This is a genomic window from Murimonas intestini, assembly GCF_024622195.1.
In the GTDB taxonomy this organism is placed as follows: Bacteria; Bacillota; Clostridia; order Lachnospirales; family Lachnospiraceae; genus Murimonas; species Murimonas intestini.
In genome coordinates this window covers 288,358-403,700 of the sequence record NZ_JANKBI010000001.1, presented here as the reverse complement: position 1 = coordinate 403,700, position 115,343 = coordinate 288,358, and the positions used below count along the sequence as shown (strand labels likewise).

The window sequence follows — 115,343 nt, the reverse complement described above, 5'->3', positions numbered from 1 at the left end:
GGTGTGCTGATCTACAATGGGATCAGCATGATGAAGACAGAGTATCTGCTGATAGGAGGAGTATCGGTGGCAGTCCTGACCATCGTATGCAACCTGCTGCTGGGCAGCGCTCAGAAGAAGGTACTCAGATACAGGGCATAAAAACAGTAACGTGAAAACACGCTGGAAAGGAATTAATAATGAAAAGACGAATGAGACAGATAATATGTCTGACAGCAGCAGCGGCTATATTAGGCGCAGGTGCTGCCGGCTGCCAGAAGAGCGGCGGTGATAAAATCGTGGTGGGCTCCAAGGGATTTACGGAAAACCTGATCTTAAGCGAGCTCTATGCTCTGGCGCTGGAAGATGCAGGATTTGCAGTAGACAGAAAATTTGAGATATCCAATGCTGTGATCCATACATCTATAGTAAACGGGGAAATAGACGTATATCCGGAATATACGGGAACAGCCCTCTTGACCATTCTGGGGGAAGAACTGATAACAGACCCTCAGAAGGTCTATGATGAGGTAAAGGACAAATATAAAGAGCAGTATAAGCTGGATGTGCTGGACTTGTGTGAGGCAAATGACGGAAACGGGCTGGTGATCCGGACGGAGGCTGCTGATAAATATGGTATCAGGACCATATCAGATCTGCAGGAAAAGGCGGCAGACATCCGCTTTGGAAGCACATCCGACTTTATGGAGAGGGAAGACGGCCTGCCTGCCCTTGAGGAAGTATACGGAAAATTTGATTTTAAGTCTGAGAATGCTTTTGACAATGCGCTGAAGTATGAGATCATGTCCAGTGATGAAGTTGACTGTGTGCCGGCTTACACCACAGACGCACAGCTGTCTCAGGATGAATTCACACTGCTTGAGGATGACAGGCAGGTCTGGCCTCCGTATAATGTCATTCCTGTTATGCGTGAGGAGACGGCCAGTAAGTATCCGGAGGCGGCTGCAGCCATCAATAAGATCAGCGGGAGCCTGGATACACAGACTATGTCAAAGCTGAATGCAGAGGTGGATCTGGATAAGAAAGAATACGATGAGGTTGCAAAAGAATTTTATGACTCCCTATGAAAAAATAATTGAATGTTTTTGTGTGCCCCGGGAGGGCAGAGATATTCTGGATGTGATGCTGACAAAAAAGGAGCAGGAGATGCTCTGCTGCTGGCCGGAGACAGAAGAACTGACGGCAGATGAACTCGCCCGCCTGCTGTGCGGCGGGGGCGTGGCCGCAGATGAAGGCGGTGCCCTTCATTTTATTGAAGAAGCTTTCAAAAGAGGTGTGCTCAATAAGTCTGACGGCGGATACTGCAGGGGATCTTTTTACGGGAGGCTTGATATTTTTGCCACGGATGAAGCGGCTGAATACAGGAAGCTGTCCCGGGAAAAGAGAGATGAGCTGGATAGCTGGTATTTTGCAGCTTATTTAAACGGGCTGAAGAGCAGCCGGGAGGAGAGACCGACAGCCGATGAGGTCCTTCCTCTGGAGGATACGCTGGAATTTATAGAAAATAAAGAAGAACAGCCCTATCTGGCGCTGTGTGACTGCAGGATGTTAAAGGGCGCCTGCGGTAAGCCGGTCTCCACCTGCATCACTTACAGAACAGCTCCCAACTCTTTTGTAAAAAGAGGCCTTGCAAAAAAGATCACAAAGCAGGAAGCTAAGCAGGTGGTGATAGATGCTGATAAAGCGGGGCTGATGCATACGGTCAATCCCGGAGGCGTCTGCAGCTGCTGCACTGACTGCTGTTATCTTTTCAGGGCTGCAAGTGCTCTGGAAAGCCAGGGGACGTGGCCGAGGGTCCATTACAGGGCTGTGCTTGATGAAGACAGATGCATTGGCTGCAGGTCCTGTCTGCGCCGCTGCCATTTTCATGTATTTGAATTAAAAAAGGATCAGACTAAGGACAGCGGCAAAAGACAGAATGTGCGCATGGCGAATGCAGATTTGTGCGCAGGCTGCGGCCTGTGTGTGACAGGCTGCCCCGCGGGCGCTTTGAAACTAGAAAAGATACAGGAGAAATAACAGATGAGTACAGCTGTAGAATTCATACATGTCAGCAAACGTTTTGAGGATGCTGCCAGCGATGCTGTGGAGGATGTGAGTTTCAGCATAGAGGAGGGTGAGCTTGTCACGATCCTGGGGACTTCAGGATGCGGCAAGACAACTCTGCTGAGAATGGTAAACAGTCTGATCCGCCCAAGCGCGGGCAGTATAAAAGTATTTGATAAAGATATAAGCAGTACATACCCGGTAGAACTGAGGAGGCAGATCGGCTATGTCATACAGCAGATCGGGCTGTTTCCGCATATGACAGTCAGGCATAATATTGCCACTGTCCCCAAAATTCTGGGATGGAGCAAAGATAAGATTGATGCCAGGGTGGATGAACTGCTGGAAATGGTAAACTTAGCCCCAGATGAATTCAGGGACAGATATCCGTCCCAGCTTTCAGGGGGACAGCAGCAGAGGATCGGCCTTGCCAGGGCTCTGGCGGCTGATCCCAAGCTGATGCTGCTGGATGAGCCTTTCGGGGCGATCGATGCCATTAACAGGACAGTGCTTCAGGATGAGCTTATAAATATACATCAGAAAAGCAGGAAAACATTTCTTTTTGTGACACATGATATTCTGGAAGCGCTCAAGCTGGGGACGAGGGTCATGGTCATGGACAAGGGCAGTATCAGGCAGTTTGATACGCCCAGTGAGATTTTAAAGAATCCGGCGGATGATTACGTGAAGCAGCTCATGGATTCTTTCAGGCAGGGATTTGCATTTGCGCTGGAAAGAGGAATGGGTCCGGGAGAACAGAGATGATAGAATATTTCATAAAATACCATGCAAAGCTGACAAAGGCACTTCTGGAACATATCCAGATCGTTGGCCTGACCCTGGTTATCTCTATTGTGATAGCGATGGCTGTCACGCTGGTGATAAAGGATTCTAAAAGGATCTCAAAGGCAGTGCTGCAGGTGTGCAATGTTATTTACTCCATACCAAGCCTTGCGCTTTTTGCAATACTTATACCTCTGTCAGGGCTTGGAGCAAAGACAGCTGTGATAGTGCTGGTGGTTTATAACCAGTATATCCTTGTCAGAGGTTTTACAGAAGGGCTGTCAATGGTGGACAGGGCAGTACTGGAGGCGGCAGCGGGCATGGGAATGAGCCGCTGGCAGATATTTGCCAGAGTACAGTTCCCTCTGGCGCTGGATTCCATGGTGGCCTCCATACAGATCGCGATCATTTCTACGATAGGGATTGCCACTATAGGGGCTACGATCGGGGCCGGCGGCCTGGGGTCTATCCTTTTTGACGGAATGAGGACACAGAATACTGTAAAGATACTTTGGGGGACAGTGCTGTCCGTCTTACTTGTGCTGGTAGCCAACGCCATACTCAATTATGCAGTGAAGAAAATTAATGAAAGGCTTCATGGAGGGAAGAAGCGTCCGTGAAAAATGCAGGAAAGGGATTCCAGGAAGTATGTATCAAGATGAGATCGAAGAGATACTGGCAGGCTTTCCGGTCTGCCAGTATGGATTTTTAGACCCTGAAGAAATTCTTTTTTCAGACAGGGTACGTTATATATGCCGGAGCCAGTGCGGGCGCTATGGAAAGTCATGGTCCTGCCCGCCAGCTGTCGGGGAGGTTGACGAGTGTAGGAAGAGATGCCTTGCATATGATAAGGTGCTTATTTTTACTACACTTGCCGAGGTGAGTGACAGTGCAATGCTGGAGGAGACACTCCTTACAAGAAAGGGACATGAGGAAGTGATGAGAGGGGTGCTCTGTGAGATGGAAGGCGCAGGTGCCCGGTGTCTGGCATTATCTTCAGAATCCTGCAGTATATGTGAAGCGTGTACATATCCCGGCGGACCGTGCAGGCATCCTGACAGAATGCTCCCATGTATTGAAAGCTACGGAATACTTGTGACAGAATCCGCTGAAAAGTGCGGGATAGATTTTTTTTATGATAGTCAGACGGTGACATGGTTCGGAATGATATTTTATGTGTAGGAGTATGGCCGCGGACGGCAGGATGGGTATAGAAATGGAAACGTCCTCATATATTGTGTAATAAAAGGCAATGATAGTATATGAGTTCGAAAAAAAAATCCATATATCAAAAACTTTCTGCGGCGTCCCAGCTGCCGAGGGATCTTAGTGACGGGGCCGTCCTGGTATCTGTCACAGGGCAGGAAGAAGTGTATGTAGAGAATTATAAGGGAATCATAGAATATACCAGCACCCGTTTGTGTCTGCAGACAAAACACTGTAAATTGGAAATCCAGGGGGAATGTCTGTGCATTACGTACTATACTGGAGATGAAATGAAGATTACGGGGCGTATCGAACAGATTAACTATTTATAAGCGGAGGGCTCTGTTTGGTAAAGCAAATTTTGCAGTATGGGAAGGGGCATGTGCGCATACGTGTTGAAGGGGGCTCCTATGAACGTTTCTTAAACCTCTGCGCCAACCACAATATTTACCTGTGGGATCTGATTCCTTCAGGAGATGCCTATGAAATGAACCTGTCGATAAAGGAATTCAGAGAGCTTAAGCCGCTTGCCCATAAGAGCAGGGTCAGGGTGCGTGTGGTGGAAAGATATGGACTTCCTTTTTTTCTGCATAGATACCGCAACAGAAAGCTTTTTTTTGCCGGGATAATGGCAGCCCTTGGAATCATCCTGTTCTTGTCCTGCTTCATCTGGGATATCCACGTGGAAGGGAATCTCCACGAGACGACAGAGGTCATCCTGGAGTATCTCCAGACAGAAGAGATAGGACATGGCACCTGGAAATCCGGAATTGACTGCAAGGCTCTGGCATCCAGCCTGAGAAAGCAGTTTGACGATTTTATATGGGTATCTGTCAAAATCGACGGAACAAGGCTTCTGATCAATGTGCAGGAAAATACAGACCTTGCCCTGGAGGAAGACAGAGTATATGAGGACAGCGACCTCATTTCAAATGTTGACGGGACTATAGTCAAGATGGTGACCAGGTCAGGCGCTCCTGTGGCGGCGGCAGGAGATGAGATAAAAAAAGGTGATATGCTTGTGAGAGGGCGGCTGGAGATTTTAGACGATGGCGGAGAGGTGAGCGCCTACAGGTACTGTGCCGCAGATGCCGACATTTACGTAAAGACAGTGTACCACTATAAAAGTGAGTTCCCGCTGGCGTACAAGGATAAGGTATATACAGGAAGCCAGCAGAATGGATATTTCTTTACTGCATTTGGAAAAAGGTTTACTTTCGCACTGGGTACAGGGGCATATGAACTCAGAGATACAGTGACCAGGGAACATCAGGCACAGCTCTGGGAAAATTTTTTTCTTCCTGTTTCGTGGGGGAAAATCGAGGTGAAAGAGTACGAAAACCAGCAGAAAACCTACACAAATGAGGAGGCAGCGAAAAGGGCTGAGGATGAGCTTTCTTACTTTTTGAAAAAAATTCAGGAAAAAGGGGTTCAAATATTTGAAAATAATGTTAAAATAGAAACGAGCGCTAAGACCTGCAAGGCAGAGGGGGACATTTATCTGATTGAAAAAGCAGGAAAAAGAGTGGCAGCTGAACGGGCGGATGCGCCGCAGGAGAAAGGAACTGACGAAGAATGAGCATCGTGGAGACAATCACAGCTGTTCCGGCGGAACATGAAAAAAATGTGTTCGGGCAGTTTGACGAGCATATCAAGAAGATAGAAAAGACTTTTAATGTAACTGTCATATCCAGAGACGGGGCGTTAAAGATCCTGGGGAATGAGACAGCAGCGGCAAAAGCAAAGAGTGTTTTTAACCAGCTCACAGAGCTTTCCAAAAGGGGCAATATTATTACACAGCAGAATGTAGACTATGCTATTTCTCTCTCCTTCGATGAAAAAGAGGAGAGCCTTATAGAGATTGACAAGGATTGTATATGCCATACGATTAACGGGAAACCGATCAAGCCCAAGACGCTGGGGCAGAAGCAGTATGTGGATGCCATCAGGGAAAAGATGATCGTATTCGGGATCGGTCCGGCGGGAACAGGAAAGACATATCTGGCTATGGCCATGGGGATACAGGCATTTAAGAATGATGAGGTGAGCCGGATCATCCTGACCAGGCCAGCAATAGAGGCAGGGGAAAAACTGGGATTTCTGCCAGGGGATCTGCAGAGCAAGGTAGATCCGTACCTCCGGCCTCTTTATGACGCCCTTTATCAGATCATGGGGCCTGAGAATTACCTGAAGAATATGGAAAAGGGACTTATCGAGGTGGCGCCCCTTGCATATATGAGGGGAAGGACACTGGACAATGCCTTTATCATCCTGGATGAGGCACAGAATACTACCCCGGCCCAGATGAAGATGTTCTTAACAAGGATCGGATTTGGCTCCAAGGTGATCGTCACAGGCGACCTGACCCAGAAGGATCTGCCCTCAGATGTCCAGTCAGGACTGGATGTGGCAGTAAAAGTCCTTGGGAAGGTTGAAGAGGTGGGATTCTGCAATCTCACAAGTAAAGACGTAGTGCGCCATCCGCTTGTCCAGAAGATCGTCAAAGCATATGAGGAATTTGAGAAAAAGGCTGCAGCCAGGGACAAGACGTCCAGACAGGACAGGGGCCGCAGGGATATAAATGCCAGAAGACGCGGGGGAGGACATTAATGACATTAGAATACTCAGATGAACTTGGAATGGAGCTTCCCTTCGACGGGGAGGAGCTGGCCCGGACAGTGGCGGAAAAGGCACTGGATTATGAAGAGTGCCCGTATGAGACAGAGATCAGCCTGACTCTTGTTTCCGAGGAGGAAATACAAAAAATAAATAAAGAATTCAGGGATATAGACAGGCCTACTGATGTCCTGTCCTTCCCTATGCTTGAGTTTGAAGACCCGGGATATTTCAGAGAGCCGGAGGATATAGAGGATGACTGTTTTAATCCGGAGACTGGGGAACTGATGCTTGGGGATATCGTGATATCTACCAGGCGTGTCTATGAACAGGCCAAGAGCTATGGACATAGTGAATTGCGCGAGTTTGCTTTTCTGGTCGCCCACAGCATGCTCCATCTTATGGGATATGACCATATGACGCCCGAAGAGGCGGAAGTGATGGAGAGGAAGCAGCGGGAGATACTGGAGCAGCTTGAAATAAACAGATGAAAAGAGGAATGGACATGAAGAAATTGAAGGTTTTGCTGCTGTTAGCAGCTTCAGCTTCTGTACTCGCCCTGGCAGGATGCCAGAAAGAGGCTGATACGCCCACAGAGGCGAAGGTTAGTGAAGCGCCGGCAGGCACAGAGGGTGCCGCGCAGGTTAGCACAGGCGAGGTCATCAAGGGAACAGCCGTGACCCAGGAAAACGCAGAACAGCCTCAGACAGATCCGGAAGGAATGACACGCAGCTATCTGACAGGAAAGCTGGTCAGCAGCGAGATTGGTTCCAAGCGTCCCGTTGCCATCATGCTCAACAATATAATCGATGCGTGCCCCCAGGCTGGAATCTCCCAGGCAGATGTGGTCTATGAAGCTCCTGTAGAGGGGGGTATTACAAGGCTTATGGGAATCTTTGAAGATTACTCCAATCTGGACAAGATAGGCTCAGTCAGAAGCTGCCGTAATTATTATGTGAAATATGCGGAAGAATTTGATGCTATCTACGTACATTACGGACAGGCTGCATATGCGGTAGACCTGTTGAATTCAGATGAGATCGACAACATAAGCGGACTGGAGTATCAGGAGGCCATGGGCAAGATCGACGGATATGCAGGAGAAGATATCTTCTACCGCACAGATGACCGCCCTTCACCGCACAACTGCTATACCAGCGCGGAAGGGCTCAAGACAGCCATCGAGCGGAAAGAATATGATACTGATTATGCAGAGGATTATAAAGGCCACTATAAATTCGCACAGGACGGACAGCGTTCTGACCTGGGCATTTACGGCGCAGAGAGCGCGGTAAAGATCATTCCGGGCTACGGCGTAAATGAGCCGTGGTTTGAGTACAACAGCGGCGACCAGAAATATTATCGCTTCCAGTATGATGACAAACAGATCGACCAGAATACGGATGAACAGCTTTCCTACGATAATGTCATTGTCCAGTTTTCACCATGGGAGAAATATGATGACAACGGATACATTAATATTGACACTTTCTCAGGCGGCACAGGATATTTCTTCACAGGCGGCAAGGTTGTACCTGTGACCTGGATCAAGGATGAGGGTACAGCAGGTGCTGTCCGTTATTACCTGCCTTCAGGCGACGAAATCGTATTAAACCAGGGCAAGACCTGGGTATGTATCGTGCTGGATACAGATAAGGACAGCTTTGTATACGAATAAAAAATAGTAATGATACATGTAACTGTTCAGCAGGTACTGAACAGTTATAAAGGATGAATGAGGTATAGCGTGGGAAAAACAAAGAAAAGCAAATCCAATTATTTAGTGCAGGGGACGATCCTGGTGATCGCCTCCTTCTTGGCCAGATTTATTGGGCTGGTCTACAGGATTCCCCTGACCAATATACTGGGTGATGAAGGAAATGCATATTACTCTACAGCGAATGAGATATACTCTATTCTGCTTATGATATCTTCCTTCAGCCTTCCGCTGGCAGTGTCAAAGCTGGTATCGGAACGGCTCCATATGGGACAGGTGAAGAATGCACATAAGGTCTTCAGGTGCTCTATTAAGTTTGCGTGTCTGGCAGGAGGGATCATTTCCGTCCTGACCTTTGCATGTGCAGGCCTGATCACCAAGTACCTGATGAGCTATGAGCTTGCGGTCTATGCACTGCGTGTGCTCTCACCGGCTATCTTTATATTCGCCATCGCTGGTGCCTTCAGGGGATATTTTCAGGGCCATGAGACCATGGTCCCTACAGCCACATCCCAGGTGATAGAGCAGATAGTGAATGCAGTAATCACTGTCATCGGCGCCGGGATAATGATGAATTACGGTATCCAGCTGGGAAAAGAACAGTCGAATTCTTCACTGGGGCCTGCTTTTGGCGCAGCAGGAGGCACCTTCGGTACTGTGGTCAGCGTGACGGTAGCGCTTGTTTTTCTGGTGTTTATTTATATTTCATACCGCAGGAACCTTGTGCGTTTATCACGCAGGGACACTACAAAACGTCTGGAATCAGATAAGGCCATCTATCGCGCGCTCCTGCTGACTATTATTCCGGTAGTACTCAGCACGGTTGTCTATAATATCGGATCTGTCCTGGATCAGGGAGTATTTAATAAAGTCCTGGCAGGGCAGGGATATACAGCTAAACAGTACGGTACGATCTGGGGAATCTACAGCGGAAAATTCAGGGTACTGATGAATGTACCGCTTGCGATCGCCTCCTGTCTGGGGCCTTCAGTAGTGCCGAGCCTGTCTGCTGATATGATGGACAGGAACTTTAAGGGGGCAGGAGAAAAGGTCCGGAATTCTATCAGGTATACTATGGTGATCACGATTCCGTGTGCCGTGGGCATGGCTGCGCTTGCTTCGCCCATCATGCAGCTGCTTTTCGGAGATGACAGGGCGCTTACAGCCGGGATTCTGCAGTCAGGGGCACTTATGATCGTGCTCTTTGCCCTCTCTACCCTGACAACAAGTATTCTGCAGGGAATAGGGGAAATGCAGACCCCGCTTGTCAATTCAGGTATAGCGCTGGGACTCCATCTTGTAGTTCTGTATGTTCTTTTAAAGGTATTTGTACTTAATATATATTCTGTTGTGTATGCAAATATTATTTTTGCACTGATAATCTGTCTTTTGAACGCGGCGGCGATCAGGAAGCATCTAAGATACAGGCAGGAGATCAAGCGGACATTTATAGTGCCGCTCATCTGTTCAGGTATCATGGGGCTGGTGGCATGGGGTGTATATTCTCTGTTCCATCTCTTTGCAGGAAATGCCATACCGACATTTCTGGGGATCCTGGCAGGAGTGGTTGTTTACGGCGTGCTGCTTGTCAAGCTGCGCGGTGTCACTGAGAAAGAACTGCTTCGTATGCCTAAGGGTCAGCTGATGGTTGATCTGCTCAGAAGATGCAGGGTTTTGTAGAATGATGGAAAAGAAACCGATAAAGAGAGCGGCTGTGCTCCATGATATGTGCAGTGTGGGCAGGGCCGCCATGACAAATATCCTCCCTGTCCTCTCAGTGATGGGCGTGGAGGCATGTCCCGTACCAACTATGCTGCTTTCTACCCACACAGGAGGATATGGCCGTCCGGTCATGTGCCCTGTGCCTGAGTTTCCAAGGGAGTGTGCATCACACCTGAAAAGCCAGGGCATCAAATTTGATGCCCTGTTTGTGGGATATATGGGAAATGCGCAGGTGACTGACAGTGTTTTAGGCTTCATGAGCACTTACAGTGATGCCAAGGTGATCTTTGATCCTATCATGGCTGACAATGGCCGGTATTACCAGAACTTTGGCGAGAGCTATAAAAGGCAGCTGCAGAAGCTCCTGAAATACAGTGATATCATAACTCCTAATTTCACGGAGAGCTGTTTCCTGGCAGACGAGCCATATACGGACAGGTGCGGACAAAGTGAACTCCTTTCTGTCTGCAGGCGGCTTGAGGAGCTGGGCAGCAGGCGTATTGTCATAACAAGTGTCCCGCTGGAGGGCTGCAGCCTGGGTATAGCAGTTTATGAGGAGGGTGAGCTTGAGATATTTCCCAAAGAGCCGGCCGGCAGATTTTATCACGGCACTGGTGACCTTTTTGCAGCTGTACTGCTTGGAAGGATACTCCAGGGCAGGGCTCTTGTCCCGGCGGCGCTATCCGCCCATGAGTTTGTGAGTCTGTGCATCAGGAAAAGTGACGAATACGATTATGATATCAGAGAAGGCATCCTTCTGGAGCCCTGTCTTAAGTATCTGATGCAGGAAATATTGTAAAGAATGAGAATTAACAGCTGGAATAAATAGCCGGATGTTTGCCGATACTACTTTAAAAGGAGTGACTGCCATGAAATATAAAGTAGGTATCGGCATTTTTGCTGCCATAATGATGGTCTGCCTTTGCTATATGGGAAGCTATCAGTACTTTTATGGAAAAAAAGAGGAGTCCGGCCGGCAGATGAGCGGTGAGCTGCAGGCAGAACCTGCAAATGCCGGACAGGGGAGCCGCATTGGGGAACAGGTAAATAAGGGGAATGGGTATCCATTTTACGTGAAGCTGGAGAACGGGCTTGTTGCCATATACGAAGAAGATAAAAAGACAGTTTTTGAATATACGGATATCCCTCTGCATCATCTGAATGAACAGCTTGAGCGGGAGCTGGAAAACGGGAAATACATCTATGGTGTACGGGCGCTTTACGATTTTCTGGAAAATTACGCGGATGAAGAAAAAAATCATTGAAGCCGGTTGCAAAAGTCGGGGAAAATGTGTAAGATAGAAAAAGAAATTCCGTGTGATCCGCGTAATATGAGGAGGAAGAAAAAAGTGGACTTAAGAGAAAGACTGAAGGATAAAAAAAGGATTGTCATAAAGGTTGGTTCATCTTCTCTGACACATGAAGAGACAGGGGCTATTAATCTCACAAAGCTGGAGATACTTGTCAGAGAGATATCTGATCTGAAAAATACAGGCAAGGACGTGATTCTGGTATCGTCCGGAGCTATTGCGGTGGGAAGGCAGGCAGCAGGCCTTTCAAAAAAGCCGGATCAGATAGCCGAGAAACAGGCCTGCGCTGCGATCGGCCAGGCAAAGCTCATGATGCTGTATCAGAAGCTTTTTTCTGAATACGGACAGGTGGGCGCACAGATACTGATGACAAAGAAAACTATGCTGGATAATCTAAGCCGTGTCAATGCACTTAATACATTCCAGGCACTGATGGCTCTGGGGGCTGTTCCTATTGTAAATGAAAATGACACGATTTCCACCTTTGAGATGCGGTTTGGCGACAATGATACACTTTCTGCCATTGTTGCAGCTCTTGTGGATGCGGATCTGCTGATCCTCCTCTCAGACATAGACGGCCTTTTTACAGATGATCCGAACAAAAATCCTGACGCAGGGTTTATCAGTGTGGTGGACCATGTGGATGACCAGCTGATGGAGATGGGAAAAGGGAGCACGGGAAGCAGTGTCGGCACAGGCGGAATGGCGACGAAGCTGGCGGCAGCCAAGATTGCCACGTCAGCCGGAGCAGACATGATAATAGCCAACGGCTCTGATTTCCACATCATACATAAGCTTGTGCAGGGCAGGGACTTTGGAACGATCTTTGCCGCCCAGCCGGATGAAGATTTCTATCTGATCGATTATCTGGAAAAACTGACAGACTGACAAAAACCAAAAAGGAGAAATATTATGGACGAACTGCAGATACAGAGAATTAATGAGCTGGCCCGGAAATCAAAAGCGGAAGGGCTGACAACAGCCGAGAAGGAAGAACAGGCGTCTCTGCGCAGAGAATATATTGAGGCTATCCGTATGAACCTGCGTGGACAGCTGAATAACATAGATGTAAAGGAAGAGGACGGCTCTATCACAAATCTGGGTGAGAAATATGGAAATAAAGGCAACTAAGAAGGAAATAAGGAATCTTATATTTGAAAAGAGAAAAGAATGCAGCCAGGAAGAGATAGAAGAAAAGAGTTTGGAAATCGCCAGGAAGATATCTGAACTTCCTGAATTCAGAGAGGCCGACTGTATCTACGCATATATGGACTGCAAAGGAGAGGCCTCCACGAAGGAAATATTAAAGAGAGCGTGGGAGCTGGGAAAACGGACTGCAGTCCCAAAGGTAACAGGTGAGGATCTTATTTTTTATTATATTGAATCCTTTGATGATACGAAGCCAGGCTATTTTCAGGTACCGGAGCCGGTGACAGGGAAAGAGGCCTGGGAGGAAGATGCCTTTCTGATCGTTCCGGGGGTGGCTTTTGATGCCATGTGCCGACGGTGCGGCTATGGAAAGGGATTTTATGACAGATATCTGAGTTTACATACTGGCCATAAGACAGCGGCTGTTGCTCTTGATTTTCAGATAGTGGAGGAAGTTCCGGCAGATCCTCACGATATATGCCCGCAGATGGTTGTGACACCCAGTCATATTTATCTAATGCCGGAACGTTCTTGAAAATTTCGGCACGAAATTAGGGAGGAAACATGTATGAAGACAATTTATGAAATTGGCGCTAAAGCAAAAGAGGTGGAACCGGTTCTCAGAACTTTGGAGACAGTTCCTAAAAATGAAGCCCTCCTGTCCGTGGCAGCCGCTCTTACAGAGCACAGCAGGGAGATCCTGGAAGCCAACAGCCTTGATATTGAGGCGGCCAGGGCAAATAATATGAATCAGGGCCTTGTAGACAGGCTGATGCTGGATCATGGCAGAATAGAGTCTATGGCTGAAGGTCTCATACAGCTGGCCGGACTTGACGACCCTGTAGGGGAAGTCCTTTCTATGAAAAAAAGACCAAACGGCCTTATGATCGGACAGAAGAGAGTCCCCCTGGGGGTGGTTGGAATTATCTACGAGTCACGCCCAAATGTGACAGCCGATGCCTTCGGGCTTTGCTTCAAGGCCGGTAATGCTGTGATCTTAAAGGGCGGCAGTGATGCAATAAACTCTAACAGGGCGATAGTGGCGGTTATCCGGAAGGCCCTGGAAGAAAAAGGAATACCGGGAGAGGCAATACAGCTGATCGAGTCTGCTGACAGAGCAGTTACTTCTGCATTTATGAAGATGAATGAGTATGTAGATGTGCTGATACCAAGGGGAGGGGCCGGCCTGATCAGTGCAGTTGTGAACAACAGCACTATCCCTGTGATTGAGACAGGAACAGGGAACTGCCATATTTATGTGGATGAAGGAGCAGACCTTAAGATGGCGGAGGATATCATATTCAATGCCAAGACCCAGAGGATAGGGGTCTGCAATGCATGCGAATCTCTTGTGGTGCACAGCAGTGTCATAGATGAGCTCATGCCAGTCCTGAAAAAGCGGCTTGATGAGAAACAGGTTGAATTAAGAGGTGACAGCCGTGCCTGCCGGGCGGCAGAGGGGATCCATGAGGCGCAGGAGGAGGACTGGGGGAAAGAATACCTGGATTACATACTTTCTGTCAGAACTGTGGATTCTCTGGATGAGGCGATCGCACATATCAACCGCTATAATACAGGCCACTCAGAGGCGATCATCACAAATAATTATGAACATTCCCAGAGATTTTTAAATGAGATAGATGCAGCAGCAGTGTATGTCAATGCATCTACAAGATTTACAGATGGTTTTGAATTCGGCTTCGGCGCTGAGATAGGCATCAGCACACAGAAGCTTCATGCAAGGGGGCCCATGGGCCTGCAGGCGTTAACCACCACTAAATATATTATTTACGGAAATGGCCAGATCAGAAAATAAGCGTTATTGTTCGCGGGACAGTGAATAGTAACAAATAAGCTGTCAGCCGGACTGACGCCCCAGGGCGCTCTCCGGCTGATTTTATCTTGTTTCATAGGAAATGGAAGCATCTTTTAAAATACGGAGGATCAATATGGAGATAAGAAAGACGAAAACAAGTGAGACAGATACTTTGATGGAATTATACAGACAGGCAAGAAAATTTATGGCAGAGCATGGAAACCCCAACCAGTGGGGAGATTCCTATCCCGGGCGGAGTCTTATTGAACAGGATATTCTGGATGGATGCAGCTATGTGTGCACCAAGGATGGCAGGATCGCCGCCACCTTTTTCTTTAGGACTGGGGAGGATAAGACTTACAGGGAGATCTATGAGGGGGTATGGCTGAATGACAGGCCATACGGCGTTGTGCACAGGATCACATCAGACGGGACAGTCAGAGGAGCGGCATCCTTCTGCCTGAATTGGGCTTTTTCACAGTGCGGCAATCTGAAGATCGATACTCATGAGGATAATATAGTAATGCAGAATATGCTGCAGAAAAATGGTTTCCAGCGCTGCGGGATCATTTATATTGAAGACGGCAGCAGGAGGATCGCATACCAGAAAGTATAACACATTTTCAGGCCTCCTGATGCATATATTAGTAAGTAAAAGGAGGCCATAATATGATTGATTTGTCTAAAAAGTATACGTATGATGAACTAAAGAATGCGGCCATGGTCCTGGTGGGGCAGTATCCTGATCTGCTCCATCTGCATATTCTGGGGATGAGCCATGACGGCAGGGATATATTCGGCCTGAGGCTGGGCAGCGCCGGAAAGTGCCTGATCTGTACGGCAGGCATCCACGGAAGGGAGAGCACGAACCCGGTGCTGCTCTTAAAGATGGCTGAGGATTACGCCAGGAGCGCTGCCAAGGGACAGGCATTATTTGATCAGTACAGTATCTATTTCCTGCCGGTAATGAATCCTGATGGCTATGAAATAGCCAGGGCAGGATTTTATACCATAAGGAATCCTATTCTCCGCCATACTCTGCTTATGAAGGATATGCCATGGGAAATGTGGAAATACAATGCGCGGGCAGTGGATGTCAACAGAAATTTCCCGTGCGCGTCTTTTATGCCTGTCAAAGGCATGTATGTCCCGGCAAGTGAGAACGAGACAAAAATACTGATATCTTTATTTAAGAAAGAGGCTGATTCCGTAGGGTATCTGGATTTCCATTCCAGGGGGCGGATCATATATTATTACAGGAGTGCAATGCCTGTGTCATATAATGAAAAGGGAAAGCAGATGGCGGAAAAGCTTAAGTCCCTGGCCAGCTACGACCTGGGAGGCCGGCAGGACGAGATGGAGACAAAAAGCGACGGAGGAAATTCTGTCCAGTATTATTCAGAAAAGTGCGGTAAGCTGGCTATCACCATAGAGACTGTGGATGACGATGCGTCCTTTCCTCTGGATATCAGGTACCAGCAGGAGGTTTACCGTGAGATATCAGAGATACCATCAGGTTTTTTGCGGGAATATGATTGCAATTTTTTCGGGCATTCGTTATAATAATTAGTCAGGGTAAAAACAAAGCATTCGGATAAGGAGCATTGTATGAACACAAAAGTATTGGAAGAAGAATTAAACAAGGTTGATATTTGCGGGGAGGCTCCTGAGGCGGAGCCTTACAGGCAGTATTACTATATAAAGAAATGTAGGGAAATAATAGAGGAGAAGAGCCGCAAGCTGGGAAGGCCTCTGACAGCGTCTACAGTTACGTTCGGTTGTCAGATGAACGCCAGGGACAGTGAGAAGCTCGCAGGCATCCTGGAGCAGATCGGGTATGTGATGACTGAGGACGAGCATGCAGATTTTGTCATCTATAACACATGTACTGTAAGAGAAAACGCGAATCAGAGGGTTTACGGGCGTCTTGGGGCCCTTGGAAGCATCAAGAAGAAGAATCCCCATATGCTGATTGCCCTGTGCGGCTGCATGATGCAGGAGCCTGAGGTGGTAGAAAAATTAAAAAAAAGCTACCGGTTTGTGGACCTGATCTTTGGTACCCACAATATATACAAATTTGCAGAGCTGGTGGCGGCCCGTCTTGAATCTGACAGGATGGTCATCGATATCTGGAAGGATACTGATAAAATCGTGGAGGATCTGCCGGCTGACAGGAAATATCCGTTTAAGTCAGGGGTGAACATCATGTTCGGCTGCAATAATTTCTGCAGCTACTGTATAGTGCCGTATGTGCGGGGACGTGAGAGAAGCAGGAATCCAAAGGACATTATCCGGGAGATAGAACAGCTGGTGGAGGATGGCGTGGTGGAAGTCATGCTGCTGGGCCAGAATGTGAATTCATATGGCAAAAACCTGGACGAGCCTGTTACATTTGCACAGCTCCTCAGAGAAATAGAAAAAATAGAAGGCCTGGAAAGGATCAGGTTCATGACATCCCATCCAAAGGATCTGTCTGACGAGCTGATAGAAGTCATGAGAGATTCTTCCAAGGTCTGCAGGCATATGCATCTGCCCCTTCAGTCAGGCAGCAGCAGGGTCCTGAAGGTGATGAACAGAAAATATACAAAAGAAGACTATCTCAGCCTTGTTGAGCGTATGAGGACGGCTATTCCTGATATCTCCCTCACAACTGACATTATTGTGGGATTCCCGGGGGAGACAGAGGAAGATTTCCAGGAGACCCTGGATGTGGTGAGAAAGGTACGTTATGACAGCGCCTTTACCTTTATCTATTCTAAGAGGACAGGAACGCCGGCTGCAGCAATGGACGCCCAGGTACCTGAGAGTGTTGTAAAGGACAGGTTTGACAGGCTGCTGGCAGAGGTGCAGGAGATATCGAAAGAGATGTCATCAAGACTGACTGGGCAGACACTGCCCGTGCTTGTGGAAGAGAAAAATGACCATGATCCTCATCTTATGACAGGAAGGCTGAGCAATAACCTGCTTGTACATTTCCCGGGAGATGAGAGTCTTATTGGAAAGATCATGGACGTGCATCTGAAAGAGTGCAGAGGATTTTATTATATGGGCGAGGCAGCCCCCAAGAGAGGACGGTAATTGTGGCAGAATTAACACCAATGATGCAGAAGTACGTGGAGACTAAGCAGGAATACAAAGACTGTATCCTGTTCTACAGGCTGGGAGATTTCTATGAGATGTTTTTCGAGGATGCCCTGACTGCTTCTAAAGAACTGGAGATAACCCTGACAGGCAAGGACTGCGGCCTTGAGGAGAGGGCGCCCATGTGCGGAATCCCTTACCACGCGGTGGATACATATCTGAACAGGCTGGTGAGCAAGGGATATAAGGTTGCCATCTGTGAGCAGGTGGAGGACCCTAAAATGGCCAAGGGCCTTGTAAAAAGAGAAGTGGTCCGCATTGTGACTCCCGGAACGAATCTGAACACCCAGGCCCTGGACGCCACAAAGAACAATTATCTCATGTGTGTGGTGTGCGTGGAAAACCAGTACGGCCTTTCTATCGCTGATATCACCACAGGAGATTTTTTCGTGACAGAGGTGGATACGGACAGAAAACTGATGGATGAGATAACGAAGTTTTCTCCCAGTGAGATCATCTGCAATGATTCTTTCTATGTGAGCAGCATTGATATAGAGGACTTAAAGAACAGGCTGGGCATCGCTGTATACTCTCTGGAAGCATGGTATTTTGATGATGACCTGTGCAAAAGGGCTTTAAAAGACCATTTTGAAGTAAAGAGCCTGGAGGGGCTGGGGATTTCCGATTATAACTGCGGCGTCATCGCTTCAGGTGCCATGCTGCAGTATCTGACGGAGACCCAGAAGACCTCCCTTGCAAATCTGACTCATCTGACCCCCTATGCGACAGGCAGATATATGATCATAGACAGCTCTACAAGAAGGAATCTGGAGCTTTGCGAGACTCTGAGAGAAAAGCAGAAGAGGGGATCACTTCTCTGGGTGCTGGACAAGACGAAGACAGCCATGGGCGCCAGGATGCTCAGAAGCTTCATAGAGCAGCCCCTGATCGACAGGCAGGAAATAGAGCGCAGGCTGCAGGCTGTGGAGGAACTGACAGAGAATGCCATTGCCAGAGAAGAGATAAGAGAGTACCTGAATCCCGTATACGACCTGGAACGCCTTATCAGCAAGATCAGCTACCAGTCGGCCAGTCCGAGAGATCTGATCTCCTTTAAGAATTCGCTGGCCATGATCCCTCCCGTGAAATATATTATGAAGGGCTTTGAAGCGCCCCTGCTGAAAGAGATAGAGGCAGATATTGATGAACTGGCTGATATCTGCTCACTGATCGGAAACTCCATCGTAGATGAGCCTCCGCTGACGATCAAAGAGGGGGGCATCATCAGGGAAGGATACAATGAAGAAATAGACAAGCTGAGAAACGCCAAGACGGAAGGGAAGAACTGGCTGGCGCAGCTGGAGGCTGAAGAGCGGGAGAAGACGGGCATCAAGAGCATGAAGGTGAAATTCAATAAGGTGTTCGGATATTATCTGGAGGTCACAAATTCCTTTAAGGATAAGGTACCTGATTATTATACAAGGAAGCAGACGCTCACAAACGCGGAGCGGTATATCACCCCCAAGCTCAAGGAGCTGGAGGACATGATACTTGGGGCCGAGGACAAGCTTTTTGCCCTGGAATATGATATGTTTGCCCAGGTCCGTGACACTATCGCAAAAGAAGTGCTGCGGATACAGACCACTGCCAAAGCGCTGGCAGGGATCGACGTATTTGCGTCCATGGCGCTGGTGGCTGAGCGGAACCACTATGTGCGTCCCTCCATCAATGAAAAGGGCCTGATCGATATCAAAAACGGGCGTCATCCTGTTGTTGAAAAGATGATCTCAAACGACATGTTCATTGCCAATGACACCTTCCTGGATAATGGGAAGAACAGGATTTCTATCATTACCGGACCAAATATGGCCGGAAAATCTACATATATGCGCCAGACAGCGCTGATTGTGCTGATGGCGCAGATTGGATGCTTTGTACCGGCTTCCGGGGCCAGAATCGGGATCGTGGACAGGATATTTACCAGGGTAGGGGCATCAGATGATCTGGCAAGCGGCCAGAGTACCTTTATGGTAGAGATGACAGAGGTTGCGAATATACTGAGAAATGCCACGGCAAACAGCCTTCTTGTGCTGGACGAGATCGGAAGGGGTACAAGCACCTTTGACGGATTGTCCATTGCGTGGGCTGTAGTGGAGCATATCAGCAATCCAAAGCTGCTGGGGGCCAAGACATTATTTGCCACCCACTATCATGAGCTGACAGAGCTGGAGGGCAAGCTGGACAATGTAAATAATTACTGTATTGCGGTAAAAGAAAAGGGGGACGATATTGTCTTCCTGCGCAAGATTGTAAAAGGCGGGGCAGATAAGAGCTACGGCATCCAGGTGGCAAAGCTTGCAGGTGTTCCGGATTCTGTTATTACAAGGGCCAAGGAACTGGTGGAAGAGCTGAGTGACGCTGATATCACTATAAAGGCCAGGGAAGTGGAAGCTGCCGGATCAGGCAGCAGAAAGGCAAGGCCAAAGAAATATGACCAGCTGGACCTGGAACAGATAACATTGTCTGCAACAGTGAACGAGACAGATATCATCCAGGAGATCAAGGAGATAGATATCGGGACAATGACGCCGGTGGATGCACTGAACACCCTGTACCGGCTGCAGAATAAACTTAAGAATCGGTGGTGACATATTTGAACAATATCGCAGTTCTGGACAAGAGCACTGTAGACAAGATAGCGGCGGGCGAGGTGATAGAACGCCCGGCTTCCGTTGTGAAGGAGCTTGTGGAAAATGCAATTGATGCCGGCGCCAACGCAGTTACTGTGGAGATCAAAGAGGGCGGCATATCTTTTATAAGGATAACAGACAACGGGGAGGGAATCCCGGCTGATCAGGTTCCGCTTGCTTTTCTGCGCCATGCGACGAGCAAGATAAAAAAGGTGGAAGATCTCCTGAGCGTGGCTTCACTGGGCTTTCGGGGTGAGGCTCTTTCCAGCATTGCGGCTGTCTGCCAGGTGGAACTGATCACAAAGACAGCAGGAAGCATCACCGGGTGCCGTTATATCATAGAGGGCGGCCAGGAGAAGAGCCAGGAAGAGATCGGTGCACCGGAGGGGACTACCTTCCTTGTGAGAAATCTTTTCTTTAATACGCCGGCCAGAAAGAAATTCCTGAAATCCCCCATGACTGAAGCGGGCTATATCAGCGATATCATGGAGAGGATGGCGCTTTCTCATCCGGAGGTCTCCTTTAAATTCATTAATAATAATCAGACGAGGCTGCATACCTCGGGGAACACGAACCTGAAGGATATCATCTATGGGATATACGGCAGGGATATAGCAGGCAATCTGATCGAGATCAAAGATTTTGGCTCCGGCGGGCCTGTGGAACTGAAGGGTTTCATCGGAAAGCCGGTTATTTCCAGAGGAAACCGCAATTATGAAAATTATTTTATCAATGGCAGGTACATAAAGAGCAAGATCATTTCAAAAGCCATTGAAGATGCATATAAAACATTTATGATGCAGCATAAGTATCCGTTCACGGCTCTTCATTTTACAATAGACGGGAGCTATCTGGATGTAAATGTACACCCGACTAAGATGGAATTAAGATTTGCCAACAATGAGGAGATGTACAGATTTGTCTATGAGGCTGTGAAGGCGGGGCTGACACACCGGGAACTGATACCCCAGGTAACTGTGGGAAAGGAAGAAGCGGTTAAAAAGCCGGAACCTCCTGTGAAAGAGCAGATACCGGAACCCTTTGAAAAAAACAGGCTGCAGATGATAAGGGAGCAGAGCGGATATGGCTCATATGGGGTGCAGTCCCGCCATATGGCAGATCCGCCGCGTGGAAAGGCTCCCGCATATCAGAGGGATCAGGGATGCGGCAGGGGACCATCAGCAGATAAAGCCACTGCCAGCCGGAAGGAGTTGGACGGCCGGAATGCACCCAGTCATGATGCAGGCAGCCAGGATATGGCCAGCCGGAATGCGGACGATCTGTATACGGCCAGTCAGGATACATCCAGCCGAAATGCGGGCAGTCTGGAAACCGTCAGCCGGAATGCGGCCAGTCAGTATACCGCCAGCCAGAATGCGGGCGGTCAGGAAACCATCAGCCGGAATGCATTAAGTCAGGATATACCCAGCCAAAATGCGGCCGGCCAGGATACCGCCAGCCCCAATGCTGCAGCCGGGCTGCCGGAGGCAGCAGCTCCTCTCCTGGAACAGGAGGCATTGCCAAAACAGATGGAGCTCTTTGAGGATAAGCTGCTGGATGCAGAGAATGTAAAGCGCCATAAGATTATCGGGCAGATATTTGACACATATTGGCTTGTGGAATTTGACGACAAGCTGTTCATTATTGACCAGCATGCGGCCCATGAGAAGGTACTCTATGAGAGGACCATGAAAAGCCTGAAAAATAAGGAGTTTACCTCCCAGCAGATATCTCCGCCGGTGATCCTCACCCTGAGTATGCAGGAAGAGGAGCTGCTTTTAAAATACATGGAGAATTTTACCCAGATCGGGTATGAGATCGAACCGTTTGGCGGTAATGAGTATTCTATACGCGCTGTGCCCGGCAACATGTTCGGTGTGGCACAGCAGGATCTGTTCATAGAAATGCTTGACGGCCTTTCATCCCAGACAGGGCGGGCGGATGCGGAAATCATCAATGAAAAGATCGCATCCATGTCATGCAAGGCTGCTGTCAAGGGGAACCACAAGATGTCTTTTATTGAGGTGGAGGCGCTTATCGATGAGCTGCTGAAGCTGGATAATCCCTATAACTGTCCCCATGGCAGGCCAACGATCATTTCCATGACAAAATATGAGATGGAAAAGAAATTTAAACGGATTGTATAAGGTGGATATGAATGAAAAAACCTTTAATAATATTGACGGGCCCTACAGCGGTGGGGAAGACCAGCCTGTCTGTCAGGCTTGCGAAAATGGCAGGCGGTGAAATCATATCAGCTGATTCCATGCAGGTCTATAAGGGTATGGATATAGGCTCAGCCAAGATAATGCCGGAGGAGATGCAGGGAGTCCGCCATTATCTCATTGATGAGCTGTCCCCGAAGGAAGAATTTAATGTAGTGAAGTTTCAGGAATATGCAAAGAAGTATATAGAAGAAATATATGCCAGGGGCAGGGTTCCCATCCTCACGGGAGGGACAGGCTTTTATATCCAGTCTGTCCTGTACGATATAGATTTTACTGAGACAGAAGAAAACCGGGAATACAGGGAATACTTAGAAGGGCTGGCAAAAGAAAAGGGCCCTCTGTTCCTGCACGGGGAACTTCAGAAGGTGGATCCCCTGGCGGCTGAACAGATCCATGCGAATAATGTAAAGAGGGTAATAAGGGCGCTGGAGTACTTCAGGGAAACTGGAGAACCTATATCAAAGCACAATGAAGAGGAGAGAAAAAAAGAATCCCCATATAACTTTGCTTATTTTGTTCTTAATGACAGACGGGACGTCCTCTATGACAGGATCAATAAAAGAATCGACATGATGCTTGAGGCCGGTCTGATTGAAGAAGTGAAGCGCCTGAAGGGAGAAGGCTGTACCCGGAACATGGTGTCCATGCAGGGGCTGGGGTATAAGGAAATACTTGATTACCTGGATGGTAGGTGCACGCTGGAGGAGGCTGTATATATCCTGAAAAGAGATACAAGGCATTTTGCAAAGCGGCAGCTGACCTGGTTTAAGCGGGAAAGGGATGTGATCTGGGTCAATAAAGATGAGTTTTCTTACAGCGAGGAAAAAATCCTTGCACATATGGATGAGATCCTGATCCAAAAAGGAATTTTGAATGAACGGAGAGCAGAAGATGACAGAGTATGATAATAAGTTAAATGATCAGATAGATAAAATGTACGGGGCCATGGGGATCAGTAAGGAAGCAGTTTCTTTCGGCCGCAGGATAGAGGGCAGATTAAAAGAACGCTTTGAAAAAATTGACCTGATGGCACAGTACAACCAGCTGAAGGTCCTTGACGCAATGCAGAAAAACAGGGTGTGCGCTGAATGCTTCAACGGTACCAGCGGATATGGCTATAATGACCTGGGCAGGGACACTCTGGAGGCAGTTTATGCGTCTGTATTCCATACGGAGGACGCCCTGGTGCGCCCACAGATCACGTGCGGGACACATGCGCTCTCACTGGCGCTCTCATCTAATCTCAGGCCGGGTGACGGACTTTTGTCTATATCGGGCAAGCCCTATGACACGCTGGAGGAGGTCATAGGCATCAGGCCTTCAAAAGGATCTCTGGCAGAATATGGCGTGTCCTATTCCCAGGTTGATTTAAAAGCTGACGGCAGCTTTGATTTCGAGGGCATCAGAAAAGCCATAAAAGCTGATACAAAGCTTGTGGCCATCCAGCGCTCGAAGGGGTACCAGACAAGGCCGACGCTGTCTGTGCAGCAGATAGGGGAGGCTATTGAATTTGTCAAGAGTATAGATCCCAGCATTATCTGTATGGTGGATAACTGTTATGGAGAGTTTGTAGAAGAGATGGAACCTTCTGATGTGGGTGCAGATATGACTGTAGGATCTCTGATCAAGAATCCGGGAGGTGGTCTGGCTCCTATCGGAGGTTATATTGCAGGGACTAAGGAATGTGTGGAGAATGCGGCATACCGCCTGACATCACCGGGGCTTGGAAAAGAGGTGGGGGCTTCACTTGGGGTAATGCAGTCATTTTATCAGGGGCTGTTCCTGGCGCCCACAGTGACAGCAGGTGCTCTTAAAGGAGCTGTGTTTGCAGCAAACATCTATGAGGAGCTGGGATATTATGTAGTGCCGGGAGGTTCGGAGGAGCGCCATGATATTATACAGGCTGTTGAATTTGGCTGTCCGGAAGGTGTCATTGCTTTCTGCAGGGGGATCCAGGCGGCTGCTCCTGTGGACAGCTATGTCACGCCTGAGCCGTGGGCCATGCCGGGCTATGACAGTGATGTGATTATGGCGGCAGGTGCTTTTGTGCAGGGGTCATCTATAGAGCTGAGTGCAGACGGACCAGTTAAACCGCCGTATGCAGTGTATTTCCAGGGAGGCCTGACATGGGAACATGCGAAGATGGGTATTCTTATGTCTCTGCAGAAGCTCATAGAAGCCGGAATTGTAAAGCCATGGCAGATGTGATCGTGATCGGGGCAGGCGCTGCCGGAATGGCCGCGGCTGTTGGAGCGGCCAGAGCCGGGGCAGAGGTGATCCTTCTGGAGGGAAGGGAAAAGCCTGCAAAGAAGCTGCTTGTGACGGGAAACGGCAAATGTAATCTGACGAATGTCTCGGGAAATCTTTTGGAAATGTACAGAGGTACGTATCCGGAGTTTGTGCGGCCCATCCTGGAGAACTGGGGTCCCGGGGAAATTATCAGCTTCTTTGGAAGCATGGGGCTTCTGACAAGAGAGAAGAGGGGCGGTATCTACCCATATTCTGAACAGGCAGCCGCGGTGGCTGATATTCTTGCGGCTGAGCTTAAAAGGCTGAAGGTAAAAGTGAAGTGTTCCCAGAAGGTGACAGGGCTGGAATTTGACAGGGAAAAGAAAATGTGGCTTGTACACACAGACGGCTGGACATATGAGGGGAAAAACGCTGTGCTCTGCGCAGGCTCCAAGGCAGCTCCGGCCACCGGGTCGGACGGGAGCGGCTATGTGCTGGCCAGTTCCTGCGGCCATACAGTTATAAAGCCGCTGCCGGCCCTTGTCCCACTGAAGGTTAAGGAAAGCTTTGTAAAGAACCTGTCCGGAATACGAAGTACTGTCCGGCTTTCTTTTTGTGCACAGGGATACAGGGAGAGGACAGAGTCAGGAGAGCTGCAGTGGACAGATTACGGTATATCAGGTATCGTAGTCTTCCAGCTGTCAAGATTTGCATCGGAGGCGCTGGAACAGGGGAAAGCCGTGAGCATCCATGTGGATCTCATGCCGGAGTACAGCTGTGAGCAGGTGGATGAGATATTAAGAAAAAGTAGTTCACTGGAGGGCATTTTTCCAAAAAAGATGATACCTGTGCTTTTAAAAGAAGCCCAGGTATCACCGGGGGGCATTCCGGGCATTCCCGGAGGCTGGAGCGGCGAAGAAGCGGCCAGGCTGAGCAGCAAAATCAAAGATATCTCCCTCACAGTAACAGGCACAAAATCATTTGAGGCAGCCCAGGTGTGCCTGGGCGGTGTGGATACAAGCGAGGTGGACGCAGCCACTATGGAATCCCGGCTGTGTCCCGGCCTGTACTTCGCAGGAGAGATCCTGGATGTGGATGGAGCATGCGGAGGCTATAACCTGCAGTGGGCCTGGGCCAGCGGACTGACAGCCGGCAGGGCGGCTGCGGGAAAAAGGAGTATTTAAATGATAAGAACAGCGCAGCTGAAATTAAAAGTGGGGCATAATAAAGATGAGCTTTCCAAAGCAGCAGCGAAAGCCCTCAAGATAAAAGAGAACGAAATCGCTGATATTAAAATAGTGAAAAGATCTGTGGATGCCCGGAAGAAACCGGAGCTCTATTTCGTCTATACGGCAGATATAGAGCTGTGCAGAGAAAAAAATGAGGAGTCAGTTGTCAGAAGGTGCAAAAGCCCGGGGATAAAGATAGTTAATGTGTCTGAATATAAGATGACAGAACCGGGGAGGGAAAAGCTTGAGAGCCGGCCTGTCATCGCAGGCATGGGGCCTGCTGGCCTGTTCTGCGGCCTGCTTCTGGCACGGGCGGGATACTGCCCCCTCATTCTGGAGCGGGGAGAGGCCGTGGAAAACAGACAGAAAAGCGTAGAGCGTTTCTGGAGGGAAGGCATGCTGGATGTCCGCAGTAATGTCCAGTTTGGTGAGGGCGGCGCCGGCACCTTTTCTGACGGGAAATTAAATACCCAGGTAAAGGACCCTGCCGGAAGGAATCAGTTTGTTCTTGAAACCCTTGTGGACGCAGGGGCGCCGCCTGAGATCATCTATGAGGCCAAGCCGCATATAGGGACGGATATCCTGCGGGATGTAGTCAGGAATATAAGGCAGGAGATCATAAGCCTCGGGGGCGAGGTCCGTTTTCTGACAAAACTGACAGATATATTTACAGACAAAGATTCTGTCTGCGGCATAGAAACAGACGAAAGAGAGCGCATCGATACACGGGTGCTCGTACTGGCTATAGGCCACAGTGCGAGAGATACATTTGAGCTGCTGTCGAAAAAGCCCGTGCCCATGCGGGCAAAGCCTTTTGCTGTGGGCCTCAGGATAGAACATCCCCAGGAAATGATCAATCTGTACCAGTATGGCCGGAAGGATATAGAAGAGCTGGGCGCTGCCAGCTATAAACTGACGAGAAAGCTGGCAGGAGGCAGGGGGATCTATTCTTTCTGCATGTGTCCCGGCGGATACGTGGTGAATGCATCCTCAGAGGAAGGAGGACTTGCAGTCAACGGCATGAGCTACCATAAACGTGACAGCGGGAATGCCAACAGCGCAATGATAGTTACAGTTTCACCTGAGGATTTTAAAGCCTGGGGGATGGCGGGAGAAAATGATGCACTCAGCGGAGTCTTTTTTCAGAGAGAGCTGGAAAAAGCCGCTTTTCTGGCAGGGGAAGGTAAAGTTCCCATCCAGCTGTTCGGGGATTTTAAAGAGGGGCGGATGAGTACCCGGCTGGGAGATATCACTCCATGCATAAAAGGAGATTATGCATTTGCAGACCTGCGGGGGATCTTTCCAAAGGAACTGGGGGATTCGCTGGCGGAGGGGATCACCGGCTGTGGGAGCATCATACCCGGCTTTGACAGATCCGACGCGCTTCTGTCCGGAGTGGAGAGCAGAACGTCATCTCCGGTCAGGATCGAGAGGGGAGAGGACTTTCAGAGTTCATTAAAAGGCCTTTATCCCTGCGGAGAGGGCGCCGGATATGCAGGCGGCATCACTTCTGCAGCAATGGACGGGATGAAGGCGGCAGAAGCCATCATCAGGAGATATGCGTCAAATGTCAGCTGAAAGGCTGAATTTTAAGGTTCTTAAGGTAAATAACAAAAATTTAAGATTAAGAGTGTATACTTTAAAATTAATTTGTGATAAAATGAAGAATATTTATAGTCGCTTACTATGTTTTCCAATTCGGGGGAGAGCACGGTAAACAGCTGTGGATAATGATAATACACTGGCATCAACTATGAAAAATCTCCCGCCTGAAGAGAGGCCGTATGAGAAGTGTCTGAAATACGGGCCTTCCAGGCTGACAGACGCGGAGCTTCTGGCTGTCATCATAAGGACAGGCTCTAAAGGGACGAAAGCCCTTTCTCTTGCTAAAGATATCCTGAAATTGTCCGGGGCCCCCAACGGTCTGCTGGGACTTCACCGTTTGTCGGTGAATGACCTGATGCAGGTAAAAGGCGTCGGGAAGGTAAAAGCGATCCAGATCAAATGTATGACTGAGTTTTCCAGGCGCATCGCAAAAGCCGGTGCGGCAGATGAACTGTGCTTTAGCCAGCCGGAGACGATTGCAAGATATTATATGGAAGATTTCAGGCATCTGGGACAGGAACAGATGCTCTTAATGATGCTGAATACCAAGAATAAGCTCCTGGGAGAGCAGATCATCTCCAAAGGAACTGTGAATGCTTCGCTGATCTCTCCGAGGGAGATTTTTTTAGAAGCGCTTCACTATCATGCTGTATCAATTGTTCTGATACACAATCATCCCAGCGGGGATCCGTCTCCCAGCAAAGATGACTTAAGGATAACGAAACGGATTCAGGAGGCTGGCAGTATGCTGGGGATCGGGCTTTTAGACCATATCATACTGGGAGACAGATCATATGTCAGCCTGAGAGAGCGAAAAATCCTGTTAGGATAAGAGGAGAGAAATCCATGATATTTCATAGCTCTTATGGAATTGATCTGGGGACAGATACGATTAAAATATGTGATAAAAATGAAAAGAACTTTCTGTGTGAAAAGAATATGATAGCCATACGCGATAAGGTCAATGTGATAGCCCTGGGGCAGAAGGCTTTTGAGATGTATGAAAAGACTCCGATGAATGTGGAGGCGGGAAGCCCAATGACAGGGGGGGCGATTGCAGATGTAAAGAATGCAGAGCTTGTCCTTACAGGGCTGCTGAAAAGGTGCGGAGGGGTGTTCACGGGACATCCGGAAATCTTTATGTCAGTGCCTACCGAGAGCTCAGAGGTTGAGAAAAGAGCCTACTACAATGTGCTCAATGTCCGCATCCGGGCAAAGAAGGTGAACCTTATTGATAAGGGCCTGGCTGACGCCATCGGCATCGGAATGCCTGTGCTTGAGCCTGAGGGCAATATGGTAGTCAATATCGGGGCAGATACAACTGAGATCTCCGTCATTTCCGATGGAAAGATCATAGTGGGAAAGATGCTGAAGTTCGGCGGACGCAGGCTGGACGAAGAAATATGTACCATGGTGCGCCGCAGATATAATCTGCATATTGGCATGAAGACATCAGAATACCTGAAAAAGTCCCTGGCCTATCTCATACGTGGTGAGGACAGGGAGGCGGCTGTATACGGTATCAACACGATCTCGGGGCTTCCCAGGCAGGAGGTGATACCTGCCCTTCCTGTCAGTGCGGCCATACTGGAGGCTGTTGACGAGATACTGGAGAGTCTTAAGAACACTCTGGAGAGAACGCCTCCCCAGCTGCTTGAGGATATCCGCAGGAGCGGGATCTATATCACCGGAGGAGTATCAGAGATACCTAACCTTGCGGAATATTTCTATAAAGGGGTGGGGATTCCTGTTTACAATGTGGTGGAGCCGGCATTCTCAACGATCCGGGGGCTTGTGAGGATCATGAATCAGGATGAACTGCAGAAGCTGACCTACTCCATGAAAGATTTTACCGGAAATACCATATAGACGAGGACGTAGTATGAAAAAGAAACTGAACGATTCAATGAAAAGTAAATATATCCTGATCATCCTGACAGTTTTTTGCTTTGCCATGATTCTGCTGTCATTTACAACAGATATGGGAAAGGGACCCTTGAAATATATAGCGGGTTATGTGATCACTCCGATCCAGAATGGAGTGAATACGGTCGGGAACTGGATAGCAGAAAAAGGGGCGTATTTCCAGAGTTCCCAGGATCTTGTAACGGAGAACAGGGACCTGCAGGCAAAGGTAGATTCCCTCACCGCCGAGAACAGCCAGCTGCAGCAGGAAAAAGAGGAGCTGGACAGGCTTCGGAGGCTCTATGAGCTGGATGAGCAGTATGATTATGAGAAAGTAGGGGCCAGGATTATTGCAAATGAGACAGGAAACTGGTTCAGCACTTTTACGATCGACAAAGGCTCTGATGACGGCTTCAAGGTGGATATGAATGTGATCGCAGACAGCGGGCTTGTGGGCATTATCACAGAAGTGGGGCCAAAATGGTCTACAGTCCGTTCCATCATCGATGACAACAGCAATGTAAGCGGACAGATATCCACAACCCTGGATACATGTGTGATCGCGGGGGACTTAAGGCTCATCGACGAGGGCAAGGTCAATCTTGTAAAGCTTACAGATGCTGACGGCAAAGTAAATGTGGGAGATAAGGTAGTGACATCAAATGTCAGCGAGAAATTTCTTCCGGGCATACTGATCGGTTATGTGAGCGAGCTGTCCCTGGATTCCAATAAGCTGACGAGTTCAGGATATATTACTCCGGCTGTGGATTTTAAGCATCTGCAGGAAGTCCTTGTAATTACTGAGCTGAAGCAGGATGCCCCGGAGAGCGTGTCCAATTCTAATAAGCAGAAAGAACCTGTAGACGACCCGCTGGCTTCCCAGACTGAAACGGACGGGACAGAGGCAGAGAGCGGTACAGAAGCCCGGACGGAGAATCAGACAGAGAACCAGACAGAGGCCGGGCCGACAGAAGGCGGCGAACAATGATCTTAGGACAGACTGACAGAAAGGAGCGGCTGGCATGCGCAGAAGGATTGTAATAATTGTTTTGATTTTTATTTGTTTTATACTGCAGTGTTCTGTACTGCCTGCGGTCGCCATAGGAGGGATATCTCCCAATCTGCTTGTAATACTGACAGTTTCCTTTGCCCTGATGAGGGGAAGGCGTGAAGGGATGTTTGTAGGGTTCATGTGCGGATTCCTGGCAGACCTGTTTTTTGGCTCAGCATTGGGCTTCCAGACTCTTGTCTATATGTATATGGGCTATCTGTGCGGTTCATGCTACAGACTGTTCTATGATGATGACATCAAGATGCCAATCCTGCTGATTGCGGCAAGCGATCTGGCTTATGGCATCATATTTTATATTTTTGAGTTTTTACTCAGGGGAAGGGTTCAGTTTACGTTTTATCTGGGAAGGATCATCCTCCCGGAAGTGGTATATACAATAGTGCTTACCATCGTGTGCTACCGCCTGCTCATGTGGATCAACCACAGACTTGAGAGGGCAGAACAAAGGAGTGTAAATAGTTTTGTTTAAAAAGATCAAAAAAGTACTGACAAAGATAGGAGATTCCAGGATCGCCATTCTGGGAGTGGCATTCACCCTTCTGGCATGCATACTTGTGCAGCGCCTTTTCAGCCTGCAGATCATTAACGGTGAAAGTTATCTGAATGATTTTACAATGCAGATCAGGAAGGAAGAGGTACTAAAAAGCACAAGAGGAAATATATACGATTCAGAGGGAGGCCTTCTGGCCTATAATAAACTGGCTTACTCCGTTACATTTGAAGATAACGGCACTTATGAGACAAGGAAAGAACGTAATCTTTCGCTGAACAGAAGTATGTATGGACTTATACAGATCATCGAGGGCGGCGGAAACAGCATTACTTCTGATTTCGGCATTGTACTGGATGGAAGCGGGGATTATGCATATACGAAAAGCGGAACATCGCTGCTTCGTTTTAAGGCGGATGTTTTCGGCGAGCCTTACATAGATGACCTGACAGCCGAACAGCGCAATATGACAGCCTCTGAGATGATCGAGGAGCTGAGCAATTCAGAGAATTTCGGTTTGATAGATGAAGACTATACTCCGGAAGATCTGGCTTCCTATGAGCTTCCGCAAAGCTATACAAAGGAAGAGCTTGTAAAGATGGTGGGGCTTCGAAGCGCCGTGGCACAGAACAGCTATCAGAAATACAAGGCAGTTACGATTGCCAGGGATATTGATGAAAATACCATGGCCACCATAATGGAAAATAAAGATAAATACCAGGGTGTGGATGTGGTGGAGGATACTGTCCGTGTATATAACGATGCCATCTATTTTGCACCTGTAGTTGGATATACAGGAAAGATATCACAGGAAGAGCTGGAGGCATTTGAGGATGACGACCCGAATACACCGTATACATCAAGTGATATTGTGGGCAAGGCGGGACTGGAGCAGCATTTTGAGACAGATCTGCAGGGCGTGAAGGGACTTAAGACTATGTTCGTGGACAACCTGGGGAAAGTACTCAAGGTTGATTCTGTAAAAGATCCCCAGGCGGGTGATGATATCCATCTGACTCTGAACAGGAAGCTGCAGATAGCTTCCTACAAGATACTGGAACAGTATATTGCGGGTATTGTCTTTTCCATGCTTGAGGATACAAAAGAATTTGACCTTGAGAATGTGGCCACAGCTGACGAGATCCGTATCCCTATCTATGATGTTTACTATGCTCTTGTTGAGAATAATGTGCTGGATATGACCCATTTAAAGGCTGACGATGCCACAGACCTGGAAAAGCAGATATACCAGTCATTCCTTTCAAAAGAGGCAGCTGTGTTCAGCGAGATCAAGAGCCAGCTGACATCTCCGGTACCGACTCCATATAAGGATCTGCGGGAAGAGATGCAGGCGTATATGACATATATTGTCCAAGAAATGCTGATGCAGGAGACAGGAATACTCTCATCAGACGCCATCGACAGGACAGATGAGACATATAAAGCGTGGACTCAGGGCGACATCAGCCTTCAGGAATACTTAACGTATGCCATTTCAAAGAACTGGATGGATGTGACTAAGATAGATGTGGACAGTGAGTACCTGGATTCCACGGAGATCTTCAGCGCTCTGGCGGATTATATAGCAGATTACTTATCAAGTGACAATAACTTCAGCAAAAAAGTTTACAAATATATGATCGAGGAGGAGACCCTGAACGGCAATGAAGTCTGTATGCTGCTCTTTGACCAGGGGATCCTGACAATGAATGAGAGTGATTACGATAACCTGGCGACAGGCGCCATCGGCGGTTATGACTTCATGAGGCAGAAGATCCTCACTTTGGAGATCACGCCCGCTCAGCTGGCGCTGGCTCCCTGTTCAGGTTCTGTGGTTATAACAGACCCCAACAATGGGAATGTGCTGGCATGCGTGACATATCCGGGATATGACAGCAACAGGCTGGCAAACGATATGGACTCAGACTATTTCATGAAACTTGCGCAGGACGGGTCAAGCCCCTTCTACAATAAGGCTACACAGGAGGAGACGGCACCGGGTTCCACATTCAAGCTGGTCACGGCTACAGCGGCAATCGACCAGGGGATTGTTTCTGAGTATGACACTATTTCATGTACAGGTATATTTGAGGAAGTGGATCCTCCTGTCAAATGCTGGATCTATTCCGGCGCACATGGGCCGGAGTCAATGGTGACTGCCATCAGGGATTCATGTAACTTTTATTTTAATAGCCTGGGCTATATGATGGGAACTAACTCAGAGGGAAAATATGTAGACGAATTAGGCGTGCAGACGCTGAAGAAATATGCGGAGATGTACGGATTTGACTCCACCACGGGGATAGAGATCGGGGAGACTGCTCCCAGGATCGCAGATTACGACGTTGTACGTGCCTCTATGGGACAGAGTAACCATGCCTTTACCACAACACAGCTGGCCAGATATGCGGCCACGCTGGCCAACAGCGGCACCTGCTATGACCTGACACTGCTGGACAAGATCACGGATTCCGCAGGGAACCTGGTAGTAGAGCAGCAGCCGGTCATCCATAACCAGATAAACATGTCCTCCGAATTCTGGGATACAGTCCATACGGGTATGAACCTGATGGTTCAGGACAGCTCCGTATTTAAAGAATCAAAGAATTTTGACCTGGGAGGAAAGACGGGTACTGCCCAGGAGACAGGGGTGCCGAACCATGCGCTCTTTATCGGATATGCGCCGTATCAGAATCCTGAGATGGCTATAGCGGTGCGTATCACAAACGGTTATTCTTCATCTAATTCAGCTGCCGTGGCAGATGATATTATCAATTATATGTTCGGACTGAAGGAAGAATCAGAAATCATCACTGGCACAGCTACAGTTAAAATGTTTTCAGGCAATCAGGCGCGCCAGGATTAAATTTAGGAGGCAGGATTTGTATGAACCCGAAGTCAGTTATTATCAAAAGCAATAAGTATGGGCTTATTGTCATACTGGATGAAAAGCTTCCCTTCGATGAGCTGCTCCTGGATGTGGCCGATAAATTCAAAGAATCGGCCAACTTCTTCAAAAATGCAAAAATGGCAGTCACCTTTCGGGGAAGGGTGCTGACTAAGGCTCAGGAGAGAGAGCTGGTCTATGCGATTGTAAACAATTCACAGATACATATTCTATGTGTTGTGGATGAAGATAAAGTACAAGAAGAACATTACAGATGTGTGGTTGAGGATGCCATGGAAGAGAAGATGCGGCAGGACGGGCAGTTCTACCGCGGCACCCTCAGGATGGGCCAGGTGCTGGAGACAGAGACAAGTGTAGTGATAATGGGCGATGTGAATCCTGGAGCCAGTGTGGTGTCAAAAGGAAACATCGTGGTCCTGGGCTCCTGCCGGGGCAATGTATATGCCGGAGCTACAGGAGATACAGGATGCTTTGCCGCTGCCCTCATTATGAAACCGCAGCAGGTGCGCATCGCAGATAAGGTAGCCAGAAGCGCTATTACAAAACGCGTCGATACAGGGGAATACAAGATCGATCCCAAGATAGCATATGTTAAGGACGGTCATATTTATGTGAAACCGATCGGACAGGATACATATCTGGATATACCCACACCGCTCATTGAATAGAGGGGAGCGGGAAGTACGCCCGATGATCCGGGAAAATCTCCCAGTATGCTGAAATTCGAGGAGGATGTAATATGAGTGAAGTAATAGTTATCACTTCTGGAAAGGGCGGAGTGGGAAAGACCACAGTTACCGCTAATATTGGGACAGGGCTGGCTAAGCTGGACCAGAAAGTAGTTCTGGTAGATACTGATATCGGGCTTCGGAATCTGGATGTAGTGATGGGGCTGGAAAACAGGATCGTCTATAATCTGGTGGATGTCATCGAAGGAAACTGCCGTATGAAGCAGGCACTGATAAAGGATAAGCGGTATCCCAACCTGTATCTGCTCCCGGCTGCACAGACGAGAGATAAATCAGCAGTGACGCCGGAACAGATGATCAAGCTCACAGACGATCTGAGAGAGAGCTTTGATTATATCCTTCTGGATTGCCCGGCTGGGATAGAGCAGGGATTTAAAAACGCGATTGCCGGGGCAGACAGAGCTATTGTAGTGACTACTCCGGAAGTATCAGCTATCCGGGATGCAGACAGGATCATTGGCCTTCTGGAGGCAAATGAGATCAGAAAGACTGACCTTCTGATCAACAGGCTCAGGGTAGATATGGTGCGCAGGGGAGACATGATGTCAGTGGATGATGTGGTGGAGATTTTGGCAGTGAATCTGCTGGGAGCTATACCGGACGATGAAAGTGTAGTGGTTGCCACAAATCAGGGAGAGCCTCTGGCGGGGAATGATGAGATGGCAGGTATGGCATTTTTGAATATCTGCCGCAGGGTAACTGGTGAAGCGGTTCCTTTAATGGATTTTTCTAAGGGAAAAGGATTCTTGTCAAAAGTATCCGGCCTTTTTAAGAAACACTAGAGGGGGCGTGCCTGTATGATAGGATGGAATCTGTTTCACAGAAGAAATTCAGGCTGCATTGCAAAAGAAAGGCTCAGGGGCATGCTGCTGAGTGACAGGACAAACTGTTCTTACGATACAATGGATATGATAAAAAAGGACTTCAGAAGAACAATTGAAAAATACCTGGAGATAGATGCAAAAGACATAGAGGTACGTTTAGAAATCGCAGATGAGACGGGACAAGGTGTAAATAATGTTAAAACAATACAAATTAAGGGACTATAAATTCAGACTTATCTTATGGGTCCTGGCGCTTTCGATTCTGGGACTGATGGTTATTGGGAGCGCGAAGCAGGATGTTCAGCTGAAACAGCTGCTGGGAATTATCGGCGGTGCGGGGGTCATGGTCATCGTGTCACTGATCGATTATACATGGCTGCTCAATTTCTACTGGATCTGGTATGTGATATGCCTGGCCATGCTGGGTGTTGTTTTGATACCGGGTATAGGGTCTAATGTAAATGGCGCCACACGGTGGATCGATCTTGGTTTTACAAGCTTTCAGCCTTCAGACCTTGCAAAGATCATAATCATAGTCTTTTTTGCCAAGTTTTTCTCTAAACATGAAGAGGATCTGAATACACTGAAGGTGATCCTGGGGTCACTCATGCTGCTTGGGATCCCGCTGGGGCTTATTGTCTCAGAACCTGACCTTTCAACTACGATTGCTGTCATGCTTGTATTCTGCTGCATGATTTTTATTGCAGGCTTGAGTTATAAAATAATTGGTGGTATATTAGTTGTAGCAATACCTGCAGCCGTCATATTCCTGAGCATTATTACCCAGCCGGGACAGACTCTGCTGAAGGACTACCAGCTGAACCGTATCCTGGCATGGATCAATCCCAGCCAGTATGCAGATACGGCATACCAGCAGACAAACTCTGTCATAGCGATCGGTTCAGGGCAGCTGTATGGAAAAGGACTGAATAATAATGTGATCTCTTCTGTAAAGAACGGCAATTTCATTTCTGAGCCTCAGACTGACTTTATTTTTGCCGTGGCAGGAGAGGAGCTTGGATTTTTAGGCTGCTGCATCATTGTTGTGCTGGAGCTTTTGATTGCTTATGAGTGCATCAGGATAGGGAAAAAAGCCCGTGATATGTCGGGAACAATAATATGCTGCGGTGTGGCGGCGCTTATCTCTGTCCAGAGTTTTATGAATATCTGCGTAGCTACGAATCTGATGCCGAATACAGGGATAACCCTCCCCTTCGTAAGCTACGGCCTGACTTCCCTGATCAGCCTGTATATAGGGATAGGATTGGTATTGAACGTGGGGCTGCAGGTAAGAAAATATTGACAGGAGGCTATTGAATGAATATGAATATTGGACTGATCGCGCATGACGCCAGAAAAAAACTGATGCAGAATTTCTGCATTGCTTACAGGGGGATCCTGAGCAAACATAACCTATACGCTACAGGAACGACAGGAAGGCTTGTGGAGGAAGTGACAAATCTGAACATCCACAAGTATCTGGCGGGCCATCTTGGAGGAGAGCAGCAGATCTGCTCAGAGATAGAGCACAATCAGATAGATCTGATGATCTTTTTAAGAGATCCTCTTTCACCCAAGAAGCATGAGCCCAGTGTAAAAAATATCTTTACGCTCTGTGATATGCATAATATACCTCTGGCCACAAACCTGGCCACAGCGGAGCTGCTGATCAAGTCTCTGGACCGCGGCGAGCTGGAATGGCGTGAGATCTATAAATAAAGTACGGAGAAATATAATATGAGCAGAAATGACAGAAATACCGGGACAAGAAATCAGGGGAACCGTACAAGAAGCGCTTCAGGCAGGGAGGCGGGCGGATACAGCGGCAGCCGCAGAACGGCTCAGACGCGCCCGCCGAGGGAGAAGAGCAGAGGAGCTCTGCGCCTTGAACGTGAGATGAAGCGGCGGAAAGCCCTGCACCGTTTTGCAGCCCTGTTTATCTGCCTGATAATCGCATCGGGTGCGGCCGCTTATATCTTCTTTTTTCAGACGAAGGATATAGCGCTTCTCAATCCCTATGATAAAAGTGATCCTGTTCTTGGGATGAAGAAAATGTCATCCCTGAATGGAACAGCAGTCTCATTTGCAGCTGACTTAAGTGTGGCGACCTCAGATATTCCCATGGAAGGTCTGGAGCTGGAAGCAAAGTCTGCGGCATTGATTGATGTGAATAATAAAGATTTCATGTATGCAAAGAGTATCCATGAAAAACGTTATCCTGCCAGTATAACAAAGATCATGACCACTCTTGTTGCCTTAAAGTATGGCAACCTGGACGACATGGTAACAGTAGGCGAGGAGGCCAAGGATATTGAATACGGCTCTTCAGTCTGCGAGATACAGCCTGGTGACCAGCTCTCGCTGAAGATGCTGCTCTACGGGCTTATGATAAACTCTGGAAATGACGCCGCCATGACTATTGCCAGACACGTGGGGGGCAGTGTGGAAGGCTTTATTGATATGATGAATCAGGAAGCGCAGGAAATCGGCGCTACCAATACGCACTTTACAAATGCCCACGGACTTCAGGATGAGGACCACTACACAACAGTGTATGACGTATACCTGATGTTTAATGAAGCGCTGAAATATGACACATTCAGGGATATCATCAGCATGCATTCCTATGAGGCAAACTTTACCCGCCCCACGGATGAGGATGCAAATGCCCAGACGATGATCACCTGGGAATCCACAAACCATTATTTTATCAACGAAGCGACAGCGCCCTCAGATGTGACTGTGTTCGGAGGCAAGACCGGTACGACAGATGAAGCGGGAGCCTGCCTGTGCCTGTACAGCAAGGATAAATATGGGAATCCCTATATCTCCATAATCCTGAAGGAAGACTCTAAGGATCAGCTGTATAATGAGATGAACGAATTATTGTCTAAAATAAACAAATAGTAGTTGTAATTTATCTATAAATACATTATAATTGTACATATAGAATTTGCGCAGTAAAGACAAAAGGAGGAGATTACAATGATACAGATTATCGCAGGCAGAAAAGGAAAAGGGAAAACAAAACAATTACTTGATAAGGTAAATGCAGAAATCAAAACTACACACGGAAATATTGTCTATATAGACAAGAGTACAAAACACATGTATGAGCTGAATAACCGTGTAAGGCTGATCACCATCAGTGATTTCCCTGTTTTAAACAGTGACGAATTTATAGGCTTTATCTGTGGAGTTATTTCTCAGGACAATGATTTGGAACAGATGTATTTAGACAGCTTTTTAAGGATTGCGCACCTGGAAGGCATGGATATTACGCCAACTCTTGATAAGCTGGAAAAAATCAGTGAAACATACAACATCACTTTTGTATTGAGCGTTTCCATGGATGAGAGCGAATTGCCAGAAAATGCGAAATCTAAAGTTATTATCTCTCTGTAACATCATCAGATACATAAGAGAACAGGTAAAAGCCGTGGACCCAAAAGGTTCACGGCTTTTAAGTTAATAGAGTATCTTTTTTCCAAGCGGTAATTAATCGTTGTCACCGAGCTGGCCGATACGTCCGTAGGTGCTGAGCATATACAGACCGGCGATGCCCACAAGGGCATAGATGATTCTGGATATCCAGGTCATATTTCCAAACAGGAATGCTACCAGGTCGAAATTGAAAAATCCAATCAATCCCCAGTTGATGGCACCGATTATGACCAGTGTTAATGATGTGTAGTCAAGCCATTTTGTACCCATTCTTTTTACCTCCTTTTGTGGTCTTTTCTATTTTTTCCAGTTATGAGGTTTTTATACAATAATATAAAAACAAGGTTGTCCTGCAGGTTGTAACGTGGTAAAATGTTCGGGAAGGGAGGCTGGAAATTGGCAGCACAAAATCAAAAAAAGAAAATCGTGAAATACCGGCGTCTTCCCGGGTTCAATATTGGGACGATCATGTTTGGAATTATTTTTATATACATGATCATCTGTATGGTTATGTATCTTACATCAAAAAAAGTTACTGCGTATGAGGTGACAGCAGGTCCGCTGTCAGGAAATTACCGTTTTACAGCTTTGGCGCTGAAATCTGAGCAGGTGGTAAACGCAGGCCAGTCCGGCACAGTAGAGTATTATGCCAGAGAGGGCGGAAAGGTAGGGAGCGGAGGAAATGTCTATTCGCTGAACGAGGGCAGTGTGATACTGGCGGAAGGCACAGGTTCGGACACCACAGGAGCTGAGCTGGATGCAAAGAGTATGTCAAAGATCAGGAGCAGCATGTCTTCCTATGCCAGCAATTACAGTAACTCTGCATTCCAGAATGTCTATAATTTCAAAGCGGATATAGAGAGCAGTATACTGGAACTGTCAAACGAGGCTGTCATAAGACAGATGGAGACAGCAGGAGGGACAGGGCTTGTCAATTTCTGTACAGCGCCCACAGACGGACTGGTTGTCTATTCCATAGATAATTATGAAAATCTCACGATAGATGATATTACACTTGAGAGTTTCGAACAGAAAAATTATAAAAAAGAAAATTTGAGGCTTAACCGCCAGGTATCTACAGGTGATCCTGTGTACAAGCTGATCACAGATGAGAGCTGGTCGCTTGTGATACCTTTAGACCAGAGGCTGGCGGCAGAGCTGGCCGAGAAGAGCACAGTGCGCTTCAGGTTCCTGAAGGATGGCACCACCTTTAATGCAGGCTTTTCCATAGTCCAGAATAATGGGACATATTTCGGAAAGCTGGATATCAGCAATTCCCTGTCGCGTTTTGCATCTGACAGGTTTGTGGAGATCGAGCTTGTCCTGAACAGGAAGTCGGGACTGAAGATACCGAACACTGCCATTGCTGAGAAAATATTTTATAAGATTCCTAAAGACTTTGTGACGGTGAATGAGGACAGCCCCGGGGAAGTAGGCATTCTGAAAGAAACATATGCCCGTGACGGCTCCGCGTCCACAAAGTATGTGATGGCGACAGTATATAATAAGACAAACTCTTATTATCTGGTAGATTCGAGCCAGTTCAAAGAGGGAGAATATGTCCTGCTGAAGGATTCTTCTAAGAGATACCAGATCTCAGAGACTGAGACACTGCAGGGCGTATACAACATCAATAAAGGCTATGCGGTATTCCGGGAGATCAAGGTTCTGGACGAGAATGAAGAATATTGTATTGTGGAGGAGGGCTCCTCATATGGACTGGCGCAATATGACCATATAGCATTGGATGCTTCTGATGTCAAGGATGAGGACATTGTGTATTAGACACATCGCCGAAGGCGATTTTAAATGGATTTTTGCATGTAACTGTGAAGGTACTGAACAGTTACATTAGACAAAATGAAAAGACAGGAAGGGATACGATGGTTAAGGAAAACTTAAGGAATGTGGAAGAGCGTGTTGCCAAAGCGTGCCTAAGGAGCGGCAGGAAACGTGAAGATGTGACACTGATAGCGGTCAGCAAGACAAAACCAGTATCTATGATAGAGGAGGTCCTGGAAGAGGGCGTGCTTGACTTTGGCGAGAATAAGCCTCAGGAACTGAAGGAGAAGTATGAGGTCCTGCCGGAGAATATCAGATGGCATATGATAGGGCACCTGCAGCGCAATAAAATAAAATACATCATAGATAAAGCCTGCCTGATCCATTCAGTAGACTCGGAGAGGCTGGCACAGGCAATCTCAGATGAGGCCGGAAAGCGCGGGATCGTTATGCCTGTGCTGGTGGAGGTCAATATTGCAAGAGAAGCATCCAAGGACGGGATCTTTGAAGAAAATGCAGAGGAATTTATCAAAAACATATCAAAACTACCTTATATTCACGTAGAAGGGCTCATGGCAATAGCTCCTTTTGTGGAAAATCCTGAAGAAAACAGGGAATATTTTAAAAAATTAAGAAAATTATATGTTGACATTAAAAGCAAAAACATCGATAATGTTAATATGTGTAACTTGAGCATGGGTATGACTGGTGATTTTGAAGTTGCCATCGAAGAAGGTGCTACATTGGTCCGCGTGGGGACAGGCATTTTCGGGGACAGAGATTACAGTGTAAGATAAAGAATTAAGATAGGAGATTAATGATGGGAGTTTTAGATAAGTTTCTTAATGCAATGAAATTAAATGATGACGATGATTTTGATGATGACGATTTCTTAGATGATGATATAGAAGATGAATATGAAGAAGAACGGCCGAAAAAAAGGCTCTTTAAAAAGCTCGAAGAGGAAGAAGAATACGATGATGATGATTATGAGTATGATGAGCCTGTAAGGAAGAGCAAACAGCAGCCGAAACAGCAGCAGCCTAAGATGCGCCCGGTGAAGATGTCAAGTACGACTACTTCCAGCAAGGTTTCCCCCATGCGTCCGAGAAAGGCATCAGGCGGTATGGAAGTATGTGTGATCAAGCCAAGATCTATGGAAGACGCAAGGGAGATCACAGAGACACTGCTGGCAAACTGTACAGTCGTGCTTAATATGGAAGGCCTGGATCTGGATATCGCCCAGAGGATCATTGATTTCTCTTCAGGCTCCTGTTATGCGATCAGCGGAAACCTCCAGAAAGTGAGCAATTATATCTTTATCATAACACCGGCTTCTGTGGACATTTCAGGTGATGTTCAGGAAATCCTGACAGGAGCGTTTGATGTTCCGGCTATCCACACAAGTTTCTAGGAGCAGTCATGAATAAAGAGGAAGAATTATTCCAAAAGCGCCTGACTGATCTGGCAAATTGCTCGCAGCAGCGCGATATTGTCTGTTTTACAGATTTTATGAATTTAAATGAATTGAATATTTTTCATAGTTCGCAGCAAAAGTTTTCCTTTGTCAAGTGGAAAACTTTTGGCGGTTATGAAGCAGCGGAGCGTCAGATGGCAGCATTCATACCTGATGCTCTTTCTTATGACTGGGAATTTCCTGTCTCCTGTCTGAAGATAGAGCCGCTGAACAGGCGGTTTGCAGAGAAACTGACCCACAGGGATTACCTGGGTGCTGTGCTTAATCTGGGGATAGACAGAGGGAAGATAGGGGATATCCTGCCGGGTGAAGAGGGCACATGGATGTTCTGCCATCAGAGTATGGAAGATTTTATCTGCTCTGAGATACACAGGATACGCCACACAGAGGTACGCTGTTTTGTGGATAATGGCAGCTGCACAGTGTCAGTGAACCGTGAAAAGATTGCGGGAAGCGTCTCCTCCATCAGGCTGGATGCTGTCCTGTCACTTGCTTTTAAAGGTTCCAGGAGCTCACTGTCCAGATTGATAGAAGAGGGAAAGGTCTTTGTGAACGGCAGGCTGGTCACATCAAACGGCTGCAGTCTGAAGGAAGAAGATATTATTTCTGTTAGAGGGATGGGAAAATTTAAATTTCTCGGGCAGTGCTCTACCACTAAAAAAGGGAAGCTGCTTGTTGAAATAGAAAAATATAAGTGAAAAGTTACAAATATAAATAAAGGGGCCAAGTACAATGAAAACAGAAGAAAAGAACTGCCTGCCGGTGAAAAAAGACGGAGAACTGGCTTACAAGATCTGGCTGGAAGATTCCTTTGGGAATCTGCCGGTACGTATGGGTGAGATGCAGACAGCAGACAGAAAGATATGCATAGTAACAGATGATATAGTTGGAAAGCTGTATGCCGGTGAGGTTGAAGGCTTATTGGCGCCTGTGTGTAAAGAAATATGCGTCTTTACATTTCCGGCAGGCGAGGCCAGCAAGACACTGGATACAGTCAGAAACCTCTATGAGTATTTGATCAATGAACATTTTGAGAGAAAAGATCTCCTGGTGGCCCTTGGAGGCGGAGTGACAGGCGATCTGACAGGATTTGCGGCAGCCACCTATCTGAGAGGGATTGATTTTGTTCAGGTACCTACAACACTGCTATCACAGGTTGACAGCAGTATTGGCGGAAAAACAGGTGTGGATTTTGACAGCTATAAGAATATGGTGGGAGCTTTCTATCAGCCTAAAATGGTTTATGTCAACGTAGGCGCCCTGAAGACACTGACAGATGAACAGTTTTACTGTGGTATGGGTGAGGTGCTGAAGCATGGCCTTATTAAAAGCGCGGATTACTATGAGTGGGTCATTGAACATCTCTCCGAGATCTGTGAGAGGGAACAGGATGTGCTGGGGGCGCTTGTCAGAGAAAGCCTGAAGATAAAGAGATATGTAGTGGAAAAAGATCCTCTTGAAAAAGGGGACAGAGCGCTGCTCAACTTCGGCCATACAATAGGGCATGCTGTAGAGAAGCTTAAGAATTTCAGCATCCTGCACGGACAGTGTGTGGCTCTTGGTTATGTGGCTGCATCATATATCTCGTGGAAGAGAGGGATGCTCAGCAATGAAGAGTTTTTTGAGATAAGAGATATGAATGTAGGATTTGACCTTCCTATATCTTTTGACGGACTGGATACAGAGGAAATTTTACAGGCTACAAAGCTGGATAAAAAAATGGAAAAGGGACAGATTAAGTTTATCCTGCTTAAAGGTATAGGGGAGGCTTATGTAGACCTGACAGTGACTGACGATGAGATCAGGGAAGCTGTCAATTATCTGAATGCAGATTTAAGGGAGAAAAATGACTGAGACAGAGAATAACAGAAAATTTATCTACTATGCGGCATCGGGGCTTCTGGCTATGCTTGCGCTTATAGGTCTGGACCAGTATACGAAATACCTGGCTCAGACGCTTCTGAAAGGAAATGCCCCCCTCATTCTTATAAAAGGTGTATTTCAGCTGGAATATCTGGAAAACAGAGGAGCGGCATTTGGTATGTTCCAGAACCAGAAAGCATTTATTGTAGTTACCGGGATAATTATCCTGATTATAGTCGGATACTGCTACTGCAGGCTTCCGGCCCAGAGAAAATATAATCCCCTGCGTGTGCTTTCTGTAGTCCTTGCGGCAGGAGCTGTGGGGAATATGATAGACCGTATATGGCATGGATACGTGATTGATTTCTTTTATTTTTCACTGATTGATTTTCCGATTTTCAATGTGGCGGATATCTATGTGGTTGTCAGTATGATAGCCCTGGTCCTGTTGATAATCTTTGGATATAAGGATGAAGACTTTTCTTTTCTTTCATTGAAGAAAAAAAAGGAATCCGGCAGTAATACAGGAGAGTAGGATGGAACATATTGAGTTTGAGGCTGCTCCTGAAAATATAGAAGAGCGGATAGACGTTTTTCTGGCAGGGGAGATGGAGGGATTTTCACGTTCCTATATTCAGAAGCTGTTAAAGCAGGGAAATGTGCTGGTGAATCAGAAACCGGCAAAGGCAAATTACAGGTTGGACGAGGGAGATCAGATCCACGTGGAGGTTCCGGAGGCAGTGGCTCCTGAGATAGTGCCTGAGGATATCGCCATTGACATCCTGTATGAGGATGAAGACCTTCTGGTGGTAAATAAGCCAAAGGGAATGGTAGTACATCCCGCGGCCGGCCATTACAGCGGCACTCTTGTCAATGCGCTTTTGTATCACTGTAAAGATGGCCTTTCAGGGATCAACGGGGTCATGAGGCCTGGCATTGTGCACAGGATAGATATGGACACTACAGGATCCCTTCTTGTATGTAAGAATGACTTTGCTCATCAGGCCATCGCAGCTCAGCTAAAGGAGCATTCCATTACAAGGAGATACAGGGCTATCGTCCATGGAGTAATTGAGGCGGATGCGGGCTCTGTTTGTGCGCCTATCGGACGCCACCCCACAGACCGCAAGAAGATGGCTGTAAATGAAAAGAACGGAAAAGAAGCTGTCACCCATTATAGGGTGATACAGCGGTTTGAGAAGTATACTTATATTGAATGCAGTCTGGAGACGGGCAGAACCCACCAGATCAGGGTCCATATGAGCCACATACACCATCCTCTGCTTGGAGATACTGTTTACGGGCAGTCAAAATGTCCCTTTAAGCTCCAGGGGCAGACGCTGCACGCAATGGTCCTGGGTTTTGTGCATCCCAGAACAGGCGGGTATATGGAGTTTACAGCTCCTCTTCCTGAGTATTTTGAGCAGCTGTTAAAAAAAATTTAAAGGAAATCCGTTAAAATGTATGAAATATGTGTACATTTTGGCGGATTTGTTTTATAATAATTCCATACAAGGAAAGAAAGGATGTGACGCGTATGGCATGTAAGACTATTATAACTATCGGCAGACAGTATGGAAGCGGCGGAAGAGAGATCGGTGAAAAACTGGCAGCTGACCTTGGAATTAAATTTTATGATAAGGAGCTTTTGAGCCGTGCGGCAAAAGAAAGCGGCCTGTGCGAAGAACTTTTTGAGAATCATGATGAGAAACCTACAAACAGTTTTCTTTATTCGCTGGTGATGGATACCTATTCTATGGGGTACTCTTCAGCAGCATTTGCAGATATGCCGATCAATCATAAGGTATTTCTGGCTCAGTTCAATGCAATCAAGGAAATTGCCAATGAAGGCCCCTGCGTCATGGTAGGACGCTGTGCAGACTATGCTCTGTCAGAGTATAAGAACTGTGTGTCAGTCTTTGTAGAGGCGCCGATGGAGGCAAGGATCAGAAGGATCGCCGAGAAATATGATCTGACTGATGCCAAAGCAAAGGACAGCATACAGAAGACAGATAAAAAGCGTGCCAGCTATTACAACTATTACTCCAATAAGAAGTGGGGAGATGCCAGCAGCTACAACTTGTGTATCGACAGCAGTATCTGCGGTGTTGATGGTACAGTAGAGCTGATCAAAAATTTCGTGGCTTTGAAAGAAGCCAGGGATGCAGCAGGAGTATAAGCCTTTATGAAATTCGTAATACAGAGAGTGAAGAAGGCCAGTGTGAGTATTGGCGGTGAAACTGCCGGTTCCATATCAAAAGGATTTCTGGTATTGATCGGTATTGGACATGAAGATACCAGGGAGGATGCAGACATCCTTGTGAAGAAAATGACAGGGCTGCGGATTTTTGAAGATGAGAACGGAAAGACTAATCTGTCGCTGGCAGATGTGGGAGGTGCTCTGCTCCTTATATCACAGTTTACGCTGTATGCAAACTGCCGCAGGGGCAACAGGCCCAGTTTTACTGATGCGGCGCCGCCGGCAATAGCAGAAGAACTGTATGAGTATATCATCTCTGAATGCAGGAGCAGGACAGCCGATGTACAGAAAGGCGTGTTTGGCGCAGAGATGCAGGTTGAGCTGTGCAATGACGGTCCTTTTACCGTGATCTTGGACAGTAATGAACTGAAAAATAAGAAGCCGGGTTCGCAGGAATGAAAGAAACCGCTTTCCAGAAAGGAGTAACCGCTCACTGTCTGTTTGACAGGAAGCGGATCATCCCCCACCGGAAAGCGGTTTTTTAGTTTCTGTTGTCAGGGGGTCAGGGTCACAGTAAGCTTGACAGGCTGATGGTCAGTATACCGGAAATTCACATCCTGTACCTCAACTGCTTTGACGCTCACATTTGATGATACAATAAAGCCGTCTATGACATAAACCTGAGAAGTCTCATAAGAGCCTGTGTACGGGGCATTTAAAAGCCGGCAGGTAGGGTAAGTGTCATCAAGGGCGAAGGAAAAGCCTTCAGGCAGGTCAGAGGGGGAGATTACGCCGGGTGTCCAGTAATCGGAGACAAGGATGGGATATTTCTCATTGGTGCCTTCGAAAGTCTGGTTAAAATCCCCGGCTGCTATCACATAATTTCCTTTGTCGGATTCCTCCTTGAGGATCTCTGCCAGCATCTTGCTCTGAGCGATCTTGCCCTCGCCGCTGTCATAAGCCTCCAGGTGAAGATTGACCAGCACCAGCTCCTTATCTGTACCCTCCAGAGGAATGCGGCTTTTTAAGAGGCAGCGCTTCAGATTGCATGTCTTGACAGGCCATGAGAAGGATTCCGGCAGGGAGATCCTGACAGCCTCCTGCACCTGCATATTTGTCATGGTCAGCAGTCCTCCCTCCACATGTCCTATGAACGGGAGAGGATAGGGCACAAAATCACATTTAAAATTATATGCGAACATGCTTCCGAGGCCAAGGGCCTTTTCCAGATACTGCTGTTCATCAATATGGTATGAACGCTTTGAATTGATATCCACTTCCTGGAGAAAATATGCATCAGCAGGATTGGCTGCAAGGATATCGGCGATCCCCTGCATGTTTTCTTCCACCAGTTCCCTGCTTTCAGGTTCAACCTTCGTTCCGCCGTCCATGAAGAAGTCTTCATTCTGGCTGAGTCCCCCATAACCGATATTATATGTCATAAATGTAAGCTCATCACCGGGGGCAGGCTTTCTGCTGCTGCCGGAGGGAACCTGTATATCTTCTGCGGGGTCAGGCCTGTATTCACGGATCGTGAGATACAGAACGGCACAGACAAGCAGTATCAGAATTGTCCCCACTGCGCCTCCTGTAATACATAGTGCTTTCTTAAAACGTTTCATTTGCATTCCGCCTTTTTGTATAATATAGTACTGTTATTTTAGCATACAGCGCTGGTTTCTACAATAGAAATGACATCATTGGGCAGCAGCCAGTTCATCCAGCGATTTAAAGGTGTATCCCATCTCTTCCCATTTTGTCAGGAGTTCATCCAGGATAGCGGCATTCGTGCTGGAAGTGTTGTGGAGCAGCACTACGGCGCCGGGATGTATACGGCCCAGAAGCTTTTTGAAGGCTTCCTCTTTTGTGGGCTGTTTATCCTGATACCAGTCTACATAAGCCAGGCTCCAGAAAAATGTCTTGTATCCAAGCTCCTTTGCCATTTCCAGGTTTGCAGAACTGTATTTGCCCTGGGGCGGACGGTAATATTTTGTCATCTGCTGTCCTGTCGTCTGCTGGTAGAGCTCCTCAATATCACTCAGTTCTTTGGCAAAGGCTTCTTTTGTGGAGATTTTAGACATATCCGGGTGATGGTAAGTATGATTGCCTACTGTATGGCCCTCTGCAACCATACGCTTTACCAGGTCTGGGCTGGTGGAGAGAAAATTTCCCACGACAAAAAAGGTGGCAGGGGCATTATGTTTTTTCAGGGCATCCAGGATAGCAGGCGTGTTCCCGTTTTCATATCCGCAGTCAAATGTCAGGTATAATACCTTATCCTCTGTATCTTCCGCATAGTATGCGTTGTATTTGGCCAGCTCCTCGAAAGAAGCATTTGCGACAGGAGGCTGGCCTTCCTCCTGGAAACTTAAGCCCCAGTTGCCGTCAGCGCTGGCTGTCACGGCCTCATCTTGTGTAAAATAATCCCTGGCCATTCCCACGGCATGCCCGAGAAGGAATGAGGCACAGAAGAGGATACCGATTTTTACATATTTCTTATAGGATGATCTGTCAATCATTGAAACCACCTGAAATTCATTTGTTAAAGTATATTTGCAGAAGGATTGAAAAATGCCAGTGACTGTTCAGGCATTCCCGTCAGCCTTTCTGCATAATATAATACAGAGTTTTCATGTGGGAAGAGATTATGGGAAAAGAAAAATGTTTGTTTTTTGGAATTCTGGCCGAGGCCGCGGTGCTTACAGCCATACTTGTATTCTTAGGTCTGAACCCTTTACAGGAGACTGCCGCCGGCGCAGAGACGCAGGTGACAGAAGAGTCGGAGAAGAAAGATTACATAAAATGGGTGGAGTTTAATGTAACATGTGAAGCTCTCAGCAAGGCATATTCTCTCGATACAGAGACATACGGCCAGGAAGTGCATCTGAACTGGATCGAGCTGCTTGCTTATCTGGGCGCCAGGTATGGCGGGGATTTTAAGCAGTACAAGGATTCTGACATGACGGCGCTGGCACAGAAGCTGGAAGAGGGGGCCAAGATGGAAGAACTCACAAAGGATATGAAATATTATTCATACTATAAAGAGGCGTATGAGGCTGTTCTTGGAGGCCTGGTGGGAGAATACGAGATTGAAGAAACGGATGGGGAGGGAAAAACTGAGTGGGTGAAGAAGTATGGCCTGAAAGGCTTTTCGCCTATAGCAAAGGGATTCCCATACAGCGATTATGATGATTTCGGAGCTTCCAGAAGCTATGGATATAAACGTAATCATCTGGGGCATGATATGATGGGGCAGGTTGGAACGCCTGTTGTGGCCGTGGAGTCGGGATACGTGAAAGTGATGGGATGGAACCAGTATGGAGGATGGCGTATAGGTATCAGCAGCTTTGACGGCAGAAGATATTATTACTATGCTCACTTAAGACAGAATTTTCCGTTCTGCAGGACGCTTGAGGAGGGAAGCATCGTCCAGGCAGGTGATGTGATCGGCTACATGGGCAGGACAGGATACAGCACGAAGGAAAACGTAAATAATATAGATACGTACCATCTTCATTTTGGCCTTCAGCTGATTTTTGATGAATCACAGAGAGAAGGAGTACATGAGATATGGGTGGACTGTTATCAGCTGGTCAGGTTCTTATATAAGAATCAGTCAGAGACAGTGCGTGATGACAGCACGAAGGAGTGGTCTCGTGTATACCAGTTTAAAGACCCGGCGGCTCAGGAATATGAGAACTCATCGAAATAATGTACAAAAACACTTTACATAGATTTTACACAGATTTGACGTTGTGCAGGTGGAAAAGCAGCTGATAATTCTTCATAATAGAGAAGAAGATATTGCGGCTGGTCCGCTAAAGTACGCACGAATGGAGAGTGTAAAAGTATGGGTGAAGTATTCGATACCGTTTTTGGACTTCTTGGAGGTCTGGCAATTTTTATTTTTGGCATGAATATGATGAGTGATTGTCTGCAGAAGGTTGCAGGCGAGAAAATGAAAAGTGTCCTTGCTGTACTCACAAAGAATCCTCTGATGGGTGTTCTGGCAGGCGCACTGGCAACGGCTGTGCTCCAGAGCTCCAGCGCTACCACAGTCATGGCCATTGGGTTTGTGGGGGCGGGGCTGATGAGTCTTCCACAGGCGATTTCCATCATCCTGGGAGCAAATATAGGAACGACGATGACTGCACAGCTGATTGCGTTTAAGATCAGTGACTACATCTGGCCAATCGTATTTACAGGCTTTTTGATCTCCTTTATAACAAAAAAAGAAAAGACAAAATATATTGGGCAGACGATCTTTGCATTCGGGCTGCTGTTTGTGGGAATTGAGACTATGGGTTCAGTCATGAAGCCGCTGGCTTCCAGCCCTGTTTTCACTGACCTGATCGCCCAGGTCTCACATATCCCGGTGCTTGGCGTGCTCCTCGGCACTGTGATGACCCTGGTAGTGCAGAGCTCCAGCGCCACCATCGCTGTACTGCAGAACTTTGCATCACAGGCCGGACCCGACGGGGTGAGCAGTATTCTGGGGCTGGCCGGTGCTATCCCCATCCTGCTGGGGGACAATATTGGAACGACGATCACAGCCCTGCTTGCAAGCATCGGACAGTCTAAAAATGCAAAGAGGACTGCTGTTGCCCACAGTGTATTTAATATAACGGGAAGTATGCTCTTTATCTGGTTTATCCCCCAGTTCGCCCGTTTTATTCAGTGGATATCGCCTAAGGGGAATGAGGCCGAGGTGATATCAAGGCAGATTGCAAATGGCCATATGATGTTTAATGTGATCAATACCCTGATATGGCTTCCGCTCATTCCGCTGATGGTCAAGATAGTTAAATTTATTGTCAAAGACAAGAAGAAAATAAAAACTGCAGAAAAACTCTCTCCATATCCGGCTAAGGATGAGACGGAGAGTGAAGAGAATTTGGCTTCAGCTGTATAAATTTTTGTAAAATCCTTATCATATATATGTATGATGAGGATTTTTTAGTTATTTGCGGCATGAAAGGAGCAGCTATGAGAAATATGAAGATTAAAGAAGTAAGAGGGAGAGAGATCATTGATTCCAGGGGAAATCCCACCGTGGAGGCCCAGGTCATATTAAAGGACGGCACGTGCGGGATGGGAGCAGCGCCCAGCGGTGCATCCACCGGTGAATTTGAGGCCCTGGAGCTGAGGGATCAGGATAAAAAAAGATATGGGGGCAAAGGTGTCCAAAAAGCAGTAGAGAACATCAACAAGACGATAAATGAAAAACTTCAGGATATGGATGCCTCCGACATTTATGCGATCGACAGTGCAATGATAAAGGCGGACGGTACGTCCGATAAATCGAAGCTTGGGGCAAATGCCATCCTGGCAGTTTCCATTGCCTGTTCCAGGGCTGCAGCCTGCTCTATGGGCATACCCCTCTACAGGTTTTTTGGAGGCATTTCAGGAAACAGACTGCCTGTTCCAATGATGAATATATTAAATGGGGGAGCCCATGCGGCAAATACAGTCGATGTGCAGGAATTCATGATCATGCCTGCAGGAGCAACCAGTTTCAGAGAAGGGCTGCGCTGGTGCACAGAAGTATTCCATGTCCTGGCATCCATACTGAAGGATAAAGGCATGGCAACATCAGTGGGAGATGAAGGGGGCTTTGCCCCGGACCTTAAAAGCGATGAAGAAGCTATAGAATACATCCTGGAGGCGGTAAAAAAAGCCGGATATGAGCCGGGAAAAGATTTTGTGCTGGCTATGGACGCCGCAGCCAGTGAATGGAAGAGCGGCAAAAAAGGAAAATATCTTCTTCCTAAGTGCAAAAAGACATTTACCTCAGAGGAACTGATCGCACACTGGAAACAGCTATGCGATAAATATCCCATCCGTTCTATAGAAGACCCGCTTGATGAGGAGGACTGGGACGGCTGGAAGGAAATCACAAAAGTGCTGGGAGACAGAGTCCAGCTGGTGGGAGACGACTTGTTCGTTACAAATACTGAACGTCTGGCAAGAGGCATCCGGGAAGGCTGCGGTAATTCCATCCTTATTAAGCTCAACCAGATAGGCTCTGTATCTGAGACACTGGAGGCCATTAAAATGGCGCATAAAGCCGGATATACAGCCATCGCGTCACACCGCTCAGGAGAGACAGAGGACACTACCATCGCTGACCTGGCTGTTGCACTTAATACATGCCAGATAAAGACGGGAGCGCCCAGCAGAAGTGAGAGAGTAGCCAAATACAATCAGCTTCTGAGGATAGAAGAGATGCTTGGGGGAAGCGCTGTATATGCGGGCACGGATGCCTTTACTCGCTGATATGCTCAAGCGCCATCTCCAGAATATCTTTTACGTGATCATCATTTAAAGAGTAGTATATATTTTTCCCATCTCTCCGGGCGCGGATCAGCTTTGACTGGCGCAGCGCCCTGAGCTGATGTGATACGGCAGATTTTGTCATGTCCAGAAGGACAGCCAGATCTCCAACACACAATTCTTCTTCCTCTAATGCCCAGAGCAGATTGATTCTTGTATTATCCCCCATCACTTTAAAAAATTCAGAAAGGTCACTTAGCACATCAGGGTGAAGCATATTGGGACGAATCCTGCCAAGTGCTTTTATATTAACCGGATCACAGTCGGATTTCTTTGTATTCATAAGCTTGTTCCTCCTTTGGGGTATGTCTGTAAAGTTTATACTGCTGTAAATAGTATAGTTGAATATATAATCAATTGTCAATATAGCACTTAAAGAAATAGAATGTACAGTTGAGCATTTAATCAATTATATAAAAACTTTATTTTATGGGCTTTCAGAACTTAATGAGATACTGATAATGTTGGATACAAAATATCTTTTGGCCTTATCATCTTGACAAGAAAATAAATACCTGCTAGAATTAGAATGAATGATTCATTTCGAGATGCAAATAATAATTTTATGAAAGGATAATATTATGGAGAATCCAAGACTGCAAAAAATATATCAGGAGGCTGGCCGGCTTTTCAACCTGAATGGTTATGCAAACACAAAAATGGCGGAAATAGCCAAAGCATCCGGTGTCGCCGTTGGTACAATGTACTCCACGTTTACCGGAAAAGATGCCGTCCTTTCTTTTGTGATTAAAGCAACCTTCGATAAAGACTATCTGTTACAGGAATTCACTCTGCCTATAAAACCGGCTGATGACTCAGAACTTTTATCCATGCTGAGAAGGGTGATGGATTATTCTTTTGGTTCTATTTTGAATATTACGGATGAAAAGGGGGAAATTTGTAAAGATTTTCTGACCCTGGTAGAAGAGTTATTTGACTTATTTGCAGATTATCTTCTTGCGTTGGATGTGATCGAACATAATCCGGAAGCACTGGCTGAAATGAATAAAGAATATATGCCTAGAAAATGGGCTTTTTTCGGAGAACTTGAAAAGTATCTGAAGGTGTATATAGACGCGGGACAGATCAGGCAACTGGAATATCTCCCGCTTCATGTACCTTTTCTGATTAATGCAATCACATGGTGGGCGCTGAACTCTGTTCTGTCTTTCCCGCAGGTTACTGTTCAGCGTGATACTGCTAAAGAGATATGTATAGGAGTTGTCAGGAAAATGTACCAGCTTTAAATAAAACGAAAATTAAAAGTCTGAAGCGCAAAATGCGCTTTAACTTTTGCATATGAATTAGAATGAATGGTTCAATTCAATAGCGCAAATATATACTAAATGATATTTGTAAGAAAGGCGGTAAATATGGATCTAAATAAATTTATGAGAACTATATATGGTAAAAAACTTTACACCCAGACAGCGCTTATGATTCTGCTGGCCTTTGGTTCAGCGAGTGCATTGTTTATTGTTACCTACTATCTGGGGTTGATTATTGATGCGGTCTCAATCGGATACAGCGAAACAGTGCATTATTTTTTTGCAATTCTATTTTCGCTGCTCGCCTCTACTATTAGTTCTGCTTTACTGGCTTTTTGGGGCGGCAAAATGAAAGCGGAATTTTCATACCGCCTGCAGGTCATGATTGGAGAAAAAATATGTTCAGCACAGTTTCGGGAGATTGAACAGATTAATGATGGAGAATTACTCTCAATTGCTGCAAAAGATATAGAAGGTCTAAAAAACTGGCTGTCTACAATATTGAAGATAGGGTGTCTGCCAGCACAGCTGGGGCTGACAATCTTTTTTCTGGCACATTTAAATTGGAAATTCGCATTGTGCACAATTGGGCTGATACCGCTTATTGCCATTCCAGAGATGATGATAGCGAAAAGGCTGGGAGTATATCATGCCAATGAAAAAAAGACATATGGCAGTATACTGTCTTTTTTTACAGGGACAATTGGATTGCTCCTGGTAATCAAGTCCTTTTGTTTGGAAGAGCTGTTCGGAGAAAAGAATAAAGCCGGGTTAAAACTCTATAAGAAAGCTCGGATGAAACGTATTCTGCGTGAACAGATGGTCGACAATTATGGACGGGCCTTTGGGCATTTTACAAACATACTGCTCTTGGTACTGGGTGCATATTTTATTCTGGAGGGGGAGATGTCCCTGGGAATGCTGACCAGCGTCATTCTGCTTGCGAATTTTGTAGGGGAGGGTATTAAAATACTGAATGAAGTACCTGTTAGTCTGCAGGGGGCGAGAGCAAGCACTGCTCATATACAGAAACTTTTTATGATGCAGAATGAGTCTGAAATGAGTGAAAACTTACAGCATGTGAGTGAACAGAAGCTTCTGCCTGTCTATGATGTACGTTCACTTAGTTTTATGTATGGCAGCAGAGTCATACTTCACGATATTAGTTTTTGTATTTACATGGGTGAAAAGATTGCAGTTGCCGGTACAAGCGGATGCGGTAAAACTACCTTATTCAAACTGCTTGGCGGATTGTATATGCCTGAGAAAGGGCAGATTTATTTTCAGGGAAAAGATATTGCGGAAATGTCTCCGGAGTACATTAGAGAGAAAATAACGGCAGTTGCACAGGAGACTTTTCTCTTTCATGGAACATTTAAAGATAACATTAAAATGACAGATAAGGACTGCAGGGAAGAAAACGTTGCTGCTGCAGGCAAAAATGCCCTGATTGATGATTTTATCCAGTCGTTTGAGAAGGGATATGATACCGTGATAAATACGGCAGTTCAGTCAATTTCTAACGGCCAGATGCAGAGAATCAACCTGGCAAGGGCTTTTTTCAAACATGGCAATGTGCTGCTGTTGGATGAGCCTGTATCTGCACTTGATCAAGATACAGCTAAGATGGTTCTGGATAATCTGTTATTTGAATATAGAGACAGCACTATCTTGATGATTCTGCATAATATGCAGGAGATCAAACGGTTTGACAAAGTACTTGTGCTGGACGGCAAAGCAGTGGCAGGATTCGGGACACATGAAGAACTTATGGAACTATGTGCAGTTTACAGGAGACTGTACAATAGCAAAATGGTGAACGACCAGGAGAGAGAGGTATAATATGCAGACTATGTTCTCTATGTCAAAATATATCAGGAGAAATCTAAAATTGTGGATAGCAGGTTTGTTTATCCCCGTCTTTGCAAGTCTTGCCACTAATATATTTTTTGCAGAACGGCTGCAGAAGTTCTCGGCTCTGCTGTTAGATTCACAGATGTCATTTGCGGAAACAGTAGTTATGCTTTCAGCCGCATTATTGATCCTGCTGCTTTTATCAGTCATTGATGATATTGGCATATATTTATTTTCTTTATTTGCGATTACTACTGAAAACGAATTAAGACAGGATTTTTACAGCAGCATGATACATGCATCTTTAAAAGAGCTTCAGCAGTTTAACAGGGGTGAGCTGATTACAAGGTATAATACTGATGCAGGGCAGTGCACAGGCATTGTTTCTTATGATGTCCATGGCATGATTTATCAGGTGTCTGTGGGGATGGGATACCTGATTGCTGTCATGGTATATGACCTATGGATAGGATTCATTATGCTGGCGCTGGGCTTTGGCGTTATACTGATGAATTATCTGCTTCTTCGCAGGATAATTGTGGCTCAGACAGAGATTATAAAGGCAAATGAAGAGTATACATTAAACTGCAGTAACGTCATACAGGGAAAGATGAGTATCCGCCAGTACTCAGCCGGAGGTATGATGACAAATAAAATAGAGGCATCTTCCAGACTGGCTTGTCAGAAAGAATACCGGTATGTATGGCTGCAGACTTTAAAAATACTCACCTCAGACAGTCTGGCTAATATATGCACTTACCTTTTGACCCCACTGGCCTGTATATTTGCCGTATACGGATATATCAGCATACCGGCTGTTTTGTTTATCCATCAGATCTGCAGATATTTTATTATGTATACTCAGAATCTGGGAACCTCCTACATCAATTATAAGACACATGAGCTGTCTTATGACAGGTTCAAAGAAGTTTTGTCTATGACAGATGAGGAGGCAGAGAGAGGAAGAGCAGAGGATAAGGATTTTCCAGCGGATAACAGTGTGTCGTTTGAAAGAGTAAGTGTATATTACAAAGAACGCAGGATTCTGAATGATGTTTCGTTTACCATAAGGCCGGGCGAGATCACATGTCTGGCGGGTGAGAGCGGAAGCGGTAAATCTTCTCTGGTAAAAGCACTTCTCCAGATGGTTGATTATCAGGGCAGGATTTGTATCGGAGACAGAGATTGCGCAGATATGCCAATAGATATACTGCGGGGCCACATTTCTCTGTCACCCGAACACGGTGATCTGTTTAATACTACTGTGTATGAGAATATACAATTTGGAAACCTGTCGGCTACGGAACAGGAGATAGACCTGGCAGCCAGGAAAGCAGCAATTACCGGCGAAATGTCATTTATGCAGCGTAATGCAGGTGAAAACGGGAGCCAGCTGTCGGGCGGCCAAAAACAGAGGGTATCAATAGCACGCGCCATACTGAAAAATGCGCCGGTAATTATTCTGGACGAGCCCACAGCGGCCCTTGATGCTGTATCAGAAGCAAAGCTTCTGGATACCATCACATCCCTGAAGCAGGAAGGCAGGTGCATCCTGATAATTTCGCATAAAGAATCCACGCTGCGGGCAGCAGACAGGATACTGTATATTGAGGATGGAAAAGTGACGGAGAAAACAGGCTGACGCGATAAAGTTAAAAGATAAAGAAAGATCTGATGCAAACGCCCCTCGTATATGTTATGATTAAAGCAGGCCATATCAATGTTTAATGTAAATATTAAGAATATTGATTTTAAGAAGAGTTGAAATATCAGAGGTGAGCGGAGGTATAAAATGTTTAAGGGCAGAAAAGAATCAGGTACAGGCAGAAAGTCATATACAGGCGGAAAAAGGGGCAGCGGACCGTGAAAGACATCAGGGGGGAAATCGCGCAGGGAATCAGTTTCATCGAAGATCATTTTGAGTGTGCTGGCTGTGCTGGTCCCCTCGCTGGCTATTCTGATCGTCACATCATGTATGGTGGCGTCGAACAGTATATCGGCCCAGAGTAAAAAAATTCTGGATGCCCAGACTGACTATGCACTTTCTATAATTAATGACTTTTTCAGCGGCAAAGTTACAGCTGTCAGGATGTTTGAAGAGAATGATGACCTCCAGGCTTATTTTAAAGCTGTATCAGACCGCCAGGATATAAATACATATAAGGATAAAAATGTAGTTCTCAAGAGCCTTTCAGATGCCATGAAAAGGATGGAGGATGAGCAGGTGCTGCAGGTGTGGGCTGCAGATGAGAGAACTGACTGCTACCTGTTCTCTACAGGTGAGATCGTGGAGGCTGATCTGCAGAATACTGAATGGTATCATGATGTGGTTTCCAGCGGAGATACTGTGATATCTGAGCCATACCTGGATCCGGCCACGGATAAAACAGTAATTTCAGTTGCAGCGCCTGTTTTTGATGCGGATGACGGCGGGATATCAGGGTTTATGGGCTTTGATGTTTCCTTAGACAGCCTTTCTGATCTCCTCTCAGCTATTAAAGTAGGTGAAAATGGCTATATGGAGCTGCTTTCGGATGATTCCGAATATATATACAGTGATGATATAAAGGCCATGGGGAAAAATGTTGACGAACTGAATATAATACAGGAGTATAAGGATAAAGTAAGAAACAGATATAATGGGGTATTTAATTTTTCCTATGAGGGGATAAAATATACTTCCATGTTCAGAAACAGTGAGATAACAGGCTGGCTGGCGATCGCCACGCTGCCTCTGGCTGAAGTGAATGCAACGAGAAATACGATGATAGCTTTGCTGGTTTTTCTTTCATTTATAATACTGACAGCTCTGATCGCTGTTATTGTAGTGATAATCCGAAGACGGATGAAACCGCTGGCTAAGATCAGCAGCGGCATGGAAGAGTTTGCCGGAGGAAACCTGTACGTTAATATTGACGTTACAGGCGGTGATGAGATTGGAAGGCTGGCTGACAGCGTCCGTTTTGCTACAGGCTCCTTGAGAGAAATGATAGACGATATTTCAGCTATACTTGGTGAGATATCGGAAGGAAATCTAAACGTGCAGGTAAAGGATAAATATATCGGGGATTTTAAGTTTATCCGTGATGCACTTGTGAATATTATCCAGTCCCTCAATCTGACTCTGGGACAGATCAATACTTCAGCTGAGCAGGTATCATATGGCTCTGAACAGCTGTCAGAAGGAGCACAGGCGCTGGCACAGGGAGCATCTGAGCAGGCTGGAACTGTAGAAGAGCTGGCGGTGAGTATCGGGGAAATATCCCGGCAGGTCACTTCCAATGCGGCAGGTGCGGCAGAAGCCAGCAGAAGGGCTGCCGAATTGGGCTATGAGGTGTCGGAAAGCAACAGCAGGATGCAGGATATGCTTGCGGCGATGGACGATATCCGCGCCAGCTCCCATGAAATAGCTAAAATAATTGAAACAATTGAGGATATTGCATTCCAGACAAATCTGCTGGCTCTCAATGCATCCATGGAAGCAGCCAGGGCAGGGGAAGCCGGAAGGGGATTCGGAGTGGTAGCCAGGGAGGTGAGAAATCTATCCGCAAGAAGTACTGAGGCATCAAAAAATACAGCCGCCCTGATTGAGAATTCTTTGAAAGCGGTGAGAAATGGAACAAAGATCGCAGATGAGACAGCTGGATCCCTCCAGAATGTAGTGGCGGGAATCAAGAATGTGGTGGGAGCAATAGATGAAATCTCCCAGGCTTCTGACAGGCAGGCCCTCTCTGTAGAACAGGTGACAAACGGAATTGACCAGATCTCCCGGGTAGTCCAGGATAATTCTGCCACTGCGGAAGAAAGCGCAGCCGCATGCCAGGAGCTGTCAGCCCAGGCACTGCTTTTGAAAAATATGGTTGGAAGATTTAAGATCAAAGATGATATTTAATAGTGTAAGATAAGCGCCCTGATAAATTCTCCTGTCTGATTTCATACAGGTTCCATACTGCTTTTATAGAATAGCAGAGCAGATGGAAAGATGCCGCCATTCGCGGAGGCATATCAGAAAGGAGGCGCTTATGGGCGTATTAAAACGTGCGTGGCTTTATATTACACGAAAAAGGGGAAAGACTTTGCTTCTTATGGGGATCCTTCTTGTTATCGGAGTATTTATTCTTTCCGCGCTGACAATAGGGAGGACAGCAGAGAGCAGCCGCCGGTCAATACTGGAAGCTATCGGAGGAAAGTTTACGATCACGATCGGAAATGGACGGGACAATCCATATAATGTTCAGGAGGAGATCGGGGAGGGCAGGTATGCTATCACAAATATTGGTCCGCGGCTTACCCAGGAGAATATTGATGAGGTAATGTCACTGGGGGATATCAGGAGATATAATGCGGGCATGCCCACAGATGCGGTTGTTCCGGACCTTGAGCTTGTAGAAGGGAGTCTGCCTCCTACGGAGGGATTTGGACATCTCATCCGCGGATATGCAGTATCAGGAAGTGAGTCAAGCGATTACTTTGTTTCCGGCATGCTCTCGCTTGCAGAAGGGAGACATATTGTGCCGGGGGATACGGAAAGTGTGCTTATCAGCAATGAATTTGCAGAAAAAAATAATCTGAAGCTGGGGGACACAATGTACTTTGAAATTTCAGATGAAGCTGCAGCATTCAGCGGGATCCAGGCAGGAATCAGGACTCCGGTTAAGATAATTGGCATATTTTCAAGAGTGAAGGATGCAGTTGCAGATGCAGGCGCCATGTCCCAGCCCATCAATCTGGCAGAAAACCTGTATTTCACTGATATGTCTACACATGCATCCATGTATGGCCAGACTGGTGATTTTTATCAGGCTACATTTTACGCCGCAGATCCCGGACAGATCAGGCAGATTGCGGAAAGGGTGCGGTCACTGGATACTCTTGACTGGAAACAGTTTGAGGTAGTGATTGATACAGAAGAGTATGACAATGCCATAAAACCGGTTGAAAGCCTTAATAGCGCTGTCGGTATGATGCTGCTTATATCAATCATTGTCAGTGTGGTGATCCTCTCCCTTGTGCTGACGCTCTGGGTCAGGGGAAGGGTACATGAAGCAGGGGTATTTATAGCTGCCGGAATTGGAAAAACAGCTGTTTTCAGACAGTTTATGACAGAGGCGCTGCTGATCGCCGCAGCCGCATTTTGTCTGTCTTATTTGATCGGGAATGCTGCCGCCAAAAAGGCGGGAGATACCCTTATGAATACTGCATGGGAAAGTCAGGACGGGCAGGCATCCGGGGAAGGCGGCAGTGCAGTATCAGCAGGCGCTGCAGTGGTGGGAGATACGGAGGAGATAAGCAGTTTCTATAAGCTTCCCCAGGAACTGGATATGTCTGTGCAGCCGGTTGATTTTATTCAGATGTGTGTGGTGGTAACTCTGGTGATCTTGTTATCTGTTTTCCTGGCTTCCCTGCAGATTCTGTGCCTGTCTCCTAAAAAGATATTATCACTGATGAGCTGAGAAGGAATCAGAAATTTCATATTGCTTTCACATATTTCTGTTATACTTCCTGTAAGGAGGTTGCAATAATGGCCAGATTACTTATAGTTGAGGATGATATAAAAACAAATGAAGCAATTTGTGAGTACCTGCAGGCTGCCGGGCATGAAGCTGTGCCTGCCCTGGACGGAGCTCAGGCATTGGATATTTTTTCTGGAGGTCATATAGACATGGCAGTGCTGGATATAATGCTCCCAAAGATCACAGGGCTTGAGGTCCTCCATGAGATCAGAAAGACAAGCAGTATCCCTGTATTGATGCTCACAGCAATGGAAGATGAATACACACAGATAAAGAGTTTTGACGGACAGGCAGATGATTTCGTGGCTAAACCCTTTTCTATGATATTGCTGGGAAAACGGGTCACGGCTCTTCTGCGCAGGAGCGGCAACTTCCCTGAACTGCGGAAAATGCAGTTTGGGGAAGTTACTGTGGATTTCTGCGGATATACTGCATGGGATAAAGCGGGAAGGATAGATATCACTCCTAAGGAGATAGAACTGCTGAAAATGCTTGCGGAGCATAAAGGCATGGTGCTGACCCGCACTCAGATGCTGGATGAGCTGTGGGGATATGACTATCCCATTATAGACAGAATCATAGATACATATGTTAAAAATCTGCGCAAAAAGCTGAAGCTGGACTGTATCGTTACAGTGAAAGGCGTCGGCTATAAATTTGAGGAAACTGTATGAAAAGATTAAAGATATTTCCTAAGACCTTTCTCTATACGTTTGCAGTCATGCTTTTTATAATTGCTATTGCCCATTTCCTGATCTGTCAGTTCGCGCCTCAGATGATCTTTTCATTTAATGCTGCGTCTCCAGCGGGGGAGGAGATTGAGAATTATGTACAGGTATCAAGCTCGCTTGTGAAGGCCGCCATCATAAAAGCGCTGCCGGTGTCCCTTCTATGCTGTGTGCTGATATCCTTTTTATGTTCTCTGTTGTTTTCAAGAGCCATTACTGTCCCCCTGAAACATATTTCTGAAACTACAGGGCGCATGGCCCGCCTGGACAGATCAGCCCGGTGCCATGTGTCAGCCCGGGACGAGATCGGCATCCTGGCGTCAAATATCAACGGACTGTATGCTGACCTGCTGTCATCCATTGAGAGTCTGGAGGAGGAGAAGCAGAAAGTCAGCGCTGCTGAGAGGTCCCAGGTGGACTTTTTAAGGGCTGCTTCCCACGAACTGAAAACTCCTGTTACGGCGCTGAAGGCTATGCTGGAAAATATAATCCTGGGTATAGGAAAATACAGGGACAGAGATGTATTTCTGCCCCAATGTATGGAGATGGCAGACCGCCTTTCAGTCATGATAAAGGAAGTTCTGGATGCATCAAGGACAGATTTTGCAGGGTCAGGCACAGAAGAAGAGACATTTGATGTATCAGAATTTATTTCTGGCCTGTGTGACCCTTATTCTCTGATAGCAAAGGCTAAAGGGATTGATTTTTATGTGGAAGCGGGTGAGTCACGGCAGATAACACTGCCTAAGCAGGCCTTTGGGAAAATCATATCCAATGTGCTGTCAAACGCAGTGGCTTACACAGAACCCGGGAAAAAAGTCACAGTTTCTATCAGGGGCAAAGAGCTGAGGATATTAAATGAATGTGTGCCGGTTCCCGCAGATATTATCAAGTCCCTTTTTGAACCCTTTTACCGCCCTGATTTTTCAAGAAGCAGAGAGGGGGGAGGGAACGGCCTGGGGCTCTTTATTGTGGATAAGCTGGCGAAGGCCCTGGGTCTGCACTATGAATTCCTTCCATCCCGGGAACCGCAGGGCATGGTATTTACTTTGTTTTTTTGAAAGAATACCGTCAAAACAGGCAGATAGGGTGGGACAGCCACAGTTCTTCAGGCCGGAGGCCGCATTTTTGCAGATAATCTTCGGATACAGGAAATTGTTTTTTAAACAGGTCCTCCACAATGGCAGAGCACCGGCAGTAATCTTTTCTCTTCAGCCCTTCAGTCAAATTCTCATTAAACTGCTCAGATATCCTGTCCAGTCTGGAAGTCTCTTTAAAAGACCCTTTTAGAGGATACCCCCAGAGAAAGAGTCCGTATACCTTTGAATAGATCTCCCTTACGCCTTTAAAGGGACTGTATTTTGCAATACAGATCAGCACCTGCCATGTGGAAAGCTCGTATTTGCCTGTATTTTTGTATTCTTCCAGCTGCCTGATAAGATCAGACAATACCTCTTTAGACAATGAGGAAAACATAGAATATGAGGCCTCCCTGCAGGAATAGATAATCATTTCAAAGGACTGGGCAAAGAGCGCAAGGTTCCTCCTTACAGCTGGACAATCAAAATCAGGCTCATTGCAGCGTTTACCCACAGTAAAGATGCGGGTACCGATCCCATTGACGGATTCGGCCACTCCGGCCTGGTTTAGTACCCGGACTGTCCTTCGCATAGTGCTGACTGAGACATCATATTTTTCAGCCATTTTTTCATAAGACGGAAGAAATTCTGTTTCTCTGTATTCTCCCATATATATTTCATGCATAATACGTACTGCCAGGCTGTAGCAGAGCTGGGGACGGTCCCGGTAGACCCTCCAGACAAACGGAGTCTGCTCTGGCGCCGGAAAACGGCGGGCTAACTGGTCCAGGTATGTGGAGGCCAGGCTGACATCACTCCTCTGGTAACTGAGAAGTGACTGATGCACAGAGTCCCAGTCTTGTGCGCGTACCTGGGCAAGAAGGGTCTGCAGCCTTTGGCTTACAATAGTATTGTCATAGAAGAGCAGGTCCGTCTCCATTTTTCCAAAAGGAAAGCCAAGAAAGAGTGAGACCTCCAGGAACAAATTAATTGTAAGTGGATTTTCTACTTTTTGCAGTGTGTAGCTGTAAAAATGGAAAAGGTCATCCATATCAGCACATATTGACAGCTGCTCTAAATAGGCAAGGTCCTTTTCATCCATTCTGCGCAGTCCTTCTGTCAGCATTGGAACAAAAACAAGTTCGCTTGACTTATACAAATCTGAAAAAGCGGCCCGGCGCCCGGAATAATAGAGTCTTATAAAAGCAGCCAGTTCCTCTTTCGTCTGCCGGAACAGAACTTTTGTAAACTGTCCGCTCTGCATGGAAATGTAGCCCTCATCACGTAAACGGCGCAGCGCTGCCTTCACAGTCTGAGCGCCCACGCCAAATTCCTGACACAGTTTATCGATAGTCGGCAGGATATCTCCGTATTTATAGTAGTTAAAACGGAACCGTATAAGGAAATATTCATATATCAATTTAGAAAACTGGCTATCATTCTTCAAATGCCCTTCACCTCTGCGCTTATTTATTATCTTGCTATATTCTATCATTTTCATAAGCAAATTTCCAGAAGCCATTGAGGATTTATCTCCTTTGTGGTATACTCAAAAGAAACTATTGTGAACAAGGTGACGGATACAGGAGTAAATGGACATACCGGTTCATATGATAATAGGGCAGCAGCAGTTGAGAGGAAGCATAGAAATGAGTGAATTAAAAAAAGAAATAAAATCAGGCAGTGAAGAGTTCACGCCTGCCGATTATGAATACAGTACATTGATGAAGCTTCTGGGGGTGAGCGTAAGTAAGCACTTGCTGGATGAGCATTTTACACTCATTTGGGCTAATGAATTTTATTATGAATTTACAGGCTGGTCTAAGGAGGAGTATGAGGCAGTGTTTCACAACCGCCCTGATCTCTACTACAAGGATGATCCAAAAGAGTGGAACGAACTCACGGATGCAGTCCTTGGCGCCCTCAAAGAAAAAAAGAGCGGATACCAGCTGGTTTCAAGATTCAGGAGAAAGAACGGCGATTACATCTGGGTACAATTTTCAACCCAGTTTGCTGATGAATATATAGATGGGTTCCAGGTGGCCTATTCAGTGCTCACAAATGTAAATCATTTACTGCTGATGCAGAAGGAACAGTCTATTACATATGAAAGCCTGCCGGGTTTTGTGGCAAAATACCGGATCGACAAGAATCTTCATATGGAGATGCTGGAAGGGAATTCCAGATTTATGGAATATTTCGGGGATGGCAGAAACGGGTCTGAGAGTGTTCTGCACCGCCAAAATCTTGAGGATAATATGGAGGCTATCCTTCCAAACCGTGATAAACTGCTGAAGGGGGAGCCTGTTAATTTTATTATGAAGGTAAAAAGCAGGCAGGATAAGACTCTGTGGCTGCAGGTCAATGCCTCCTGTGTAGACTGGCAGAATGGCTGTCCCATTTATCTGGCTATATTTATAAATATCACAGATGTGACGGAGCTAAGGGCAATGCAGAAAAAGCTGACAGACCAGACAAACGCGCTTAAAGATGCCCTGGCTGTAGCGGAGCATGCTAACAGGGCAAAGTCCGACTTTTTATCACGGATGAGCCATGAAATACGTACTCCCATGAATGCAATCATCGGTATGACCACTATTGCAGCGGCGTATATTGATGACAGGAAACGGGTGGCGGACTGCCTGGAAAAGATAGGATATTCTTCAAAGCACCTGATGACACTGATCAATGATGTGCTGGATATGTCTAAAATTGAAGAAGGAATGATGAAGATCTCCCATGAGACGTTTAACCTGGAAACAGTAGTGGAAGCCATCACCTCAATGATCTATCCGCAGGCTGCTGCCAAGGGGCTGACTTTTACTGTGCCCCTCATAGATATCACGGACACTTCTCTGATCGGTGACCTTCTGAGGCTGAACCAGGTTCTCATAAATCTGCTGTCAAATGCCCTCAAGTTTACGCCTGAGGGAGGGGCCGTGAGTCTGGAAATACGGCAGACGCAGCGGATGGAGAGGAGAGCGCGGCTGCGTTTTACTGTCAGTGATACAGGGATAGGAATGAGTGAAAGCTTTCTGAACCATATATTTACGCCCTTTGAACAGGAGAGTGCGGCTACAGGACAGAAATTCGGAGGTACGGGTCTTGGTATGCCTATTACCAAGAATCTTGTGATCCTGATGGGCGGAGTGATTTCAGTCAGGAGCAAGGCGGGTCAGGGCACCACATTCACAGTGGAGATTGATTTTGACGTTCCTGAAGATGGAAACGGTACAAGGCCGCAAAAACAGCAGGCGCTGGAAAATCTGAAGGTCCTGATCTCTGATGATGACAGGGACAACTGTATCCATACATCACTGATGCTTAAGAACATGGGCATTATATCTGACTGGGTACAGACCGGCGAAGAATGTGTAGAAAAAGTCAGGGAGGCCCACAGTACAGGCGGGGACTATGATGTGTGTTTTGTTGACTGGAAGATGCCGGATATAGACGGGCTGGAGGTGATCAGGCGCATCAGGGATATTGTGGGACCTGCTACAACCATTATAGTCGTCACGGCGTATGACTGGAGCAGTATTGAGAAAAGTGCAAGAGATGCCGGCGCTGATGCTTTTCTTACCAAGCCTGTTTTTGCTTCCACGCTGTATAATACCCTTCTCTCTGTGACGGGAATTGAAAAAGTGATCATGATCCCGGAAGCAGGGCAGGATTTGAATCTGACCCAGCTGTCAGGACACCGTCTGCTCCTGGTAGAGGATAATGAGCTAAACAGGGAAATCGCCATAGAGCTGCTTAAGATGACTGGCATCACAGTGGATTACGCTGTGAATGGAAAAGAGGCTCTGGATAAATTTTTAGAATGCGGTGATATCTATGATATGATTTTAATGGATGTACAGATGCCGGTGATGGATGGATACCAGGCCACTGAAGCAATCAGGAAGTCGGGCCATCCGCGTGCCGCGGTGATCCCCATCATAGCCATGACGGCCGATGCCTTCCATGAGGATGTGGCACGGGCGTCAGAGGCAGGGATGGACGGCCATCTGGCAAAGCCTATTGATCCTAAGCTGCTTTATCAGACTATTCTGGAGACGATCAAGGCACATTAAACAGGTCAGCTCTCAGACAGAGACTTCCTGAGATACCTGGCGGTGATAGTATCAGATACATGGACCATTTCCTGGGGTGTACCTGTAAATACCACATTGCCGCCTTCAGTACCTCCGTCAGGTCCGATATCAATTATATAGTCAGCCTGTTTCATCACATCCAGATTATGCTCAATTACAATGACTGTATTTCCTCGGTTTACAAACCCATCCAGAAGCCTCATTATATTTTTTACATCTGAGGCATGTAGGCCTGTGGTGGGTTCATCCAGCAGATAGATGTTTCCCTTTTTGTCAAGATACTTTGCGAGCTTGAGCCTCTGGCGTTCCCCTCCCGAGAGCGTGGAGAGCGGCTGCCCCAGAGAAAGATAGGAGAGCCCTGTTTCCAGCATTGCATTGAGCTGGTTGCGGATTTTTCTGTTATCATGGAAGAAATCAGCAGCTTCTTCAGCAGTCATATCCAGGATCTCCATAATATTTTTTCCGCGGTACCGGCAGGATAATGCCTCGCTGCTGTAGCGGTTGCCGTCGCATGCTTCACAGGTGGTTGTTACAGGGTCCATAAAAACTAATTCAGTGAGTATGACGCCCCTGCCTTTACATACAGGACAGGCCCCCTTGCTGTTAAAAGAAAAAAGTGAAATGTCTTCATTATTTTCAGCGGCCATAAGTTTCCGGATCTCATCAAAGAATCCCAGATAAGTGGCTGGGGTGGAGCGGCCTGTGGCTGTTATGGGCGACTGGTCCACAAGAATTACCCTGTCTGCATATTTGCGGGCAAACACGTCCCTGAAAAGGCTGGACTTACCGGAGCCTGCGACACCAGTCACTACAGTCAGTACATTCTCAGGAACATCCACGGATACGTTTTTCAGATTATGAAGGTTTGCGCTGCGGACAGGCAGAAAATGCAGGGGCTTTCGGGGATTGGGCTTGAGGGGGAGCTGTTCCCTCAGAGCATTTCCTGTAAGAGTACCGGAATTTAAGAGATCTTCATAGCTGCCCTGGTATAAGATCTGTCCGCCTTTTCTGCCGGCCAGAGGCCCCACGTCGATCACTTCGTCTGCTATGGAGATCACATCTTTGTCATGCTCCACAACAAGGACTGTATTGCCCTTATTGCGCAGACTCTGCAGCAGCTTCGTCATACGGTGGACATCACGCGGGTGCATGCCTGTGCTGGGCTCATCAAAGATGTAGGTCATTCCTGTCAGGGAACTTCCCATATAGCGCACCAGCTTCAGACGCTGTGCCTCCCCTCCGGACAGGGTAGTGGATTCCCGGTTCATGCTGAGATAGGGAAGCCCTATATCGATCAGGCGTGTCAGGGAGGCAATAAGGCTGTTTACAATTGTTTCGCTCCGGGGGTCTGTGATCTTACGCAGAACAGCGGACAGCCTTGTAAATTCCATCTCACACATCTCGGCAATATTGTATCCGTTAATGCGGCAGGAGAGGGCGGCAGCATTGAGACGTTTGCCGCGGCAGTGGGGACACTCCTGCTCTTTTAACAGCTTATTCAGGCGGAGAATAGAACGGTCGCCGGAAGCTGACAGGTCCCGTTTAATAAGCAGGCGGTTCAGATGATTATAAATGCCCTCCACTTTTTTGTCTATCTGTTTTCCGCCGCGCTCATACGCCCCGTACAGCAGAATGCTGCGCTCCTTGTCAGAGTAATCACGCCACTTCTTATCCAGATCAAACAATCCGCTCTGTGTATACTGTTTCCAGTACCAGCTGCCGGGATGAAACGCCGGCAGGTCCACCATACCTTCATTCAGGCTTAAGTCCGCTCTGATAACCTGGTCATAATCCAGCTCCAGGATCTTGCCGATGCCTGAACATTTTGGACACATGCCGTTTGGGTCATTAAATGAGAAATATGATGCAGTGCCGGTATAAGGTTCACCTATGCGGGAATAGAGCAGCCGCAGTGCAGAGTACATATCGCTTATGGTGCCGACCGTGGAGCGGGCGTTTCCGCCCAGACGTGACTGGTCAATGATAACGGAGGCCGTAAGGTTATCAATGAGGTCAGCTTTTGGCTTCTTATATTTGGGCAGCCTTCCCCGGATAAATGCCGGATATGTCTCATTCATCTGCCGGCTGCTCTCAGCAGCGATCGTGTCAAACACAATGCTGGATTTGCCTGAACCAGACACTCCGGTGAATACAACTATTTTTTCTTTTGGTATTTCCAGTGAAATGTTCTTTAAATTGTTCTGTGTTAATCCTTTAATAATGATTTTATCGTGTCCGGACATATTCTTCCTCCGCCTTCTGTTTTAAAGTGTATTTGATTATAACAGCAGCGGCAAATAAAATCTTGATTTTTTTTGCTGTTTTTATCAGCTTGTGCTTTTGTCCGGGATCAGAATGCTGTCAGCCCCCGGAATACCCAGCTGGGATAAAAAACTCACGGTGCAGCAAAGTTCATAGATAATAAGCTCCTCAAGTACAGCGGAGAATCCGGAAAAATCCATTTTTTCTAAAGATTCGATCAAAGCGTCAGAATATGGAGCGTATATGGCATTGATATGATTCTGGCTTCCTTTCATGCCCCGGAGCGCGTAAGCCCAAAAGAACTGCAGGAGCAGCTCGCTGTAAACAGTCCGGATGGCCTGACAGGGGGCTGCTTTTGCAAGTAAATCCAATATAAAATGAGATAAAGTCTCACCACGCTGGCGCTGCCTGTGCCCTTTTAGCTGCCGGGACAGTGTGTCTGCCAGATATGGCCCGGAAGAAGAGAGGATAAACAGAGAGACATCTTTGCAGGACAGGGCCAGCATCTGGAGACTTTCCTCCATATCTAAAAGCCGCCGTTGAAAAACAGGATTTGTAAAATCACTGTTTTCCGTGGCCTGATGGAGCGGAAGGACCTTTGTGCCCACATATCTGGCAGACTTTATTGCGCCCACGCTTCCAAGAAGCTCAAGGGCCCTGCGGGCCGTGCTCAGGGAAACGCCCTTTTGTTCTGCAAGCTCCTTCTGAGATGGGAGGAGGCTTCCGGCAGGATATACGCCATGGCTGATTGAGATGAGAAGTTCCATGGCAAAGGAATAGCACAGCTGACGGCTTTTTTTGTAGGAACTCCATGTAAAAGGAATTTCCTTTTCCGGGAGAGGCATAGTGATCCTGGATTCGTAAAAGTGGGAGATAGCCAGGGAAAGCCGCTCTACAGACGTATCCAGTGCGGTACGAAGCCCGGGCCAGTCTTTGCTTTGGCACAGTGACAGGATATGGGGGAGATAACCGGCGGAACTGTCAAAGTACTGCAGGTTATCTTTAATAGCAAAAAACGGATCATACAAAAACATGAAAGCCTGCCAGACGAAACGCATAAGCAGGCTGTTCCCAAAGGAACTGTATTTTAGATTAAGGTGCTCCAGCATGGCGTAAGGCGCCACTGCATTTTCCTTGCGAAAAAGCCTTTCAAGGGCAGCCAGCGTCTCAGGACGGGCATTTTTCAGCCCGACCCACTGTGCGTTGCTCAATAAAGGATGCATGGAGTTTGCCAGGTCAGTCATGGCTGTTTTTCTCATAGAAAAAAAAGTCTGTATAAAATCTTCAGTCTTTTTGGCGTCATAGTTGACTTTTACTGAGGCGCCTATATTTTTTGTAAGGGTAATATATCCTTCTTCTTTAAGCTTCAGGTATGCGGCTCGTGCCGTATCCACAGACACGCAAAGCTGTGTGCTTGTTTCCTCTATGGTAGGAAGCTTATCCTGACAGTGATAGGCGCCAAATTGTATCTGGGTAAGCAGAACACTGTAGGCGACCTGCCGTAATTCTGTACTGTTTTCCAATTGTTACCTCCATTATCAATAGTAAAGCAGAATATGTTGAATTTTAGTATATCATTTTTAAAGCCGCGTTTCTACAATCTCTTTCAGTTTTTGAAGGATGGTTGCTATTTTTGTTATTATTTGCTATACTCAACAAATAAATGGGTATGTGAACAATGGAGCTGCCAAATTACCGGGAGTGGTTAAGGTGCGGCCGGAAAGGTGAGGATTTGAGGCAGATGCAGACAGGTGCAAATAAAAAGGAGCGTTCTGTGGAGCGCAGCCAGCGGATGAGTATTATCAGTACGGTAATCCTCATCCTGCTGATGTTTTCTTATCTGGTCATGACGATCAGCAGCTCCGCGAAACTGGCGGCACAGACAGAGATCATTTCAAACCATCCTTTTGAGGTAGTGATCTCTGCAGGCAATGTGAAGCTCTATGTGTCCGAAATGAGCCTGCGCACCGAGCGCCTGAAGCGCCATCATAACAGCGAAGATGTGAAGATTGCCGGGGGCAAGCTTAAAGAGCTGGCTGTCTTTCTGGAAGAACCAGTCACACAGATAGAGGATCTGTATCTGGGTGATACTGAGGATGTGCAGGCGCTTAAGAGTACTCTGGCGCTTTTAAGGACGGAGCAGGACAGTTACCTGACGTTTTGCGGACAGCAGGACCTGACAGAGGAGGAGATCGAGGATTATACCCAGGAACATCTGCAGCCTCTCTATGATCTGGCGCTTCAGCAGACAGAAAACATTATTGCATCTGCCCAGGAAAAAAAGGTGGGCTATGGCGTCACCGCTGAAAAACTGCGTGTTACAAGCATGGCCGCCTCAGCCGTGCTGATGGGACTGATGCTTATTGTGCTGCTGGTTTCCCAGTATGTCCTGTACCGCCAGCGGAAAGAGCTGGTTTACCGCAGCAGGCTTTTTGACAATCTGTCATTAAGCATCGATGATGCGTTCATTATCCTGGATGCCGATACAGGACTCATCGGCTACCGCGGGCTTAACCTGGAACGGATACTGGGGGCCGGCATGCCGGATATGGAGGAACTCTATAAGGGGATGAGCGAAGAGGATGCTCATTTGCTTCAGGCGGAGATAAAGAGGGCCGGCTCAGCTGCGCCATTTGAAAAGCTGGTTGAATATACAAGACCTGATAAGGAGAAATACTGGATGCTGATCAGGGTCTACAGGGTGGATGATCTGAATACGCCTCAGCTTATTATTGTGTTTTCAGACCGCACGGAGGAGGTTCGCTCCCGCCAGGCGCTGCAGGAGGCTATGATGACTGCGGAACGCGCCAACAGGGCAAAGAGCGAATTTCTGTCCCGCATGAGCCATGAGATACGCACTCCGTTAAATGCAATTATCGGAATGACCACAATAGCGGCGGCCGCAGTTAAAGACCCTGCAAGAGTAGAGGACTGCCTTTCCAAAATCACCTTTTCTTCAAAGCATTTACTCATGCTGATCAATGATGTGCTGGATATGTCAAAGATTGAGAGCAGTAAAATGGTACTGCAGAATGAACCTTTTGATATCTTTGAGATCGTTAACGGGTTTGTATCGACTGTTTATGCCCAGGCCAAAGCAAAGGGGATTGAATTTAAAGAAACGATGGAAGGCTTTGGGGAAGATAATATTTTCATAGGAGATTCCCTGCGGTTAAACCAGATACTTTTAAATCTCAGCTCCAATGCTGTAAAGTTCACTTCGCCCGGGGGCAGCATCCGGCTGGAGGTTACCCGCCACAAAAGCGGAAATACATCTGACATTCTCCGCTTTATTCTCTCTGACACAGGGATAGGCATGACAAAAGATGCTCTGGGCAGGATCTTTCAGCCATTTGAGCAGGCTGATGCATCTATTGCAAAGCGTTATGGAGGAACAGGTCTTGGGATGTCCATCACCAGTAATCTGATCACGCTGATGGGGGGACAGATCAGAATAGAGAGCGAACCAGGCCGGGGAACCACCTGTATTGTAGACCTGCCCTTTGAAAAAGGAAAAGAAAGCTGTCTTCCGGAACCAGAATTTGCACAGCAGGGGCTGTGTGCGCTGGTTGTGGACGATGAACGGCAGGTGTGTGAACAGACAGCAGTCCTGCTGGAAAAGATCAGGATCAGCGCAGAGTGGTGTCTGTCCGGGGACGAAGCTGTGCTGCGGGTGAAGGAGAGGCACAGGGCGGGTCAGGATATAGATATGTGTCTCATCGACTGGAAAATGCCGGATATGGATGGTGTGGAGGTTACACGCCGGATCAGGAGAGAGGTGGGAAATGATGTCCCCATTGTGATGATATCTGCCTATGATGTCTCAGAGGTGGAGGAAGAAGCGCGTGCCGCGGGAGTTAACGGATTCCTTCCCAAGCCTCTTTACAGGTCTTCTGTCTATGCCGTTGTCAGGGAGGCTTTGGAGCATAAAGGGCATCTGCCCTCTGAAGGCGCAGAAAAACCGGCAGGCAGGCCTTTGGAGGGACTGCGCCTGCTGATGGCTGAGGACAATGAACTTAACCAGGAGATAGCGGCTGAACTTCTGCGTATGAATGGGGCGCAGGTAGAATGTGTGGAGGACGGACAGCAGGCGCTGGATGTATTTCTTGCCTCAAAGCCCGGAGACTATGACGCCATCCTGATGGATGTGCAGATGCCGGTCATGGATGGGTATAAAGCCACCAGGTGCATACGTGCCTCCAATCATCCGCTGGCCCGCAGGATCCCCATCATCGCCACAACGGCAAATGCCTTCAATGATGATATCTCTGCCGCTCTGGCAGCAGGGATGAATGCGCATGTGGCCAAGCCGCTGGATGCTGCACAGCTCTGTAAAACACTTACAGCCTGCATCTATAAAAACATACTGAGATGAGGGCAGCTTGCTTTTTAATGGCAGAATTGATATAATGCTGATGTGACTGTGCCCGATTATAATGGAGGGCTTATTTATGCTTGAGGAGGATAAATCATGCATGATTGCTATATCGACAAAGAGCCGGCAGACGCCGGACAGTATGGTCGAATTTTAAATACAAACACGGTGGGGATCACCAAATTCATGTTGGATGCTGATTTGAGCCTTCTGTGGGCTGACGATGGATATTACCGGCAGACAGGATATTCTGAACAGGAATATAAAGATAATTTTAAAAATCTGCGGCAGCATTATGCAGGGTATCCTGGTGATTATGAGTTTATAGAAGATTCACTGGCAGGCGCCTTAAAAAACGGAGGGTCCGGAATTGAAATGGAAGTCCGGATGCCGGTAAAGGGAGGCGGTTTTGTATGGAAAAATATATCTGCCAGCATTTCCAGTGAAATTGTAAATAAATATCCGGTTTGTTATATTACATATACGGATGCCGTTCAGAAAAATGCTGCTGATAAATGCAGGCAGTGTCCAAACGATAAGATCCAGTATTTTAAGTGGATGATGGACGAGTATGAGGGGAATATATACATAAGCGATATGGAAACATATGAACTTTTGTATTTTAATCCCACGGCATGTGAATCTGTAGGCCGTAAGCTTAATGAGGTGCTTGGAGAAAAATGCTATGAAGTCATTCAGGGGAGAACATCACCATGTCCCTATTGCACTAATGACAAGCTCAGGGAAGATGAGGTCTATGAATGGGAATTTTATAACCAGAATCTTGACAGGGCTTTTATGATAAAAGACAGGATCATAGAGTGGGAAGGGAAAAAGGTGCGCCTGGAGCTGTCACACGATAATTACAGCCTGGAATACAGGCTTGCTAAAAAAGACCGTGAGAGGGATGCTATTTTCAGGACGATCCCGGGGGCACTGGCGAGGATAGACGCGCGGGATATGGATACGGTTCTGTGGTACGGGGCCAAATTTTTGGATGTGATAGGTTATACGAAGGAACAATTTGAAAACGAGCTTCACAGCAAACGGAATTATGTATATCCGGAAGACAGGGAACGCGCTGTGAAAATAATGAAAAAATTGAAGGAGACAGATGAATATGCAATTATGGATACTCGTTTTATAACCCATTCCGGTGAAACGAGATTTGTAACCGTTACTTTCAGCTATGTCAGGGCAGAGGAGAGCTGGGACGGCATACCTTCCTTTTACAGTGTGGGCCTGGATATTACGAAAGAGCGTCTGGAGCAGCAGCGTCAGCGTAAAATCCTGGAAGAAGCTTACCAGATGACTAAAATTGCAAGTGAAGCTAAAACAAATTTCCTTTCCAGCATGTCTCACGACATACGCACTCCTATGAATGCCATCATAGGCATGACATCTATCGCAGCGGCAAACTTAAATTCTCCCGGGAAAGTAGAAAACTGTCTGAACAAAATCAGTTCTTCCAGTACCCATCTGCTTGGGCTGATCAACGAGATATTGGATATGTCCAAGATTGAAAGCGGCAAAATTGACCTGATGTATGAAGAAGTGGACCTGCCCAAATTATTTCAGGAGATAATGGACATGTGCCAGCCTCTTTTTTATGCTAAAAACCAGGAGTTCCATATCAGTGCAAATGGAGTAAGGCATGAAAAGATCATTACAGACGGGGAGCGTTTGAAGCAGGTATTGATGAATTTGCTGTCAAATGCAATCAAATATACTCCTGAGGGGGGGAAGATAAGTCTTCGTATAAATGAATTATACTCACCGCTTATAAATAAAAGCCAATATGAATTCTGTGTTACGGACAACGGCATTGGAATGTCAGAAGATTTTCTCGGCCATATCTTCGAACCGTTTTCCAGGGCGGAAGATTCCCGTATCAGCAAAATACAGGGTACAGGACTTGGCATGACGATAAGCGAGAATATAGTCCAGATGATGAATGGGACGATAGATGTACAAAGCAGCCCGGGCAATGGAAGCAGGTTTACTGTGTCGGTCCCTCTTGAGTGGCGTGCACAGCAGGATGATGCCGTTGATAATAAGCTCACAGGACTTCCTGTTTTGGTGGTGGACGATGATCAGATGGTGTGTGAGAATACGACTGCTATTTTAGAAGAGCTGGGTATGAGAGGTTCCTGGGTGCTGTCAGGCAGGGAAGCGATTGATAAGATCCTGGCGGCAAATGAGCAGGCAGATGATTTTTTTGCTGTAATACTGGACTGGAAAATGCCCGATATGGATGGACTTCAGATTGTCAGAAATATACGTCAAAAACTGAAGCAGAACATTCCTATCATTATTATCTCGGCATACGATTACTCGGATATCAAAGACGGTTTTTTAGATGCAGGAGCAGATGCTTTTATTACAAAACCGCTTTTTAAATCTAAGATCCTCCATATTCTTCAGACCTTTATCACTGAGGGGAGAAATGTCAAGGCGCATGCTGAAATCCCGTCAAAGCCGGATCATATACAGGGGAAGAGGCTGCTGCTGGTAGAAGATAACGAACTTAACAGGGAGGTTGCGGCAGAGCTGCTTGAAATGCAGAATTTTGCTATTGATTCCGCAGAAAACGGGAAAAAGGCAGTTGAGAAGTTTCAGGCTTCTGCTCCGGGAACATATGCCGGTATCCTGATGGACATACAAATGCCGGTAATGAACGGATATGAAGCGACCTCGGCTATAAGGGCCCTGCCCAGGGAGGATGCACAGGCTATTCCCATAATCGCCCTCACAGCCAACGCATTTGCTGTAGATATCACAAAAGCGCGCAGTGCGGGGATGAACGATCATGTGGCAAAGCCCATTGAGGTGGACCGTCTGACAGAAATTTTAAAGAAATGGGTCAATTGAGCACTGCCTATACAGTGATAATAAAACAGCCATGGTTCTGGTAACAGAACCGTGGTTATTTTTTTGCGGGTTGTGGTATGGGGTCAAATTATTGTTTCCTGTTGCAAAAGAAGGAGGTTTGCATTATAATAATTTGGATAAGGTTCCAAGAGAGAATTTCTCTTGATTTGAAGCTATGTCAGGCATATCATGCTCTGAGCCGGCGGATTGATATGTTCTGTATTGAAAGGAGCAGGGCTATGACAGTCAGGGAAGCCTATGGGAAACTGTGTGGGAATTATGAAGATGTGAGTTACAGGATCAATGAAAAGATGCTTCTGCGGCTGATAGGCATGCTGTTGAAGGATCAAAACTACAGAGATATCTGTGAGGCGCTGGATAAGAGCGATTATGAAACTGCTTTTCGTGGGGCACATACACTGAAGGGCGTTGCACTTAATCTAAGCCTCACTTCTCTGGCTGAAAAGGCGGGGAGACTGACAGAAACCCTGCGCAGCCGGCAGGATAACGGCAGTATCAAACCTGCATTTGAGGAATTTGAACAGGCATATCAGGATATGCAGGCAGTCTTTTTGCAGTTGCTTGCCTCATCTGGAGGTGATGCATAATGAACAGAAAAGCAAAGATTCTAATTGCAGATGATTCAGAGATCAACAGGGCAATGTTATCTGATATATTGGCGCCGGACTATGAGGTTTTGGAGGCTGCCGACGGGGAAGCGGCTGTGGCCTGCATGGAACAGCAGCATACAGAAATCGCTCTTGTCATATTGGATATTGTGATGCCCAAACTGGATGGCTTTGAAGTGCTGGCAATCATGAACCGGAAGGGATGGATCAACAGTATCCCGGTCATTATCGTCTCCTCGGAAACTTCACCCTCCTACATTGATCATGCCTACCAGCTGGGAGCCTCAGAGTATATCAACAGGCCCTTTTACAAAGTGGCTATACGCCACCGCATAGAAAATACAGTAAAGCTGCACACAAAACAAAAGCATCTGGAAAATATTGTTGCGGAGCAGATCCTGGAAAAAGAAAAAAGTAATATGGTCATGGTGGATATTCTCAGCCACATTGTAGAATTCCGCAATGGAGAGAGCGGCCTTCATGTATTACATATTCGTACCATAACGGAAGTACTGCTCAAGCAGCTACGCAGCACCTGCAGCCAGTATGATCTGACTCCGGCCAGGACTGCCCTGATCACAAATGCTTCCAGCCTTCACGATATTGGGAAGATCTCGATTCCTGAGGAGATCCTTAATAAGCCAGGAAAATTGACAAAGGAAGAATTTGAGATCATCAAAACGCACAGCGCCATAGGAGCGCAGATGCTGGAAGGCCTTACACATTATCAGAACGAAGAGCTGGTGCAGGTGGCAAGAGAGATTTGCAGGTGGCATCACGAACGGTATGACGGAGGCGGCTATCCTGACGGATTAAAAGGCGATGAGATCCCTGTTTCTGCACAGGTCGTCGCCATAGCGGACGTATACGATGCCCTGACCAGCAAACGTGTCTATAAGCCGGCCTGCTCCCATGAGCAGGCCATGGAAATGATATTAAATGGGGAATGCGGGGTATTTAATCCCCTGCTGCTCGAGTGCCTGAAAGAAGTTGGAGATTATCTGGAAAACGAAGTCAAGATCCGGTCAGCGGGAAAGATAACACGTGATTCCATCCATACGCTGGCATATGACGCGATCCACAGCTACAACGTTTCTGACAGGACGCTTGATCTGCTGGAGCAGGAGCGCACCAAGTATCAGTTTTATGCCTCCATGACAAAAGAGATCCAGTTTGAATACAGCTATGAGTCGGATACGCTGATCATCTCAGAATGGGGAGCCGCCCAGGCGGGAGTAAAAGAGAGCATACAACATCCGCTGAGTGATGCCACACTGCTTGCGATCTTTTCGAAAGAAGACTTCTGTGACCTCCGCGAACGGCTGCAGAGCGCTACGCCCCAGAATCCTATTGTCAGTCAGATATACCGTCTGACTGTCCATGGAAAACCCCGGTGGTATAAATGGATAGCCCGTCCGATCTGGGGACTGGATGAGGACGCCCCGCCTACTAAGGCCATCGGCAAATTAGTGGATAACGAGGAAGAGCAGAGTACCCTGGAAAAGCTCACACTGCAGGCCCAGCACGATGATCTGACTGCGCTGCTGAGCAGAAACCATGCACACGAAGAGATTGAGGAGCGGCTTGTAAACTTGAAGGAAAATAAAGCGGCCCTGCTGGTTTTGGACCTGGATACATTTAAGAGTGTGAATGACAGCTACGGACATTCTTATGGAGATAAAATGCTGAGAGCCTTTGCCGAAAAGCTGAGAAAACGTGTCCGCAATACAGATATCGTAGCACGCATCGGCGGCGATGAGTTTCTGGTGTATATGGAATACAGGGAAAATATTGAAAAACTGGTGGAACGTATTTTCAGTACAGTATCCGGAAATTATGATGGCTTTGAGGTCTCAGTAAGTATAGGGGCCGCTCTGGCGCCTGAAAACGGAGTTACCTATGAAGAACTGTTTTTGTGTGCGGATCAGGCGCTGTATGCCAGCAAACATGCCGGAAAAAACCAGTGGAAGTTTTATGACGAATCTATGAAGGATATGTTATCGTCCGATTTACGGAATCCTTTAAATGAAAAAAAGAGGAGAACACCAAATGAAACGTAGTATAACCAGGAGGACTGCTTTTATATCGGGCGCTTTGTTTCTGCTTTTGGCTTTGGCAGGCTGCGGCCGGCAGACACCAGAAAAAACTGTGGTCAAAATTCTCTATTCCAATAATTTTAAAAAGGTGGAGGAACTGGTGGAGTCTGCCTGTGAGGATATTGATCTGCAGGCAGAATTATCGCTTTATCCCAGTGAGCAGCTTAGGCGTCTGAACAAGGGTATAGGGCCTGAGCTGGTTATCACGGCTCAGCCTGATTCAAATCTGGAGCAGCAATACTTGCTGGATATCAGCGATACAAAGGCCAGCGCCGCCTATGACGGCACTATTATGAATGCTGCGAAACTGGAGGGAAAGACATATGTGATCCCTCTGCCCGGTGTATACAGCGGTTATGTGGTCAATGAGACGTTGTTTGAACAGGCAGGCCTGTCTCTGCCCGGAAATAATGCAGAGCTGGTAGACTCGCTTTCACAGCTAAAGGAAAAAGGACTTGGAGTGGGAGAAGACGGGGTGAGTTTTTCCGTCATGAGCGACTACAATACGGGAGTGGGCCTGTTTAATGTGGGAAACATGGTACCGGATTTTCTGGGGACGGTCGAGGGTGTAAAGTGGCTGGCTGATTTTAGAAATAAAGAAGCGTCACTTACAGGTGTCTGGGAAGAGAGCTTTGAACTGTTAGATGCTCTTGTGGCCGCAGGTGTCATGGATCCCGCCGATATTGCGCGTCAGCGCAATTCTGTCCACTACAAGAAACGTATGAGTGACGGAACTCTTGCAGCTGTTTTTGGAGATTCAGCCCTCTATTATGAGTGTGTTGAAGGCAATAAGGAAGAGGTAAAGAGCGGTACGTCAGAGGCATATACCTACAGGATGCTTCCTCTCTTCAGCGATGAAGGCAATGAACCATGGTTTCTGTTTTCTCCGTCTGCTCTTGTGGGCATAAATAACTCCATCAGCGAGGAAAAGCAGGACGCCTGCAAACGCATTCTGGAACTGCTTTCCACACCTGAGGGACAGGCGGCTTTAATTGAGGATCTGGGCGGAGGCATGTCCTGCCTTACTGAATATCAGCAGCAGGAGGATCTGATTCCCCAGGGCGTGGATGAGTATGTGGAATCGGGATATGTTTACAATGTTTTATTTCCAAGCAGAACTGTGGAATACCTGGGCGGTTATGTGCGGAATGTCATGGCCGGCAAATGCTCGGTAGAAGAAGCCCTCCAGGCTATTGACAGATTATATTATGAGGGGACAGACGAATCAGCTTATGATTTTTCAATCGTTGGCTCGGTAAGCCATGATCTGCTTCTGGAGAACTTTAACGTCCGACGCAATGAGACGGAGCTGGGAAATTTTATAGCAGACTGTGTTGCAGAGGCCTCCGGAGCGCCTATAGCAGTTGTCAACGGCGGGGGAATCAGGGCCAGCTTTTATGAGGGAGTGGTCTATGGCGGAGATCTCGCTGTTGCGTGCCCGTTTGACAATCAAATCATAGTACTGGAAATGAAGGGACAGACCATGTGGGATATGCTGGAAAACAGTCTGGCAACCTGTACGGATGAGTTTCCCGATGGACGTTTTTTACAGGTCTCCGGGCTTTGCTATACTTTTGACAGCAGCAAACCGGCCGGCAGCCGCCTTGTAAGCGTGACATTGCCGGACGGGACGGACCTGGATCCAAATGCAGGTTATCAGGTGGCAGTGACGGACTATATGGCCGGATCTAAAACATATGCCGAAGACAACGGGGATGGGTTTACAATGCTCAATTATTATGACGATACAGTTCCTAAGGGCAATGTAAAACTGATAAAGGAAACAGGACTGTTATACCGAGATGCTTTGGCACAGTATTTTGAAAAGCATCAGGACAGTGCTGTGGATGCCGGGCTGGAAGGAAGGATAACCGATTTGGCCAGGGATAAATAAAGGGGCCCCGCAGGCGGAAAGGATGGAGAGGCATTGAAAAATAACAAAAAAATGAATGATATGCGCATAATGTTTGTTTTTATTCCCGCGCTGCTTCTGATGGTCGCTATCCTTTGCTTTCTTGCGGCGGCAGTATACCAGAAAGTATCAGAACGAACGGTGACAAACATCAGCGGGGTCTATCTGCGGGAAATGACAACGCAGCTTAACAGCCATTTTCAGACAAACCTGGACAGCCAGTTTTCCCAGATCCGCACAGTTATGAAAGCAATATCTGAGAACGATCTGGAAAATGAGGAAAGCCTGAAGCTTTTCCTGGCACAGGTACAGACAGATAATGATTTCACGCATATTGCATTCATAAGTGACAGAGGAATTGCCTATTCTCCTGAAGGGGCAGTTCCTGCCATGTCGAAAATTTCAGACCTTGACAGACTGCTGACGGGTTCCGGCGAACTTATCTCTGTTAATGAAACAATCTGGGAAAGCGGGACTATCCTGCTTGGCACCAGCATGCCCCCTGTGCAGTTTAAGGACAGCCGTCTTGTTGCCGTTATTGTCGGGATACATACTTCCGACATTGGAGTGAAGCTGGGGCTGGACAGCGAGACAGATACAAATTCATACACAAATATCGTAACTCTGGATGGTGACTTTGTGATCAAGAGCACCTTTGCGGAAGATGCATTACAGGGGACAAACCTGTTTACCATCTATGAACAGCAGGCCAGCTTTGATGAAGGCTATGATTATCAGTCCTTCCGGGCTGCGATAGGCGCTGGGGAAAGCGGACTGACCCTTCTGACTGTAGGCACCCATCATGTCTATCTTTATTATCTGCCCATCCGTGGAACGAACTGGTATATGGTTACAAGTATGGCATACGAAACTGTCAACGACCAGATCGTATTCCTTAGTCAGTTCATGGTACTTGTGGGTGTGGGAATCTTCTGTATCGTGTTTGTCACAGTGCTTACTTTCTTTTTGCTGCTGAGGCGCAATGAAAAACGCAGCAATGCGCTGCTGTTAATGGAAAAGGAGAGGGCGGAGACTGCAAACCGGGCAAAAAGTGATTTCCTTTCTCAGATGTCCCACGAGATCCGCACGCCGCTCAATGGAATTATGGGGATGGCAGAGCTTGGAAAAAACCATGTAGGCGAACCCGGACGGATGCGCAATTGTCTTGATAAGATCACACTTTCGTCAACACACCTCCTCTCCCTGATCAATGATATTCTGGATATGTCAAAAATTGAGAGCGGGAAAATCGAACTGAATCCTGAGAGGTTTGACCTGGGGCGTCTTCTTCAGGCGCTTATGACTGTGTTCCATGTGCAGGCTGTAAGCAAGCAGATCGATTTCCAGATTTTTCTGTGCGGTGAGATCTCAGAGTACCTGATAGGCGACGCGCTCCGCATAAACCAGATATTGACTAATCTGCTTTCAAATGCAGTGAAGTTTACACCTGCCCAGGGACATGTAAGTTTGAGTGTGAGGCAATTGAAGCGTGAAGAGAGTAAGATTTGGATGCGCTTTGAAGTCCGGGATACCGGCCGGGGAATCGCTCCGGAGAATATAGACCGCGTTTTTGAGCCATTTATACAGGAAAACAGCGGAATTGTCCGGCAGTACGGCGGTACCGGGCTTGGCCTGCCTATTACGAAAAATTTTGTGGAGTTGATGGGCGGCTCAGTCACCGTCAGCAGTGAGTTAGGAGCGGGAAGTACCTTTACAGTGGATCTGCCCTTTGAATGTGCGCCGGTGGATGAAGAAGAAAACATGGAGCGCTGCGGAAAGGGCCAGATGGTCCTTGTGGTGAACCCGGTGGCTGAACTGAATACGCATCTTGCTGAAGTGCTTGAAAAGGAGAATTTCAGTGTTGATTCGTCATACGATGAGGAGAATGCCCTGGGTATGCTTCAGGCTGCAGCACAAAGGGGGACTCCCTATGAATTATATCTGATAAAGTGGAATGTTTCTAAAAATATGCAGCTGTTTGCGGAAAAGATTCGAAAAGCTGGCAAAAATCCAGATCTTAAAATTATTTTAACAGGACAGGATCAGGATGAGCTGGATGACATGGCCGTGCAGTGCTGCGCTGATGCGACCCTGTGCTGGCCTGTATTCCATTCCGATATAGAAGCGCTTATGAAAGCGCTGGCAGATCCGAAGCATTCCGGGCAGGAAAGAGAAGAGCCTGCCGTACTGGACGGGGCACGTGTTCTGGTAGTGGAAGATAATGAGATCAATCTGGATATCGCAGGGGCTCTGCTGCAGGATGCGGGAGCCAGTGTTACCACAGCTGAAAATGGACGGGAGGCTGTGGCGCGGTTTTCTGAATCACCTGAAGGCTTTTACCATCTGATACTGATGGATGTGCAGATGCCAGTGATGGACGGCTGCAGCGCAGCGCAGGCTATCCGTTCACTTCCCCGTACTGATGCGAAAAGTGTTATAATCATAGCAATGACAGCGAACTCTTTCCGTGAGGATGTTCAAAAGTGTCTGGACAGCGGCATGAATGCGCATATTGCAAAGCCCTTTGTCATGGATGATATCATCGGCACATATGCCATGGCATACCGTGAACAGGAAAAAAAACAGGCCGCCGGCCGGCATGGCAGAAATTGACAACATGAAAACAGAATTTGTGAAAGGTGAAGACAGACGGATATGCTGATGTACGAAAGAATTTTTCAAATACTTAAAAATAAAATTGAATGCGGATTGCTGCCGGAGGGGACAAGCCTTCCTTCCAGGGCGGATCTGTGCCAGGAGTTTGGAACATCAGAAAAAACGATCCGCCGGGCTTTGGCTATGCTGGAGGAAAAAGGATTTATCAAAACCTCACAGAGGAAGCGCCCTGTGGTATGTGGAGACAGGAAGGCAGGTCACAGGACGACTATGCTTGCCCTTGAGAAAATAGATAAAGCCGTTACAAGCGATGTGCTGAAAACAGGTGTGCTCTTGTGCTATCCGGTGATAAAAAAGGGGATCTCACTTTGCAGAAAGGCAGACCTGGAAATTCCCCGCAGGATCCTGGATAATATGAAGGTTGAAAATGCACCGGAATTCTGGAGATTATCTAAACAGTTTTACAGGTTTTTTGTGGCAAGAAATGAAAATTCCCTGATTTTAGAGGCTGTTGACAGCCTGGGACTTTCTGAGCTGAGGCCTTTGCAGGATGATATTGTGATGAGAACACGGTATTATAAACAGGTGCAGGCATTTATGGGTGCGCTTGAAACAGGAGGAGCGCCTGAAAGCGTATATTTTGATGATATGTCCGGTATGTACGGGATGAATGACGGAGCTTCGCCTTCTTTTAACGTGGCTCCTGATTCGGCAGTCCTTCTTGGCAGTAAACAGATGGAGAAGCTGCTGGCGGTTTCTGAGGTGAGATATTCTGCTGTGTATATGGATATCATGGGACTAATAGCAGCCGGCCGGTACCAGCGGGGAGACCAGCTTCCGCCCCACAAAGAACTTCAGAGGATATATGGAGTCAGTGTGGATACAACGATCAGAGCAATACAGATACTGCAGGAGTGGGGTGTTGTGAAGACTGTACGGGGGAATGGCATTTTTGTGGAGATGGACAAAGATGATATCAGGAAGGTGCATGTGCCGGGGCATTTGATAGCCTGCCATGTCCGGCGCTATCTGGATACACTGGAGTTATTGACACTGATCATAGAGGGAGCTTCCATATGCGCAGCCGGAAACATTTCCCGGGCAGAGCTGCAGTCAGTGAAGGCAGAAATCGACCGCTTGTGGAATGAGGATTATCTGTACGAACGCACCCCGGCCATTCTTCTGGACTTGATCACCAGGAACATCGGGATAAAGGCGCTGGGCTCTATTTTTGCCCTGCTGCAAAGAAATTTCCGTATCGGGCGCAGTATTCCGGGACTGCTGAACACAGAGAAAACGTCTGTGAACTGTGAGGTTCATGAGAAGTCCGCCAGGGCAGTCCATGCGCTTTGTGCAGGAGATCATAAGATGTTTTCTGAAATATCTGTGCAGATGTTTGAAGAGGTCTACCGCCTTGTGGTGGAGGAGTGCAGAAGACTGGGATACTATGAAGCTGCCATGAAGGTCTACGACGGAACAGCATTGTGGAAATAGATCCGGGAACAGGAACCCTTCCAGGCAGTTTTTGGAACAATAACGCCTGGGACAGTCAGCGGCAGGACGCTGGAAAGGGGGAGAAGTACATGAAACAGACTAACAAAAAACAGTGGCGTACCATTGTGCTGTTATTGATCTATGTAGCGGCTGTTACAGTCAGCATCACTTATGCAGTCTCTTACTTTATGAATAATTCCACCAAGCGCGGCCTGCTTGCATTTGAGCGGTTTTCTGAACAGATCACCTACCGGGTCTCCGACCACCTGAGCAAATATACAGAGCAGATGATCCTATTAAAAAGTGAACTTATAGACCGGCAGATTACGGATCTGGATGAGATACAGCATACCTTTCAGCGCTATCTGGATAACTCCTCTCTGGAGGGGATAGGCTTTGTTTTAAAGGACGGCACCGCACGTTCTTACACAGGAGAGATTGAGGTGTTCGACGAACCCATCGATGTTTTGGATGTGCACAATTATCCATATACGGTAACTCTGTCACAAAATGCCGTAAATGGGGCGGATGAGCTTTTATTCCGCATTTTGTGGGACGGACAGGGTGACTCCTCTGCAGTTGCTATTTATAGTTATCTGCCCCTCAGCACTATCTCAGATCTGCTCATGGATACAACATATGGGAATGCGGGGGCTTTTGTGGCTATTGTGGATCATGAGGGAAACCATCTGTGGAACAGTTCTGACACTTTAGAAGATAAAGAAGGGCACAATGTCATTAAGGATCTGGAGGTTTATGACCTGAATGACGGGGCTACGGTGGAAGAAGTGGCCACAAGGCTTAATCTGCAGCTTTCCGGCCTTGTGACCTACACTGCATATGGAGAAGAAAGGGTGCTGTTTTACGAGCCGCTGGGTTATAATTACTGGACTCTTTTAACTATTACGCCCCGCACCTCTGTACTTAATACCAGGAACGAGATCAATATGATCCTGGTTTTAAGTGCAGGGATCCTGGCTATTGCGGCAGCAGCAGTCGGGTTTCTATTAAAAAACAGGAAAATGCAGCTGGCCCTTACAATTGCACAAAAAGAAAGCAGCTTCAAAGGGAAATTCCTCTCCAACGTCTCCCATGAGATCAGGACACCTCTTAACGGGATTTCCGGGACACTTCAGCTGCTGAAAACAAGCGGCCCGGACACTGAAAAGCAGGGTGAGTATCTGCGGCGTATGGAGGATTCAGTAAAACAGCTTACAGATATTGTAAACGATGTACTGGATATGGCAAAAATTGAAAGCGGAAGTGTGGAGGTCAGGACAGAACGTTTTGACCTGTATGAGCTGAGTGAAAAAACGGCCCATGTATTTGACCCGGCCGTACAGGAAAAAGGGATTGAGCTGTGCGTGGACCTTGCGGGTCTGAAAAAACGTTTTTATGTGGGGGACGCAAAAAAGATTCAGCAGATCATGACAAATCTGCTTTCCAATGCAGTTAAATTTACAGAGCATGGAGCTGTAGACCTTTCCCTGGCCGAGGACTTAAGCGGAGGGATATGTATCATTGTAAGTGATTCCGGCTGCGGTATGAAGAAGGAATTTCAGGAGATCTTATTCCAGCCTTTTACCCAGGAGGACACCACGTATGGCAGGACACAGACCGGTACAGGGCTGGGGATGGCTATAATGTGGGAACTTGTAAAGGTTTTAAACGGCAGTATCTCAGTTGAGAGTGAACCAGATAAAGGTACTGTTTTTACAGTTGTTCTTCCGCTTCAGGCAGACGTTGACCAGACAGTGCCGGAAGCTGAACCCATACAGCAGGAGGTTTCCCTGAAAGGGATCCGTATTCTCATGGCAGAGGATAATGCCATCAATTCCATGATCGCCCAGGAACTGCTGACACAGGCGGGCGCAGAGGTAAAAGCAGTGGAGAACGGCCAGATGGCTGTGGAATATTTTCTGGATCCGTCAGCCGCACCTGTTGATCTGATCCTAATGGACATCCGTATGCCGGTGATGGACGGGCTGGAAGCAGCCCGCCGTATACGAGCCTCCAATCATCCGCTGGCCAAAAGTATTCCCATTCTGGCGCTTACGGCCAACGGCCTGGAGGAAGATAATAGGGAGATACTGGAGGCAGGGATGAACCAGCGGCTTTCCAAGCCTCTTATGGTTCAGCTGCTGTACGACAGTATTCAATCATATGTAAAGGGGAATGAAGGAAAAGTATGAAGAGAACAGGACGGAAGAAAATAAGCAGGATCTGCTGTCTCGCTGCCAGCGCTTTTTTCATTATAGTACCGTGTACGGGCGTTGCAGGGTATTGCAGCATGGCAGCGAGAACCAGCTGTCTCAGCGCACACGGCCAGATCAGGAACAATCTGGAATCTACTTTAAAGCTTCTTGAGATGATATCCGGGGAGCCGTGGATGATGCCGGAAGATATTCCATACCAGGAGAAGGCCGGACGCCTGGATCAATACAATGAGATATGGGGTTATCAGATGATCCGGGCTGTGGACACATACGGAGGCGTCTACAGGGCAGACAAGGAGGAGGCGGTATCCAATCTGAACAGCCGGGAATATATCCAGACTCTTTGGGTCACTAACGAGCCGCAGATCACAGATGTTTTCCTGGCCGGCGCTGACGGTACCACACTTAATTATACAGTTGCATTTGCAGTCGGCGGCGATGCCAAGAACAACGGCGCTGTATTTGCCGCAATCTATGATAGCGATGTGCGTGCAGTTTTGGCATCTCAGCCGGTGCATACGGTTCTGCTTGGTAAAAACCAGCAGTGCATGTCGGGCAACGATGAATCACTCCTGGGCACCACCCTGGAATCCAGGCTGAAGGGGAAGAAGATCCTTGGCGAAAGCCTGGAAGAGGCTTTACTTCGCGTCAAAAACGAAGAGAGCGGTACGATCTGGTATTTTGAGGGGATTGTGCCCACCTGCTATGCATTTCAAAATATCGGTCTTGACAGCGGATGGACAGTACTTTCTTCCGCATCATATACAGATGTGGCCGGGGAGTTAATGCCTGCAATTGTGTTTTCGGGCATTGGCGCCATTTTATCTCTGACAGCTTTTATATTACTGTGCAGGCAGGATGACCAGGAAGATTCTGAAATTCCAGGGAAATAGAGTGGATGAGCCGTCAATATCAGCATGTCAATTTTGGCTTTCTAAACTTTCCTGCAGTATGGCAATAAATTTTTCGGCAGGTTTAGAAAACATCTGATATTTTTTCCAGATAATGCTCATCTCATCCTCCAGCTTTGGAGCCAGCGGACGGAAACAGAGGCTGCTGTTCCCCGTTGTATTGATGATCTTATCAAAACAGATGGCATATCCCAGGCCTTCATCTACCAGGAGGGAAGCATTAAAAATAAGGTTATAGGTGGCGGCTATGTTTAAGTCTGATACCCGGCGTTTCAGCCATTGGGTCAATGCGCCGCCTTTGTCCTCCTGCTGGGATATGATGAGGGGTTTATCCCATAAGTCTTCCGGTGAAACTGCCTCCTTTTTTGCAAGTGGGGAATCTTTCCGCATCAGGACTCCCCAGGTATCTTTAACCGGCATTTTAAGTGCATTGTATTTCGTTAAATCTACAGGCCCAAATACAATCCCAAAGTCCAGCAGGCCTTTATCAAGGCATTCTTTTACATAGGATGAGTTTCCGCTGGAAATATGGTATTGTATTCCGGGACATGTATTCTGGAGACTTTTTGCAGCTTTTGCCAGAATACGCACTGCGTCAGTCTCACCTGTTCCGATATAGACATCTCCAATAATAATGTCATTGGCAAGGGTGACTTCCTTTTCTGCTTTCTTTACAAGTTCAAGAATCTCTTCTGCACGTTTTCGCAGTATCATCCCTTCTTCAGTCAGCGTCACCTTCCGTGAGCCTTTCGTGCCTCGGATCAGCAGCTGTTTGCCCAGCTCTTCTTCCATGTGCCTGATCTGTGTGGAAAGTGTGGGCTGGGAAAGATGCAGTGATTCCGCGGCCCGTATAATACTCTGTTCTCTCGCAACCGCAAGAAAATACTGGAGAACCCGTAATTCCATTTGATTACCCCCTTATCTGAAATATATGTTCATATCTGTTAAACACTTATTGTTCAATGGATTTCTGTTTAGAACTTATTCAGCTTTAGTTTATCATAAAGCAGAATAGGTTTCAATTATACAAATGAATCAAATATAAGTATTTGCTATTTTTGGAGGCCGGATTTATACTGTTTCCAGAGAGAAACGAAGCTTTGAAAACCTGTAAAATGTATAAAAAGCCTTCAGATAAAAAACATAGGAGGAAATAAGGATGAAAGTGATTGAAAACCAGAGATTTGATATGGAGCGGGCTCTTTATGGAAGGAGTGATATCCTTGTAAGAAACTGCAGCTTTGATGGGCCGGAAGATGGGGAAAGCGCCTTAAAAGAATGCAGTAATATTAAAGTGGAGAATTGTTTCTGGAATCTGCGGTATCCATTCTGGCATGATCACGGACTGAAAATCGATCATACAGAACTGACAGAGCTGTCAAGGGCAGCTTTATGGTATTCTGACCATATTGAAATTACAGAGTCTAAACTGCATGGAATAAAGGCACTCAGGGAATGCAGCGATGTTCTGATGGAGGACTGTGATATCATTTCCCCGGAATTTGGCTGGTCTGTAAAAAATACTGTGATGCGTAAGAGCAGTGCAGAAAGCGAATATTTTTTCATGCGTTCCCAAAATCTGGATTTTTCACAGGTGACATTGAAAGGAAAATACTCTTTCCAGTATATTGAAGATGCGGTTTTTGACCAATGCCAATTTGAGACAAAGGATGCTTTCTGGCATGCGAAGAATGTAGTGGTAAAGGACAGCGTCATAAAAGGGGAATATCTTGCATGGTATTCAGATGGTCTGACACTGGTCAACTGCAAGATCACCGGCACGCAGCCTTTCTGTTACTGCAGGAACTTAAAGCTGATCAACTGTGAAATGACAGACACAGACCTGGCTTTTGAAAAATCAGATGTGGAAGCGACGATCTTAACACCTGTGATCAGTATTAAAAACCCGCGGTCAGGATTGATCCGTGTTCCGGCTGTGGGCAGCATTATTATGGATGATAAGGATGCAAAGTGCAGTATCATGGCAGATGAACTTTTAGATAAAGAAGCATGAAAATACAGGAGGCTGCTGTGAAATAAATGATGTATTCAGAATCCAGAGAAGCTGTAGTTCAGAACTTAAAAGATGCGGGATGCAGTCCGGACACCATTAAAGATTTTCTTTTATACTTTGACAGGAACAAGAAGGAAGAGCAGCTGGCGTTGTTGGAAAAACACAGAAATGAATTATTAAACGTTATACATAAAGAAGAAAAGAAGATTTACTGTCTTGATTATTTAGTATATCAGATAAAAAATAAGCGGATAGTGATTTTATATTTAAGGGGGAAGAAAAATGCAGTATAAAGCATATAAAGACGGTATCAGGCTTTCCAGACTGGGTATGGGAGTCATGAGACTGCCCATAGAGAATCAGGACGACTTCAGGATCAATTATGAAGGGGCTAAAGCGGTCATTGATGACTGTATGAAGAAAGGAATCAATTATTATGACACTGCCTATATCTACCATGGAGGCAATTCCGAAAAGTTTCTGGGGCAGGCATTGGCAGAGTATCCCCGTGACAGCTTTTATGTGGCAGATAAATTCAATCTGCAGGCAGATCCGGACTTCAGGGCACAATTTGCCGAACAGCTTAGGCGGCTTAAAATGGAATACATTGACTTTTATCTGCTTCACGGCATTCAGGATAACATCTGCCTGTGTGAACTGTGGCTCCTGCAGGAGGCATTGTCCCCAGGGATTTGATATTCCAAAGTATATGGAAGAGATGAAGGTTATGATGGAAAAAGGCTAGTTTGACCGTTACAAATTTTAAGGCTGTTAGCCTGGATAGGAGAGAATTATGGAGTATCGTACTTTGCCTCATGGAGGAGAGAAAATCAGTGTGATCGGACTGGGCAGCGGAAGTCTTTCCGGCACAGAACAGGAAATGACGGATGTGATATGTGCAGCCATTCAAAACGGAATCAATTATTTTGACATGGCTCCATCCAGGCAGGCGCCCTTTTATGCATATGCAAAGGCGTTTGCCGGATGCAGGGAAGAAATAATGACACAGATGCATTTTGGAGCAGTCTATAAAGACGGAAATTATGGGTGGACACGAAATTTAAACGACATCAGGGAGCAGTTTTCCTGGGAACTGAAGCTTTTGGATACCTGCTACACAGATGTGGGGTTCATCCACTGTATTGATGACAGGACAGATCTGGATGAGGTGATGAACGGCGGTATCTGGGAGTATATGAAAGCTTTAAAAAAAGAGGGCACCATACGCCATCTGGGATTTTCCTCCCACAATCCGGACATAGCCCGCCGTATACTGGACACAGGACTTGTGGATATGATGATGTTCAGCATCAATCCGGCCTATGATTACCGGAGGGGGGAGTATGCCATCGGGGAGGTAGAGGAACGTGCCAGCTTGTACCGGGAATGTGAACAGATGGGCGTGGGGATTTCGGTTATGAAGCCCTTTGCAGGCGGACAGCTCCTGGATGCAAAAACTTCCCTTTTTAAAAGAGCATTGACCCATGAACAATGTTTTCAGTATGCTCTGGACCGCCCGGCAGTTTTGACCGTGCTGCCCGGTGTCCGCAATATGCAGGATCTTGAGACAACGCTTGAATATGTAACTGCGTCCCCGGAAGAAAAGGATTATTCTGTCATCGGGGAATTTACTCCCCAAGATGCAAAAGGGGTCTGTGTCTATTGTAATCACTGTCAGCCATGTCCCGGTGGACTTGATATCGGATTAATCAACAAATATTATGACCTTGCCCTTGCAGGGGATGAAATGGCGGCGGGGCATTACAGAAAGCTCCCCATCCAGGCAGATGCCTGCATTAAATGCGGACATTGCGAGTCGCGCTGTCCTTTTCATGTAAAACAGGAGAAGCGGATGGAAGAGATTGCAGATTATTTTAGCAGGCAGTAACGTGGATTGCAAATTTCTGATTTAACTAAATATTTATAAATGGAAGGAATCTATGATGATGAAAGAACAGTTAAATTTAACAAAAGATTGGGATAAGACATTTCCGCAGAGTGAAAAAGTGAACCACAGCAAGGTGACTTTCCACAACCGTTATGGCATTACACTTGCGGCAGATATGTATGTGCCGAAGAACGCAGAGGGAAAACTGGCAGCTATCGCGGTAAGCGGGCCATTCGGCGCGGTAAAGGAGCAGGCTTCAGGACTGTATGCACAGACAATGGCTGAAAGAGGATTTTTAACCATTGCCTTTGATCCGTCCTTCACAGGAGAAAGCGGAGGAACTCCAAGGTATGTCGCTTCACCGGATATTAATACAGAAGATTTTCAGGCGGCAGTAGATTTCCTGTCCGTCCAGGACATGGCTGATCCTGATAAGATCGGTATCATTGGTATCTGCGGATGGGGCGGGATGGCGCTGAACGCAGCGTCCATTGATACGAGGATCAAAGCAACGGTGGCTTCCACCATGTACGACATGAGCAGGGTCAACGCAAAAGGATATTTTGATTCCGAGGACACTGAAAAAGCCCGGTATGAGAAGCGTAAGGCTCTAAATGCCCAGAGAATTACGGACTATAAAAACGGTGAATATGCCCTTGCCGGGGGCGTGGCGGACCCCCTTCCTGAGGATGCTCCGTTCTTTGTAAAAGACTATTATGATTATTACAAGACAGACAGAGGGTATCATGCAAGGTCACTGAACTCAAACGGCGGCTGGAATATCACATCATCCCTGTCATTCCTTAACATGCCGATTTTGCAGTACAGCCAGGAGATCAGAAATGCAGTGCTGTTAATTCACGGAGAAAAAGCACATTCCTGTTATTTCAGCAGAGATGCCTTTAAAAAGCTGGAAGGTGATAACAAGGAGCTTATGATCATCCCGGGGGCAGTCCATACGGATTTATATGACAGGACAGATGTGATTCCATTTGACAAGATGACTGAATTTTTTAAGAAATATTTAGTGTAATATCCTGCTGCAAGAGGTTTAGGAAAACTTCGGAAGCTCTTGAAAATACCTGATAACGTTTCCAGCCGACGATAATGCTCACTTCAAGTTTAGGTTCAAGCGGCCGAAAGCACAGCGGACAGCCTTCAGCGGTCTGAATGATCTTATCAAGGACCAGGGCGTATCCGACGTTTTCCTCTACCATGAGAGAAGCCATGTAAGGCAAATTGTAGGTGGCGATGATATTTAACCGGTCATATTCCCCACCGCTCCATCCGGCAAATTCGTTGCTTGCCAGTTCCTGGTTGGTAAAGATTAGCGGCAGGTCAAATAAATCCTCCGGCCGGATGGATGCTTTGGCAGCCAGGGGAGAGTCTTTTCGCATGAGCACACCCCAAGTATCCGCAGCAGGAAGTTTGATAAAGTCATATTTTTGCATAGCGGCAGGTTCAATAAATATACCAAAATCCAACAGGCCCCGATCCAGTTTTTCCTCGATATCCTCTGCATGTCCACTGGAGATATGGAAGCGGATCTCAGGGTAATCCTGCTGTATGGACTTAATGGTTCTTATCACCAGGCGCATGGCGTCGGTCTCTGCACTTCCGATATAGATATCACCGCTTATGTGTTTGCTGGATGATCGAATTTCAGAGGTTGTTTTTTCCATCAATTCTATCATCTCTTCAGCTCTTTTTCGTAAAATTAGTCCCTCTTGCGTCAAAGTTATTTTCCGCTTTCCACGTATAAATAATGTCTTGCCCAGTTCTTCTTCCAGTTCTCTTAACTGCCTCGACAGCGGAGGCTGTGTCATATGCAGAGACTCAGCAGCGGCAGTGATATTTTCTTCTCTTGCAACGGCAAGGAAATATTGTAGTACCCGGATATCCATAAAAAACTCCTTTCGCAGAACTGCGTTTTTTGCGGGGCTGTGAATAGTAACTCTATCGTCATACTATCATGATTAACTATGCTTTTCAAGTATGAGGAGGCGCTGGAGAAATTAGACATCGGATATATTGATTTCATGTTATTACATCATCCGGGTGCCAGAGATGTTGAGGCGTATAAGGTCATGGAGCAGTATGTGGCAGATGGAAAGATAAAGTCAGTTGGTTTTTCCGACTGAGCCGATGCCATGGCGTATCGTCGGCCCAGTTGATTCTTAGATGGGATATCCAGAATGGAGTCATCGTTATGCCGGGTTCCTCGAATCCGGAACATATCAAAGAAAATCTGGATATTTTCGGTTTTGAGCTTACAGATGATGAAATGGAGCAGATGAAAGCACTCAATCGTGATGAGAAGCACGATTGGTATTAGGAAAGAAAGGGGTATGCGTTTGTCATGTTGATTGAATAAACTAAAAGTTAATACAATATAAACAAAATTATTCTTCTTTGGAAGAAGGAATTCATATATCATTGTAGTGAACACAAATATAACGCATTAACAAAAGGAGAATAAAGAATATGGAAAAGATTGTCCAAACAGCAGGCAGGACAGCATTAGGAGATTTTGCTCCTGAATTTGCACATTTTAACGATGATGTGCTTTTCGGTGAGAACTGGAATAACCAGGATATTGATCATAAGATAAGATGTATCATTACCGTTGTAGCACTGATGTCCTCCGGTATTACGGATTCATCCCTCAAGTACCATCTCATAAATGCAAAGACAGCAGGTGTTACCCAGAAAGAAATTGCAGCGATTATTACCCATTGTGCATTTTATGTAGGCTGGCCAAAGGGCTGGGCGGTATTTAATATGGCGAAGGAAGTATGGGATGATTAAGTGAGTCACCAGTCCATGAATGACTATTATGGTTCATAGAAAGTATATGGGGTGCTCCAGAAAAATGGCTCTATATTTTCCTTTAGATTTAGATAGTAAAAGGTCAGTCTTCTTCAGGGAGGCTGGCTTTTTAAGTACTTAAGTATGTGATAGGAGGAAGATGACGTGAAAAAAAGATACTTCTGTATATTAATGGCAGTACTATCTGTAATTCTGCTGGCTGCCTGTGGAAACAGCGGTGACAGCAGCCAAGAAAATAGTGGGTCTGTACGTTCGCAGGCTGATAAAGTGACACAGAATAGTGAAGAATCAGGAGGCACACAGATGCAGGGAATAATGATCAATGTAGGCGGACAGAGCTTTCAGGCAATCTTATATGATAATGAGACAGCAAAGACATTAAAGGAACGGCTTCCCCTGACACTTCTTATGGAGGAACTGAATGGAAATGAAAAATTCTATTATCTGGAGGATGGGCTGCCCACGGACTCGGAACATGTAGGGAATATTCAGACAGGAGATATCATGCTGTTTGGTTCGGACTGCCTTGTCCTGTTTTTTGATGATTTTAACACCTCTTACAGTTATACCAGAATCGGTCATATTGAAGATTCACAGGGGTTTGCAGATGCACTGGCAGACGGTACTGTGGAAGTTACCTTCCGTGCGGGAGAATAGGAGGAATTCTTTATGAGAAAGAAAGTGATGGAGAAACAGTCAGCTTTGAAAATATAGAGAAATATCAGGAGAAGTGGTGGCATGAAGTGAAATGGCGGATGCTTATTTGCAGATCAGGAAAAATAACAGGGATTCCGCAATCAAATCAGCCTTTTTGGTGCATAAAATAAGAGGACATCTTTTAAAATATCTGTTAAAATATAGAGACAGAATGAGAGGTGGTATTATGGCTATGTGGAGTCCCTGGCGTGGCTGTCATAAATACAGTGAGGGATGCAGATATTGTTATATTCATAAGGGCGATTCCAGAAGAGGAGTTGATACCGGCAAAATCATAAAAACGGACAACTTTTATGCCCCTGTTGCAAAGAATAAGTTAGGTGTATATAAAATGAAATCCGGGCAGGTAGTTTACCTCTGCTTTTCCACGGATTTTTTGATTGAAGAGGCGGATGCATGGCGCAGTGAATGCTGGCAGATGATCCGGGAGCGCTCGGATCTTCACTTCATTTTTCTGACAAAAAGGATTGAGCGGTTCCCGGACTGCATTCCTGATGATTGGAATGATGGATATGAAAATGTAACGGTTGGATGCACGATAGAAAACCAGGACCGTGCAGATTACAGGTTATCTATATTCAGGGAACTTCCTGTTAAGCATAAAAACATTATATGCCAGCCTTTGATTGAAAGAGTAGATCTGGAACCGTATCTGGAAGATGTTGAGCTGGTGGTGGTTGGCGGGGAGTCTGATAAGATGGCCCGTCCTCTGGACTATGGCTGGGTTCTTGATATCAGGGAACAATGCATTGCCCATAATGTTCATTTTGAATTCAGGCAGTGCGGAACCCATTTTATAAAAGATGGGAAGAATTATACCCTCAATGTACGGGACCTGTGCAGCCAGGCAAAAAAAGCAAATATTAATTTCTGATGGATACCATTTACCGCAGATTTTCATGAGTGGAGGATAAAAATGAAAATTTTACAGATGTAAAAACAGCAATGGGATATTAATAATTTACGGCTTGTCCGGAAAAATTGGAAGCTGCAAAGGAGACTAACTATGGATATATTAAAAAAATCGAAAGCTTTTGTATATAGAAATGCACGGCCGCTTGATATTGCCAGATGGAATTATCTGTTTGAAAACGGTGACAAACAGGAGGTTATTAAATATCTAATGGCTTACCAAAATCCAGATGGCGGATTTGCACATGCTCTTGAACCAGATTGCTGGAACCGGCAGTCAACGCCGGTGCAGACATGGGTTGCCACCAGAATAGTAGAAGAGATAGGTTTAGAAGATAAAAAGCATCCTATGATTGTTAAAATTTTGAATTATTTAGAAACAACTCCTGATTTTAATGGGAATTTCTGGAGCGGATTAAATACTGTTCCCTCTAACAATGAATATCCACATGCACCCTGGTGGTCATTCAATGTCCAGGAAGAGTCAGGTTACAATCCTACAGCCAGTTTAACAGGATTTATGCTGAAATATGCAGACAGGACCTCGTCTGCATATACTTTAGGAATCCGGCTGCTGAGAGAAGCGTATGACTATTTAATAAGCAGCGCATCCCTTGAGTCCATGCATGAAGTCTCTTGTTTTGTGGAATTGTATGATTATTTGAAGGATGTTGATGAATTAAAGGTTGTTGATTTAAATATATTTAAAGATACGCTGCAGCAGGCAATCGGGAAATTACTGACTTATGATACTTCTCTTTGGAATATAACTTATAGCTGCAAGCCCTCTCTATTCATTCATAGAAAGGAGAGTGATTTCTACTATGAAATGAAGGAACTCTGTGACTTTGAATGTAAATTCATACAGCAGACACAAAATGAGGACGGGACATGGAGTGTGACATGGAATTGGAATGAATATCCGGAAGAATGGCCAATCAGTAAAAATTGGTGGAAGACTGATATAATTATCAAAAACTTTAAATATTTAAAAGCATTTCACTAAATTTCTCGAAAAAACTTGATTTCCTCTAAATCCTGTCGGTATACGCTGCCCGTGGCGTTAACCCGGCGCGCTATCTGGCTGGCGATATGTCATTTGCCTTTATCATAGTATTGATAGTAATAGAGCATATTATTTGCAGTCTGTCTGTTGCTATCATTCGTAAGCCCGTATATAATATATTACAGGAAAAAGAAAAGGCGGTGCGGTCAATGGATAGTAAAATATTGTTAGTAGATGATGAAAAAGACATTGTTGAATTAATAGAAGAAGTTTTGCGTCAAGATAGTTTTGAAAATATCAAGAAAGTGTACACAGGCATGGACGCTGTTCAGGTATGCCGCGAGTATCAGCCAGATGTGATTGTTTTGGATATCATGCTGCCGGACATTGACGGTATTGAGGTTTGCAAGCAAATACGGGAGTTCTCTTTTTGCTCAATCCTATTCCTTTCCTCAAAGAATGATGATATTGACAAGATACTGGGATTGTCCTGCGGCGGCGACGATTATATCACAAAACCATTTAGCCCACGGGAGATCGTCTATCGTATCAAGGCGCAGCTGCGCCGCCAACAATATCAGTCTGCCATACGGACAGACGCAAAAGGACTGCTGACTGTTGGAGGGCTTGTGCTTGATAAAGAAAGCAGCCGGATTTATAAAAGTGGAAAGGAAATCGACTTGACTGGGCGGGAATTCCTTTTGTTGTCTTATCTTATGGAAAACGCAGATAAGATTATCAGCAAGGACCGGTTATATGAACAGGTGTGGGGTGAATACAGCAGCATTTGTGACAATACAATCATGGTGCATATCCGCCATATTCGGGAAAAAATTGAGGATACCCCGTCAAGCCCGAAACAGCTGATTACAATAAAAGGTTTGGGCTATAAGCTAAAGAAAAGGACTGATTAAATGAAGCAATCCGGCTACCGCACTACTTTTCATATATACTCGATATTTTTCGTGTCGCTGTTGGGGACGCTCCTTGCAGCGTGCTGCCTTTTTGCCATGCTCATCACTATATCAACCCCAAATGGTAAAAATGTCCGCAGCGATTGGGCTAAAAATTTTACTTTGGATTTTTCGGACTGCATTATCTTTGTGGACGGAAGCCCCACAGTAAAACAGACAGGCATAGAACAACTGCGGGATAACCACATCGGACTGCAAATCCTGGATACCGCCGGAAATGAAGTATACGCGTGCCAAAGGCCGGACAATGCACAGGACTATTACTCCAATACTGACCTTTTACAGCTTAATCAGATAGGACACATTGCTACAGAAGAAATGACCTCATTTGTTGGCATAGTAACGGAGGGTGAAAAGGACTATGCTTATATTCTTTACTTCCCTTTGAATATTCAAAAAGTAACCATGTACTTGAATGGTGAACGTTTTACAGGCGGGAAACGGCTTGTTTTCTTAACGACTGGCATTTTATTAACAGCAGTTATTTTTATAGGATTGGCTTATGGATTTTTCATGACAAAAACTATCCGCAGATTAATGATGTCCATTGGGGATATTTCGGGACGCTGTTATTTTCCTTTCAAGGCGAAAGGTGCATTTAGCGACCTGTATAACAGCCTGAATGAATTGGACGCGGAAGTAAAGGCTAGTGACAAACTGCGTGAAGAAACGGAAAGTCTGCGCCGGGAATGGATTTCTAACATTACACATGACCTAAAGACCCCGTTATCCCCCATTAAAGGTTACGCAGAAATCTTGCATGATGAAACAGAGAAAACACCGGTGCAATGTAAACGGTATGCGGGTATTATGCTGAAAAATGCGGAATACATGGAAAATCTGATCGACGACTTAAAATTAACATGGCAATTAGAAAACGGTATGCTTCCAGTAAACAGAAAGGAACAGAACATTGTCCGCTTCTTGCGGGAGCTGTCTATAGATATTCTAAACCGTCCCGAATATGAAAACCGCACCATATTATTTGAGTGTATGGAAGAAACAGCACTTTTATCATTTGACGAAAAACTTTTCACAAGGGTGTTTCAAAATTTAATTATTAATGCTTTTGTACATGGCGAAAAAAATACAGAAGTAACTGTACAAATTTCAACTTCTGAAAGCGAAGTTGGCATAACCATATCAGACAATGGAAATGGAATGAGCGAGGCAGAAACAGAACGATTATTTGAGCGATATTACAGGGGGACAGATACAGAGAGCAGAACCGAGGGGACAGGCTTAGGTCTTGCGATTGCAAAAAGCATTGTAGAGCTACACGGCGGTACAATTTCTGTTTCCAGTACCCCCGGCGTTGGGACTTCTTTTTTTATCCATTTTCCCGGCAATTAAGGTTAATTAAGGCAGAATAAAAATTAGATTAAGGTTGACTGTTTACTATGTTAAAGGTAGTGACGGTCAGCCTTTTTTCTGTTTGCAGAAGAGGAGGTGGAACATGAAAAAGAAAAAGGTGCTTTCATTCTTAGCAACGATATTGACTACCGCCCTTGTGTGCTTCGCGGTCTTTGCAATACTGCTGCGCCCGCAGACGTTGGAAATTGGCATGGTGGACTTAAATACGGTTACAGACGGCGAATATATCGGCGTTTGTCAAAACAAGATTTTAATAGCCGTTGTCAGGGTCTGCGTAGAAAACCATGAAATAACGGGTATTGAAATTTTGGAACATAAGGCTTCTTACAGGGGGCAGGCTGAAACAATCGCCGGAAAAGTATGCGCCGAACAAACATTAGAGGTTGACGCTGTATCGGGCGCGACGCTTACCAGTGATACCGTTCTGAAAGCAATTGAAAATGCGTTGAAATGACGCATGGAAAGTAGGTGTGAATTTGAAAATTATTCTAAAGTATATCTTAACAAACGTAAAAGAGCGCAAAGCAAGAACTTTCGTTATGCTTCTTTCAATTCTGTTGTCTGCTATGCTGCTGTTCGTGTCTTTTTCAATCGGCGTGTCCTATGAAAGCGCACAACAGAAAATGGCGCGCGGAATGGCGGGGAGTGCAACTGTTTCAGTTCAAAGTGTGGAGGCTGGTGTCCATGCAGACGATATTCCTGAACTGCCTGACATAAAGACAAAAGCGGGAATTGTAGAAGGAACTTCCCTTTACCATGAAAACGGATACTATGAAACAGTTGACCTATTGGCGGCTGATATGGAAGCGTTAAATCAAATCAATAAACCACGTCTGCTTGGCGGCGAAGTTACCGCTTTTTCCGGCAATCAGGTTATCTTGCCGGATAGGTTTACATCAAAATACGGTATAGAAAAAGGCGACACTGTTACCTTACAGATAAACGGCTCATCGGTGGATTTTGAAGTGGCGGAAATTGCAGCTTATGATACGGTTTTCCTGCGCCACACAAGAGGCGCGACAGCACTTTTGCCTTTGGAAACCTTAAAAGAAATTTTAGACTGGGACGACGGTTATAGCAAAATTCTGATTGAACCTGCCGAACCCACCGCCACAGGTAATTTAATTTCTGAATTACAAAGTACGCTTGATAACGGGCAATACAGGGTATCAGAGGTTGTCAATGAAGCGCAGATAGCTGCCGACGCAAGACAGAAATCCATGCCGTTTTTCCTTATCAGCTTCTTTTCGCTGACTATGAGCATTTTTATCATTTACAGCAGTTACAAAGTCATTACGTTAGACCGCTTACCGATCATCGGCACTTTCCGCAGTATTGGCGCGACGGAAAAGACCGTAACCCGTATTCTGCTTTTGGAAAGTCTGTTTTACGGCTGCACAGGCGGGCTGATTGGTATTCCTATGGGTATGATCGTATTAAAAGTCATTTTGCAGGGAATGGGCAAATCATTATCGCAGGGAATAGAAATCCCCGTTGTAATTTCTGTCCCCGGCGTTTTCCTATCTTTTGCTGTTGCTGTAATTGTATCTTTGCTTTCCGCATGGCTGCCTGTCCGCAAGGCGAGCCGGCTGCCGATAAAAGATGTTGTCTTAGGTACAGTGGAAGAAAAGCGTGTCCCCCGCCCTTTAATTGTCGGAACAGGAGTTGTGCTGTTTATCGTGTCTGTACTATTGCCGCATTTTGCGTCCGGCACGATGCTTTATCTTGCAGGTGGCTTTTCCCTGTTAGGTCTGATTGCCGCCACTATCTTTGTGATACCGATTTTCACAAATATAGCAAGCGCAGTATTAGAGCGTTTCTACGGTGTGATAGCCGGAAATGAGGGTAAGATTGCTGCCCGCAACATGAAAGACAATCGGAACATCACACAAAACATTACACTGCTGTTTATCAGCATATCCGCAATCATTGCAATCAGCGTTGTCGGAAATTTTGTGACGACCTATATCAGCGACGTTTTTCATGGCGCCAAGCTTCAAGGTTTTGCAGATGGACGTATGCAGCCAGAATTTGTGGAACAGGTAGAAGAAATGGAGGGCATTGAAAAAGTGCTGCCCCTCTATGTGATTAACGGCAAAATACAGACAGAGGGTGTGACTTTTTCACGTTTAGAGGGTACCAAAGATTTAGAGCTCTATAATTCCATGCTGGCTCTTAGCTATGCAGATCTGAGTATGCAGGAGCAAGCCGTAGCCGCCTTTCAAGCAGGAGAACGTGCAATCGTTTTGAGTGAGGACAGCTTGAAACAAACTGGATTTTCCGTTGGGGACGAAATCAGCCTGTCAAATGGGGAGAGCGAAAATAATTATGTGATTATCGGCAGCTTCAAATCAAGGGCAACCGATGTGGAAACCATTATTCCTGCTGCCTATGCAACTTCTGATTTTGGGGCGGAAGCCTATGACTTTTTAGCTTATACGGCCGCAGACCCCGACGCAATCATGGTACAGATACGGGCTTTGTTCGGGGACACCTCAAATTGGAGCCGTACCGTAGATGAATTTAATGCTGACGCATTATCTACTGTTGGCGCATTTTTAGAACCTATGCACAGCATGACTTATTTTATCCTGTTGCTTGCGGCTGTCGGCGTTATCAATAATCTTTTGATTAATTATATCCAAAAGCGGCGCACCATTGCCATGTACAAATCCATTGGATTAAGTAACCGTCAGAACGGGAAAATGACATTGATAGAGGGATTTTCTTCGGGGCTTATTGGCGCAATGATTTCTATTTTTGTTTCTTATATGGAAATACAGACGATTTTTCTTGTGGCGGGCCCCAAAATTTCAATGGTTCCAGAACTGGATGCCTGGACATTTCTGAAAGCGGGGCTTTTAGGAATTCTCGTCACCCTGCTTGGTTCCATAGTACCGATTATCAAAAGCCGCAGCATGAAACTGGTAGAAGAAATCAAATTTGAATAGGGAGGGATTGCTAAATGAACGGATTAGCAGAAAAAGTTGCCATTGAGGGCAAAAATATAGTCAAGGATTTTCAACTTGGCGGCACTAAAACAAGAGTGTTGAAAAGCATATCACTGAAAGTTGCTCAGGGTGAATTTGTTTCTATCATGGGACAGTCCGGCTCTGGAAAAAGTACGCTGCTTTATATTCTTGGCGGGCTTGATATGCCTACAAGCGGCTCTGTCTTTATGAACGGCATGGATATTTCAAAATTCAATGATGAAAAAATGAGCCGGATAAGACGGCAGAACATAGGATTTGTTTTCCAGTTTTACAATCTTATCCCCAATTTGAATGTAGAGGAAAATATCATGCTTCCGCTTTTATTGGACGAAAAGAAAATGCGTGACTATAAAAAACCGCTGAAAGATATTTTAGAGGTAGTCGGTTTATCTGATAAACGAAAACATACCCCCCGTGAACTGTCAGGAGGACAGCAACAACGTGTTGCGATCGCCCGAGCATTGATTGGAAACCCTGAAATTCTATTTGCGGACGAGCCGACGGGAAATCTTGACAGCCGCACCGGAACAGAAATCATGAGTCTGCTGCAGCGGATCAACAGGGAACGGAGACAGACGATTATCATGGTTACTCATTCATCGGAGGCGGCAAAAAGCAGCAACCGTATCATTACAGTGAGTGACGGACTAATAACATAAACAATTTACTATCATTTCGAAGGAACAGGTATATTTATATTATCCTAAATGTGATATAATTCCTAAGTGGAATTCTCTATTTCTGATGGAGTATGATCTCTTTCATTCAGATATTTATAAAATCACACTTTGGAACGGTTAATCTGTATTTTTTATTGACTACATAATTATGGTGCTGGGGACAAAAGATCTTTTGCCCCCGGGCATCATTATCTTAGGAGACTGTATATGCCCGTGGACATGAAAAAGCTGATCGCAGAGGCGGTTCATACGCTTCTGATCGAAAAGAAAGTCAAGAAACTGACTGTAAAAGATATTGTAGAGGAGTGCCATATTACCAGGCAGTCCTTCTATTATCATTTTGAGGACATACCGGACCTGCTTCGCTGGATTCTGGAACAGAGTAAAGAAGAATTCATGCGGGAAGCCAGGAACCAGAGAGAGGCGGAGTCGGCTCTCAGATATTTTTTCCTTATGGCGATCAATGCACTGCCATATATTAAAAAGACGGTTCAGTCCAATTATGGTGACGAGATTGAACGGCTTATGGAACAGCAGACCTACCGATTGTTTGAACAGCTTATAGAGGAAAATAATTTATACCAGGGCTGCAGCAGATTTGAGCTGAAGCTGGTTATACGGTATCACAGTCAGGCCATTATCGGGATCCTCAGGGAGTGGACGGAGGAAGACACGAAAAATCTGGATCAGATTGTCCATGGTGTGTATCTTCTGATGACGGGCGGTATCTCCCCAACTAAAACAGCAGATGCAGAAAAGTAATATATTGGATATTTATGTTTGACATTTTTTCCAGAGTGTAAAGATACTTTACACTCTGGATTTTTTGTCTATACACGGCTTTACTTTTGGCAGTTGATGCAGACCAGCAGTGTGGATAAAATAAAATCAGGGTTTGGATGACGGACCGGCATCTGATAAATCTAATAAAATAAAGAAAGGAGCCCCTGATATGACACAAGAATTTTTGTCTGTAAAGCTTTGTGAACTGGATAATAAGATTGGCCAGGTACATAACCGGATCCACTTAAGTGAATCTGCAGATCATGCCCAAATACTGGCAGAAGTAGAAGCCCTTCAAAAGGAGTGTGTCAAAAATGAAATTGCTCTCCGCAATAAGCTGCGTTTTTCAAAAGCTCATGTTGTAGGCAGTCTTGCGGAGTCCTGTGATAGGGTGGAAGAGTTTTTTCAGGAGAAAAATTTTGAAAATCCTGCTTCAGATCATTGGGGTGACACATTTTCGGCTGAAGAAAAAGTCCTTCTTGCGGAATATGCACTGGATTTTGCCATGCAGGCTGCTGATAATGCTCTGCTGATCTCGCTGAAGGCCATGGACGCACAGATGACGCTGCTGGAAAAGGAAGGAGAAAGAATACTATGAAAGAAGTAAAAACCCCAAAGAAGCCGCTCATTTATTACTATGGAATCGTCCTGCTGATCTTGTTCCTCTTTAATGTTATTGTGTCCCCGCTTCTTATGCAGAAGCAGGTGCAGGAAATTGATTACGGAACTTTTATGGGGATGATAGAGAGTAAAAATATCGGGCAGGTAGAAATTGACGATTCGCAAATTATTTTTACGGATAAAGAAAACACGGTGATCTACAAAACCGGCGTTATGAACGACCCTACCCTGGCAGAACGGCTGTATGAATCCGGGGCAAAGTTTGAAAAAAATATTGAACAGAAAATGTCGCCTGTCTTAAGTTTCCTGTTGACATTTATTCTTCCAATGGTGATTTTTATTGGCCTTGGACAGTATATGAGCAAGAAAATGCTGCAGCAGATGGGCGGCAAGGACTCCATGGCTTTTGGAATGGGGAAGAGCAATGCAAAAGTTTATGTGCAGTCCACACAAGGTATACATTTTAGTGATGTGGCAGGAGAGGATGAGGCCAAAGAGAGCCTGGCCGAGATCGTGGATTACCTGCATAATACAAAGAAATACACAGATGCAGGCGCTTCCATGCCTAAGGGCCTCCTTCTTGTAGGACCTCCGGGTACAGGTAAAACCATGTTGGCGAAAGCCGTGGCCGGTGAAGCTGGCGTCCCGTTTTTTGCAATCTCAGGTTCTGAATTTGTTGAGATGTTTGTAGGCATGGGTGCTTCAAAAGTGCGTGATTTGTTTAAACAGGCCAAAGAAAAAGCGCCTTGTATTGTATTTATTGATGAGATAGATGCCATTGGAAAAAAGCGTGACGGACAGATAGGCGGAAACGATGAGAGGGAGCAGACATTAAACCAGCTTCTCACTGAAATGGACGGCTTTGAAGGAAATAACGGAGTGATCATTCTGGCCGCTACTAACAGGCCGGAATCTCTGGACCCTGCACTGACGCGTCCCGGACGTTTCGACAGGCGTGTTCCCGTGGAATTGCCGGATCTGCTGGGCCGTGAGGCAATCTTAAAAGTCCATGCAAAGAAGATCAAGGTTGCTGATGATGTCAACTTCCATACTATCGCCCGCATGGCATCAGGGGCTTCCGGCGCCGAATTGGCCAATATTATTAATGAGGCAGCGCTCAGCGCCGTGCGTGCTGGCCGGACAATAGTAAACCAGGCGGATTTAGAGGAGAGTATTGAGACAGTTATTGCCGGATACCAAAAGAAAAATTCAGTCCTTTCCGACCATGAGAAAAAGGTTGTGGCATATCATGAAATCGGCCATGCCTTGGCAGCTGCCATGCAGAGCCATTCGGCTCCGGTTCAGAAAATCACCATCATCCCCCGGACTTCCGGCGCATTGGGGTACACTATGCAGGTAGAAGAAGGTGACAAGTATCTGATGACCCAGAAGGAAATAGAGAACAAGATCGTTACCTTTACAGGAGGGCGTGCAGCGGAAGAGATCGTGTTTGGTGAGATTACTACCGGCGCTTCCAATGACATAGAACAGGCGACTAAGCTGGCAAGGGCCATGATCACCCGTTACGGCATGAGTGAAGAATTCGATATGGTGGCGATGGAAACGGTAACTAACCAGTATTTAGGCGGGGACACTTCTCTGACATGTTCCGCGAACACGCAAAAAGAGATAGATAAAAAGGTTGTGGAGCTGGTAAAAAAACAGCATGAAAAAGCAAGGAAGATTCTTTCAGAGAACAGAGAAAAGCTGGATGAACTGGCTCAGTTCCTTTACGAGAGAGAAACAATAAACGGCGAAGAATTTATGGAAATCTTAAACCAGGGAGGTGCAAACCAATGAGAAAACGTTCTGCTTTTGGCTGGCTAGAGCTGATAATTGGGATTATAATGGTCTTTCTTGGAGTTTTTATCTTTGTTCGTCCGGAAACAGCATTGACGGGGATTGTGATCCTCTACGGCATAATAGCTGTTGTCATGGGAATCACTGATATTATGTTCTATGTAAAAATGGAACGGTATACAGGATTTGGCCCTGCTGTCTCTCTGATTTCCGGTATTTTCAGCGTCATGGCAGGTATTATGCTTCTGGTATATCCCAGTGCAGGGAAATGGATCCTGGTACTTCTCCTGCCTATCTGGTTTATAGCACACTGTATCTCCAGACTGTCACATTTGAGTATCATCCGGATTATGGCAGGAAGTTTCTTTTACTATTTTACTCTTATCATGAACATAATAGGAATTATTGTGGGGTGCATGATGATCATTAATCCTGTTATATCTCTTTTTACGGCAGGATTTCTGATCGGTATCTACTTTATCTTGTCCGGAATCGACAGCATTGTAATGGCAGTCAGTAAGATAGGTTTACGTTAAAGAAAACTTGATGTGGTAATGAGCCGGGGAACAATTTGTCCGATCGACAGATTGTTCCCCGGCTTTTCTATTCTTTAAAGCAGTTTCCAGTCGAATATATATGTGATCCATGATATACTTTTTATATGCTTTTAATTATATGAGGAGGTTTTTATGGGGAATTGCGAATTAACTATACTAATTGTTGAGGATGATGAAAGCATCAGGAATATATTGAAATCCTTTATTAAACAACACGGATATAATATAATAACTGCTAATGATGGGATTGACGGATATCATAAATTCAGGGAAGCTTCTCCGGATCTGGTGATTTTAGACATCATGATGCCGAGAATGAATGGTTACGACTTATTGAGTAAAATCAGAGGCTCGTCCGATGTCCCTGTCATACTGTTAACAGCCCTGGGAAAAGAAAAGGACCAGTCTCACGGCTTTGATCTGGAGGCGGATGATTATATCATAAAGCCTTTTTCCTATCCCATACTTATGAAAAGAATTGAAGCAATCTTTAGAAGAAATAAGAAGATAAACACAGTAGATAAAAATACGGCTTTGATCTTCGGCGATCTGAGGGTGGAGACAGCAAGAGCTGAAATTTATTATAAAGAGGAACAGATAAAGTTTACACCGAAAGAATATGAACTGATCAAATTTATGCTGGAACATAAAAATCAGGTGTTCACACGCACACATCTGCTGGATATCCTATGGGGAGAGGACTATTATGGGAATGAGAAAGTTGTCGACAACCATATCAAAAACATCAGGAAAAAATTGGATATGGAACTTATTGAAACAGTCTGGGGCATGGGTTATAAGATTGCCGGTCGAAATCAGGAAGCACCTAAGCGTTAAATTATTCCTCCAGCTTTTTTGTATTTTATCGCTCACAAGTGTTGCCATTGTGGGGGTGGTCCAACACTATTTACCACTCCGTTATATTGAAAAAATATCCGCTGATTTAAGCACTGAAACAGATAAATTAATCATGACTTTAGAAGGTGTACCTGAATCGGAGATAGAAGATTATATAATGGCGTTCTGTCTGGAAAACGGTACTGAAGCGCAGCTTTATGATGATAAGCAGAATGATATTTACTGTGTGGACTTATCGAAGAGTCTTCTGATTAAAGACGCCACCATCGGACAGGTGATCTCCTGGGATTTCATGAATTCAAATAAGCTCTACCGCCTGGATATCTCCATTTCCCACACGGGAGGGGCTGATATTGTAAACACGATCAAAAGTTTGTATCCGTTGATTCTCAGTGTCATATTCGCAGCGTCAATGGTGATAGCTCTCATTTATTCGAGGTTTATTGCGAAACCCATTGTAGATATCAGTAAAATAGCGAAACGCATGACTACCCTTGACATGACATGGCAATGCAGGGTCAGGAGAACGGATGAGATCGGTATGCTCGCTGACAGCTTAAATAAAATGTCCAGACAGCTTTCATCCACCCTTGAAGATTTGAAAACATCGAATACTATACTGCAGGATAAAATGAATAAAGAGCGGGAACAGATTCAGCAGCGCTCTGATTTATTCATGGCGATTTCCCATGAATTAAAAACACCGCTCACCATATTAAAAGGGGAAACAGAAGGAATGTTGATGAATCTGGAGCCTTTCGATAACAGAGATAGGTATCTGCTCCATTCCTTACAGGTGATTGAGACCATGGAAAAATTAGTGCAGGATATTTTAACAACTGCCCAGCTTCAAACTCATAAAAAACTGCTCCATCTCTCTGTCTGCGATATTCAAAGCTTAGTCTTAGATGCTATTGAAAAGGAGAGGGATTTCATTGAAATCAGGAAAATAAACCTGCAGTATAAGCTCGCTGAGAATCTCTGTGTTACATTAGACAGAGAGCTATTTACCAAGATCGTTATCAATTTAATAAATAACGGCATTGTGCATTCTAAAGAGAATTCCAGTGTTTTTATTGAGATGTGCCGTTCTGGAAATAATTGCATTCTCACCATTGAAAATACAAATGCCCATATCCCCGAGGATGAGATCCCTCATATCTTTCAGCCGTTTTATCAGATTGATAAGTCACACTCCGGCACGGGAAACGGAATCGGCTTATACATCGTGAAAACATTTCTCGATGAACTGGGATTTGAATATGACATCGTCAATAGGGAAAACAGTGTGGTGTTTACCATCATCATGCCGCTCACAGAAGAAGCAGAGCCCTCTTAAGTTGTAAAAATCTCAAAGCTGTATTTCCGTGGGACAATTCTTCCTATGCCCTGTCTTTGACCAAGTAAGACTTCATTATTTTTTACCGGCGCTTCAATGCCGGTAATTTTTTTTGGAATCCATACTTTTTCCATACTTTTTACTGCTATCCTTATCTTATCAAAGATAAAGGAGCTGATTTTTATGAATCTCTTTACACTCTCAATGAAATACCTGTTACACAAGACAAACCGGATGTTTCTTATAATATTCACCTTCTTGATCGTGAATACATTGATTTTTTCAATGATATCCATTTACCATTCGGCAAACAATGCGATTTCTCAAATGGCCCCGGAGGAACAAAATTATTTTTCCATTTCTTCAGAATATGATTACGATTCTGCAGTGGTGATATCAGAGGGCAGTACCATCAGTATGCTGACAGCACCATTTCCTATCACCCAGGAGGTATTGGAAAAAATCAGAGAAACGGAATACATCGAAGAATACGCATACCAATATCAAGTAATAACACCTGCAGTTTCAGATTTAAATGGAACCCCGCTCAAAATGGTCAGCCCTGAAGGAACAAAAGACATTGAAGATTCCAGCTGGTTTTCTTATGTCCGCGGTGTCTCGGATTCTAAGCTGCTGTATGATGACACTATAACGCTTAGGGAAGGGGAGCATATAGAAAGCAGCTCACGGCTGTCGGCCCTCATCAGCACAGAATACGCTGATCTGAACCACCTAAGCGTTGGCGATAAACTGCGGTTAACTGCGGAAGGCAGTTCCGTTGATGATGCCGTGGCGCCAGACAGTGCTGATGTAACAATTATTGGGTTATTTGAACCTAAATTTTTAAACAGCGGAGACAAAGTGCAGCCGTATGAACTGGCCTCAAATGATATCTTTATAGATTTTCATACAGCTTCTGTTTTAGATCCCTATGATTTTGGCATGACATACGCCAAATTTTATGTGTCCGGTTCCGGTGTACGCAGTGATGTTATAAAGAGCGTGAAAAACCTGGAAATCAATTGGGACCACTATAGTTTAATTGATGGTTTTAATGAAACCGTGGTGGACAGTGATTCCATTAAAAAGATCGCCGGCTTATTTTTACTGCTGACTGGATTCACCATACTGATCAGCTTATTCGTCATCACAATGATCTTAATACTGCAGGCAAGAGAACGCATTTCCGAGGTGGGAATTTTCTTGTCCCTGGGAGTGAGCAAACGGCGGATCATGTTGCAGCATTTCGTGGAAATCCTGCTGCCTGCATTACTATCCCTGCTTTTGTCACCCTTCATCAGTTCTTTTATTTTGAAGGCCCAGGATTATATACAAATAGGAGCCAATTCACTTCAACCCCAGGTTTCCGTTATCGCAGCCGTTCTTTTGATAAATTTGTGTTTGATCATAACTGCCACTTATGTATCCTGCTTCCAGCTACTTAACATGAAGCCGGGGGACATATTCGTCAAATTGAGTTAGTAGGAGGGGAATTATTATGAGCCCGGTCAAACGAGCATTTCACTATTTCACACGCAAAATAACTCACAGTATAATAATGGTCCTTACATTGACAGCAATATTTATTTTAATTTTGACAGTGCTCTCGGCCACCGCCGCTGGGAAAAATTATATTCATCAGATAAAATTAAGTTTCAGCAAAAATATAACCCTGTCCTCCTACCGTTCAACTGATGTTCTCACCTGTGAAAATATTAAAAAGATTGCTGACACTCTCGGCGCTGTTAATTATAAGTGTCTTTCTAACACTCTGCCGGCGGAGCTGTTAAATGAGGCTGGAAAACCACTGGACGTTTACTTAAAAAAGGATATTCTGGTGAGTGCAGGCTTTGAACATGCAGGAACGGTACGAAGCAACTCTTCCTCTGAACAGGACGAATTGTTCGCTGATGGTACGTTTGAGCTGACCGAAGGAAGACATCTTAATAAAAATGACGGAGGGAAGGCATTGATCCATAGAAATTTGGCAGAAGCTAACGGCTTATCTGTGGGTGATATTATCGGACTGGATTTTCCGGGGGAAATCGTTGAGGATCTTTCCGGAGATTATGACACGGAAAATATGGATTTAAAGGGGAGCAATGTGCAGATCGTTGGAATTTTTCAGACAGCGCAGCCTGCGGAAGAAGCTTCCGGACTGGAATTATCCCATTTACTCTGTGAGAATAGCTGCTTTATCGATATGAACACATATTCTTCTTTTTTTAGATCAGATGGGAGCACTTTTTTTCATAAAGTGACTTTTACAATTTCTAACTCCGCAGAATTAGAAAATGCTGTAAACACCATCCAGAACCTGGATTGGATCGATTGGTCCGCCTGCAGTATCTGGTCCGATATTGATGTTTATGGCCCGGCCATTGATGCACTTTCTTCTTTAAATGATTTATTAGAAACAGGACTTTTGTTAATTCTGCTTGTCTGCCTGTTGATTTTAATTATTATCATTTCTTATGGGGTGAAGAGGAGAAAGAAGGAAACAGGTATTTTATTAGCTCTTGGCATTACCCCTAATTCCATCGTATTACAGCATATCATCGAGGCTCTGCTTTCCACGGTTACGGCCATCCTCTTGTCCATAATTTTAAGCGGAGGCATCGTAAAGAGCGGGAGTGATTACCTGATAAATACAACTGTAAATCAAGCAAATGAAAACGGCGATGCATCCCATAATGATCCTGGTATTTTGAAAACAAACCCCGTGTTCACACTCGCCAGTACAACAATTTACAGTGCAGCCCTTTTAGAAACCGCTTTAGTGACTATATCAGCTATCGCGGTAAGTGTTCCATTTATGCGCAAGAAACCAAATGAACTCATTAAAATTTAAATTTGGAGGTTATCTCTATGTTAGAGCTTAAAAATATTAATTTCTCATATAATCGAAATTCTTTCGTGTTAAAGAATTTAAATGCAGCCTTTTTGCCCGGAAAAGTTTATGCTATTTTAGGCGCTTCAGGCTGTGGAAAGACTACACTGCTCTCTATTCTGGGCGGGCTGGACATTCCAGATGAGGGCTCTGTTCTCTTAAATGGCAGACCAATAAATGAAAAAGAGCTCCCTGACTACAGGCGGAAAGAAGTGGCTTTTATTTTTCAAAATTTCAACCTTATCGATTACCTGACTGCCGAAGAAAATTTAAATCTCATTTCTACATTGGATGCACTTCCTGTATTGGAAAAGGTAGGGATCGATAAGAAGCTGGCGAAACAGAATGCTTTAAAGCTCTCCGGAGGCCAACAGCAGCGTGTAGCTGTTGCCAGAGCGTTGATTTCCGATGCCTCTGTCTTGCTGGCAGATGAACCTACGGGGAATCTGGATGTGGCAAACGCAGACGCCGTCACGAAATTATTAGTCAACTATGCGCACAATTTAGAGGATAAATGCGTGATCATTGTCACTCATTCAGCGGATGTGGCCAATCAGGCAGATGTGGTGTTAAAACTGGAAGGCGGGATATTAAAGTAACCAGTATGTTTTGCGGGTGCCACATTGTTTGTCTGATTTACAGTAAGGAAAAATATGATATACTGATATATAAAATACCGGCATGTAAGGCGATAACGATGTTTATTTAAATCTCAAAGCGGTGGGAGAGTGTATCGTATTTTCAGGACAGGAGGTTTCGGGCAATGGTAAATACAGAATTATTCAGGTATGACATAATTCAAAAGTTTAATGAGACTGAGATCATGCTCTATAAATATATGATTTCTAATGCAGAAAAAATACCATATATGACGATCAGGGAGCTTGCGGCAGATGTTAATATGTCAACTTCTACCATTATAAGATTTTGTAACAGACTGGATTGCGCGAGCTATAATGATTTCAAGGAACAATTTGGCAGATATATAAAAGAAAGTGCCGGTATCACTCCGGGTTTTGATCTTAAACAATTATTGCATTACTTCCAGGGAACTACAACATGTGCATTCGAAAATAAAATACAGGAAGGAGTCAGGCTGATACGGGAAGCAGAGATGGTTATCTTTGCCGGTCTGGGCTCATCCGGGGCCCTGGCCAGATATGGTGCCAGATACTTTTCAAACTTTGGGAAATTTTCTGTTGGCCTGGAGGATGTCTTATATCCTCTTATGGAAACTTCATTTCCGAAAACATCTGTGATCGCATTGTCTGTCAGCGGAGAGACAACAGAACTTATAGAGACAATTCAGAAATTCCGGGCGCATGGCTGCAATATACTCAGCATCACCAATCACCCAAACTCAACAATTGCAAGGATATCTGACTGGAACATATCATACTGCTTAGAATCAGAGACTGTAAACGGCGGATTTAATGCAACATCTCAGGTCCCGGTGCTTTTTCTGATGGAAGCATTGGCCAGAAGGATCTTCTGATACACTTTAAGATCCCCAAAGCGTTTTTGCTGTGAAGCGCGGAGAAAAAAACATCCTGTTACTTGAATTAAAACAGGATGTTTTTTATAGTTATGTTATAGGAGGTATTCATATGACAGAATTAGAAAAATGTATGGCCGGAGAACTTTATAATTGCCACGACGAAGTGTTCCTGGGATTTAAGGAAAAGTCAAGGCAGCTGCTGTCAGTTTATAATGGCCTGCCCTACAGTCAAAAAGATCAGAAGCGTGAAATTTTACTTAAACTTTTCGGCAGTGTGGGAAGAAATGTCTCTGTAGGCACTCCATTTCTATGTGATTATGGAGGCAATATTTTTATTGGAAATAACGTATCCATAAATATGAACTGTACGTTTGTAGACTGCAACAGGATCAGGATCGGCAATAATGTAATGATCGCATCTAACGTTCAAATCTACACAGCAGCGCACCCGGTAGAACTGGAACAGCGTCTGACGCCGGATTGGACACCTGAAAGCGGGAAACATTTCTGTCAGACGTATGCTCTCCCGGTGACTATTGGTGACGGCTGCTGGATAGGCGGAGGCGTGATCATTCTTCCCGGAATAAAAATCGGTGAGGGCAGTGTGATCGGTGCGGGAAGTGTTGTTACGAAGAATATACCGGCTAATTCTGTTGCAGTTGGAAATCCGTGTAAGGTGATAAGAAAAATCAATGGAGAAGATGATCATGATTAAAATGGTTGGTTTTGATCTTGACGGCACCATATGCGATTCCATCCCAATGTGTATAGAAGCATTCGCGGAAGCGGCAGCTCCATATGCGGGCCATGAGCTTACAGAAAAAGAGATCATCAGTACATTCGGACTGAATGAAACAGGAATGATAAAGGCAGTCGTTAAAAATGGTTGGGAAGAAGCTCTGAACAGTTTTTATGAGAATTACAAAAATTTGCATGAGATGTGTTCTGCACCTTTCGATGGCATCTGCGAACTGATTGCCTGTCTGAAGCAGAATCAGATTATTGTGCCGCTGATTACAGGGAAAGGGGAAAAGAGCTGTAAGATCACACTAAAAAAACTGGGGCTTGAACAAATATTTGATGAAGTCCTGTATGGATCGGAGGAACGATTCAATAAAAGAGAGAATATACTTTATTTATTAGAAAAATACGCAGTTAAAAAAGAGGAATTTATATATATCGGAGACACTGTTCAAGATGCTGACGCCTGCAGCA

At 45.9% G+C, this 115,343-nt stretch carries 104 protein-coding genes and 2 pseudogenes (2 of these 106 only partly in view); 96 read left to right on the top strand and 10 right to left on the bottom strand.

The window, feature by feature from the left end:
- The 39 genes from NSB28_RS01910 to NSB28_RS01720 all read left to right on the top strand — a co-directional run.
- Positions 1-141, top strand: the 3' end of a protein-coding gene (locus NSB28_RS01910; protein ID WP_109624466.1) for an ABC transporter permease. It extends 492 nt beyond the left edge of the window; the window shows 141 of its 633 coding nt (coding positions 493-633); its start codon lies beyond the left edge, outside the window; the stop codon is at positions 139-141.
- A 38-nt stretch (positions 142-179) separates the two neighbouring features.
- Positions 180-1,067: a glycine betaine ABC transporter substrate-binding protein gene (locus NSB28_RS01905; protein WP_109624467.1), complete on the top strand. Its 888-nt coding sequence runs from the start codon at positions 180-182 to the stop codon at positions 1,065-1,067.
- Complete coding sequence (locus NSB28_RS01900; protein WP_187374085.1) at positions 1,033-2,019, top strand: 4Fe-4S dicluster domain-containing protein; 987 nt, start codon at positions 1,033-1,035, stop codon at positions 2,017-2,019. Before NSB28_RS01905 ends, NSB28_RS01900 begins: the two co-directional genes overlap by 35 nt.
- Before the next feature lie 3 nt (positions 2,020-2,022).
- Positions 2,023-2,811, top strand: a complete 789-nt coding sequence (locus NSB28_RS01895; protein ID WP_109624469.1) for an ABC transporter ATP-binding protein — start codon at positions 2,023-2,025, stop codon at positions 2,809-2,811.
- Positions 2,808-3,449 carry an ABC transporter permease gene (locus tag NSB28_RS01890; RefSeq protein WP_109624470.1) on the top strand — a complete coding sequence of 214 codons (642 nt, stop codon included), beginning with the start codon at positions 2,808-2,810 and terminating at the stop codon, positions 3,447-3,449. The genes NSB28_RS01895 and NSB28_RS01890 overlap by 4 nt, the downstream gene beginning before the upstream one ends.
- A complete protein-coding gene (locus NSB28_RS01885) occupies positions 3,427-4,011 on the top strand; it encodes a DUF2284 domain-containing protein (RefSeq protein WP_243134631.1) in 585 nt (194 codons plus the stop codon). The genes NSB28_RS01890 and NSB28_RS01885 overlap by 23 nt, the downstream gene beginning before the upstream one ends.
- A gap of 80 nt (positions 4,012-4,091) precedes the next feature.
- The gene (locus tag NSB28_RS01880) at positions 4,092-4,367 is read left to right on the top strand and encodes a YabP/YqfC family sporulation protein (RefSeq protein ID WP_109624471.1); all 276 of its coding nucleotides are present in this window, start codon (positions 4,092-4,094) and stop codon (positions 4,365-4,367) included.
- Between the two features lie 14 nt (positions 4,368-4,381).
- The gene (gene yqfD / locus NSB28_RS01875) at positions 4,382-5,614 is read left to right on the top strand and encodes a sporulation protein YqfD (protein ID WP_187374084.1); all 1,233 of its coding nucleotides are present in this window, start codon (positions 4,382-4,384) and stop codon (positions 5,612-5,614) included.
- Positions 5,611-6,645, top strand: coding sequence for a PhoH family protein (locus NSB28_RS01870; RefSeq protein WP_109624473.1), 1,035 nt, complete (start codon positions 5,611-5,613; stop codon positions 6,643-6,645). The genes yqfD and NSB28_RS01870 overlap by 4 nt, the downstream gene beginning before the upstream one ends.
- A complete protein-coding gene (gene ybeY / locus NSB28_RS01865) occupies positions 6,645-7,142 on the top strand; it encodes an rRNA maturation RNase YbeY (RefSeq protein ID WP_109624474.1) in 498 nt (165 codons plus the stop codon). Before NSB28_RS01870 ends, ybeY begins: the two co-directional genes overlap by 1 nt.
- A 14-nt stretch (positions 7,143-7,156) precedes the next feature.
- Positions 7,157-8,329 carry a DUF3048 domain-containing protein gene (locus NSB28_RS01860; protein ID WP_109624803.1) on the top strand — a complete coding sequence of 391 codons (1,173 nt, stop codon included), beginning with the start codon at positions 7,157-7,159 and terminating at the stop codon, positions 8,327-8,329.
- 69 nt (positions 8,330-8,398) lie between these two features.
- Entirely contained in the window at positions 8,399-10,048 is a 1,650-nt protein-coding gene (locus NSB28_RS01855; RefSeq protein ID WP_109624475.1) for a putative polysaccharide biosynthesis protein, read from the top strand.
- Between the two features lies 1 nt (position 10,049).
- Positions 10,050-10,889: a pyridoxamine kinase gene (locus tag NSB28_RS01850; RefSeq protein ID WP_109624476.1), complete on the top strand. Its 840-nt coding sequence runs from the start codon at positions 10,050-10,052 to the stop codon at positions 10,887-10,889.
- Positions 10,890-10,959: 70 nt separating this feature from the next.
- Positions 10,960-11,355, top strand: coding sequence for a hypothetical protein (locus NSB28_RS01845; protein WP_109624477.1), 396 nt, complete (start codon positions 10,960-10,962; stop codon positions 11,353-11,355).
- An 84-nt stretch (positions 11,356-11,439) separates the two neighbouring features.
- Positions 11,440-12,288: a glutamate 5-kinase gene (gene proB, locus NSB28_RS01840; protein ID WP_109624478.1), complete on the top strand. Its 849-nt coding sequence runs from the start codon at positions 11,440-11,442 to the stop codon at positions 12,286-12,288.
- Positions 12,289-12,312: 24 nt separating this feature from the next.
- A complete protein-coding gene (locus tag NSB28_RS01835; protein ID WP_109624479.1) occupies positions 12,313-12,531 on the top strand; it encodes a DUF896 domain-containing protein in 219 nt (72 codons plus the stop codon).
- Entirely contained in the window at positions 12,512-13,084 is a 573-nt protein-coding gene (locus NSB28_RS01830) for a 5-formyltetrahydrofolate cyclo-ligase (protein ID WP_109624480.1), read from the top strand. The genes NSB28_RS01835 and NSB28_RS01830 overlap by 20 nt, the downstream gene beginning before the upstream one ends.
- A gap of 33 nt (positions 13,085-13,117) precedes the next feature.
- Positions 13,118-14,365: a glutamate-5-semialdehyde dehydrogenase gene (locus NSB28_RS01825; RefSeq protein ID WP_109624481.1), complete on the top strand. Its 1,248-nt coding sequence runs from the start codon at positions 13,118-13,120 to the stop codon at positions 14,363-14,365.
- A 133-nt stretch (positions 14,366-14,498) separates the two neighbouring features.
- Positions 14,499-14,981 carry a GNAT family N-acetyltransferase gene (locus NSB28_RS01820; RefSeq protein WP_109624482.1) on the top strand — a complete coding sequence of 161 codons (483 nt, stop codon included), beginning with the start codon at positions 14,499-14,501 and terminating at the stop codon, positions 14,979-14,981.
- A gap of 53 nt (positions 14,982-15,034) precedes the next feature.
- Entirely contained in the window at positions 15,035-15,928 is an 894-nt protein-coding gene (locus NSB28_RS01815) for a M14 family zinc carboxypeptidase (protein ID WP_109624483.1), read from the top strand.
- A gap of 45 nt (positions 15,929-15,973) precedes the next feature.
- A complete protein-coding gene (gene miaB / locus NSB28_RS01810) occupies positions 15,974-17,443 on the top strand; it encodes a tRNA (N6-isopentenyl adenosine(37)-C2)-methylthiotransferase MiaB (RefSeq protein WP_109624484.1) in 1,470 nt (489 codons plus the stop codon).
- Positions 17,444-17,463: 20 nt separating this feature from the next.
- Positions 17,464-20,094 (top strand): DNA mismatch repair protein MutS, encoded by a 2,631-nt coding sequence (mutS, locus tag NSB28_RS01805; protein WP_109624804.1) that lies wholly within the window; start codon positions 17,464-17,466, stop codon positions 20,092-20,094.
- A gap of 5 nt (positions 20,095-20,099) precedes the next feature.
- On the top strand, positions 20,100-22,283 hold the full coding sequence (gene mutL / locus NSB28_RS01800; RefSeq protein ID WP_257497396.1) for a DNA mismatch repair endonuclease MutL: 2,184 nt from the start codon (positions 20,100-20,102) through the stop codon (positions 22,281-22,283).
- Between the two features lie 11 nt (positions 22,284-22,294).
- Positions 22,295-23,269: a tRNA (adenosine(37)-N6)-dimethylallyltransferase MiaA gene (gene miaA, locus NSB28_RS01795; protein WP_109624486.1), complete on the top strand. Its 975-nt coding sequence runs from the start codon at positions 22,295-22,297 to the stop codon at positions 23,267-23,269.
- Positions 23,256-24,572, top strand: a complete 1,317-nt coding sequence (locus tag NSB28_RS01790; RefSeq protein WP_109624487.1) for a methionine gamma-lyase family protein — start codon at positions 23,256-23,258, stop codon at positions 24,570-24,572. Before miaA ends, NSB28_RS01790 begins: the two co-directional genes overlap by 14 nt.
- Positions 24,491-25,777, top strand: a complete 1,287-nt coding sequence (locus tag NSB28_RS01785; protein WP_109624488.1) for an aminoacetone oxidase family FAD-binding enzyme — start codon at positions 24,491-24,493, stop codon at positions 25,775-25,777. Before NSB28_RS01790 ends, NSB28_RS01785 begins: the two co-directional genes overlap by 82 nt.
- Positions 25,778-27,400, top strand: coding sequence for an NAD(P)/FAD-dependent oxidoreductase (locus tag NSB28_RS01780; RefSeq protein ID WP_109624489.1), 1,623 nt, complete (start codon positions 25,778-25,780; stop codon positions 27,398-27,400).
- 175 nt (positions 27,401-27,575) lie between these two features.
- Complete coding sequence (gene radC / locus NSB28_RS01775; protein ID WP_109624805.1) at positions 27,576-28,259, top strand: RadC family protein; 684 nt, start codon at positions 27,576-27,578, stop codon at positions 28,257-28,259.
- Positions 28,260-28,273: 14 nt separating this feature from the next.
- A complete protein-coding gene (locus NSB28_RS01770; RefSeq protein WP_109624490.1) occupies positions 28,274-29,296 on the top strand; it encodes a rod shape-determining protein in 1,023 nt (340 codons plus the stop codon).
- Between the two features lie 13 nt (positions 29,297-29,309).
- Entirely contained in the window at positions 29,310-30,320 is a 1,011-nt protein-coding gene (gene mreC / locus NSB28_RS01765) for a rod shape-determining protein MreC (RefSeq protein ID WP_109624491.1), read from the top strand.
- 34 nt (positions 30,321-30,354) lie between these two features.
- Positions 30,355-30,873 (top strand): rod shape-determining protein MreD, encoded by a 519-nt coding sequence (gene mreD, locus NSB28_RS01760; protein ID WP_109624492.1) that lies wholly within the window; start codon positions 30,355-30,357, stop codon positions 30,871-30,873.
- Positions 30,866-33,760: a penicillin-binding transpeptidase domain-containing protein gene (locus tag NSB28_RS01755; protein ID WP_109624493.1), complete on the top strand. Its 2,895-nt coding sequence runs from the start codon at positions 30,866-30,868 to the stop codon at positions 33,758-33,760. The genes mreD and NSB28_RS01755 overlap by 8 nt, the downstream gene beginning before the upstream one ends.
- A 20-nt stretch (positions 33,761-33,780) precedes the next feature.
- A complete protein-coding gene (locus NSB28_RS01750) occupies positions 33,781-34,470 on the top strand; it encodes a septum site-determining protein MinC (protein WP_109624494.1) in 690 nt (229 codons plus the stop codon).
- Between the two features lie 71 nt (positions 34,471-34,541).
- Complete coding sequence (minD, locus tag NSB28_RS01745; protein WP_109624495.1) at positions 34,542-35,333, top strand: septum site-determining protein MinD; 792 nt, start codon at positions 34,542-34,544, stop codon at positions 35,331-35,333.
- A 15-nt stretch (positions 35,334-35,348) separates the two neighbouring features.
- Positions 35,349-35,600 carry a cell division topological specificity factor MinE gene (locus NSB28_RS01740; RefSeq protein ID WP_109624496.1) on the top strand — a complete coding sequence of 84 codons (252 nt, stop codon included), beginning with the start codon at positions 35,349-35,351 and terminating at the stop codon, positions 35,598-35,600.
- The gene (locus NSB28_RS01735) at positions 35,569-36,678 is read left to right on the top strand and encodes an FtsW/RodA/SpoVE family cell cycle protein (RefSeq protein WP_109624497.1); all 1,110 of its coding nucleotides are present in this window, start codon (positions 35,569-35,571) and stop codon (positions 36,676-36,678) included. Before NSB28_RS01740 ends, NSB28_RS01735 begins: the two co-directional genes overlap by 32 nt.
- 20 nt (positions 36,679-36,698) lie before the next feature.
- The gene (gene mgsA, locus NSB28_RS01730; protein WP_109624806.1) at positions 36,699-37,094 is read left to right on the top strand and encodes a methylglyoxal synthase; all 396 of its coding nucleotides are present in this window, start codon (positions 36,699-36,701) and stop codon (positions 37,092-37,094) included.
- 18 nt (positions 37,095-37,112) lie between these two features.
- Positions 37,113-38,282, top strand: a complete 1,170-nt coding sequence (locus NSB28_RS01725) for a D-alanyl-D-alanine carboxypeptidase family protein (protein ID WP_243134629.1) — start codon at positions 37,113-37,115, stop codon at positions 38,280-38,282.
- Between the two features lie 78 nt (positions 38,283-38,360).
- Entirely contained in the window at positions 38,361-38,780 is a 420-nt protein-coding gene (locus NSB28_RS01720; protein ID WP_109624498.1) for a twitching motility protein PilT, read from the top strand.
- 93 nt (positions 38,781-38,873) lie between these two features.
- Here the strand turns inward: NSB28_RS01720 and NSB28_RS01715 are convergent, their stop codons facing one another.
- Complete coding sequence (locus tag NSB28_RS01715) at positions 38,874-39,089, bottom strand: DUF378 domain-containing protein (RefSeq protein WP_109624499.1); 216 nt, start codon at positions 39,087-39,089, stop codon at positions 38,874-38,876.
- Positions 39,090-39,215: 126 nt separating this feature from the next.
- Here NSB28_RS01715 and NSB28_RS01710 point away from each other — a divergent pair, with 126 nt between their 5' ends.
- From NSB28_RS01710 to dtd, 9 genes are all read left to right on the top strand, one after another.
- Positions 39,216-40,604, top strand: coding sequence for a biotin/lipoyl attachment domain-containing protein (locus NSB28_RS01710; RefSeq protein ID WP_109624500.1), 1,389 nt, complete (start codon positions 39,216-39,218; stop codon positions 40,602-40,604).
- A 98-nt stretch (positions 40,605-40,702) separates the two neighbouring features.
- Positions 40,703-41,398: a YggS family pyridoxal phosphate-dependent enzyme gene (locus tag NSB28_RS01705; protein ID WP_109624501.1), complete on the top strand. Its 696-nt coding sequence runs from the start codon at positions 40,703-40,705 to the stop codon at positions 41,396-41,398.
- A 23-nt stretch (positions 41,399-41,421) separates the two neighbouring features.
- Positions 41,422-42,015 carry a cell division protein SepF gene (locus NSB28_RS01700; protein WP_109624502.1) on the top strand — a complete coding sequence of 198 codons (594 nt, stop codon included), beginning with the start codon at positions 41,422-41,424 and terminating at the stop codon, positions 42,013-42,015.
- An 8-nt stretch (positions 42,016-42,023) separates the two neighbouring features.
- Positions 42,024-42,776, top strand: a complete 753-nt coding sequence (locus NSB28_RS01695) for a YlmH family RNA-binding protein (protein ID WP_109624503.1) — start codon at positions 42,024-42,026, stop codon at positions 42,774-42,776.
- Between the two features lie 34 nt (positions 42,777-42,810).
- The gene (gene aroB / locus NSB28_RS01690) at positions 42,811-43,932 is read left to right on the top strand and encodes a 3-dehydroquinate synthase (RefSeq protein ID WP_257497395.1); all 1,122 of its coding nucleotides are present in this window, start codon (positions 42,811-42,813) and stop codon (positions 43,930-43,932) included.
- Entirely contained in the window at positions 43,925-44,476 is a 552-nt protein-coding gene (gene lspA / locus NSB28_RS01685; RefSeq protein ID WP_109624504.1) for a signal peptidase II, read from the top strand. The genes aroB and lspA overlap by 8 nt, the downstream gene beginning before the upstream one ends.
- A gap of 1 nt (position 44,477) precedes the next feature.
- Positions 44,478-45,386, top strand: a complete 909-nt coding sequence (locus NSB28_RS01680; protein WP_109624505.1) for an RluA family pseudouridine synthase — start codon at positions 44,478-44,480, stop codon at positions 45,384-45,386.
- A 92-nt stretch (positions 45,387-45,478) separates the two neighbouring features.
- Positions 45,479-46,120, top strand: coding sequence for a cytidylate kinase-like family protein (locus NSB28_RS01675; protein WP_109624506.1), 642 nt, complete (start codon positions 45,479-45,481; stop codon positions 46,118-46,120).
- Between the two features lie 6 nt (positions 46,121-46,126).
- Positions 46,127-46,600 (top strand): D-aminoacyl-tRNA deacylase, encoded by a 474-nt coding sequence (gene dtd / locus NSB28_RS01670; protein WP_109624507.1) that lies wholly within the window; start codon positions 46,127-46,129, stop codon positions 46,598-46,600.
- 95 nt (positions 46,601-46,695) lie between these two features.
- Here dtd and NSB28_RS01665 read toward each other — a convergent pair whose 3' ends face one another.
- On the bottom strand, positions 46,696-47,763 hold the full coding sequence (locus NSB28_RS01665) for an endonuclease/exonuclease/phosphatase family protein (protein ID WP_109624508.1): 1,068 nt from the start codon (positions 47,761-47,763) through the stop codon (positions 46,696-46,698).
- A gap of 75 nt (positions 47,764-47,838) precedes the next feature.
- Entirely contained in the window at positions 47,839-48,660 is an 822-nt protein-coding gene (gene pdaA, locus NSB28_RS01660; RefSeq protein WP_109624509.1) for a delta-lactam-biosynthetic de-N-acetylase, read from the bottom strand.
- Positions 48,661-48,788: 128 nt separating this feature from the next.
- On the opposite strand from pdaA, the gene NSB28_RS01655 reads away from it, so the two are divergent.
- The 3 genes and pseudogenes from NSB28_RS01655 (at position 48,789) to eno (ending at position 52,417) form a co-directional block, all read left to right on the top strand.
- Positions 48,789-49,853, top strand: coding sequence for a M23 family metallopeptidase (locus tag NSB28_RS01655; protein WP_109624510.1), 1,065 nt, complete (start codon positions 48,789-48,791; stop codon positions 49,851-49,853).
- Positions 49,854-49,991: 138 nt separating this feature from the next.
- A pseudogene (locus NSB28_RS01650) lies at positions 49,992-50,984 on the top strand (Na/Pi cotransporter family protein); the annotation flags it as partial.
- A 143-nt stretch (positions 50,985-51,127) separates the two neighbouring features.
- Positions 51,128-52,417, top strand: a complete 1,290-nt coding sequence (eno, locus tag NSB28_RS01645; protein WP_109624512.1) for a phosphopyruvate hydratase — start codon at positions 51,128-51,130, stop codon at positions 52,415-52,417.
- On the opposite strand, the gene NSB28_RS01640 is transcribed toward eno, so the two are convergent.
- Positions 52,407-52,757: an ArsR/SmtB family transcription factor gene (locus NSB28_RS01640; protein WP_109624513.1), complete on the bottom strand. Its 351-nt coding sequence runs from the start codon at positions 52,755-52,757 to the stop codon at positions 52,407-52,409. The two genes, eno and NSB28_RS01640, sit on opposite strands and share 11 nt — an antisense overlap.
- A 298-nt stretch (positions 52,758-53,055) precedes the next feature.
- On the opposite strand from NSB28_RS01640, the gene NSB28_RS01635 reads away from it, so the two are divergent.
- From NSB28_RS01635 to NSB28_RS01605, 7 genes are all read left to right on the top strand, one after another.
- A complete protein-coding gene (locus NSB28_RS01635; RefSeq protein ID WP_109624514.1) occupies positions 53,056-53,721 on the top strand; it encodes a TetR/AcrR family transcriptional regulator in 666 nt (221 codons plus the stop codon).
- A gap of 126 nt (positions 53,722-53,847) precedes the next feature.
- Positions 53,848-55,584, top strand: coding sequence for an ABC transporter ATP-binding protein (locus NSB28_RS01630; RefSeq protein WP_257497394.1), 1,737 nt, complete (start codon positions 53,848-53,850; stop codon positions 55,582-55,584).
- A gap of 49 nt (positions 55,585-55,633) precedes the next feature.
- A complete protein-coding gene (locus NSB28_RS01625; protein ID WP_257497393.1) occupies positions 55,634-57,238 on the top strand; it encodes an ABC transporter ATP-binding protein in 1,605 nt (534 codons plus the stop codon).
- A gap of 282 nt (positions 57,239-57,520) precedes the next feature.
- Positions 57,521-59,488 (top strand): methyl-accepting chemotaxis protein, encoded by a 1,968-nt coding sequence (locus NSB28_RS01620; protein ID WP_257497449.1) that lies wholly within the window; start codon positions 57,521-57,523, stop codon positions 59,486-59,488.
- Positions 59,489-59,618: 130 nt separating this feature from the next.
- Positions 59,619-61,049: an ABC transporter permease gene (locus NSB28_RS01615; protein ID WP_257497392.1), complete on the top strand. Its 1,431-nt coding sequence runs from the start codon at positions 59,619-59,621 to the stop codon at positions 61,047-61,049.
- Between the two features lie 68 nt (positions 61,050-61,117).
- On the top strand, positions 61,118-61,783 hold the full coding sequence (locus tag NSB28_RS01610) for a response regulator transcription factor (protein WP_109624518.1): 666 nt from the start codon (positions 61,118-61,120) through the stop codon (positions 61,781-61,783).
- Positions 61,780-62,898, top strand: a complete 1,119-nt coding sequence (locus NSB28_RS01605) for a sensor histidine kinase (RefSeq protein WP_109624519.1) — start codon at positions 61,780-61,782, stop codon at positions 62,896-62,898. The genes NSB28_RS01610 and NSB28_RS01605 overlap by 4 nt, the downstream gene beginning before the upstream one ends.
- Before the next feature lie 10 nt (positions 62,899-62,908).
- On the opposite strand, the gene NSB28_RS01600 is transcribed toward NSB28_RS01605, so the two are convergent.
- Positions 62,909-64,363 carry a GntR family transcriptional regulator gene (locus NSB28_RS01600; RefSeq protein WP_257497391.1) on the bottom strand — a complete coding sequence of 485 codons (1,455 nt, stop codon included), beginning with the start codon at positions 64,361-64,363 and terminating at the stop codon, positions 62,909-62,911.
- A 202-nt stretch (positions 64,364-64,565) separates the two neighbouring features.
- Here NSB28_RS01600 and NSB28_RS01595 point away from each other — a divergent pair, with 202 nt between their 5' ends.
- Positions 64,566-66,992: a PAS domain-containing hybrid sensor histidine kinase/response regulator gene (locus NSB28_RS01595; RefSeq protein ID WP_109624521.1), complete on the top strand. Its 2,427-nt coding sequence runs from the start codon at positions 64,566-64,568 to the stop codon at positions 66,990-66,992.
- Positions 66,993-66,997: 5 nt separating this feature from the next.
- Here NSB28_RS01595 and NSB28_RS01590 read toward each other — a convergent pair whose 3' ends face one another.
- Together NSB28_RS01590 and NSB28_RS01585 are read right to left on the bottom strand one after the other, a co-directional pair.
- On the bottom strand, positions 66,998-69,256 hold the full coding sequence (locus NSB28_RS01590; RefSeq protein ID WP_109624522.1) for an ATP-binding cassette domain-containing protein: 2,259 nt from the start codon (positions 69,254-69,256) through the stop codon (positions 66,998-67,000).
- Positions 69,257-69,340: 84 nt separating this feature from the next.
- Positions 69,341-70,798, bottom strand: a complete 1,458-nt coding sequence (locus tag NSB28_RS01585) for a GntR family transcriptional regulator (RefSeq protein WP_109624523.1) — start codon at positions 70,796-70,798, stop codon at positions 69,341-69,343.
- A 155-nt stretch (positions 70,799-70,953) separates the two neighbouring features.
- On the opposite strand from NSB28_RS01585, the gene NSB28_RS01580 reads away from it, so the two are divergent.
- From NSB28_RS01580 to NSB28_RS01540, 9 genes are all read left to right on the top strand, one after another.
- Positions 70,954-73,650 carry a hybrid sensor histidine kinase/response regulator gene (locus tag NSB28_RS01580; protein ID WP_257497390.1) on the top strand — a complete coding sequence of 899 codons (2,697 nt, stop codon included), beginning with the start codon at positions 70,954-70,956 and terminating at the stop codon, positions 73,648-73,650.
- A 96-nt stretch (positions 73,651-73,746) separates the two neighbouring features.
- Positions 73,747-76,521: a PAS domain-containing hybrid sensor histidine kinase/response regulator gene (locus NSB28_RS01575; protein WP_257497389.1), complete on the top strand. Its 2,775-nt coding sequence runs from the start codon at positions 73,747-73,749 to the stop codon at positions 76,519-76,521.
- 239 nt (positions 76,522-76,760) lie between these two features.
- Positions 76,761-77,129 carry an Hpt domain-containing protein gene (locus NSB28_RS01570; RefSeq protein ID WP_109624812.1) on the top strand — a complete coding sequence of 123 codons (369 nt, stop codon included), beginning with the start codon at positions 76,761-76,763 and terminating at the stop codon, positions 77,127-77,129.
- Positions 77,129-79,210, top strand: a complete 2,082-nt coding sequence (locus NSB28_RS01565) for a diguanylate cyclase (protein ID WP_109624524.1) — start codon at positions 77,129-77,131, stop codon at positions 79,208-79,210. The genes NSB28_RS01570 and NSB28_RS01565 overlap by 1 nt, the downstream gene beginning before the upstream one ends.
- Positions 79,200-81,140 (top strand): extracellular solute-binding protein, encoded by a 1,941-nt coding sequence (locus tag NSB28_RS01560; protein WP_109624525.1) that lies wholly within the window; start codon positions 79,200-79,202, stop codon positions 81,138-81,140. Before NSB28_RS01565 ends, NSB28_RS01560 begins: the two co-directional genes overlap by 11 nt.
- A 33-nt stretch (positions 81,141-81,173) precedes the next feature.
- The gene (locus NSB28_RS01555) at positions 81,174-83,771 is read left to right on the top strand and encodes an ATP-binding protein (protein WP_257497388.1); all 2,598 of its coding nucleotides are present in this window, start codon (positions 81,174-81,176) and stop codon (positions 83,769-83,771) included.
- A gap of 42 nt (positions 83,772-83,813) precedes the next feature.
- The gene (locus NSB28_RS01550; RefSeq protein ID WP_109624526.1) at positions 83,814-85,268 is read left to right on the top strand and encodes a GntR family transcriptional regulator; all 1,455 of its coding nucleotides are present in this window, start codon (positions 83,814-83,816) and stop codon (positions 85,266-85,268) included.
- 89 nt (positions 85,269-85,357) lie between these two features.
- Positions 85,358-87,460: an ATP-binding protein gene (locus tag NSB28_RS01545; RefSeq protein ID WP_257497387.1), complete on the top strand. Its 2,103-nt coding sequence runs from the start codon at positions 85,358-85,360 to the stop codon at positions 87,458-87,460.
- Positions 87,457-88,377 carry a hypothetical protein gene (locus tag NSB28_RS01540; protein ID WP_109624528.1) on the top strand — a complete coding sequence of 307 codons (921 nt, stop codon included), beginning with the start codon at positions 87,457-87,459 and terminating at the stop codon, positions 88,375-88,377. The genes NSB28_RS01545 and NSB28_RS01540 overlap by 4 nt, the downstream gene beginning before the upstream one ends.
- Before the next feature lie 27 nt (positions 88,378-88,404).
- Here NSB28_RS01540 and NSB28_RS01535 read toward each other — a convergent pair whose 3' ends face one another.
- On the bottom strand, positions 88,405-89,301 hold the full coding sequence (locus NSB28_RS01535; protein WP_109624529.1) for a LysR family transcriptional regulator: 897 nt from the start codon (positions 89,299-89,301) through the stop codon (positions 88,405-88,407).
- Positions 89,302-89,554: 253 nt separating this feature from the next.
- Between NSB28_RS01535 and NSB28_RS01530 the strand changes: the two genes are divergently transcribed.
- The 5 genes from NSB28_RS01530 to NSB28_RS01510 all read left to right on the top strand — a co-directional run bounded on the left by NSB28_RS01530 (position 89,555) and on the right by NSB28_RS01510 (position 93,330).
- Positions 89,555-90,409 (top strand): DUF3737 family protein, encoded by an 855-nt coding sequence (locus NSB28_RS01530; RefSeq protein WP_109624530.1) that lies wholly within the window; start codon positions 89,555-89,557, stop codon positions 90,407-90,409.
- A gap of 26 nt (positions 90,410-90,435) precedes the next feature.
- Positions 90,436-90,702, top strand: a complete 267-nt coding sequence (locus NSB28_RS01525) for a hypothetical protein (protein WP_109624531.1) — start codon at positions 90,436-90,438, stop codon at positions 90,700-90,702.
- On the top strand, positions 90,692-91,105 hold the full coding sequence (locus NSB28_RS01520; protein ID WP_109624532.1) for an aldo/keto reductase: 414 nt from the start codon (positions 90,692-90,694) through the stop codon (positions 91,103-91,105). The genes NSB28_RS01525 and NSB28_RS01520 overlap by 11 nt, the downstream gene beginning before the upstream one ends.
- Before the next feature lie 97 nt (positions 91,106-91,202).
- Positions 91,203-92,297, top strand: coding sequence for an aldo/keto reductase (locus tag NSB28_RS01515; protein ID WP_109624533.1), 1,095 nt, complete (start codon positions 91,203-91,205; stop codon positions 92,295-92,297).
- Between the two features lie 52 nt (positions 92,298-92,349).
- On the top strand, positions 92,350-93,330 hold the full coding sequence (locus NSB28_RS01510) for an alpha/beta hydrolase (protein WP_330665324.1): 981 nt from the start codon (positions 92,350-92,352) through the stop codon (positions 93,328-93,330).
- On the opposite strand, the gene NSB28_RS01505 is transcribed toward NSB28_RS01510, so the two are convergent.
- Complete coding sequence (locus NSB28_RS01505; protein ID WP_109624534.1) at positions 93,311-94,201, bottom strand: LysR family transcriptional regulator; 891 nt, start codon at positions 94,199-94,201, stop codon at positions 93,311-93,313. The genes NSB28_RS01510 and NSB28_RS01505 overlap by 20 nt on opposite strands.
- A 78-nt stretch (positions 94,202-94,279) precedes the next feature.
- On the opposite strand from NSB28_RS01505, the gene NSB28_RS01500 reads away from it, so the two are divergent.
- From NSB28_RS01500 to NSB28_RS01420, 17 genes and pseudogenes are all read left to right on the top strand, one after another.
- Positions 94,280-94,438 carry an aldo/keto reductase gene (locus NSB28_RS01500; RefSeq protein ID WP_257497386.1) on the top strand — a complete coding sequence of 53 codons (159 nt, stop codon included), beginning with the start codon at positions 94,280-94,282 and terminating at the stop codon, positions 94,436-94,438.
- Between the two features lie 29 nt (positions 94,439-94,467).
- Positions 94,468-94,632: an aldo/keto reductase gene (locus NSB28_RS01495; protein ID WP_257497385.1), complete on the top strand. Its 165-nt coding sequence runs from the start codon at positions 94,468-94,470 to the stop codon at positions 94,630-94,632.
- Between the two features lie 149 nt (positions 94,633-94,781).
- A pseudogene (locus NSB28_RS01490) lies at positions 94,782-95,099 on the top strand (carboxymuconolactone decarboxylase family protein); the annotation flags it as partial.
- 171 nt (positions 95,100-95,270) lie between these two features.
- Entirely contained in the window at positions 95,271-95,783 is a 513-nt protein-coding gene (locus NSB28_RS01485; protein WP_257497384.1) for a cyclophilin-like fold protein, read from the top strand.
- 226 nt (positions 95,784-96,009) lie between these two features.
- A complete protein-coding gene (locus NSB28_RS01480; protein WP_109624816.1) occupies positions 96,010-96,717 on the top strand; it encodes a DUF5131 family protein in 708 nt (235 codons plus the stop codon).
- A gap of 132 nt (positions 96,718-96,849) precedes the next feature.
- Positions 96,850-97,761, top strand: a complete 912-nt coding sequence (locus tag NSB28_RS01475) for a hypothetical protein (protein WP_109624535.1) — start codon at positions 96,850-96,852, stop codon at positions 97,759-97,761.
- Between the two features lie 209 nt (positions 97,762-97,970).
- Entirely contained in the window at positions 97,971-98,675 is a 705-nt protein-coding gene (locus tag NSB28_RS01470; protein ID WP_109624536.1) for a response regulator transcription factor, read from the top strand.
- Entirely contained in the window at positions 98,676-100,088 is a 1,413-nt protein-coding gene (locus tag NSB28_RS01465) for a sensor histidine kinase (RefSeq protein ID WP_109624537.1), read from the top strand.
- A 103-nt stretch (positions 100,089-100,191) separates the two neighbouring features.
- Complete coding sequence (locus NSB28_RS01460; RefSeq protein ID WP_109624538.1) at positions 100,192-100,563, top strand: FMN-binding protein; 372 nt, start codon at positions 100,192-100,194, stop codon at positions 100,561-100,563.
- A gap of 22 nt (positions 100,564-100,585) precedes the next feature.
- The gene (locus NSB28_RS01455) at positions 100,586-103,060 is read left to right on the top strand and encodes an ABC transporter permease (RefSeq protein ID WP_257497448.1); all 2,475 of its coding nucleotides are present in this window, start codon (positions 100,586-100,588) and stop codon (positions 103,058-103,060) included.
- A gap of 14 nt (positions 103,061-103,074) precedes the next feature.
- Complete coding sequence (locus tag NSB28_RS01450; RefSeq protein WP_109624540.1) at positions 103,075-103,761, top strand: ABC transporter ATP-binding protein; 687 nt, start codon at positions 103,075-103,077, stop codon at positions 103,759-103,761.
- Positions 103,762-103,989: 228 nt separating this feature from the next.
- Positions 103,990-104,544: a TetR/AcrR family transcriptional regulator gene (locus NSB28_RS01445; RefSeq protein WP_109624541.1), complete on the top strand. Its 555-nt coding sequence runs from the start codon at positions 103,990-103,992 to the stop codon at positions 104,542-104,544.
- Positions 104,545-104,734: 190 nt separating this feature from the next.
- Positions 104,735-105,163 (top strand): hypothetical protein, encoded by a 429-nt coding sequence (locus tag NSB28_RS01440; RefSeq protein WP_109624542.1) that lies wholly within the window; start codon positions 104,735-104,737, stop codon positions 105,161-105,163.
- Positions 105,160-106,986 carry an ATP-dependent zinc metalloprotease FtsH gene (gene ftsH / locus NSB28_RS01435; protein WP_109624543.1) on the top strand — a complete coding sequence of 609 codons (1,827 nt, stop codon included), beginning with the start codon at positions 105,160-105,162 and terminating at the stop codon, positions 106,984-106,986. The genes NSB28_RS01440 and ftsH overlap by 4 nt, the downstream gene beginning before the upstream one ends.
- Positions 106,983-107,522 carry an HdeD family acid-resistance protein gene (locus NSB28_RS01430; RefSeq protein ID WP_109624544.1) on the top strand — a complete coding sequence of 180 codons (540 nt, stop codon included), beginning with the start codon at positions 106,983-106,985 and terminating at the stop codon, positions 107,520-107,522. The genes ftsH and NSB28_RS01430 overlap by 4 nt, the downstream gene beginning before the upstream one ends.
- A 153-nt stretch (positions 107,523-107,675) precedes the next feature.
- The gene (locus NSB28_RS01425) at positions 107,676-108,380 is read left to right on the top strand and encodes a response regulator transcription factor (protein WP_109624545.1); all 705 of its coding nucleotides are present in this window, start codon (positions 107,676-107,678) and stop codon (positions 108,378-108,380) included.
- A 133-nt stretch (positions 108,381-108,513) separates the two neighbouring features.
- Positions 108,514-109,740 carry a HAMP domain-containing sensor histidine kinase gene (locus tag NSB28_RS01420; RefSeq protein ID WP_257497383.1) on the top strand — a complete coding sequence of 409 codons (1,227 nt, stop codon included), beginning with the start codon at positions 108,514-108,516 and terminating at the stop codon, positions 109,738-109,740.
- Here the strand turns inward: NSB28_RS01420 and NSB28_RS01415 are convergent.
- Complete coding sequence (locus tag NSB28_RS01415; RefSeq protein ID WP_257497382.1) at positions 109,737-109,874, bottom strand: hypothetical protein; 138 nt, start codon at positions 109,872-109,874, stop codon at positions 109,737-109,739. The genes NSB28_RS01420 and NSB28_RS01415 overlap by 4 nt on opposite strands.
- 49 nt (positions 109,875-109,923) lie before the next feature.
- Between NSB28_RS01415 and NSB28_RS01410 the strand changes: the two genes are divergently transcribed.
- From NSB28_RS01410 to NSB28_RS01385, 6 genes are all read left to right on the top strand, one after another.
- Complete coding sequence (locus NSB28_RS01410; RefSeq protein WP_257497381.1) at positions 109,924-111,222, top strand: FtsX-like permease family protein; 1,299 nt, start codon at positions 109,924-109,926, stop codon at positions 111,220-111,222.
- Positions 111,223-111,238: 16 nt separating this feature from the next.
- Entirely contained in the window at positions 111,239-112,591 is a 1,353-nt protein-coding gene (locus NSB28_RS01405; RefSeq protein WP_109624548.1) for an FtsX-like permease family protein, read from the top strand.
- A 17-nt stretch (positions 112,592-112,608) separates the two neighbouring features.
- Positions 112,609-113,229 (top strand): ABC transporter ATP-binding protein, encoded by a 621-nt coding sequence (locus NSB28_RS01400; protein ID WP_276538567.1) that lies wholly within the window; start codon positions 112,609-112,611, stop codon positions 113,227-113,229.
- Positions 113,230-113,393: 164 nt separating this feature from the next.
- Positions 113,394-114,125, top strand: a complete 732-nt coding sequence (locus NSB28_RS01395; RefSeq protein WP_109624549.1) for a MurR/RpiR family transcriptional regulator — start codon at positions 113,394-113,396, stop codon at positions 114,123-114,125.
- Between the two features lie 112 nt (positions 114,126-114,237).
- A complete protein-coding gene (locus tag NSB28_RS01390) occupies positions 114,238-114,843 on the top strand; it encodes a sugar O-acetyltransferase (protein ID WP_109624550.1) in 606 nt (201 codons plus the stop codon).
- Positions 114,836-115,343 carry the 5' portion of an HAD family hydrolase gene (locus NSB28_RS01385; protein ID WP_109624551.1) on the top strand. It continues 131 nt past the right edge of the window, so 508 of the gene's 639 nt are visible here — the first part of the coding sequence; it begins with the start codon at positions 114,836-114,838; the stop codon falls past the right edge of the window. Before NSB28_RS01390 ends, NSB28_RS01385 begins: the two co-directional genes overlap by 8 nt.

What these genes read in the sequence shown, in the direction of transcription:
- NSB28_RS01630 (WP_257497394.1), top strand. Translation starts at nt 53,848, where the DNA reads ATGGATCTAAATAAATTTATGAGAACTATATATGGTAAAAAACTTTAC.
- NSB28_RS01870 (WP_109624473.1), top strand. Translation starts at nt 5,611, where the DNA reads ATGAGCATCGTGGAGACAATCACAGCTGTTCCGGCGGAACATGAAAAA.
- mreD (WP_109624492.1), top strand. Translation starts at nt 30,355, where the DNA reads ATGCGCAGAAGGATTGTAATAATTGTTTTGATTTTTATTTGTTTTATA.
- NSB28_RS01715 (WP_109624499.1), bottom strand. Translation starts at nt 39,089, where the DNA reads ATGGGTACAAAATGGCTTGACTACACATCATTAACACTGGTCATAATC.
- NSB28_RS01500 (WP_257497386.1), top strand. Translation starts at nt 94,280, where the DNA reads ATGCTTTTCAAGTATGAGGAGGCGCTGGAGAAATTAGACATCGGATAT.
- NSB28_RS01825 (WP_109624481.1), top strand. Translation starts at nt 13,118, where the DNA reads ATGAAGACAATTTATGAAATTGGCGCTAAAGCAAAAGAGGTGGAACCG.
- NSB28_RS01450 (WP_109624540.1), top strand. Translation starts at nt 103,075, where the DNA reads ATGAACGGATTAGCAGAAAAAGTTGCCATTGAGGGCAAAAATATAGTC.
- NSB28_RS01510 (WP_330665324.1), top strand. Translation starts at nt 92,350, where the DNA reads ATGATGATGAAAGAACAGTTAAATTTAACAAAAGATTGGGATAAGACA.
- NSB28_RS01770 (WP_109624490.1), top strand. Translation starts at nt 28,274, where the DNA reads ATGATATTTCATAGCTCTTATGGAATTGATCTGGGGACAGATACGATT.
- eno (WP_109624512.1), top strand. Translation starts at nt 51,128, where the DNA reads ATGAGAAATATGAAGATTAAAGAAGTAAGAGGGAGAGAGATCATTGAT.
- NSB28_RS01540 (WP_109624528.1), top strand. Translation starts at nt 87,457, where the DNA reads ATGAAGAGAACAGGACGGAAGAAAATAAGCAGGATCTGCTGTCTCGCT.
- aroB (WP_257497395.1), top strand. Translation starts at nt 42,811, where the DNA reads ATGAAAACAGAAGAAAAGAACTGCCTGCCGGTGAAAAAAGACGGAGAA.
- NSB28_RS01575 (WP_257497389.1), top strand. Translation starts at nt 73,747, where the DNA reads ATGCATGATTGCTATATCGACAAAGAGCCGGCAGACGCCGGACAGTAT.
- mgsA (WP_109624806.1), top strand. Translation starts at nt 36,699, where the DNA reads ATGAATATTGGACTGATCGCGCATGACGCCAGAAAAAAACTGATGCAG.
- NSB28_RS01465 (WP_109624537.1), top strand. Translation starts at nt 98,676, where the DNA reads ATGAAGCAATCCGGCTACCGCACTACTTTTCATATATACTCGATATTT.
- NSB28_RS01415 (WP_257497382.1), bottom strand. Translation starts at nt 109,874, where the DNA reads ATGGAAAAAGTATGGATTCCAAAAAAAATTACCGGCATTGAAGCGCCG.
- NSB28_RS01785 (WP_109624488.1), top strand. Translation starts at nt 24,491, where the DNA reads ATGGGAACATGCGAAGATGGGTATTCTTATGTCTCTGCAGAAGCTCAT.
- miaA (WP_109624486.1), top strand. Translation starts at nt 22,295, where the DNA reads ATGAAAAAACCTTTAATAATATTGACGGGCCCTACAGCGGTGGGGAAG.
- NSB28_RS01615 (WP_257497392.1), top strand. Translation starts at nt 59,619, where the DNA reads ATGGGCGTATTAAAACGTGCGTGGCTTTATATTACACGAAAAAGGGGA.
- NSB28_RS01835 (WP_109624479.1), top strand. Translation starts at nt 12,313, where the DNA reads ATGGACGAACTGCAGATACAGAGAATTAATGAGCTGGCCCGGAAATCA.
- NSB28_RS01820 (WP_109624482.1), top strand. Translation starts at nt 14,499, where the DNA reads ATGGAGATAAGAAAGACGAAAACAAGTGAGACAGATACTTTGATGGAA.
- ybeY (WP_109624474.1), top strand. Translation starts at nt 6,645, where the DNA reads ATGACATTAGAATACTCAGATGAACTTGGAATGGAGCTTCCCTTCGAC.
- NSB28_RS01520 (WP_109624532.1), top strand. Translation starts at nt 90,692, where the DNA reads ATGCAGTATAAAGCATATAAAGACGGTATCAGGCTTTCCAGACTGGGT.
- NSB28_RS01680 (WP_109624505.1), top strand. Translation starts at nt 44,478, where the DNA reads ATGGAACATATTGAGTTTGAGGCTGCTCCTGAAAATATAGAAGAGCGG.
- NSB28_RS01470 (WP_109624536.1), top strand. Translation starts at nt 97,971, where the DNA reads ATGGATAGTAAAATATTGTTAGTAGATGATGAAAAAGACATTGTTGAA.
- ftsH (WP_109624543.1), top strand. Translation starts at nt 105,160, where the DNA reads ATGAAAGAAGTAAAAACCCCAAAGAAGCCGCTCATTTATTACTATGGA.
- NSB28_RS01480 (WP_109624816.1), top strand. Translation starts at nt 96,010, where the DNA reads ATGGCTATGTGGAGTCCCTGGCGTGGCTGTCATAAATACAGTGAGGGA.
- NSB28_RS01665 (WP_109624508.1), bottom strand. Translation starts at nt 47,763, where the DNA reads ATGAAACGTTTTAAGAAAGCACTATGTATTACAGGAGGCGCAGTGGGG.
- NSB28_RS01590 (WP_109624522.1), bottom strand. Translation starts at nt 69,256, where the DNA reads ATGTCCGGACACGATAAAATCATTATTAAAGGATTAACACAGAACAAT.
- minD (WP_109624495.1), top strand. Translation starts at nt 34,542, where the DNA reads ATGAGTGAAGTAATAGTTATCACTTCTGGAAAGGGCGGAGTGGGAAAG.
- NSB28_RS01475 (WP_109624535.1), top strand. Translation starts at nt 96,850, where the DNA reads ATGGATATATTAAAAAAATCGAAAGCTTTTGTATATAGAAATGCACGG.
- NSB28_RS01515 (WP_109624533.1), top strand. Translation starts at nt 91,203, where the DNA reads ATGGAGTATCGTACTTTGCCTCATGGAGGAGAGAAAATCAGTGTGATC.
- NSB28_RS01845 (WP_109624477.1), top strand. Translation starts at nt 10,960, where the DNA reads ATGAAATATAAAGTAGGTATCGGCATTTTTGCTGCCATAATGATGGTC.
- NSB28_RS01535 (WP_109624529.1), bottom strand. Translation starts at nt 89,301, where the DNA reads ATGGAATTACGGGTTCTCCAGTATTTTCTTGCGGTTGCGAGAGAACAG.
- NSB28_RS01675 (WP_109624506.1), top strand. Translation starts at nt 45,479, where the DNA reads ATGGCATGTAAGACTATTATAACTATCGGCAGACAGTATGGAAGCGGC.
- NSB28_RS01525 (WP_109624531.1), top strand. Translation starts at nt 90,436, where the DNA reads ATGATGTATTCAGAATCCAGAGAAGCTGTAGTTCAGAACTTAAAAGAT.
- NSB28_RS01725 (WP_243134629.1), top strand. Translation starts at nt 37,113, where the DNA reads ATGAGCAGAAATGACAGAAATACCGGGACAAGAAATCAGGGGAACCGT.
- NSB28_RS01570 (WP_109624812.1), top strand. Translation starts at nt 76,761, where the DNA reads ATGACAGTCAGGGAAGCCTATGGGAAACTGTGTGGGAATTATGAAGAT.
- NSB28_RS01905 (WP_109624467.1), top strand. Translation starts at nt 180, where the DNA reads ATGAAAAGACGAATGAGACAGATAATATGTCTGACAGCAGCAGCGGCT.
- NSB28_RS01410 (WP_257497381.1), top strand. Translation starts at nt 109,924, where the DNA reads ATGAATCTCTTTACACTCTCAATGAAATACCTGTTACACAAGACAAAC.
- NSB28_RS01815 (WP_109624483.1), top strand. Translation starts at nt 15,035, where the DNA reads ATGATTGATTTGTCTAAAAAGTATACGTATGATGAACTAAAGAATGCG.
- NSB28_RS01550 (WP_109624526.1), top strand. Translation starts at nt 83,814, where the DNA reads ATGCTGATGTACGAAAGAATTTTTCAAATACTTAAAAATAAAATTGAA.
- NSB28_RS01560 (WP_109624525.1), top strand. Translation starts at nt 79,200, where the DNA reads ATGAAACGTAGTATAACCAGGAGGACTGCTTTTATATCGGGCGCTTTG.
- NSB28_RS01780 (WP_109624489.1), top strand. Translation starts at nt 25,778, where the DNA reads ATGATAAGAACAGCGCAGCTGAAATTAAAAGTGGGGCATAATAAAGAT.
- lspA (WP_109624504.1), top strand. Translation starts at nt 43,925, where the DNA reads ATGACTGAGACAGAGAATAACAGAAAATTTATCTACTATGCGGCATCG.
- NSB28_RS01430 (WP_109624544.1), top strand. Translation starts at nt 106,983, where the DNA reads ATGAGAAAACGTTCTGCTTTTGGCTGGCTAGAGCTGATAATTGGGATT.
- NSB28_RS01900 (WP_187374085.1), top strand. Translation starts at nt 1,033, where the DNA reads ATGAGGTTGCAAAAGAATTTTATGACTCCCTATGAAAAAATAATTGAA.
- NSB28_RS01460 (WP_109624538.1), top strand. Translation starts at nt 100,192, where the DNA reads ATGAAAAAGAAAAAGGTGCTTTCATTCTTAGCAACGATATTGACTACC.
- NSB28_RS01390 (WP_109624550.1), top strand. Translation starts at nt 114,238, where the DNA reads ATGACAGAATTAGAAAAATGTATGGCCGGAGAACTTTATAATTGCCAC.
- NSB28_RS01655 (WP_109624510.1), top strand. Translation starts at nt 48,789, where the DNA reads ATGGGAAAAGAAAAATGTTTGTTTTTTGGAATTCTGGCCGAGGCCGCG.
- pdaA (WP_109624509.1), bottom strand. Translation starts at nt 48,660, where the DNA reads ATGATTGACAGATCATCCTATAAGAAATATGTAAAAATCGGTATCCTC.
- NSB28_RS01880 (WP_109624471.1), top strand. Translation starts at nt 4,092, where the DNA reads ATGAGTTCGAAAAAAAAATCCATATATCAAAAACTTTCTGCGGCGTCC.
- radC (WP_109624805.1), top strand. Translation starts at nt 27,576, where the DNA reads ATGAAAAATCTCCCGCCTGAAGAGAGGCCGTATGAGAAGTGTCTGAAA.
- NSB28_RS01720 (WP_109624498.1), top strand. Translation starts at nt 38,361, where the DNA reads ATGATACAGATTATCGCAGGCAGAAAAGGAAAAGGGAAAACAAAACAA.
- NSB28_RS01440 (WP_109624542.1), top strand. Translation starts at nt 104,735, where the DNA reads ATGACACAAGAATTTTTGTCTGTAAAGCTTTGTGAACTGGATAATAAG.
- NSB28_RS01445 (WP_109624541.1), top strand. Translation starts at nt 103,990, where the DNA reads ATGCCCGTGGACATGAAAAAGCTGATCGCAGAGGCGGTTCATACGCTT.
- NSB28_RS01405 (WP_109624548.1), top strand. Translation starts at nt 111,239, where the DNA reads ATGAGCCCGGTCAAACGAGCATTTCACTATTTCACACGCAAAATAACT.
- NSB28_RS01850 (WP_109624476.1), top strand. Translation starts at nt 10,050, where the DNA reads ATGATGGAAAAGAAACCGATAAAGAGAGCGGCTGTGCTCCATGATATG.
- NSB28_RS01425 (WP_109624545.1), top strand. Translation starts at nt 107,676, where the DNA reads ATGGGGAATTGCGAATTAACTATACTAATTGTTGAGGATGATGAAAGC.
- NSB28_RS01695 (WP_109624503.1), top strand. Translation starts at nt 42,024, where the DNA reads ATGAATAAAGAGGAAGAATTATTCCAAAAGCGCCTGACTGATCTGGCA.
- NSB28_RS01895 (WP_109624469.1), top strand. Translation starts at nt 2,023, where the DNA reads ATGAGTACAGCTGTAGAATTCATACATGTCAGCAAACGTTTTGAGGAT.
- NSB28_RS01700 (WP_109624502.1), top strand. Translation starts at nt 41,422, where the DNA reads ATGGGAGTTTTAGATAAGTTTCTTAATGCAATGAAATTAAATGATGAC.
- miaB (WP_109624484.1), top strand. Translation starts at nt 15,974, where the DNA reads ATGAACACAAAAGTATTGGAAGAAGAATTAAACAAGGTTGATATTTGC.
- NSB28_RS01595 (WP_109624521.1), top strand. Translation starts at nt 64,566, where the DNA reads ATGAGTGAATTAAAAAAAGAAATAAAATCAGGCAGTGAAGAGTTCACG.
- NSB28_RS01735 (WP_109624497.1), top strand. Translation starts at nt 35,569, where the DNA reads ATGTTAAAACAATACAAATTAAGGGACTATAAATTCAGACTTATCTTA.
- NSB28_RS01640 (WP_109624513.1), bottom strand. Translation starts at nt 52,757, where the DNA reads ATGAATACAAAGAAATCCGACTGTGATCCGGTTAATATAAAAGCACTT.
- dtd (WP_109624507.1), top strand. Translation starts at nt 46,127, where the DNA reads ATGAAATTCGTAATACAGAGAGTGAAGAAGGCCAGTGTGAGTATTGGC.
- NSB28_RS01750 (WP_109624494.1), top strand. Translation starts at nt 33,781, where the DNA reads ATGAACCCGAAGTCAGTTATTATCAAAAGCAATAAGTATGGGCTTATT.
- NSB28_RS01420 (WP_257497383.1), top strand. Translation starts at nt 108,514, where the DNA reads ATGACTTTAGAAGGTGTACCTGAATCGGAGATAGAAGATTATATAATG.
- NSB28_RS01565 (WP_109624524.1), top strand. Translation starts at nt 77,129, where the DNA reads ATGAACAGAAAAGCAAAGATTCTAATTGCAGATGATTCAGAGATCAAC.
- NSB28_RS01890 (WP_109624470.1), top strand. Translation starts at nt 2,808, where the DNA reads ATGATAGAATATTTCATAAAATACCATGCAAAGCTGACAAAGGCACTT.
- NSB28_RS01545 (WP_257497387.1), top strand. Translation starts at nt 85,358, where the DNA reads ATGAAACAGACTAACAAAAAACAGTGGCGTACCATTGTGCTGTTATTG.
- NSB28_RS01860 (WP_109624803.1), top strand. Translation starts at nt 7,157, where the DNA reads ATGAAGAAATTGAAGGTTTTGCTGCTGTTAGCAGCTTCAGCTTCTGTA.
- NSB28_RS01610 (WP_109624518.1), top strand. Translation starts at nt 61,118, where the DNA reads ATGGCCAGATTACTTATAGTTGAGGATGATATAAAAACAAATGAAGCA.
- NSB28_RS01505 (WP_109624534.1), bottom strand. Translation starts at nt 94,201, where the DNA reads ATGGATATCCGGGTACTACAATATTTCCTTGCCGTTGCAAGAGAAGAA.
- NSB28_RS01530 (WP_109624530.1), top strand. Translation starts at nt 89,555, where the DNA reads ATGAAAGTGATTGAAAACCAGAGATTTGATATGGAGCGGGCTCTTTAT.
- NSB28_RS01885 (WP_243134631.1), top strand. Translation starts at nt 3,427, where the DNA reads ATGGAGGGAAGAAGCGTCCGTGAAAAATGCAGGAAAGGGATTCCAGGA.
- mreC (WP_109624491.1), top strand. Translation starts at nt 29,310, where the DNA reads ATGAAAAAGAAACTGAACGATTCAATGAAAAGTAAATATATCCTGATC.
- NSB28_RS01635 (WP_109624514.1), top strand. Translation starts at nt 53,056, where the DNA reads ATGGAGAATCCAAGACTGCAAAAAATATATCAGGAGGCTGGCCGGCTT.
- NSB28_RS01400 (WP_276538567.1), top strand. Translation starts at nt 112,609, where the DNA reads ATGTTAGAGCTTAAAAATATTAATTTCTCATATAATCGAAATTCTTTC.
- NSB28_RS01395 (WP_109624549.1), top strand. Translation starts at nt 113,394, where the DNA reads ATGGTAAATACAGAATTATTCAGGTATGACATAATTCAAAAGTTTAAT.
- NSB28_RS01740 (WP_109624496.1), top strand. Translation starts at nt 35,349, where the DNA reads ATGATAGGATGGAATCTGTTTCACAGAAGAAATTCAGGCTGCATTGCA.
- NSB28_RS01830 (WP_109624480.1), top strand. Translation starts at nt 12,512, where the DNA reads ATGGAAATAAAGGCAACTAAGAAGGAAATAAGGAATCTTATATTTGAA.
- NSB28_RS01580 (WP_257497390.1), top strand. Translation starts at nt 70,954, where the DNA reads ATGGAGCTGCCAAATTACCGGGAGTGGTTAAGGTGCGGCCGGAAAGGT.
- NSB28_RS01790 (WP_109624487.1), top strand. Translation starts at nt 23,256, where the DNA reads ATGACAGAGTATGATAATAAGTTAAATGATCAGATAGATAAAATGTAC.
- mutS (WP_109624804.1), top strand. Translation starts at nt 17,464, where the DNA reads ATGATGCAGAAGTACGTGGAGACTAAGCAGGAATACAAAGACTGTATC.
- NSB28_RS01705 (WP_109624501.1), top strand. Translation starts at nt 40,703, where the DNA reads ATGGTTAAGGAAAACTTAAGGAATGTGGAAGAGCGTGTTGCCAAAGCG.
- NSB28_RS01605 (WP_109624519.1), top strand. Translation starts at nt 61,780, where the DNA reads ATGAAAAGATTAAAGATATTTCCTAAGACCTTTCTCTATACGTTTGCA.